Origin of the sequence: Paenibacillus aurantiacus (assembly GCF_042431225.1) — a bacterium.
GTDB lineage: Bacteria > Bacillota > Bacilli > Paenibacillales > Paenibacillaceae > Paenibacillus_Z > Paenibacillus_Z aurantiacus.
Map to the genome: position 1 here is coordinate 114284 of NZ_JBHMDO010000022.1, position 115343 is coordinate 229626.

Here is a 115343-nt window from a genome sequence, read left to right on the forward strand (position 1 = left end):
CCTAGCAGGACGGCGATCGCCACTCCCCTTGCCGTTGGCCGTTCCGGAATAAGGGGCCGATGGATAAAATGGAGCAACCATGGCTACGGGAGAGATGCGGAAATGCTAAGTTCAGTCGAACTGATCCAACGCTGGCACGATATGGCGGCGCGCGGCGAGGCGCACGCTTCCATCCGGTTCGGGGATGCCTCCGCGGCCGTAATGGCGCACGAGGCGATATTGACCATGGACTTCATGCGCAAGCATTACCGCTGGATCGGCGATACCGCCTACTGCGGCGTTGCGCTGCCGAATGACGCGGCGAGGCGCAAGCTCGTCGATTGTCTGCGCGAGGCCGATTACGTCGGTCATCTGAGGCAAACGGAACATTGGTACTTCAAGCCGCTCTTCGATATGTGTCTGACCTACTACGGCGTCAAGCCGAAAGAAACGTTCTATGCGTTCGAGAACGTGTATATCGCCCGGTATCCTTTATTCTACGAACGGTTCCGCAAGGTCCCGATCGTTCTGTGCGGGGCCAAAGCCGTCCTCTATCGCGAGGTGCTCGAGCGGCGTTATGGCTTCACGGGCATCGTGGGTACGGTGGACTGCCCCGACTGGAACGGGCTGCCCCGCGCAGAGCGCGAGATGGAGGCGCTCTACGCGACTTCGCCATGGAAGCTGGCGCTCGTGTGCGCGGGCGCGCCGGGCAAGGCGCTCGTCGTGAAGGCCAAGCAACTCGGTACCGTCGGCGTCGATTTCGGTTCGGGCGGCGAGGCTGCCATTCAAGCAGACCGGGCGGGCATGGATGCGTGGGATTATACGGAGCCGCTAAAGTACTAAGTTCGGCCGCTGCGCAGCCCCGGGTCGCATAGGAGATCGCCATCAACCGCCCGCTGCCATACCGCTGCGTCTCGCAGCTTCTCCTCTGCCAAACTCCGTTCATTTCTATCAAAAATCAAGCCTCAGTGCTATATTTTTCCCCAAGACGTTATGATACGCTTCGAGAGCAGTCATGCACGTACTACGGTGAGTGGCACCAAGCGGGGAGGAAGCAAGCGTGAAGTTGCGTTTTGAGGGGGATTCGATCGGGGAGCTGAGACCGGGAATCCTTGAATTGGCGAAAGAAATATCGTTCGCGGAGGCCGAGGACGGCATTCCGGTGGCCGTGCTGCCCTCCGAAGGCGATCTGGAGGTCGGTCTGTCGGAGGGCAAGGCGTATATCCGTTATGGCGCGAAGCATCAGTTCTTCCGGGGACTTGGCTTGCTCATCCAGAAGGGCACAGGCGGCGGGGAATTCGCGATCACGGAGAAGCAGCAGTTCGACACGATCGGGCCGATGTTCGATCTGTCCCGCAACGGCGTGCTGAATATCGACAGCTTCCAGTTCCTGCTGCGCAAAATGGCGCTCATGGGCTTAAATACCGTCATGCTCTATATGGAAGATACCTACGAACTGGAAGGCGAGCCCTACTTCGGCTACATGCGCGGGCGCTATTCGCAAGCCGAATTGCGCGAGATCGACGACTACGCTGACCAATTCGGCATCGAAGCGTTCCCGAGCATTCAGACGCTCGCCCATCTCGAGGAGTTCCTGAAGTGGGACTACGTGAAGACGTACAAGGATACGAAGGGCGCGCTGCTGGTCGGGGACGACAAGGCGATGCAGCTGATCGAGAACATGATCGTCGCGGCGACGGCGCCGTTCCGCAGCAACCGGATCAACATCGGCATGGACGAGGCGGAGGAGCTGGGGCGGGGCAAATATTTGGATAAGAACGGCTACCGCAGCCGGTTCGACATCATGACCGAGCATCTCGACCGGGTGCTGGAGATTACGCGCCGCCGCGGCTTGAAGCCGATGATGTGGAGCGACATGTTCCTCAAGTTCGCCTCGGCGAACGGAGAAGAGCACTACGACAAGCACACCCAAATTCCGGAGGAGATGGCGCGCAAAATTCCGAAGGACGTCGATATGGTCTATTGGGATTACGCCCATCAGGAACAGGACGACTACGAGAAGCTGATCGCCAAGCACCGTCCGCTCGGCTGCAACCTTGCGTTCGCCGGCGCGGTATGGGTGTTCAACACGTTCGGCGTCAACTACGGCTTGTCGCTAGGAGCGACGGACAGCGCGCTGCAGGTATGCAAACGCGAAGGCATTCGCGAGGTGTATGCGACGATGTGGGGCGACGACGGCATGGAGAGCAACCCGTACATCGCGCTGCTCGGCCTGCAGTTCTACGCCGAGCACGCTTATACGGAAGGCGAGGTCGATTCGGCGAAGCTGGCCGAGCGCGTCAAGTTCTGCACGGGCATCGACGAAGAGACGTTCCTGAACGTGAAGTACCTTGACGAGACGCCAGGCGCGGAGCCGAACAACGTCAAGCAGAGCAACCCGTCCAAGTTCCTGCTGTATCAAGACGTGCTGCTCGGCCTGTTCGACAAGCAGATCGAAGGACTACCGCTGAACGACCATTACAAGCAGCTGGAAAGTAAGCTGCATGCTCGCCGCGACCCGTCCGCCGCGCTCGATTTCATCTTCGAGGTGCCGGAGCGGCTTAGCGCCGTACTGGCGCGCAAGAGCGAGATCGGCATCGAGCTGAAACGGGCATACGATGCAGGAGATAAGGCGGAGCTGGCGAGCATCGCGGCCGAGGTGCTGCCGGAGATCTCGAAGGATGTCCAGGCGCTGCGGCTGGCGCACCGCACGCAATGGATGAAGATTTACAAGCCGTTCGGCTGGGAAGTCATCGACATCCGTTACGGCGGCGTCGTGACGCGTCTGGATACGGCGGCCTACCGGTTGACCGAATACGCCGAAGGCCGATTGGACCGCATCGAGGAGCTGGAGCAGGAGCGCTTATACTACAGCGCCGTGAACAACTCCGTGCCGGGCAAGGGGATCGGCTGGTGCAGCTGGTATTACCGGATGGCGTCGCCGAACGTCTTTTACCACGTGCTTAGTCCATTTTGATATCAACAGGGAGACTTCCGTTTGGGAGGTCTCCCTTTTTTCATCCTCTAGAGAATTCACCCTCCCCCCACCCCCTCCGCCGCCCTCCGCCGAGGGGTCTCCAAAGCCTATGCTTCCGAAGCGCGCTTTCCGTTGGAAACCGCTCAGGCTCCGCCCTCTGGACACCCGCCTTCGTGCTGATGCGAAGGGGTCGTGGAGGGCGGGTATTTTCGAGTGGGGCACGCTCTTGTCCTGACGGACAAAGCTAACGTTGAGTTATCCTCCCCCGACCCCCTCCGCCAATGCTGTCAGGTTAAGCATTTACAGGCTGCGCCGTTTGACGGAGGAGTACTTATTTGCGTCCGGCTGTTTCTTTCTCGGAAAGGATCGATCGGGCACCACAGCGATAATATGTCGCTGCAGTTCAGCCATTAACTGCCGGTACATTTTTGCTCGTTTTCTCGGCTTTTCTTCGAGTAGGACTGCAATCAGCGGATCCCTCATCTTCCCGATGAGAATGGATCTATTGATTCGGTATTCGTCGTATTGCAGTGTTTGCGTTCGCTGGCTCTCCTTTAACTCAGCCTCTGCGTCTTCTTCCATAATGGACGTAATGTTGCTTAAAAAAATCGTAGCCAAAAAATCTTGCTCGATTAACCGGGGCTTCTGGGCAGAGAAATTTTCGATCTCAAATTTGTTTTTGAGCTCGTTAAAGCAAGTTTCGATGCCCCATCGTTTGTTGTATAGCTCCCGACTTGCTTCATAAGGCAACTCGTCGGAGCTTAAATTGGTGATCAGAATTTCTTCTTCACCTGTAGCTAGCCTGACTTTGAGCACACGAATAACAAACGTTTCTCCTGCTCGTACCGCTACGTTTTTCGCTGCTAATTTCTCGGCTCTTTTCTTGGTCACCGTTACGCGAACAACTTCGTCCGGCGTGGTGGTGCCTACGACTTCTTTAAGAAAATGGTGTGAGCTGCGCATTAGGTATGCAATACCGTGCTGGTCCAGATACTGAATTAAGTCGAGTGAAGGGTAGCCACGGTCGAACAGGATGAGATCGCGTACGCCCGTCGAAGGGGAAGTTAACAGATGATCCAGATTTTGTTTAGCCAGGCTCTTCTCGCTGTCCGAAAATTTGCTCAGGCTGGCGTGAAGCGCAATTTTGTTTTCCACATCGAAGAGAAGCGACGTTCGTGCTCGCGCTAACTGAAAGTCCTTAACTTGCGTGATGACGTGACCAAACACCTCCTGATTTTCCTTGGTGTTCGGGACCTCCCGCACGCTGCCGTCGATCGCAAGCAAGCGAAATCCTAAGAAGGTCTTGAAGTCGCCGATTGCATAATATTGCTGCACGACTTCGTCATTCAGCAGGGCAAAAGCTTCGGGCAAAAGCTTGTCTCTGGCTTCCGAAAAAGAGGCTTTCGTATAGGTCGTCGCATCGTAATTTTCCGGCATGAATTGACGTCGGAATTCGTCCAGTTCGAGTTGGGTAGATTTCCGAATCATCCGCAGGATGAGACACAGCAAAGTGAAGAAGCCGACTTTTCGATTTCGCGTGAAATCTGTCTGCTTTCTCCGGACTTTTTGAAGAAAAGAGACGGTTTTCATCATGGAAACCACACGCGCCAAAATGAGACTTGTCTTTTTTTCATACTCATCCCTACTTTACTGTTTTTCCCTTTATTACCCCACTCGCCTCCTTAACCTGACAGCATTGCCCCCTCCGCCGAGGGGGCTCCGAGGGCGCTGCCCTCTGAACACCCGATTCGAGGAGATGCGGAGGCGCGTGGTAGGCGGTTCGTTTTGAACGAGGCACGCTCTTGTCCTGACGGACAAAGCTGACGTTGATCTCTTTCCTCAACCTTCCCCTTCCGCAATGCTGTCAGGTTAAGGAAAAACGTCGGGTGAAGCCACCGATGGCCTATAGTAGACTGGTTTATGTCTTAGAACCTCAAAACCCACTGAAGCTTTGTCCGTTAGGACAAAAGCGTGCCCAGCTCGAAGCAACCCGCCGACCGCGAACAATTGCGGCTGCACGAAGAAGGGTGTCCAGAGGGCGAAGTCCTTTGGTTCCCCTCGGCGGAGGGGGAAGGGGGAGGGAACAACAAGGGGGAGAGAGCAACAAAAGCGGGGTCAAGGGGCGGAGCCCCTTTTTACCCGCTCTTGGCGGGGGCTTCCTCTTGTTTTGCCATCGGAATTTTGCGACAATACAGAGATCGGCCGCCTGGTTCGGCTTCTACGCGAAAAGAGGAATTCCCATGAACAAACCATCCATTTATGGATTAACATTAGAGCAATTGACCAGTTGGCTGGGTGAACACGGACATAAGAAAGGGCGGGCGCAGCAGGTGTGGGAGTACCTGTACCGTAAGCGCGTCGCGTCGTTCGCGGATATGACGGAGCTGCGGGCGGAATGCCGGGTGCTCTTGGAGGAGCATTACTCGCTGGAGACGCTGGAGGAGCACGTGAAGCAGCAGTCGGCGGACGGCACCGTCAAGTTCTTGCTGCGGCTTGCGGACGGCAACCTGATCGAGACGGTGCTCATGCGGCACAAGTTCGGTCTGTCCGTCTGCGTAACGACCCAAGTCGGCTGCAATATCGGCTGCAGCTTCTGCGCGAGCGGGCTGCTGAAGAAGAGCCGCGATCTGACGAGCGGCGAGATCGTCGGACAGATCATGAAGGTCCAGCTGTTCCTCGACGAACGCGGGCAAGGGGAACGCGTCAGCCATATCGTCGTGATGGGCATCGGCGAGCCGTTCGATAACTACGAGCATATGGCGAACTTTATCCGAACCGTGAAGGATCACAAGGGTCTGGCGATCGGACCGCGCCATATTACGGTGTCGACGAGCGGCCTGGCGGACAAAATCGTCGAGTTCGCAGACTCCGATCTGGGCACGAACCTGGCCATCTCGCTCCACGCGCCGAACAACGAGCTGCGCACGCGGATCATGATCATCAACCGCGCCATTCCGCTCGAGAAGCTGATGCCGGCCATCGACTATTACCTGGAGCGGACGAACCGCCGGATCACCTTGGAGTATATTCTGCTCAAGGACGTCAACGACCTTGTCGAGCATGCCCAAGAGCTGGCGGATTTGATCGGGGAAGGCAAGCGGAAGCAGCTCTCCAACGTCAACCTCATTCCGTACAATCCGGTCGATGAGCATGGCCAGTACAAACGGACGGAACAGGAGTCGGTGCGGGCATTCTACGACGTGCTGAAGAAGCGGGGCGTCAGCGTCAGCGTCCGGCTCGAGCACGGCGTCGATATCGACGCGGCTTGCGGCCAGCTGCGCAGCAAGCAGATCAAGAAGCCCGGGGGCAGCCAGCCGGAAGGCGTGGCGCTGTAAAGCGCGGGATGAATGGCGGGAGGCGGTTAATAGCCGATCTCCGAAGCAGCCCGCCTCGCAATCGAGCAATATCACAAAAGAGCCTTTCTTCCGATGTACGGAGGAAAGGCTCTTCTTGGTATGCGCTAGTTGGTCGTCCAGCCGCGGGGTCCTGACCCGCTGCTGCCATGCCGCGTTATGGGTGCCATCCCGTAGGATGGCACAGCTGCCGCGCCCCGCCCCCGCAGGCCGCGCGCCGCTTCTTAGTGGCCGCGCCTGCGCGTAATGAACACGAGGCCGCCTACGATAATGAGCGCGCCGGCGATTAGCGGCTGACCGCCCATGATCTTGCCAAGCAGCGCGCCGACCGAGAAGACGGCGAAGAACAGCACCGACAGCACGGTCAGAATGTTGATCGGGATGAGCAGCCACTTGTTCCGGTTGCCGAACCAGTACAGTTCGAACAGTCCGACCGCAGGTGCGAGGATGAAGCCGGGCCACATAATGTGCCAGCTATCGAACAGCGTGGCGGCTTGGCAGACCGCCCCGACGGTCAGCAGGATCCCGCCCGGCACGAGCACGCCGACGCCGCGGCGCTGCAGCAGACCGAAGTACAGCCAGTGCATGAACAGGCCGGTCGGGATGACGAACAGCGTGGGCCAGAAATACTCGAAGATCGTTCCCGTACCCCAGTCGACCTGCCCCCGGACGAACATGAATATGCCGAGCAGGATGAGAATCGGGCCGAGAATGGCGTTGCGATTCACGGACATGACGAACACTCCTTATGGATAGGCTTTGATAGCCTTAGCTTAGCATGGCCCGGGGGCGGGCGTCTTCCGGCCGAAGTAGAGCTGCAAGATCGGGCTAGAGACCGATTTTTTCTTCGGCATCCTACGCGCATCGACGCCGCGGAGTCGAATGGCGCCCTCTTACTTCTTGAATATGCCCATAGGGGCCCCAATCGGCAGGAACGCGCGGTCGAAGTGTGCATTCAACACGGCTGCGCCGGCGCCATACAGCGACAGAATGCCGATACCCAGCTCGGCGTAGGCCGCGATCGTATGGAAGACGTCCGCCATCACGCCGAAGGCGTCCATCGTCAGGCCGAGGAAGAGGAAATCGATGAGGACGAAAATCGAGAACAGCACTTTGTTCGTCTCCGTCGCGCCGATCGTCATGAACAGCGTAAAGACCAGATAGCCGGCGAAGGCGAAGCCCAGCTGCTTGGGCTCCACGCCCGCAGCCAATGTCTCCCCGAAGACGCCGAGCTTGATGAGCCAGTTCGAGGCCATGGCGAACCAGAAGAACGCGTAGGCGCCGAAGGCGGTCGTGCCGAACGTATTATTGCGCTTGGAGTCCTGCACGCAAGCGAACAGCTGCGCGCACGCGCCGAGAAACACGGCCCAAGGAACGGCGTAGCTCAGACCGTTCGTAATGCCGAGCTTCTGCGACGAAGCGACGAGCGTGACGATAGCCAGGCCGAAGAGACCGAGCGCGCTCGGGTCCGCGTTCGTAATTTTGATCGGTGTTGCGGTTTCTTTCTGCAAATCAAACAGCCTCCAATAATGTGTGGTTCCGCCGGTCCCCAGGGGAGGAAACCGGTCTGGTGATTGTCAGTATACCTGTCGATAGGCACACAGGCTGTTAATTGTATCACGCGCCTATTGCCCGGGATAGGGGAATTTTGTATGACCGAGCGCCATACGATTTATTTTGGCGGATGCCGCTACGCAGGGGTGATATGGGGTACAATAGGAAGATGGAAACAAAATGAAAGGAATGGAATCGCAATGTCGAACGAAGAAGTGGTATTAACGCGCGAAGGCCTCGCGAAGCTGGAGGCGGAGCTCGAGGAGCTGAAGGTGGTCGGACGCCGGGAGCTGGCTGCCCGCATCAAGCTGGCGATCAGCTACGGCGACTTGAAGGAGAACAGCGAGTACCATTCGGCCAAGGACGATCAGGCGCATATGGAGACCCGCATTCAAATTCTGGAGAAAATGATCACGAAGGCGCGCGTCGTCGACGCGGACAGCTTGAGCGCTTCCGCGGTGCAGATCGGATCGACGGCTGTCTTGCACGACAAGGAATTCGACGAGCGGGTGGAATACCAAATCGTCGGCCCCGCCGAAGCCGATGTGTTGGAGAATCGGATCTCGTATGAGAGCCCCCTCGGCAAAGAGCTGATCGGCAAAGCGGTCGGCGACATCGTGAGCGTCACCGCGCCGATGGGCACGATTCAATACGAAGTGCTGGAAATCCGGATTTAGGCGCATCGCCGCCAATAAAGAAGAGGACGCCGCAGGCTGCGGCAGTCCTCTTTTTCGTTTACTACGGAATTACCTTCCACACGGTCGCGCCGGAGCTGCCCGGCACTTCGCCTTGCGTCCACCATTTGGCTTCGTAGTTCACGCCATTGTAGGTCACTTTGCTACCGCCGACATAAGCGGTGGAGGCATTCCACGCCGGATACGTCGTCGGTGGAGCTGGCGTCGTGACGCTTAGGCTGTTGCTGGCCGCGGAGACATTGCCAGCCGCATCGACCGCCTTGACGGTGAACGCGTACGTCGTGCTGCCGGTCAAGCCCGTCACCGTATAGCTGGTCGTCGTGCCGGAGACGGTCGCGATGAGCGTCGTGCCTTGGTAAATCTGATAGCCCGTGACACCGACGTTGTCCGACGATGCGCCCCACATGAGCGGCACGCTCGTCGCGGTCGTCGTCCCCATGACGTGCAGAGCATCAGGCGCGGTAGGCGCGGCTGTGTCCGGTCCGGAGACGACCGGCGTCGTGAACGTCGCCGCGCTGCTGGCCGCGGACAGGCTGCCTGCCGCATCGACGGCTTTGACCGTGATCGTGTAGCTCGTATTCGCCGTTAGACCTGTCAGAGTCGCACTGGTGGCGCCGCTCGTCGTGGCAATTTGCGTCGTACCGTTATAGAGGCGGTAGCCGGTTACGCCGACATTATCCGTCGACGCGGTCCAAGCGATCGTCGCGTTAGTTGCCCCAATGTTCGATGCGCTTACGCCCGTTGGCGCGCTAGGCGCGACGGTGTCGTTGTTGCCGCCGAAGTTCACGTCGATGACTTGGTAGAAGGCGTTCTGCGTGTCCGCGATTTCCCATACGGCGAGGATCACCTGGTAGCCCGTGCGGACCGGGATGTTGCACGTATCGGAATAGGAATTGCCCGGCTCGGTGCCGTTGTAGGCGACGCTGCAGAACGGCGTCAGGTTGAGCTGCGCGCGCGTGAGCGGGGCATTCGGGTCCCAATCCTGCTTCGTGATGTAGTATTTCCAGCTCGACGTGGCATGCGGTACCTTGATGTTCCAGTGGAACGTCGTCGGGCCGGGGCTGACGTTCACCTTCGACCAGCGCGTAGCGGTCTGTTGATCAAGCGGGGCGAACAAGCCGTTGGCGCTGGCGATCTTGCCGTCTGCCGGGCCAGCCGCCGGGAAACCCTTATAAGCTTCGAGGCTGTATGGCTCGTAGATGATAAGGCCGCAATTTTTGTTGACGCCGCTGGCGCACAGCGCCGCACGGCTGGACGGGTTGTCGACATACCCGTGGGCAGAGGCTTTGCCTCCGAATAAGAGCAGCACGGCGGCTGCCATGGCAAGCATCATCCCTGCGGTGAGCAGCAGGCGATTGGATGAAGCGGCGGGTAAACGAAGCGTTGACATGAATCATTCCTCCTTTAATCGATAGAAAGTTTGGCTTGCATCATGCATGTTTAGGGTGAGGACATATCCTCTCCTTTCCGGGTGGGATGTATATATAAACTCGCAAGGAGCTTATACCGGTCGCGAATGGATAGGTAGCATGAATATGATATTGCGAAAGCGATTACATTTTTGTGAAAAAAGCGTTTGAACGCACGGCGGGTTGAGAGCGGCGAATAGGAGTGGGAGTCGGATAGGTTGTATCATGTTCTAAATCCAATCCATACTATACATTTTATGTAAATTACCAGCAATAGTCCGCGGGCTGCTGTTTTGTAGTTCCTTGCGAGGCGCCGAAGCGGGGGGATGCGGTCAATCTCGCTTCTTCCGCCGCGAACGGTGTAAGCTGTCGTCATCTGTCGTCAAACGACGAAAGCGGCTGCGTCTTCGGTCCTGGTGGTTTATTGCTAGTCGATCTCTGGATTAGGAAGCAGGCCGGACAAATTTGACTCATCGCGACGGTCTCGGCGCGCGCGGCGGACGGAGCGGACCGACTTCCGTCGAGGAATGCGCAGGACTTGCGGACGACCCGCCGCCCGCTGCAGCCATGCAAAAAGCCCCGGAAGCCGCTCTTGCGAGCGGTCCGAGGCTTACCCGTGCCGCGCCGGCTCCATCGCTGCAGCCGGCGCGGTCATGCCTATAATGCTAGAAAAACTTCAACAGTTGGCTCTTCACCGCATCGTTCGTGCCATCCACGACAGTCTGCACCTGCGGCTTGTCGAACAGCGCCTGGATTTGCTCGGGATACGTCTGCGTAATGCCGCGCAGCTCGATCGCCTCGTTGAACTTGGCCGGATGGGCGGTGGACAGCGCGACGGTCACTTCGCCATCGCCCGCGACCGCGTCCGACGCCGCGACGCCGCAAGCGGTATGCGGATCGAGCAGGTAGTTGTATTGATCGTAGTAGCCGCCGATCGTGTCGAGGCACTCGTCATTGCGCACGCCGTATGCGGCGAAGTCCGCTTGTACTTGCGCGAGCTTCTGCCCTTCGATGATGATGCGTCCTTCTTGCTTGAACGACGCCATGTAGGATGCTACGGCCGCTGCGTCCCCGCCGCACAGATAATACAGGTAACGCTCGAAGTTGCTCGCGACTTGAATATCCATCGACGGACTGTACGTGCCGCGGAATTCACCCGGCTGGTAGACGCCCTCGCGCACGAAGCGCTCGAGGATGTTGTTCTCGTTCGTCGCCAAGATGAGCTTGCCGACCGGCAGTCCCATCTGCTTGGCGAGGTAGCCGGCGAAGATGTCGCCGAAGTTGCCGGTTGGCACGCTGAAATTGACCGCGCCGGCCTGTCCTTCGTCCGCGAGGCGGAAGTAGGCATAGAAGTAGTACACCGTCTGCGCCAGAATACGTGCGATGTTGATCGAGTTGATCGCGCGCAGGTGGTATTGGTGCTTGAACTCGACGTCGGCGAACAGCTCCTTGATGATGCGCTGGCAGTCGTCGAAGGTGCCTTCCACCGAGAGGTTCAGCACGTTGTCGTCGGCGATCGTCGTCATTTGCAGCTCCTGCACGCGGCTGACTTTGCCGTGCGGATGGAGGATGCAGATACGGATGCCTTCTTTGCCGCGTACCCCTTCGATGGCCGAAGCGCCGGTATCGCCGGAGGTCGCGCCGAGTATATGGATGGTCGCATTGCGCTGCTTCGCGATATAGCCATACAGGTTGCCGAGGAACTGCAGCGCGATGTCCTTGAACGCGAAGGTCGGGCCGTGGAACAGCTCGAGCACGTGCAGTCCGTCATGAATGCGGCGCACAGGCGTGACATGGGCGTCGCGGAATGTCGCGTAGCTGGCGTCGACGAGCTGCTTGAGCTCCTCGCGCGGAATTTCGTCGTTCACGAACAGCGTGAACAGCTCGAACGCAAGCTCCGGATAGGACAGCTTCTGCCAAGCGGCGAGCGTCTCCGCGGACAGCTTCGGCAGTTCGGTCGGCACGAGCAGGCCGCCGTCGTCTGCCAGGCCCATGAGTATGGCGTCGATGAAGCCGATGGGGGCGACTTGTCCCCTTGTGCTGATGTACTTCATAGTGGTCCCCTTATGCGAGTGAATTTTCAATCATTTTAACAAAAAAACGGCCCCGTGCCTAACCCTTCATAAAAATTTCCGCGCTGCCGCTCAGGTATTTATTGGCATTTGACGCGATAAGGTTTACTGTGGAGAAAAGACGCGGCGCGCCTCGGGCGCCTGCCAAGGAGGACCTTCGATATGGGCACGCAATTCGCATCCATGCTGCCGGAGCATGAAGCATTTATCCGGAAGCAGCATCTATTCTTCGTCGCTTCGGCGCCGCTCGCGGCGGACGGGCATATCAATTTATCGCCGAAGGGGCACGACGCGTTCCGCATTCTGGGACCGAACCGGGTCGCGTATCTCGACATGACCGGCAGCGGCAACGAGACGAGCGCCCACTTGCTGGAGAACGGGCGGATCACCGTCATGTTCTGCGCGTTCGAAGGCCCGCCGAACATTATGCGCCTGTACGGTCGAGGGAGCGTCCATCTTCCGGGAACGGCGGAATGGGATTCGCTCTATCCGCTGTTCCCGTCGCTGGAAGGGGCGCGGCAGATCATCTCGGTGGACGTGGAGATGGTGCAGACGTCGTGCGGGTACGCGGTTCCGTTCATGGCATACGAGCGCGATCGGGACACGCTGCGGCGGTGGACGGAGCAGAAGGGCGAGCAGGGTGTGAAGGACTACTGGGCGGAGAAAAACAAGGTCAGCCTCGACGGCTTGCCGACGCCGATGGGAATTCGAATGGAGCCTTAACCGGCGGCCGCTAGCGCAAGCGGCGTGCTTGGCGTCCTGACTGGCGGAGATGATGCGGGGTGGGATGATCCGGCAGTCGTCAGGGCAGCGCGGCTTAACAAAGGAAATGGGAGTGAGTCCGAGTTGGTCATGGCGGCGAAAGGGTTGTTCTTAGGCGTTATCTTTCTATGCGAGCTGGCGGCGTTGGCCGCCTATGGGTACTGGGGCTTCAAACTGCCGGCTCCGTTGCTCGTCAAGGGCGCGGTCATGCTGGGATTGCCGATCGCGGTCGCCGTCGTCTGGGGGCTCTTCCTGGCCCCGAAGGCCGAGTACCCGGTTCCGGCCGGCGTCCGCCTGCTGATGAAGACGCTCGTATTCGGCTTTGCGGCCGCGGCGTTGGTTGCGACGGGGAAGCCAAGGCTGGCCGCCATATTCAGCGCTTGCGTGGTGGTTGCGCACGCGATGGACTACGCGTTGGAATCCGTCGACGGCCGGCGCGATGGTTAAGCGATTGCCTGGCGCGGCCAACGGGGAAGAGGGGCAACGATAGGCGGTCGATCATGACCCTACCAAGAAAAGTGGAAGTAACTGTTATTCGGGTGAGATATACTAGAAAACTATGCCAAACCTTCGTGTTTATTCTCGTAAAATCGACATCCTGACTATTGAAAGAAGCCCACATAGCGTGTAAGATATACAAATAAAAATTTTATACCCGCTCGTATAATCATGGGGATATGGCCCATAAGTTTCTACCGGATACCACTGCAATCATCCGACTATGAGTGAAAGCGCGGCGCGCGCGAACCGTTAAGGCGGCGAACTTTAGTTTGCCGTGCGATGCGGCGCACGCGGATCGCGGTACGCTGTATGCGTGCATGCCACAGGAGAACCTGGAGGACAGCCTTCACTTGAGATACGACTCTCTCAAGCGAAGCTGTCCTTTTTTATTTTCAACCAAGGGAGCGAGACGGCACAGATGAAAGAACTTCAAGAACGGATACGCCAAGAGGGTTTGATCTTATCGGATACGGTGCTCAAGGTGGATTCCTTCCTCAACCACCAGGTGGATACGAAGCTGGCGCTGGCGATCGGACAAGAGTTTAAGCGGATATTCGCAGGGAAGACGATTACGAAGGTGCTGACGATCGAAGCAAGCGGCATTCAGTTCGCGATGGCGGCAGGCATCGCGCTGGACGTGCCGTTCGTGTACGCGAAGAAGAAGAAAGCCGTCACGCTGGCGGAGAGCGTCTACTCGGCGCCGGTCCATTCGTTCACGCGGCAGGAGACGTATCAGGTGAGCATCTCGCAGAAGTACCTCGGACCGAACGACAACGTGCTGATCGTGGACGACTTCCTGGCTACGGGCGCGGCGCTCGTCGGGCTCGTCGACATCGTGCGCGAATCGGGCGCGACGCTTGCGGGCGTCGGCTGCGTCATCGAGAAGAGCTTCCAGGAGGGCCGCGGCTTGCTCGAAGCCAAAGGCGTTCAGGTGCACTCGCTCGCGCGAATCAAGTCGATGTCCCCGGGACATGTCGACTTCATCGAAGACGAGGAGCCGGCACGCATCTAGCAAGTCCGACCGTGGCGCATTGCCCGCGAGTCTCGTTCCATTCTAAATCCAACACCTAAGGGGTTTCCATCCATGAACGCGTTAAGCAAACGTAAAGTAGTCACGCTGGGCCTCCAGCATCTGCTGGCGATGTACGCCGGCGCCATCGCCGTGCCGCTGATCGTCGGCGGGGCGCTCAATCTGAACGAGACGCAGATGGCCTATCTCGTCGCAGCCGACCTGTTCACCTGCGGCCTGGCGACGATTCTGCAGGTGATGGGCACGCGGTTCTTCGGCAGCGGGCTGCCGGTCATTCTCGGCTGTACATTCACGGCCGTCGGGCCGATCATCACGATCGCGTCCGCGTCGAATCTGGCCACCGCATACGGCGCCATCATCATATCCGGATTATTCGTGGTGCTGGCCGCGCCGCTGTACGGCAAGATGCTCAAGTTCTTCCCGACTATCGTCACCGGCTCGGTCGTCACGATTATCGGCCTATCGCTTATCCCGGTCGCGATGAACAACGCGGCCGGCGGCCAAGGCAGCGCCGACTTCGGCGCGCCGCGCAACCTGCTGCTCGCGCTGATCACGCTCGTCGTCATCCTCGCCGTAAGCCGGTTCGCCAAGGGGTTCCTGAAGGCAATCTCGGTCCTCGTCGGTCTCGTCGTCGGCACCGTCGTCGGCTACTTCATGGATATGGTTCATTTCGGCGCGGTATCGGATGCCGCGGTCGTGAGCGTGGCCAAGCCGTTCTACTTCGGCGCGCCGGAGTTCGCGATCACGGCGGTCATTACGATGATCATCGTGAACATCGTCAGCATGGTCGAATCGACGGGCGTCTATTTCGCGGTCGGCCGGGCGACGGAGCAGAAGGTCGAGCAGAAGCAGATCGTGAACGGCCTGCGTTCCGAGGGACTGGCGATCATGCTCGGCGGGATCTTCAACGCGTTCCCGTATACGGCGTTCTCGCAGAATGTCGGCCTGATCACGCTGACGAAGGTGAAGACGCGCGACGTCATCTTCGCCGCCGGCGGCTTCATGGTCATCCTCGGCCTGCTGCCGAAACTGGCCGCGCTGACGACCGTCATCCCGAGCGCGGTGCTCGGCGGCGCGATGATCGTCATGTTCGGTTCGGTCGCGGTATCGGGTATCTCGATTCTGTCCGAAGTCGACCTGCGCAAGGACAACAACCTGCTCATCGTCGCGGCGAGCGTCGCGGTCGGTCTTGGGTCGGCGACGGTACCGGCGATGTTCGACCAGCTGCCGGACTTCGCCAAGATGCTGCTGCAGAACGGCATCGTCTCCGGTTCGATTACGGCGATCGCCCTCAACCTGCTGCTGTCGAACAAAGCGCAGGCGCCCGCGAACGCCGAACGCCATCACGCCGCATAACCTTTGCATGCAAGCGTCTCTTGCCGGATTTCGGCGGGAGGCGCTTTTTGGCACCTCTTTTCTGTACCGTGCGCGCTCCTGGTGCGCGATGCCATGGCGGCACACGGTGCTCGGGCTGCACGTCGTCGGTCAAGCCTCGCGAGGCATAAGCGTACTTTCGCCCCGGGCCAGGATGGTTAACGGTTCTCCCCATTGGGCGGACGGCACTCAGCCGGCGATCCGGCACGAGAAGGATGGGCGGGACAGCGGAAGGGGAATCTATTCCGGGGTATATAGAGATGGACGGGAACGGAAACAGGCGATTGGCGAGAGAGGCGCGAGAAGCGAATCAGAGCCATATTAGGATCGGAAGGGGGAATCGCGCATGACATTCGAACCGCTCAAGGCCGCATTCTTCGAGCAGCCGACCTTGGAGCTGGCGCGGGCGCTGCTCGGCAAGCGGCTGGTGAAGGAGACGCCGGAGGGAACCGCCGCAGGGTGGATCGTCGAGACGGAGGCGTATGTCGGGCCGATGGACCGCGCGGCGCACAGCTATAATAATCGGCGAACGGCTCGTACAGAGGTCATGTTCGGACCATCAGGCCATGCTTATACCTACGTCATGCACACGCATTGCCTGGTGAACGTGGTCAGCGGCGGCGCCGGGAACCCGGAGGCCGTGCTCATTCGGGCGCTCGATCCGTTCGAAGGGATCGGGCTCATGATCAGCCGCCGAGGCCCGGTGAAGAAGATGAGCGAGCTGGCGAGCGGACCGGGCAAGCTGACGAAGGCGCTTGGCATTACGTCGGCCGACTACGGCTTGCCGCTGACCGCGCCGCCGCTCTATATCGCGGAAGGGCGCGAACCGGCCGAGATCGCGGCGGGTCCGCGCATCGGCATTCCGAACAGCGGCGAAGCGAGAGATTATCCATGGCGGTTCTGGGAAGCGGGCAATCCGTGCGTGTCCGGTCCGCGGCGCGGGCGTCAGGCAGCAGATTGAAGTCGGATAGGCAGGCGTTTGGCGTTCGGCTTGTCCGGGTACAAGTTAGGGAAATGTTGAACCTAACCGGGAGGGAATAAACGAATGAGCGAGACGCCTAACGCAAGCCGCAACCGCAAAGATGTGCAGCTGGACCAGTTCCGCGTGGATGACGCGGGGCAGCACCTGACGACGAACCAAGGGTTGAAAGTAGCCGAGGACGAGTTCTCGCTGAAGATCGGCGAGCGCGGCCCGACGCTGCTCGAGGATTTTCATTTCCGGGAGAAAATGACTCACTTCGACCATGAGCGCATACCCGAGCGGATCGTGCACGCTCGCGGGTTCGCTGCCCATGGCGAATTTCAGGTATACGACGATTCCATGAAAGCCTACACGAAGGCGAAGTTTCTGACCGACCCGACGCGCGTGACGCCGACGTTCGTCCGCTTCTCGACCGTGGCGGGTTCGCGCGGCTCCGCGGAGACGGTGCGGGATGCGCGCGGGTTCGCGACGAAATTTTATACGGAAGAGGGCAACTACGATCTGGTCGGAAATAACATCCCGGTGTTCTTCATCCAGGATGCGATCAAATTCCCGGATTTGGTGCACGCGCTGAAGCCGGAGCCGCACCACGAGATGCCGCAGGCCGCGAGCGCCCACGATACGTTCTGGGACTTCGTCGCCAATAATCAGGAATCGGCCCACATGGTCATGTGGGCGATGTCGGACCGGGCGATCCCTCGCAGCTTCCGGATGATGGAGGGCTTCGGCGTCCACACGTTCCGGCTGGTCAATGAGCAGGGGAAAGCGCATTTCGTCAAATTCCATTGGAAGCCGGTGCTCGGCGTTCATTCGCTCGTCTGGGACGAGGCGCAGAAGATCTCGGGCAAGGATCCGGATTTCCACCGCCGCGATCTGTGGGAGTCGATCGAGGCTGGCAACTATCCGGAATACGAGCTGGGCGTACAGCTGCTGCCGGAGGAGGACGAATTCAAATTCGACTTCGACCTTCTCGACCCGACGAAGATATGGCCGGAGGAAGACGTGCCGGTGAAGCGCATCGGCAAAATGACGCTGAACCGCAACGTGGACAATGTATTCGCGGAGACCGAGCAGGTCGCCTTCCATCCGGGCCACGTCGTGCCGGGGATCGACTTCTCCAACGATCCGCTGCTGCAGGGACGGCTGTTCTCGTACACGGACACGCAGCTCATCCGCCTCGGCGGGCCGAACTTCCACGAGCTGCCGATCAACCGTCCGGTGTGCCCGTTCTTCAACAACCAGCGCGATGGCTACGGCCGCCAGACGATCAATCGCGGGCAGGTGGCGTATCACAAGAACTCGCTGGCCGGCAACACGCCGGCTCCGGCGACCGAAGCCGAAGGCGGTTACGTGCATTACCAAGAACGGGTGGAAGGGCACAAGATCCGCGCCCGCAGCGAGAGCTTCAAGGATCATTTCTCGCAGGCGGCGCTGTTCTGGAACAGCATGAGCGTCCCGGAGAAGCAGCATATCATCGACGCGTTCAGCTTCGAGCTGGGCAAAGTGCAGAGCAAATCGGTGCGCCAGCAGGTGGTCGACATGTTCGCGAACGTGAGCGTGGAGCTGGCGTCCGCGTTCGCTGCCAACATCGGCGCCGAGCAGCCGCAGCCGGTCGCGCCGATCGAAGAGCGGACGAAGGTATCCCCGGCGCTTAGTCAGCTGAACACGGCCATGCTGCCGGCCACGCGCAAGGTCGGGGTGATCATCGGCGGCGGCTTCGCGGGTTTGGAGGTGCAGACGGTGCTGCACGAGCTGGCCGCGGCGGGCATCCAGGCGGAACTGATTAGCGACAAGCTCGGCAGAGCGGCTGGCACGGACGGCGTGGAGCTGGAGGTCGTGCATACGTTCCAGACAGCGCACCCGGTGCTGTTCGACGCGCTCTATGCGGCGGGCGGCAGCTGGACGTTGCCGAAGGCGGAGAAGGACGCCGCCGAGTATCTGCGCGAGGCATTCATGCATTACAAGGCGATCGGCGCGACCGAAGCGGGAGCCGCGCTGTTCGCGGCGGCGGGCATCGAAGGCGGACCGGGCGTGCTGACGGCAGGCGCTCATCTGACGGCGTTCGTGCCGGCGTTCATCGAATCCATCGCGAAGCATCGCCATTGGGACCGCGTGCTGGCGTAAAGCCGGCGGCGGGCATGGTGTCCAAGGCTCCCGGCGCGAGGGTGGCGTCATTTGGCGACGGCTGATCCTCGGCGCTCACGCATCGTCGACGCTTTCTATCGCCGTACGGCACCTGCACGTACGAACTTCGCGCATTCGGAGCCCTATACGTCGAATATACGCGCATACGCGACCATCGTGATCGTTCGGCTCGTCGAGCGCGCCTTCCTCATTTGGCCCCCGGTACCGCCTTGGCGGAGCCGGGGGCTTTTGTCTGTCTTGTTATTCGTGGGGCCTGCTTACCGGCAGAGCGTCTTCCGTTCGAATATGATAGGATGAGAGCATCAACTACAGAGAGGATGGCTAGCGGCGATGGCGGTGAAATTAATGGCCGGACTTCTCTACCTCGCAGCGGCGGTGCTGCTGTACCGGGAGGGCGAAGCGATTCTGGCGTGGCTGCACGGCTCGCGCGATCTGCCGCTGGCCTCCGTGCTGGCCGTGCTGTTCGCGTTGTTCCCGGTGGTGCCGTACCCCATCGTCGGGGGCATCCTGGGGGCGGCATACGGCCCTGCGATGGGCGGGCTTATCACGTGGATCGGTTCCTGGCTCGCTTCCATCATCATGTTCGTGCTTGTGCGTCGCGTCTATAGGGAATGGGGCGAGCGGGTGCTTAGACGACATGGACAAGCCGGTAAGATGACCGCTCTGTTCGAGCGCAACGCGTTCTTGGCGATTCTATTCGCCCGCCTGATTCCGTTCATTCCCTCGGTGCTCGCGAATGTCTATGCGGCCTTGAGCCACGTTCGGCTCTCCGTCTATGCGGCGGCTTCCGCGCTAGGCAAGGTGCCTGCGATGCTGCTGTTCGCGCTGCTTGGCGACCGGGCTGCGACCGAGCCGTCCGGGATGGCGCTTGTCGTCCTCGTCTACGGCGCATTCCTGGTCAGCACGCTGGGCGCCTATCGATTATGGCAGCGGTGGTCGGCCTGAGGCCCAAGGAGATGACAAGCCGGGCGGGTAAGGAACGCCGAAATAGAAGCGGAGGGACGAATATGCAGCCATTCACGCGAGAGGTCGTCGAGATTATTAAACGCATACCGGAAGGACGCGTCATGACATACGGTCAGATCGCAGCGGCAGCGGGCAGTCCGAGAGGCGCCCGGCAGGTCGTGCGGATTCTGCATACGCAGACGAAGGCGCACCGGCTGCCGTGGCACCGGGTCGTGAACGGCAAGGGCGAAATCGCCATTCAAGAAGACGAGGGCCGAATGAAGCAGACGCTGTACTTGGAGGGAGAAGGCGTCGAGGTGGATGCGGACGGGCGTATCGATTTGGCCAAATATCGGCATGAGCCGGAGGCTTGACGTACGGCGAGAAGGCTCGAACCGCGCGTATTTACAGCAAAAGCCGACCTATGATATAGTATCCGTAAATACTTCATTGCATAAAAGCTTAAAAGCAAAGAAGCAACGTGACGATGGATGCATAGAAGGGGCGAAGGCGGCTGATGGAACGGCTTGAACTGAACGAACTAAGAGCGGGCATCGATAAACTCGACCGGGAAATTATCGCCCTGCTGGCCGAGCGGTATAAATTGACGGAGACGGTCGGCGAATATAAAGCGAGGCATGGCTTGAACGCGCAGGACCCGGATCGGGAAGCGCAGCAATTCCTCAAAATAACGGCGCTGGCGAGCCAATACGGACTCGACCCGGAGCGGGCGGCGCAAGTGTACAGACTAATCATGGATCTAGCGATTGCCCGCCACAGGGAGCTGCAGACAAGCGTCTGATCCGGCGGGACCTGCGAGTGGCTCATGAACAGGATTCGTTGCAAGAAAAACGCGAAATAACAAAGGGAAACCCCGACGGCGGGGTTTCCCTTTGTTGTTTCGAATAAGACGCATGCCAGCCCAATCCAGCTCATGCAGCTCGAGCGCCATCAGGGTTTCGTCCGTACCTTCGAAAGATGCTTGGATGACCCAGGCAAGAGCCAGAGACGGAGAGAGTCGCGCGAGTCAGCGCCTTCCCGCTTATCGGTAAGACGGCGTCTCGACGGCCGCTGCTTGACGCTGAAGGCCATAGGCGATCAGACTGATGACGACCAGCAGTGCCGCGAGCGCGGCGAACAGCCACGCCGACGCCGACGGGCCCACCTCATCGAGCAGCCAGCCGGTTAGCAGCGGAAGCAGCGCGCCGCCGACGCCGCCCGAGGCGATCATGAGGCTGGGCGTCGACTCCTCCGTCCCGGGCAGCAGCTTGCTCGAGAAGACGAGCGCGATCGAGAAGAGGCCGGACAGGGCAAAGCCGAGCAGCAGGATGAGGGCGAAGGATGACCAGACCGCGTTCGCACCCGGGAACAGAATCAGGAACAGCAGCGCCGCGATCGAGCTGAACAGCACGTAGTTGCGGTAGTGGAACCGCTCGGCGACGTGGCCGGCGAACAGACGGCCGATGGACATCGCGATCCAGAAGCAGGCGACGCTGAGCGCGGCTGACGATTCGTTCATGCCGAGCTTCTCGATCAGAATAACGGGCATGAAGTTGGCGAGACTCATCTCCATCCCGACGTAGAGGAAGAAGAATAGAATGAACAAGACCAAGATACCCAGGCTTCGGCCGGCGTAGAGCGAGCTGGTGCGCTTGCCGCCCCCGGCGTTCGAAGCCGCTTCCGGCCGGCCGAGCGCCTCATCGAGGGCGCCGAATGAGCCGCGCGCCCAGAGCGCGAACGTGACGAGCGCGAACAGCGCGATGAGCAGGAACGAGTAGCGCCACTGTCCTGCCGCGATCAAGCCGCTGGCCGCCAGCGGCATGAGGAGCGCGCCCACGCCGAAGAATACTTCCAGACGGCTCATGGCAACAGCGGTCTGATGCGTAACGGCGGAGATAATAATCGTGCCGATGACCGCTTCGATCATGCCGAAGCCGAACCCGGCGCAAACTGCAATCGCATACATCCACCCCCATGGCGGCAGGAACAAGTACAGGGTCTCGGCGGCGAAGAGGAGGCCGATCGCGAGGAGCAGACTGCCCTTCTTGCCGATTCGGCGGCTCAGCGCCGGGGAGAGCAGCACGCCGACCAGGAACCCGGCGAATTGCGTAAAGATAAGCATGCCGCCCGCGCTGTACGCCTGATCGTAATGATCGAGCGCGACAGGGAGGACAGAGCCGAGGACGACGTGCGCCAGTCCGATAAGAAAATAAGAGAGACAGCCAAGAACGATCAGCTTTTTCATGTTGAACTCCTTTTATAATATTACCTCCCATTGTAACGGATTGGCGCTGAAAGCGCTGTCCCGATCTTGCCCAATCTTTGTTCGATTTTGATCCCCGCTTTCGCGGGTGCGGATTCGGGGTTCTTGTCTGTTGTAAATTGCAGCGGATGCGGGTATACTGAACGTAAGTTTTATGACCGACATGCCAGCAGGTCAAAATAAGAGGTGATTCGATGTGTCCCCGGACGAAGGAGCAAAATGAAGCGATCCGGCAGCAGCGTCTGATCCAAATCCGGCATACGGCGGCCGAGCTGCTGCTGGAGAAGGGCATGCGCATGGAGATGGGCGACATCGCGGAGAAAGCCGGGCTTGGGCGCGGCACCGTGTACCACTACTACAACAGCAAGGTGGAGCTGCTGGAGGAGCTGTTCGCCGAGGCGCTGCAAGCCGGCGCGGACATCGTCGCGGCCACGATGAGACCCGGGCTTCGGCCGGCCGAACGGCTGGCGTCGTACGCGCAGGCCAGTCTCACCGATTGGGCGCGGGAACCGATCCATTTTATCCTGTACCTGTACGCATTCCACTATGCGGAGCCGCTGCCGACCCAAGACCCGCAGCGGCTGCTGCGGGATTTCCGGGAAAACCTGCTGCAGCCTGTGCTGCATATGATAGAGGAAGGCATCCGGCTCGGCGAGTTGACCCATGCAAGCGCGCAGACGCTGTTCCAGACGTTCATCGGCGCGCTCGTCGGCGCGGCCAATGCCTATATCCGAAGCGACATAACCCCGGAGGCGGGGAGCGAAGCATGGGCGGCCGACGTGGTGTCGGTCCTCATGAACGGCATGCGGGCCTGATCGGGCTCAAGATTCGATACAAGAGAGGAATTTAGGTGAACCGACATGATTATTCTTAAAACACGCGAGCAAATCGAACAAATGCATAAAGCCGGCAAACTGCTGGCCGCCATTCACCGCGAGATCGCCGGGATGATCCGCCCGGGCATTACGACAAGCGCGATCGATCGCTTCGCCGAACAATATATGCTCAAGCACGGCGCGACGCCGGAGCAGAAGGGGTACAACGGCTATCAGTTCGCGACCTGCGCTTCGGTCAATGACGTGATCTGCCACGGATTTCCGAGCGATCGTCCGCTCGAAGACGGCGACATCGTCACGATCGACATGGTCGTCAATCTGAACGGCTGGCTGGCCGATTCCGCTTGGTCGTACGCCGTCGGCAACGTGAAGCCGGAAGCGCAGCAGCTGATGGACGTCACGAAAGAGTCGATGTACAAAGGTATCGAGCAGGCAGTAATCGGCAACCGGATCGGCGATGTGGCCCATGCGATCCAAACGTATGCGGAAGGCTTCGGCTACGGCGTCGTCAAGGAGTTCGTCGGCCATGGCATCGGCCAGGAGATGCACGAGGAGCCGCAGGTGCCGCATTACGGCCCAGCCGGCAAAGGCCCGCGCCTGAAAGAGGGCATGGTCTTCACGATCGAACCGATGCTCAACACCGGCACTTGGCAGAGCAAGCTGGATGCCGATGGATGGACCGCTCGTACGAAGGATGGCGGCTTGTCTGCGCAATATGAGCATACAATCGCCATTTTGCCGGAAGGCCCGCTCATTCTGACCCAGCAATAATAAGGCGCGCAAGGCCCGCTTTCTTCCTGGCTGGAGGAGGGCGGGCCTTGTCGAATTTCTCGGGACGCGGGACGGGCGGCGATTAGGCTGTTCAGACGGGAGATGCGCCTTTATCGCGGCATCGGGGAGGAACCTCTTAACAATCGTGCCAATGTTGGTGTATAGTCGAGGACAACAGACAACGCTCGCGTTCAACGCCGCTTCGGCTCCGAGCGCGATGACGGACACGGGAAGAGAGGAAGCAGGCGTTCATGTGGACGGTCGTATGGGTGGCGCTGGTCGTGTTAGCCGGCCTGGCGGGGAGCAGTTTTTATTTCTACGGGAAGGCGATCAAGCGCGCGAAGAAGGATTTTCTGGACGGCGATCCGGGACTGGCCATGGAGCCGGGCGCGCGGGAGGCGAGCGCCGCGAATGCCGCGTGGTGGAAGGAGCAGCCCTTCGAGCAATGGGAGATGACGTCGCATGATGGCATTACGCTGCGCGCATTCTACCTGGAGGCGAAGACGCGGACGAACAAGACGGCTATCATCGCGCACGGTTATTCTGGACAAGCTTCGCTTATGGGCGGCAAAGCGCGGCTTTATTGGGAGAAGCTTGGCTATAATATCTTGGTACCGGATGCTCGGGGACACGGCGCAAGCGGCGGGACGTATATCGGCTTCGGCTGGCCCGAGCGCAAAGATTACGCCCAGTGGATCGCGCGCGTGCTGGAGGCGAACGGGGAAGAGGCGCAGATCGTGCTTCACGGCGTATCCATGGGCGCGGCCACGGTCATGATGGCGAGCGGCGAGCGGCTGCCGGTCAACGTCCGCGCGATCGTCGCGGATTGCGGCTATACCTCGGTGAAGGACGAGCTGTCGTACCAGCTGCGGCGGATGTACAAGCTGCCGGTCTTCCCGCTGCTGCATCTGACGAGCCTGCTGACGAAGCTGCGGGCTGGCTATTTCTTCGGGGAGGCTTCTGCGCTTGCGCAGGTGCGCAAATCTCGCACCCCCATTCTGTTCATCCACGGCGATGCCGACCGGTTCGTGCCGACCGATATGGTGTACCGCCTGTACGAGAATTGCCCCGCGGACAAACGGATCTACGTCGTGCCGAGCGCCGGGCATGGATACGCGGAATTCGCCGATCCGGAACGTTACCGGACGGAAGTGGCTTCATTCATTGAACATTACATTGCGCAAGGGAGTTAGCCTATGACGGTATGGATCATTATCACCATCCTGCTGCTGGTGTCGGTGGGCATTTGGTCGATGCTGACGTTCTATCCGACGTTCGGCGGACGGTCGACGAGCGAAGAGCGCATCCGGCATGCGAGCATTACCCCGTTCTATAAGAAAGGCAAATTCGTAAACGCCATTCCGACCGACATGCGGATGGATCTGCGGACCATGCTGTCCGTCTTCCGCGATTTCAGCTGGCGGCAGCCGGGGCGCAAGCCGGAGAAGCCGCTTGAGGTGGTGAGCTGGGAGAAGGCGGCGTCCGAGGCAGACGGGATCAATCGCGTGACATGGTTCGGCCATTCCGCGCTGCTCCTCGAGCTTGGCGGCAAGACGCTGCTGCTCGATCCAATGCTCGGCCGCGCGCCGTCGCCATTCCCCGCGATCGGGGGCAAACGGTACAGCAAGCGGCTTCCGGTCCGGATCGAGGCGCTGCCGCAGATCGACGCGGTGGTGCTGTCGCACGATCATTATGATCATCTCGATTACGGCTCCATTATGCAGCTGAAGAGCAAAGTGCGCCGCTTCTTTGTGCCGCTCGGCGTCGGGAAGCATCTCGTTCGCTGGGGTGTCGATCCGTCCGCGATCCAGGAGTTCAGCTGGTGGGAAGAAGGCGAGTTCGACGGTCTGAAGCTGGTTAGCGCCCCGGCTCGCCACTTCTCCGGACGAGGACTGGCCGGGCGAAATTCGACGCTGTGGTGCTCCTGGGTAATCGAGGGGGGCGGCACGCGCGTATTCTTCAGCGGCGATAGCGGGTATGGGCCGCACTTCCGGGAGATCGGGGAGAAATACGGACCGTTCGCCTTGACCATGATGGAGTGCGGGCAGTACGACGAGCGCTGGGCGAACATTCACATGATGCCGGAGGAGACCGTGCGCGCCCATCAGGATGCAAGGGGCGAGGTGCTGATTCCGATCCACTGGGGGGCGTTCACGCTGTCCGTGCACGATTGGCGCGATCCGGCGGAGCGGGCGTCTGCGGAAGCGCGCAAGTTGGGCGTCGCCATCGCCACGCCGCGGATCGGGGAAGCCGTCGTGATCGGCAGCGATGCCTATCCGACGGCGCCATGGTGGCGGCAGGTGTGAGTCTGCGGCGGCAAAGAGAAAGACCGGTACGCGATGTGAGGCGTACCGGTCTTTCGTGTCTATCGGGCGACTTCGTCGCGATTGTCTCGTCAGACTTCGAAAAATTAGCAGTAGACTGACTATAAAAATGGTCATCGCCGGGACGGATATGATGACGCAGACTGGGCAATGCGCTCGCCCAGACCATCCGTTCGTCCCTGCAGCGCGCCGGATTCTCTAAACGCGGCGCAGGCAGCACTGCTCCATATAGGCGGCGAACGCGGCGGTGTTCGTCTCCATATGACGATTGCTGCCCTCCAGCCTACTCAGCATGATGCCGCCCTCAAGGAGGGATAGCGTGAAGCTGGCCAGCGCTTCGGCGTTCAGGTCGGGCCGGAATTCGCCGCTCTCGATGCCCGTCCGAATAATGGCGATCATCCCGTTCAATGAGCGCGCAAGACCCACTTGGGCTCTCTGCCGCAGCAGCGGATGGCCGTCGTCGCTCTCAACCGCCGTATTCTGCAGCGGACAGCCGCCGATGAACGGCGGATTATGCGCCGCGTCCGCATAGACGCGGAAATAGGCGAGCAGCTTCCCATAAGCGCTCGTCTCTTTGGCGATTTCTTCGACGAATCGCTGCCCTACGATGCGCGCGGCGTAGTCGTATGCCTCGAGCGCAATGTCGTCCTTATTTTCGAAATGACGGTAAATGCCGCCCTTCTGGATGCCCGTGTGCGCAATAATATCGTTTAAGGAAGAGCCGGCGTAACCCCGCTGATTGAACAGCTCCGCCGCCTTCTGAATGATGAGTTCCCGCGTCTTTTCGCCTTTCTTCATGCCGTCGACCTCCGTCCTTCGGCGCGCTAAGGCGCCGCTTGGCTCCATTATAGCAAGCTTTGGGGCCATGGATAAAATCGTATTGATTAAAAAGAGACCAAATGGTATCTTTTTAATCATAGCTTGAAATTCGAACGAAAGCAAAGGCGGGGACGAGGATGGGGATTGGGAAGTATTCGGATCGGCTGCAGGCGTATAAGCATTACCCGTGGATCGGGCTTGCCGCGTTGTGGGTCATCGGGTTCACCGGCGCGCTGTCGCGGTTCATCATGGCGTATTATCAAAGTCAGATCGCGGCGGATCTACACATCGGACGCGGTTTTATTTCAATGGCGTGGTCGACCAATCTGTTCATCGCGGCGTTGTGCGCGCCGGTGGGCGGCTGGCTGATCGATCGCTTCGGGGTGCGGTCGGTCATGCTGGCGAGCGCGTTGTTCGGACTTGCGGGCACCGCGACCGTCTATGCGGGTGAAGGCGCCGCGCTTTTTTTCATCGGGTATGGGGTACTGTCGGGTCTAGGGGGCTTGGGAGCTTCCGCCGCGTACGTGCTGCTGTTCGGTTGGTTCGATCGTCATAAAGCAAAGGCGGCGGCGATCCTGGGCAGCGCCTCTTCGGTCGGTCTTGCGGTCTGTACGCCGCTGTTCGTCTCGAACGACTGGCTGACGTGGAAGCTGACATTTCTCGTCTCCGCCGTCATGAGCATGGTACTGACGATTCCGCTGATCCTGTTCATCATTCGATCGCCAAGACGGGAGGCGCATGCAGAGGCGGCGGGCAGCGGGGCCAAAGGACGGCGGACAGACCGCGCCAGCGCGGAGGCCAATGGGTCGGCGAATGCAGGCGAGGATCATCCGGCCAATGGGCCGTCGCGCGGGAAGGTTGAACGAGACGGGCTTGCGGCTTATCTGCCGATCGCGATCGTCGCATTCGCGCTGTTCACCTGCGGCATTAACATGGGAACGGTCGAAATGAACCTCGTCGCGATTCATCAAGGGGCCGGGGTAGCGCCGTCGGTCATCGCCTTCTCGATGACCGTGCTCGGCGTGATGGAGATCGCAGGATCGTTTGCTTTCGGCGTCCTGACGGATATGATGAACAAACGGCTGGCGATGGCGCTGTTGTACGGGATTCGGGTCGTCGGCTTCGCGTTCTTGTATGTGCACGCAGGCTGGTCGCCGGTGCTCTTCGCGCTTCTATTCGGGTTGACGTATCTAGGCGCGGTACCGGGCGGGATGTTAATTGCGGGCGAGACGGCGCGGCGGAAAGGGAGCGTCGTCGGCAATCTAATGCTGTTCCATCAGGCAGGCGGCATTCTCGGGGCGCTGCTCGGCGGCTTGTCGTACGATGCGTTCGGGGACTATCAGCTGCTTATCGCGATGGATGCGGTGTTGTGCGTGATTGCGGTGTTAGGTTATGCGTATATTGGCGGGATTGGCCGAGGGAGATCTGCGCGGATGATCCGAGGGCGGGAGGCGATTGAGGGCTCGGCATAATCGTGGCTTTCGCGAAGGGAGTCACGGTTCGGTGTCCGTAAGACCGCGCACACAAGGGCGCGCGGCTGTGCTGGACTCGCGAGCGGCGAGATTGGCAACCGACGGCACGATCGGGAGGAGCGGCTTCGAGCAGCGGGTTCGCGAGCAACGATTGTGGGCACCGGAGCCCATGCCGCCGCGATTCGTAGAGTGGTCTACCGCACTGCAGTTATATTAAGTATATTGCTTTACAAAATAAAGCGGCATATAATAGACGAGACTAAGGAGCATGGACCCTGCGACACAAAGCGGGGCGCTTCTACAGAATGGAGTGACGAAGCATGCTGGTAGAGGTTTGGTCGGACTTTATGTGTCCGTTTTGTTATATCGGCAAACGCCGTTTCGAGAAGGGGCTAGCGGAATTCGCCCATCAAGGCGAAGTGGAGGTTGTGTACCGCAGCTTCGAGCTCGATCCGAATTCGCCGAAATCCGTCGACCACGACGTGCACGAGATGCTTGCCCGCAAGTACGGCATGAGCCGGGAGCAGGCGATCGCCAACAATAAGAACGTCGGCCAGCAGGCGGCGGAAGAAGGCTTGGCGTTCAACTTCGACGACATGGTGCTGACCAATACGTTCGACGCGCACCGGCTGAGCCATTATGCGGGAGCGCAGGGCAAGCGGGGTTCGGTGTCCGAGCTGCTGTTCAAGGCGTACTTCACGGATTCCCGCCATCTGGGCGATCATGGCGTACTGGCGGATATCGCGGCCGAAGCAGGGCTGGACCGCGAAGCGACGCTGGCGATGCTAGCTGGCGGCCAGTACGCGGAAGAGGTCCGTGCGGAGGAAGAGGAAGGCTCGCGGCTGGGTATCCGCGGCGTACCGTTCTACGTGATCGACCGCAAGTTCGGCGTATCCGGCGCGCAGCCGGCCCATGTGTTCTTGGGCGCGCTGCAACAAGCTTGGGAAGAGGGACGGACGGAAGCGAATGCGACCGGTACGCCTTCAGGCGATGCCGATGGCGGAGACGCGTGCGACGACGGCTCGTGCGCTGTGAAATAACGAGCTGGACGCGGAAGCGGCTCAACGATGGATCATGGATCCATCGTTGAGCCGTTTTTTTTGCGTTGTTGTTCGCTTCAGGGTTGTCAGGCATGGAAGGATGGCAGCTCCGTGCGTTTTAGGTGCGGGTTATCTATGGCGAGCAACGCGCGCCGATAAACCAAGGAAAGCGCCATAGGTCCCCCGAGCTTGTGTAATTGTGAATTTGGGTGATTATTCCACCAATTGCAATGAGGGAGAGTCGATCAGCCCTACCAGTGTCCGTTTAAGCTATTCAAGGTATGATTTGGTGCCTCTTCTCCCTCTTTTTCATGAAAAAACCGTCATTTTCTTTCATTTTGTGATTTTCTTCGCGATGAGGCTGTTCGAAGCGACGGGATTCGTTATCTATATACAGCAATCGCGAGGAAATTGTGTCGGGTGCGATATTCGTCCATTCATTCAGATTCGAAAGAGGAAGCGAATGGCCAACCGACGGATACGCCATGCGGCAACGCCGATGGCGGCACTGGGCGAAGTGATGCCCAGACGAGACGTGCGAAGATAGTAAGGCGAAAGCGGCACATCCATTGATTAACCTAGTACCCATGAACGGGACACTGAGAATAAAGTGATTCGCGCATGAGTACTAGGTTAAATAGATGGGCTGCTTTTTTTGGCATCCGTGTAATTGTACCGATGGCCATCTGGTCGGGGTGGACCGAGTTCGCCGTGCTAGCGTAATCCGCTTCTTCGGCCGGGTTCCTGTCTTGAAGCAACAGTTGGCCGCAGCCGTCGACAAACTACTAGTTTCCTCAACTAGCGACACTGTCCTGAGCTAATGCCGGCTAACTGGCCGCGAATTGACCGCTGATTTCTAATTGCCGGCTAGCTTACCGTCAATTGAGCGCTAACCGATCGCTCTAACTAACCGCGGCTGCGTGGTTACAGCTATGTAGAGTCCGGCACCAAATTGGCTTATTATTCCACTAACTGCAATGAGGGAGAGTCGCTCAGCCATGCCGATGTCCGTTTGAGCTATTCAAGGCGTGATTTGGCGCCTCTTCTCCCTCTTTTTCGTGAAAGAAACGTCATTTTCTTTCATTTTGTGATTTTCTTCGTTCGGAAGCCATTCGATATGACGGCATTCGTTCTAATTAAGCGGCATTCGCGTGAGTTTTTTATTAGCTGCTGAAATTCGCTTAAGAATGTGCACATTCCAACTTGAGGCTTTGCCGATCCATGGGTTTCTTCGTGCTCGCTTCATCTTTGTTTTCGTTGCATCTTCGTATTCGCTTCAATCAGAACCCGGATTACAGTTGTGAAATTCAGCTCGCGCATCAAGTATGCTTCAACCCGACCTGCCAAGAAACTCGGCCAATCATCTTGATTCGAAACCGAATTTAGCCAATAACCCAATACGTTCCCCGATACGATCTGGCTCGAACACTCACGCCGACGGGTACTTCGAACTTGGCGGATCTGGCCTCCAATCCGTGCAATTCCATCACTATTTCCGTGATCCGATTAGCTTGGATTATCTATTTTTGCAATCTGTACGCTTTTCAAACAATATATAAGTTTAAATGGGTATATATGGGCATTCATCGTGAGGAAGCAGCCGCCATCCTAGAAACCGCCGAATGGGGTTCAAAACGGTTTGTTTTTCGGATCCTCTCCCTCTTTTTCGTGAAAATAACGTCATTTTCTTTCATTTTACCGTTTTATTTGGCAGCAATCCGTTTCGTCCGACGGCGTTCGTATCCGATCGATTGGCGAATGCTGCTCCTTGCCGTCAGACAATGGAACGCCGAACGTATTCTTGTGAATTTTCGGTTTTACGTTCGGCGTGCTTGCATCCGATTTCATTCGCGCATCAACTTCGCGATTCTTCTATCGGACTACGACGTTATACAGCTCGAACCGATACCGATTTTCCTTTCGTTTCGATTTCGGGTTTTCGGCTTGTCCGCCGTTGCTCTTCCCCAAGGTTTCCCTTATACTTGACCTGCCCGTAAGCGGAATTTCTCCGCTGTCTTCCCAGTTTGGAAGGCTCGACTTCAATCGCGAAATTGCATCAGATTAACTACGTTGTTTCGACAATTTCGCAATAGAAAATTGCATATTACCACACTTTATATCGAAATGGGGCGAACGGGCTGAAATCGTATCGGATTCTTCTCTTCCTTGTGCTTGCGAACTTATTCTGGGCCGGGAATTACGTCTTCGGCAAATCGATCGTCGAGACGATGACGCCGCTGCAGATGACGGTGTCGAGATGGTGCGTGGCGGTATGCTTTTTGTTCCCGATCACACAACTGGTGGAGAAGCCGGATTGGCGCGCGGTGCTGCGGAAATGGAAGCTGCTGCTCGTCATGTCCGTGTTCGGCATCATCGGCTACAACTTCTTGCTCTACGAGGCGCTGCGCTTCACGACTTCGATGAACGCGGCGCTCGTCAACGCGATGAATCCCGCGCTCATTATGCTGCTGTCTGCCCTCGTGCTGCGTGAACGCGTAACGGCAAAGCATAGCTTAGGGTTATTACTGTCGCTATTCGGCGTGCTGCTCGTGTTAACCAAGGGACAACTCGGCCAACTGCTGCACTTGGACTATAATGAAGGCGATTTGCTCATGCTGCTGGCGATACTCGTCTGGTCGATCTACTCCATCGTCGGGCGCCGGGCCGCCTCCATCCCGCCGATCGCGGCCACGGCCATGTCGGCGCTGTTCGGACTCGCGCTCCTCATGCCGTTCGCGTTTGCTTTCGGCGCATTCGATTTCGAAGTGAACCGCGAGACGGCGACGGGCATTTTGTATATGGGCATTTTCCCTTCGGTCGGCTCGTTTATTTTCTGGAATGCGGCGATTCGCGAGATCGGCGCGAGCCGAGCAGGCATTTATTTGAACCTCATTACCGTATTCACGGCGGTCTTCAGCGTGCTGATGGGTCAATCGATCACGGTGGCGCAGGTGCTTGGCGGTCTGCTCGTCTTCGCAGGCGTGTACGTCACGACGCGGCCGAGAACGGGCGGGAAGAAGGGCGAAGGCGCTTCGGCTGCGAATCGGGGATAACAGCGTGACAAGCAGTCGGTCGTGCTGCCGGGATAGGATAACGGAAGGAAGCGGAAGCGATGTTTAAGACAATCGGGATGTTCGCGCACGTGGATGCCGGCAAGACGACGCTGGCCGAACAATTCCTCTATCATACAGGAAGCATCCGCGAGCGCGGCCGCGTCGATCACAAGGATGCGTTTTTGGACAGTCACGAGATCGAGCGGGAACGAGGCATTACCGTATTCGCCGATCAGGCGATCATGACCTACAACGGCACGACGTATACGGTGGTCGATACGCCGGGCCACGCCGATTTCTCGCCGGAGATGGAGCGTGCGATAAGCGTGATGGACGCGGCGATCGTCGTGCTCAGCGCGGTGGAGGGCGTGCAGGGACATACGGAGACGGTGTGGCGGCTGCTGCGCGCAAGCGGCGTGCCGATCTTCCTGTTCATTAATAAGACGGACCGTGTCGGTGCGGATGTCGCCCGCGTGTTGGCGGAAATCCGGCGTGATTTGTCGCCTGATGCGATGATGTTGGATCAGGTTCCGGTCGCGGGCGAATGGCCGGAGGAGTCGGCCGCCTTCATGGCGGAGAGGGACGAGGTGCTGCTGGAGCGCTATATGGCTGGAGATTTCGACGTAGCGGCTTGGCTGGAAGGGGCTCGAAAGTTGGTCGCGGATGGCCGTCTCTTCCCGTGCATGAGCGGATCGGCGCTGCAGGATGCCGGCGTGCGGGAGCTCCTGGCCGCGCTCGATGCATTGACCGAGGCGAGATGGGGCGAAGAGGGCGAATTCGCCGGGCGGGTCTACAAGATTCGCCACGATCCGAACGGGACGCGGGTGACCTTCGCCAAGGCGCTGCGAGGGCGGCTGCGGGTGCGGGACGAACTCGCCGGCGGGCACGAACCGGATGGGAGTCGGACGACGGAGAAAATCACGGCGCTGCGGCTCTACAACGGAACGAAGTTCACGCCGGTAGAGGAGGTGCGCGCCGGACAGCTGTTCGCGGCCGTCGGATTATCGGCCGCCGCTGCGGGCGAAGGGATCGGCGCAAGCGGGGAGCGGACGGATTACGCGGTCAAGCCGACGATGCGCTCCAAGGTGAACCTCCCGCCGCATGTGCCGACGAAGGAAGCGCTGCGCGCATTCCGTCTGCTGGAGGCCGAGGACCCGTCGCTTGCGGTGCAATGGGAAGAGACGCTGCAGGAAATCCAGCTGCACGTGATGGGATCGATCCAGCTGGACGTGCTGAGCCGGGTCGTTCGAGAGCGTTTCGGCTTGGCGGCCGCATTCGGGCAGCCGCAAATTTTGTACCAAGAGTCGATCGCCGCAAGCGTGACGGGGTCGGGACATTTCGAACCGCTCGGTCATTACGCCGAGGTGCACCTCCGGCTGGAACCGGGCGAGCGGGGGAGCGGGCTGCAGGTCGCCAGCGAGTGTCATCCGGACATGCTGCCTGTGCAATTCCAGCACCTTGTCCTGCAGCATCTGCTCGAACGGGATCATCATGGACTGCTTACCGGCTCGCCGGTTACGGATATCAAGGCGACGTTGATCAAGGGCAAAGCGCACAACAAGCATACGAGCGGCGGCGACTTCCGGGAAGCGACGTTCCGGGCGCTGCGGCAAGGGCTGGAGAAGGCGCAGAATGTGCTGCTCGAGCCGGTGTATGAGGCCAAAATCAAAGTGCCGCTCGCGCAGGTCGGCCGCGTATTGTCGGATCTGCAGCAGGCGTACGGTAGCTTCGATCCGCCGGAGACGACGGGCGAGCACGCCATTATCACGGCACGCGTGCCGGTCGCCACCTTCATGCATTACGGCGAGGAGCTGGCATCCTTCACGCAGGGCAAAGGGACGCTCGCGCTTGCGTTCGCCGGTTATGACCGGTGCCATAACGCCGAGGAGGTCATCGCGCGGCGCGGCTACAACAAGCAGGCCGATCCAGCCTACTCGTCGACGTCGATATTTTGCGCGAAGGGACAAGGGTATCCCGTGCCGTGGGATGAGGCGGATGCGCATATGCACGTGTGAGGCTGGAGCATGGCAAAGAAGCCAGGGACGCAAATTGCGCTCCTGGCTTCTTTGCCATCCATATATATGCCTCGAGACTAGAGTCGGTTGCCGGCGATCCGGCCGCGAGCAGCGGTCGACTGGCCGAAGCGATCCGCATGCGGCAGCAGCTTACTCCGCCGCTTGCTCGAACAGCTGAACGATCTCGATGATGACGTTCGTCGCCTTCACCATATTGTCGGCCGAGATGTATTCGAATTTGCCGTGGTAGTTCTCCCCGCCGGTGAAAATATTCGGCGTCGGCAGGCCCATATACGACAGCTGGGAGCCATCGGTGCCGCCGCGGATCGGCTCGACGATTGGGGTAATGCCCAGATTGGTCATCGCTTGGTGGGCGATATCGACGATCTGCTTGACCGGCTCGACCTTCTCGCGCATGTTATAGTATTGATCCTTCAGCTCCAGCAGGATATTCTCCTTGCCATGGCGCTCCTGGAACGCTTGCACGATGCGCTCCATGTTCGCTTTGCGCGCGGCGAACTTCGCCTTGTCGTGGTCGCGAATGATGTAGGTCAGCTTCGCTTCTTCGGCCGCGCCCGTCATCGAGATCAAATGATAGAAGCCCTCGTAGCCTTCGGTATACTCTGGCGACTCGGCATCCGGCAGCTCGGCGTGGAGCGCCATCGCGATTTTGGCCGCGTTGACCATCTTGCCCTTGGCCGTGCCAGGATGAACGTTCGTCCCTTTCACGGTGATTTTGGCCTGAGCCGCGTTGAAGCTCTCGTATTGCAGTTCGCCGAGCGGGCCGCCGTCCATCGTGTACGCGAACTGCGCGCCGAAGGCTGCTACGTCGAACTTGTGCGGGCCGCGCCCGATCTCCTCATCCGGGGTGAACGCCACGCGCAGCTTGCCGTGCTTAATCTCCGGATGCTGGATGAGGTAGTTCATCGCCGTCATGATCTCCGAGATGCCGGCCTTGTTATCCGCGCCGAGCAGCGTCGTGCCGTCCGTCGTGACGAGCGTATGGCCCAGGTAGCGGCTCAGCTCGGGGAATTCCTTCGGCGAGAGGACGACGTTCAATGCCGCGTTCAGCACGATATCGCCGCCTTCATAAGCTTCTACGATCTGCGGCTTGACGCCTGCGCCCGTGAAGTCCGTCGCCGTGTCGACGTGGGCGAGGAAGCCGATTGTCGGCACATTCTTGTCCGTATTGGCCGGCAAGGTCGCCATGACGTAGCCGTTCTCGTCCATGGTGACCTCCTGCATGCCGATCGCGGTCAGCTCCTCCGCCAGCAGGCGGCCAAGCGTCAGCTGCCCCGGCGTAGACGGGCACGTAGGGCTGTCGTCGTCGGATTGCGTGTCGATTTGCACATATGTAATTAGTCGCTGGATCAATTCGTTTTTCATGCGTCATCATCTCCTTTGGGACCATTGTAAAACAACGTCCACGCCAATGGAAATGCGGCGCTGTACCGAGGCAAAGCATGGCAAAAAGCCGGCCCGCGCTGGGCGCAGACCGGCTGTGCGAAACGTTGTTAAGCCTTCGGTTTGATCGGAATCCATACCTCGCAGCGATAGTCCTCGCCCGACGGATCTTCGTCCGGATACAGCTCGAACTCCGGTCCGCCCGCGTGCTCGTAGTTCGAAGACGGGAACCAGTCTTGGAAGATGCGCTGCCAGACATCCTGGATCGCGTGAGGCATCGGGCCGACGGAGGTGAACACCGCCCATGTCGCGGCTGGAATCGTACGGGTCTCGAAGCTGTTGCCGAGCGATCCGTCCGCAGCTGCGACTGGTGCAACCTCAGATGCGATCATGTAGCGAAGCGTGTCATCGGCATGATTGAACTCCATGCAGATGCCGAGCGTCTCGTGATTTGGCGCTTGCGCGGCCAGCCGGGCGGTCGTGCCGTTGGCGTTATTCTCCTGCCAGAATTTCGGGATTGCCCGGTGATTCTCGCCGTCCTTGCACGTGGTGACGAAGCTGATGCCGGCGACCTCGAAGGCGCCGCGTTCGATAATGCGATATTCCATTTCCTTCTCTCCTCTCAACGATAGGTGGAACGAGATGCGGGGGAATGCTTTCAGCTTCGCGCCGGGCTGGCGCGCTTCCGACGGCGTGATGCCGTGCGCTTTGCGGAACGCCTTGGCGAACGACTCGGGGGAGTCGTAGCCGAACTTGAGCGCCACGTCGATGACTTTGGCTTGCGAGGAGGCCAGCTCTTGAGCAGCCAGCGATAGCCTGCGCTTGCGAAGATACTCGCCGACCGTCACGCCCGTTACCATGCTGAACATGCGCTGGAAGTGGAACGGGGACGAGCAGGCGACCCGCGCCACCGCCTCGATATCCAGCTTCTCTTCCATCCTCGCCTCCATGTAGTCCATCGCGTCCTTCATGCGCTGCAGCCATTCCATTGCCGCCTCTCCTCCAGTGCTCTCATCATATCGCGTGCCGCCGGTCGCGGCCTGTTCCTGCGTGCGTTCGTTAGACAGGGTGATGCTTCCAGTGTATACGGACAGGCTCCAGCCGGTCTAGACGAACAAGACTTTAGGATGCAAGGTTCGCAATCGGGAAGAAATCGGCGGCAAGCACCGGGCTAAAGGCGAGGCTCTATCGGTCCTGCGTACTCGGGCCGATGCGGGCGGATCGACATGGGGAGAGGGGCTCATGCGTCCCGGGTTGGCGCAAACGATCTAGGGGGAGAACGGCGCGGAACAATCGGGTGGTGCGGCAAAACAGTCAATTGGTTGCAGGTTACGGGACAAACGGGACGTTTTCGACAGCCTGCGCTTGTAGAATGATTGCGTACAATCAGACGAAAGTCAGAAATTTTTACGAAAATGTTATTATTCGCGTGAGTATATGTGACATAAATGGCGATGTAGTCCGTATTTTTGTCTGAAAATTTATGTTTATTCCATTATTTCTCATATGTTATTGTGAAATAACGTGACGTCATCATCATTTATTTACTTATTCGGCCATTACATCAACGGGCATCACTCGCATCAGGTACCGGCCTCACTCCAACGTGAAAGGGTGCATGAGTTGAGAACCATCCCTGTCTTAAACAAAGTCGTATCGTTACCGCTGGCCGCCCTGCTCGCCTTTGGCGGAGCTATGCCGCTCGCGGCGTCGGCGCAGACCGCTCCGGGGCAGACGGCTCCGACCGTCTTGTCGAGCGACGGTCTCATTGACCGCAGCTTGCTTGCGCCGCTGCCTTCCTCCCATCTGAGACCGGCTTATGTCTCGCCGAATCTGAAGAGCCGCCAGGATGAGCCGGTACGCGTCATCTTGACGCTCTCGCAGCAGCCTGGAGCAGTGGGCAAATACGCGGCCAAAATGGGCGTCAAGTCGATGACGCAGCAGTCGGCCGAGCGTGCGGTGCGGCAGGAGCAGACGGCGCTGATCGGCAAGGCGGAAGCGGAAGGACTCGACGTACAGGTCAATTATCAATACGATACCGTCCTGAACGGTATGGAAGTGACGGTACCAGGCGATCAGATCGACGAGCTGGCCGAGCTGCCGGGTGTAACGGGCGTATTCGAGAACCTCAACTACTACAATCTTCCGGATCAAGCAGGCGGAACGGCGGATGAGCCGTTCATCGATTACGAACCGTTGAAGCAAATCGGCGTATTGGACGCGTGGGAAGCGGGTCTTAGCGGCAAAGGACTCAAAGTCGGCGTAATCGATACGGGGGTGGATTATACGCATCCGGATCTGAAGGACGCGTACGTGGGCGGATATAACGCCCATACGCACACGAACGATCCGTACGAGAACATACCGGGCAAGCCGGAGGATAAGCAATACGGCACCGATCACGGCACGCACGTCGCCGGCACGATCGTCGGACAAGCGAAGAACGCGACGTCCGATATCCAGCAGAAGGGCATTGCGTACGGCGCTAAGCTGTATGCCTACAAAGTGCTGGCTTCCACGGATGAGCCGGATCGCGCAAGCGGTTCGTCGGCGCAGGTCATCGACGGCATCGAGCGCGCGGTGGAGGATGGCATGGACGTCATCAACCTGTCGCTTGGTTCCGACGTGGACAAGGATCCGAATTCGCCGGATGCGATCGCGGTGAACAATGCGGTGCTGGCGGGCGTCGTGACGGTCGTGGCGAGCGGCAACGCGGCAGATTCCGGGCCATATTATTACTCGATGGGCTCTCCAGCCACATCGCAGCTCGCGATTGCCGTCGGCGCGGCCACTACGGTCTCGAAGCGGTTCGAAGCTTCCGTGACGGTCGGGATCGCGAAGGCGGGAGTGAAGCCGGAGGGGGCGCCGTCCGGAGAAGACGCGACCGTGGAGCCGGCAGACGGAGGCGCGGCCGAGCAGCCTGCAACCGCCCGTCCGGACGCGGCGCATTCCGATGTGCAGCAGCCGGCGGCGGAGAAGCCGGAAATCGCGCTTGCCGTGCCGGATGCGGAAGATGCGACAGCGTCGTCTCCAACAGAACAGCCAGCATCGTCGGCAGCCGAGGAGCCGGTTCCGCCTATCGGCGGGGCGCCGATTGGGGAGGGCTCCCCGATTGGACTGATGGCATGGAAGACCAGTCAAGAGGATTTCGCCTCCATCCTGGGGTCGGAGCCGCTTGAAGGCGTCTATGTCGGGCTGGGCGCGGACGCGGATTATGAAGGCAAGGACGTGCTGGGTAAGGTCGTGTTCATCTCGCGCGGCACGTTGACCTTCGTGGACAAGATCGCCAAGGCGAAGGCGCACGGCGCCAAAGCAGCGGTTATCTTCAACGGCAATGCCAAAGGCAGCGTGCCGGACCTCAGCGAGAGCATCCCGGGTCGCGACGAGCCGATCGGCGCGCTGGGCTTCCTCGGCGACAGCCCGGAATACATCCCGACGTTCGATATGGCGGGGACGGCTGGCCGCGCGCTGGCTAAGCTGTTGACTGAACAGCCGGGCACGTACCCGACCTTTACGTTCGGCAGCACGTTCACCTCCACGACGGTTGCGGGGGATACGATGGCCAGCTTCAGCTCGCGCGGGCCGAACGGGGATCCGGACCTCGGGATCAAGCCGGACATCGTCGCCCCTGGCGTGGGCATCCTCTCTACTGTTCCCGCATATGGCAAAGGCAATCCGGAAGCGGTGTACGATGAAGAGTCCTACGGGCGCAAGAACGGGACGAGCATGGCGACGCCGCATGTCGCGGGCCTGGCGCTGCTGCTGCAGGAGGCGCATCCGGACTGGACGCCGTTCGATATCCGCGCGGCGCTGGCGAATACGGCCGACCTGATCAAGGACGAAGAGAGCACCCTCTACGACGTCTACTCGCAAGGCGCGGGACGCGTGAACGTGGCCAAGGCAATCAAGACGCCTGCCCTGCTTCAGACGGTCGAGCATCTTACGCTGCTCGACACCAATCTGGAAGAGAAGGACGTCGTCAACTACGGATCTTCCGCCAGCTTCGGGCTCGTGAAAGCAGGCGCTGACGCCAAGTCGGTGAAGCTCGTGCTGAAGAACTTCTCGAACGCGGATCTGACGTACACGGCATCGATCGTAAAGCATGCCAGCGTCACGGGCGATCCGAACGGGGCGGTCGCGACGCCGGACGGCGCGAATATCGACGTGCAGCTGGAAGGAACGGACGAAGGCGCGTTAACCGTAGCGAAATCCGGCGGGGCCAATGCGCCGGGGCAGAAGGAATTCACGCTGACGCTGTCGCCGCAGGCGGATGCCGCGGATGGCGTCTATGAAGGCGAAGTCGTGCTGCGCAGCGAAGGCCAGCCTGACCTGCACCTTCCATACGTCGTCCATGTTGGCGACGAGAAGCCGGGCAACGGCTTCGGCGTGCAGGATGTTCTCCCGACACCGCGCATCATTACGCCGGACGGCGATGGCAAGGACGACACGACCGATGTCAGCTATACGCTGACGGCGGAAGATGTCAACTATATTGAGCTACAGGCGTATGACTTGAACGACGAACTCATCGGCGTGTTCGCCGCGGTGCAGCAGCGTGACGAGAACGGAGAGCTGGTAGCGCTCAAGCCAGGCGCGCGCGTCTTCGAGGATATCGGCGATACGTACATCGGCGATGCCGACGGGGACGGCGCGTTGGACCTCGACGACAAGGGCCAACCGATCCTTCACCATTTGAAGAAGGGGACGTACCGTCTCGTGGTAGACGCGCTCAGCATCACGCCGGATAACAAGCTGGGGGCCGAATACTTGGGCTTCTCGGAATTCCGCGTTGCCGATACGTCGGAGTTGAACCTTCGGAATGTCGCCGTAACGCCGGATACGATTACGCCGGATGGCGACGGCAAGGATGATACGACCGATGTCAGTTTTGACCTGAAAGCAACGGATGTGAATTACATCGAGCTTCAAGCGCGTGATGACAAAGACAAACTCATCGGCGTATTGGCCGCGAAGCAAGAGCGCGACGAGGAAGGCAAGCTCCTGAATATCAAACCAGGCAGCATCCGGTTCGAGGATATCGACGGAACCTATGAAGGCGATGCGGACGGCGACGGTAAGCTCGATGTCGACAAAGACGGCAAGCCGATTCGCCATAAATTGAAGGTGGGCACTTATAAGCTCGTTATTGAAGCAACCGGCATTCTGCCGGATAACACAATCGGATCAACCTATACGGCGAGCGCGACGCTCAAAATAGCCGAAAAACCAGTGACGCCGCCACCTAGCGGAGGCGGCGGTGGCGGAGGCTATGTACCGCCAGTGACGACCGTAACGCCGCCGGCGCCGGCCGCGCTTGACGCATCCGCGAACGCGGTCGTCGCGCAAGGCCAGCAGCAGGTACGGCTGACCGCGGCGGAAGAGAAGAAGGACGGAGCTTCGCTTGCGACCGTGAAGGACGAGGATCTGGAGGCAGCGATTAAGCAGGCGGGCAGCTCGCCAGCGGCGATCATCGTGCAGCTGCAGGCCGAGAAGGGACAACGCGCTCAGTTGACGTTGACCGCCAAGCAGACGGCGATTCTCGCAAGCGCCCCATCCGGCAGCACGCTGCTGCTGAGCAGCGGCGGATCGTCCTTGGCGCTGCCGCTCTCGCTCGTCAAGGGGCTCTCCGCCGAAAGCGGATTGCAGCTCATCCTTGCGCCTCAGAAGGATAAGGCTGCCCAATTCGGCAGTGCGGAAGCCGGGCTGACCGTCATTGGCGACCCGGTCGCCTTCGAAGTGAACGTCACGGACGCTTCCGGCTCGAAGCCGCTGGCTGTTCCGTTCAGCACCCTAGTGAAGCGCTCCTTCACGATTCCTGGCAGCGTGAAGCCGAATTCGGCCGGCGTGCTGTATGAGGAAGGCGGCAAGCTGCGTCCGGCCGCTTCGACCCTGGCGCCGCAGGACAATGGCACGACGGTCGTCACCGTCAGCCGTCCGGGCTTCTCGACGTACGCAGCGGTCTCGTCGGCCGTTCAATTCGGCGACATCGCGGGCAGCTGGGCAGAGCCGAAGATTCAAGCCCTTGCCGCCAAGCTGCTCGTGAACGGCACGGACAAGACGACGTTCTCGCCGAAGCGGGCCGTGACACGGGCTGAATTCGCTTCCTTGCTCGCGCGCGCGCTCGGTCTGTCGGGCTCGTCCAAGCAAGCGTTCCCGGATGTTCCGAAGGACGCGTGGTATGCCCAGGACGTGGCGGCCGCGTATGAAGCGGGTCTGATCACCGGAACGCCGGAAGGCCGGTTCGCGCCGGATGCGTCGATTACGCGCGATCAGCTTAGCGTCATGCTGGCTCGCGCCATCAAGCTGCTCAGCATCGCGCCGGCCCAAGGCGCGCCGTCGCGCGTGGCTTACGGCGACGAGAGCCAATTCCCGGGCTACGCCAAGGACAGCATCGCGGCGGTGACGGACGCCGGCATTCTGCGCGGCGATACGTCGGGCGACGTGGCGTACTTCCGCGGCCAGACCGTCGTCACCCGCGACGTGGCCAGCGTCGCGATCCTCCAGCTGCTCCAGCAGGGCAAACTGACGGATTAACGACGCGCACGCAAGTGGATGAATAAACCGAAGCAAGCCTCCTTATGCACGGCGATTGCCGTGCGTATGGAGGTTTCTTGGCGTTGCGTTCTCAAGCGGGCGGCCCTGATAGGCCTCACCCGCTAATGGCGAATCTCGAACGAGTCGAGCTTGACCCCGTCCACATCGTACGCCTCATAGACGAGCGAGTCGCCTTTGATCGTGATGCCGGCGAACATTTGCTTGCTGTTCTGGAAGTGGACCTTGTGGTAGAACTGGTCTTCCTTCTTCTCGTTGAATTTGGGGCCGGCCGTGTTGGCCACGACGTATACGGTGCCTTCGCGATTCTGAACGGGGCTGTCGCCGTTGCCCACGGTTTTGCCGCCACGCAGCGGATAAGATCGGCTGTATTCGTGATTATGCCCCTGCAGCACGAGATCGACCTGGAATTGGTCGAACACGTCGACCCATTTGTCCAGCTTCTTGTAGCTGTTGCCCCCATATGGCCCGCGGTGCAGAGCGACGATCTTCCACGGCTTGTCCGTGAACGCCAAATCTTTGCGCAGCCAGTCGACTTGCCCCTTGAGGTTCGACTCCGTGTTCAGCACGACGATGTGCGCCGAACCGAAGTCGAAGGAATACGTCGTGCCAGGGATCGACCCGGCCGCCCCGTTGCTCGGCGTGTTAAAATGCGACACGAACTGCTCGGCGTTGCCTTCGACCTCGTCGTGATTGCCCGCGACCGGCATGAGCGGCACCGAGGGGAGGATGCCGCCGGCGCTTGCGAAGAACGCCCGCCATGCGTTCTCGTCCTTCGGATTCTCCGTGAAATCCCCGTTATGCACGATAAAGCGCGAATCCGGGAAGACGTCGAATGCCCGGCTTAGCGTATTGCCCCACAGCTTGAAGTCCGCCTCCGATACCCCTTGCGAGTCGGTGACGTTCAAGAACGTGAACGCATCCGTCGCGACGGGCGCCGTCGTGAATTGCGCGGGCTCGCTCCACTCCCCATCCTCGCCTGTCCCGACCCGGTACGTATAGAGCGTATCTGGCTTCAAATCCATCACGTTCACCTTGTGGACGCCCTGCTGTTTGCCGCTTTCGGCCAACGGCTGCGTCGTGCCCGTCCGGGCAATGATCGAGCGGCTGCCGCCATCGAAGGCGGCGTTCGTCGCCTTGCCTTCGACGAGCTGAATGACCGTGCCTGCCTTCGGGTTATTCGTGAACCACGTGAATGCGCGGCTCGTCCGGGCATCATCGTGGAAGGTTGTCACCAGCGATTCGGGCATGTTCGATTCTCCGTCCTTTTGATCCCATAGCATGAATAGAATTATGGCCAGCACGATCGCCGCGAGCACGGCGACCAGCGCGATATTTTGATGTCGCATCAGGCAAGTCTCCTTTTATGAAGAAATTGTAAAACATTCAGTTGGCGTTCAGTTTGCGCTAAGCGAGTCTTCATCTTCGCCCGCTACAATCGTATGAAGTCAATCGGAACCGAAAGAAGGGGTGAAGGATGAACCAGAAGCCGAAGTATCGGCATGAGCTGAAGTATATGATTAACCACCATCAATTCTACACGATTCGGCAGCGGTTAAAAAATATGATGCGTCCGGACGAAAATGTCGGCGCGAGCGGCGAGTACCACATTCGCAGTCTGTACTTCGACGATCTGCACAATTCGGCGCTGCACGAGAAGCTCGGCGGGGTGCGCGACCGGAAGAAATACCGCATCCGCATTTATAACGTTCAGGACAAAGTGATCCATTTCGAGAAGAAAATCAAGAGAGGCGATTATATCGCGAAAGTGAAAGAATCGCTGACGCGGGACATGTACGAGGCGATCATGCGCGGGGACTACGGCGTACTGAACCGTCCGGACAAACCGCTGCTGCTCGAAATCTATAACCAGGTGACGCATAACATGCTGCGGCCGAAGGTCATCGTCGACTACATACGCGAGCCCTATGTGTGCCATAACGGCAACGTGCGAATAACGTTCGACAAGGAGCTGCGCACGGGGCTGCACGCGACGGATATTTTCGACCCGGAGCTGAAGCCGGTGCGGGCGCTCGACGATCATCTCATCATTCTGGAGGTCAAATACGACGAGTACTTGCCGGAATACATCCGCATGGCGCTTCAGCTGGAAGGACTGAACCGGCAATCGGCTTCGAAGTACGTCATTTGCCGCAAACATTTGAAGACGAATACGTGGGAGGACTATTGATTCTATGGAAACGAACGCAACGCAAACGCAGAGTTTCGGCGATCTGCTCAAAAGCTCGGTCGTCGACAATTTCACTTCGGACATCGCTCTGAGCAAAATGCTGCTGACGCTCGGCATTGCCTTTCTGATCGGCTACTTCATCTATCTGCTCTACAAACGGGTGTTCAGCGGGGTGCTGTATTCGAAGAGCTTCAATATTTCGCTGATCGGCATGACGATGGTGACGGCGACGGTCATCATCGCGGTCAATTCGAATCTCGTGCTCTCGCTCGGCATGGTCGGCGCGCTGTCGATCGTTCGTTTCCGGACGCCGATCAAGGACCCGACGGACCTGATCTTCTTGTTCTGGGCGGCGGCGGCCGGGATCGTCGCGGGTGCGGGCTTCTACACGCTGGCGCTCGTCAGCTCCGTTATCGTCGGGCTCATCTTGTTCTTCTTTATCAAGAAATCTTCATTCGAAACGCCCTATCTGCTCGTGCTGAACTGCGCCGAAGATCAAGATGAGGAAGAAGCGCTCAAGCTTGTCGCCAAGACGGTCAAACGTTACAACGTCAAACAAAAGACGGTGACGGACGGCAATATCGAGACGACGGTGGAGATCCGGATGAAGGAGAAGGAAGGCCGGTTCGTGAACGGACTGACGGCGATTGGCGGCGTGAAGAGCGCGGTGCTCATCAGCTACAGCGGCGATTATGTATCTTAAGCGGGGGAGGAGCGAATGAGGATGAGAGCGAAAGCAGCGCCCTTGCTGCTGTTGGTCCTGCTACTGCTGGCCATGACCGGTTGCTCCGCTCTGGGCGCGAGTGTTCCGGGCAGCAGCGCCCTCGGCGGCAGGATCTCGGCGGATGCTGCTTCGGCGGATACGGCGACCTCGAGCGCGGAAGAGCAGAAGCTGGATACGCAGGTATTTCCGAAGGATAAGGTCGTCGACGTGAAGATCACGCTGGACGAAGCGGATTTCCAGGATATGCTCGATAACGCGAGCGCGGAAGAATATAAGATGGCGACCGTCGAATACAACGGCGTGAAATACGAGAATGTGGCGGTGCGGACGAAAGGCAACCTGAGCCTGCGCAGCGTCGTCAATTCGGATTCCGACCGCTACAGCTTCAAGCTGTCGTTCGACGAATATATTTCGAGCCAGACGATCGAAGGCATACGCAAAATCAATCTCAACAATAACTTCAGCGACGCGACGTACATGCGGGAGTTCCTCGCTTACGAGCTGGCGGAATCGATGGGATTGCCGACGCCGAAATTCTCGTACGTCAACGTCTACGTGAACGGGGAATTGAAAGGATTCTACCTGGCGGTCGAGCAGATCGGCGAGGCATATCTGGACCGCAACTTCGACAACGCCTACGGCGCGCTCTACAAGGCGAACGGCGGCGCAGGCAGCGAGCTGAACTGGCTGAAGACGCTGAAGGCCTACGTCGGGCTCGATCTGAAGAGCGAGTCCGCCAATGACGGCGTGCTGCTCGAGATGTTGGATGAGCTCAACAACGGGACGAATTACGAGTCGGCGCTCGACGTCGAGAACGCGCTGAAGTTCATCGCCCTCAACGTGCTGAGCGGCAACATGGACAGCTACCTCGGGCAGAACAAGCACAATTATTATTTGTACGAGAACAACGGCATATTCTCGGTGCTGCCTTGGGATTACAACATGGCGTTCGGCGGATTCGGCGGCTCGGGCATTCTCATCGACGAGCCGACGCAGGGGACGCTGGCTGACCGGCCGCTGGTCGATAAGCTGCTGAAGGTGGATGCCTACAAGACGAAATATCACAATATATTGGCCAGAGCGATGGAAGGGTATTTGGCGAAGGATGCTTTCGCGGCCAGGGTAGCCGAGCTGTCGCAGCTCATCTCTGCATACGTCAAGCAGGACCCGACGGCGTTCTACACGTACGAGCAGTATGAAGCGGCCATTCCGGAGCTGATCAGCTTCAACGATACGCAGACGGCGAGCATCCAAGCCCAGCTGGACGGTACGTCGCCGTCGTCGGGCGACGGTTCGGGTAGCGGCGGCGGAATGGGACGCGGCGGCATGGGCGGTATGGGCGGCATGCTGCCCGGTGCTGGCGGCGCGAACGTCGGCCAAGCGCCCGAGCCGCCAGGCGGGCAATCCGCGGAAGCGGGCCCGGGCGGAGACGTCGCGTTCGATGCAGGTGCGCTTGCAGGTCCGGCGGGCGGCGCCGGCGGCGAGACCGTGACGGAGCCGAACCCAAGCGGGCAGCGGACGCCGAACGGGGCGCAGACGAGCCCGAATGTCGCGCAGACCCCAAGCGCAGGGCAGACAGACTCGAATGCGAATGGTCGGCAGCAAGCGGCGCAGGGAGGCGTCAACGGGCAGCAGGCAACGGGCGGTGCGCGAACGGGCCCGAACGGGCAGGCGGCAGGCAACGCGCAGGGAGGCGTCAACGGGCCGCAACCGCCGGGCGACTGGCCGGGCCAGAACGGTCAAGGGTTTGGCGGCGGCATGCGTCCGGACGGTGCTCAGGGCTTCGGCGGTATGGGCGGAGGACCAGGCGGCATGGGCTTCGGCCCGGGAGGCCAGCAGGCGGCGCAGCCGGAGGGGAGCGTCAAGGAGGCGATAACGTCCGGCATCGCTGTCGTCGTGCTTCTGCTGGCATGTCTGGTCGTCGTATTCTATAAGCGCAAGCGGTTATAAGCATGACAACGAGCCGCCACCGGTCCGGGGGCGGCCTGTTGTCGATTCTAGCGCGTCGCGACATAGCCGTTAAATCAAACTCATGATAATGACCAGCAGCGCTTGGGTGATCGCCTGGGTCAAATAATTCCGGTTCAAGGTCTCGCACTTATTGTGGAAATTCGGCCGGATTTTTGTTGCTTTTCAAACAAATTGAGTCCGGAAAGAAAAAAATTATTGTTCACCTTTTGTTCAAAGGTGTAGAATAAGGTGAAGGTTAAAATTCGTTCTTGCCTGCGCAGCGCGCTCGGAGCTTTCCGATCGTGAATAAAACGCGTTAATTAGAGGGTCAGACTCCTCTGGCTTTTTATGTGAAAACTGTCACAAGGCGCTTGGACCTTAACCGGAACAGGCCGAAGCAGGCACGCGAACTGGTAACCAAACCGTGATTTTCCGTAAAGGAGGACGTTTCTAATGTCAACACCTGAGGCTGTACAAACGGCTGAGCTGACGGCCAGCAAGCAGTTGGATATTCTGGATCAGCTGATCAAGCCGGAGGTTCAAGAATCGCTAACCGTTCTGGTGGAGAACCTGCCGAAACTGGCGGAGATGGTCACGATGATGACCAAGGCTTACGATTTCGCGCAAAGCATTGCCACGGACCAAGTGCTCATTAACGACATGATGGGCGGCTTAGGCGAAATGGTAACTCCCGTTGTCGATAAGGCGAAGGGCATTGCGGCTGCAGCAATCGAGGCGAACGACCGTGCACAAGTCGAGACGACGTCGATCGGTCTGTTCGGCATGCTGAAAATGCTCAAAGATCCGCAAGTCCAAAAAACGCTCCGTTTTGCACAGGCGTTCCTGAACGCTATGGCAGAACGCGACCAGAACAAACTGTAGGGAACGGGGGATAAACATGTCCAGAGAAATTCTCATTCTTGGCGGCGGCTACGGCGGTTTGTTGACCGCATTGACAGCGCGTCAATACTTGTCGGCCGAAGAAGCGACAATCACGCTCGTGAACCGCTTCCCGACGCACCAAATCATCACCGAGCTGCACCGTCTGGCTGCAGGCAGCATCGCCGAGCCAGCTGTTTCCCTGTCGCTTGAGAAGCTGCTTCGCGGCAAGAACGTGAACCTGGTAATCGACACCGTCGCGGCTATTAAGCCAGACCAGAAGAGCGTTGAGCTGGCAAGCGGCGTCGTATACTCCTACGATGCGCTCGTTATCGCGCTTGGTTCCGAGACCGCGTTCTTCGGTATCCCGGGCCTCGAAGAGAACAGCTTCGTGCTGAAATCCGTTAATGATGCGAACCGCATCCGCGCGCACGTGGAAGCTCGCCTCGACGCTTACAAAGCATCGGGCAACAAAGCTGACGCGCGTATCGTGGTTGGCGGCGGCGGTCTGACGGGCATCGAGCTCGTAGGCGAATTCGCCGACAAGCTGCCGGTTGTCTGCCGTGAGAAAGGCATCGATTACAACGACATCGAGCTGTACTGTGTCGAAGCAGGTCCGTCGATCCTGGCCGGCTTCCCGCAGAACCTCGTTGACCGTGCATACAAATCGCTCGAGAAGCGTGGCGTGAAATTCCTCGTGGGTCTGGCGATCACGGAGATGACCAAGACGACGGTCTCCCTCAAGGACGGCCAAACGATCGAAACGAACACGCTCGTCTGGACGGGCGGCGTAGGCGGCAACGCCGTTGTCGCGAACTGCGGCATCGAAGTAAACCGCGGCCGCGCGACCGTTACCGACACGCTGCATTCCACTTCGCACCCGGACGTCTTCCTCGCTGGCGACAGCGCGGTCGTCATCCCGAGCGAAGGCGCGCGTCCATACCCGCCAACGGCTCAGCTGGCTTGGCAGATGGGCGAAGTCGTCGGCTACAACCTGGCGGTGAAGTTCAAAGGCGGCGTCGAAGACGTGTTCACGCCGGTGTTCTCCGGTACGCTGGGCAGCCTCGGACGCAAAGACGCGATCGGCATGATCGGCGGCAACCAAACGCACCTGAAAGGTCTGCCGGCTACGCTTATGAAGGAAGCGTCCAACATTCGCTACCTGTCGCACATCCACGGTCTGTTCGCGCTGGCTCACTAAGAGCAGAACGGTACTAGATCGGTTTATACAGAGAAAGGTCGCCTTAGCGGGCGGCCTTTTTTCGCGTCTGGGGCTGCTTGGCGGGCGGGACAGGATGCATGCGTCCGCAATGATTACCGACGTCAACTGCTTTGCGAAAGTGGGCGTATTTCCGCCTTTCGGCCGTGTTTTCTGCTAGGATAGAAGGAGATGAGAAGGAGGAATCCGCATGCGGTGGGAGGACGGTTCTTATACCGTGACATGGCGGGGACAGGCGATGAGCCTGCTTCCGAAAGAGTACGGGCTGCTCCGGTATTTGCACCGGCATGCCGGGCAGACGCTGTCGCGGGAACAGCTGCTGGATGGCGTATGGCCGATGGAGACGCCGACCGACCGGACGGTGGACGACCATGTGTACCGGCTGCGGCGCAAGCTTGCGGAATGGCCGGGCATTCGGATCGAGACGATCCGCGGACGCGGGTATAGGCTGATTGCGGAGGAATCGAATAATGACGGCAATCCGCTGCCTCGCCTGGCGGCATTCTCGGAGGATATGCGGGCCATCGCCGGGACGTATTTGCGCTATGGCCGCGGGGATGCGCTGTTAACGCTGTCGCGGAACAAGGAGGTACTCGGCTTCGAGGCCGAGCCGGCATTCACGATGCTGCTCCGCATGATGGAAGGACGGGACGTGCGATTCATCGTGCGGGAGGAAGCGCCTTTCGCCGAACGGGCTTTCCTGCTGCTGTACCTGTATCAACTCCTGCAGCCGCTGGAGAACAGGGCTTACGTCGAACGGGCGCTGGAACGCCGCATGCTGCCGCCGCTCTGGCATACGGAGCTTGCGACGATGGCGATCATTTCGATGAGCATGGACTGGGGCGCGTGGGATCAGGCGCGTGCGAAGCAGGAGGAGCTTGCGGCAGAGGCCGAACGGAACGGCTGGGAAGGACTTATCCCGTATGCAGCCAATCTAGGACTCGAGTACATGATTCGGGCTGGACGATGGACAGAACTGGCCGAGGCGGCGGCCGACGCCGTGCGGAAGCTGCATCAGTACCCTTACCAGCGGGAGAAGGGACAGTATCAGGTGCTAATGGGCATCGCGGCTTACCGTATGGATGCGGATCATGGGCTGGCGCAGATCGACCGGGGGCTTGAGCTGATTCGACAGTCGCGGTTCCTGGCCAATCTGATGAACGCCTATCATACGGTGGTATCCGTTGGCAGTGAGCCGGAGCTGGCTGGCCTCCGGGAGCGGTACGCGAAGGAGTGGAAGCAGCTTGCGGACGATATCGGGCTGACGGAGATCGAAGCGCAAATCCGGACGCAGCTTCGGCAAGAACTTGGCTTCGTCTGATAATCCTCTGACATTGCGGCGGTAGGGTAGATGTATACCCTATTGCGACCGGAGGAGCTCGGAAATGACGAATACAATGCAGAAGCATGCGCCGCTATGGCGCCCCCTTGAAGAGAAAGGATACCGCCGGCTGTTCGCCGGACAGCTGTTGTCCGACTTCGGCAACTGGCTGGATTTCATCGCGCTGAGTGCCTTGATCGTCTATGCCTGGGGGCATGGCTCGATGGCGCTCGCCGCGCTCTCGATCTGCATCGGACTGCCCTATGTCGTCGTCGGCCCGTTCATGAGCGTGCGCACGCAGCGGATGCCGGGCAAGACGATCATGATCGTCTGCGATCTGCTTCGTGCAGGGACGGCGGTTGGGCTGGCGTTCGCGCCGTCTCTGCCGGTGCTGCTGGCGCTCGTGCTCGTCAAGTACAGCGTCAGCGCGACCTTCGACCCGCTCCGGCAAGGCGCGGTGAAGCGGCTGGTCGCCCCGGCTACGCTGGCGCAAGCGTCGTCGCTCAGCCAAATGGCGGCCAATCTGACGAAGATCGTCGGTCCGGCTGCAGGCGGCGCGCTGCTGAGCGGCTTGGGCACGACCGCGCCGTTCTTCGCCTCGGCCGCGATGTACGCGCTATCCGCGATCATGCTGGCAGCCATCCCCGCCTGGAGCGGCGCGGCGAGCGAGGAGAAGAAGGAGAAGGCGAGCCTTCGCGCGGCGTGGCGTCATATGCTGGGGAGGCCGACGCTGCGCGGCGCGATCCTGTTCGCGTCCTCGATGTTCTTCTTGGTGTTCCTCTATGACGGGTTGTTCCCGCTGTTGACCAAGGAAGCCGGGATGGACGAGAGCCGGCTTGGCCTGCTGGTCGGCGCAGTGGGTGCGGGCAGCGTAGTCGGGGCGCTGGTAGCGGGACAGTGGAGCGGCTGGCAGCGGCGGCCGCTCGCTTATATGGCGGGAGCGAGCTTGGCGTCGGGGACGCTCATCGTGTCCGTCGGCTTGGCGGCGGCGGAGATTATCGACGTTCCGCTCGCGGTCTGGCTGCTCGCGTTCGCGGGCTTGGGCTTCACCGGCGCGCAGAGCGCCGTCCCGTTCGGCTATGTGCTCCAGTCGGAGACGGATGAGGCGACGGTCGGTCCGGTGTCCGCGCTCGCCGGCGCGCTCCAGACAAGCTCGATGCTGGTCGCGCCGGTGATTGGCGCAGCGCTGGCCGGATGGCTGGGCATCGGCGGCGTGCTCATCGCCATTGGCGCGGTGACGGTCGTCGCGGCCGGAGGATACCGCTTCGTCGGTGCCGCTGCTGGACGGACGTCCGGGAAGTCCGCTAAAGCCGCGGCGGAAAGCGCGTCTTCCTAAAAATGTTTCCCCTAGCACAGCATTAATATGGTAGAATCAGGAAAATGCTGGTGTGCGGAGGAGGCTTTTACACATGGCGGATCGGATTCGGCGTAGAATGAGCTATTTCATCTATATGCTGCTTATGCTCGTATTCGGCATTTTGCTCGTCCCGCAGCGGGGCGTCTGGGGCCCGCAGGAAGAGATTCATAACGTTGTGTACGCCCCGATCTGGATGCTGGTTAAGCCCCGGTGGGAAGTGAATGGTTATCCCGTCGTCTACGAGCTGGACGTGGCGAGATTGCTTGTGACGCTGCTGGTGATTACGCTCATTATGTATGCGGAACATAAGATTTTTCACGTGGGCGATTAGCACGCGGCGCGTACTTGCGCCCGTCGCGGGCAAGGGAGTCGGCGAACTAGCCGATACCTGGCCGAAGAGGCAGCCGAAGGGCTGAGAGAACGCGGCTTCTAGACATGCAGGCAGCCACCGCTAGACTCGAACCGCCGCGTTCGGGTCTCTTTTTGTCATCCGCGTGTCCGAACTGTGCGCGTAAAATCCATGCCGCATATTGGAAGATTCCATTGTCACCCGATGGGTAAGCGCCTATACTTGTTCTACTTTAACCGATGCGATTGATGAAGAGCTGTGGTTGGCCGCAACGATTCGCTATCGTAGTACCGGAGGTGTGCCATACTTGCTTAAGCTGATGCGTTATTTGAAGCCTTATTGGTGGACGGCGCTGCTCGCGCCGCTTTTTATGCTGCTTGAAGTCATTATGGATCTGCTCCAGCCGCGGCTGATGGCCAGCATCGTCAACGACGGCGTGACCGCCGGCGATCTGGATCATATTGTGCGGACCGGACTCATCATGCTCGGCGTGGCGCTGGTGGGGCTGATCGGCGGCGTCGGCTGCACGGTGTTCTCCACGCAGGCATCGCAGCGGTTCGGCACCGATCTGCGGCAGTCGTTATTCGCGAAGATCCAATCGCTCTCGGCCCCTTCGCTCGACCGCTTCGGTTCGGGCTCGCTCGTCACCCGGCTCACCGGCGATATCGCGCAGATGCAGCAAATGGTGCTGGTTACGCTGCGCATCGTCGCGCGGTGTTTGTTCCTGGCGGTCGGAAGCATCGTCATGGCCGTGCTGATCAGCCCGAAGCTGTCTCTCATCCTGCTGGCGATGATCCCCGTGCTCGTGGTCTTCCTTGTCATCATGACGAAGCTGACCGTACCGTTGTACGGCGCCGTGCAGGAGAAGCTCGACGGCGTGAATGCGGTGCTGCAGGAGAATCTCTCCGGCATACGCGTCGTGAAGGCGTTCGTGCGGGGCGATTATGAGGAGCGGCGCTTCGGCGAGGCGAACGGCCGTTTCTTGGCGGCGAGCCTCAAGGCTGCCCGCGTCGCGGCGCTGAACGGCCCGCTTATGTCGGTCATCCTCAACTTCAGCATCGTCGTCGCGCTCTGGTACGGCGGCGGCTTGACCGAGAAGGGACTGCTCGAAGTCGGGAGTCTGGCCGCTTTCCTCGCCTATGTCACCGAGCTGTTGTTCGCGATCGTCGGACTGGGCGGACAACTGATGGTGATCGCTCGGGCGAAAGCATCGGCTGCGCGGCTTGTCGAGTTGCTCGATGCCCGGTCGGACAAGGCGATGGATCAGCGGAGCGCAGAGCAGGCGGTGGGACTGGGGGCGTCGTTGACTCGAGAAGCGAACGGCGAAGCTTGGGAGTCGGCCGCGGACAGACGCGCGTTTGATAGCGGGACCAGGAATGCGCGCCGTGGCTCGCTCGAGTTCCGCCGGGTCGGCTTCGCTTACGGCGGGGCGTCCGGCCAGCGCGTGCTGGTGGATATCGATTTCCAGGCCGAGCCGGGCGAGACGATCGGCATCGTCGGCGTGAACGGCGCCGGCAAATCAACGCTGATCAGCTTGATCCCTCGCTTATATGAGGCGACCGAAGGGCAAATTCTGATCGACGGCACGGATATTCGGGATATCGCGCCGGAGGAGCTTCACCGGCAGGTCGGCGTCGTGCTGCAGCAGGCGCTACTGTTCACCGGCACGATCCGCGACAATATCCGGTACGGCAAGCCGGACGCCACGGACGAAGAGATCATTGCCGCCGCGCGGGCGGCGCAGGCGCACGACTTCATCGCGGCGCTCCCGCACGGCTACGACACCGAGCTTGGCCAGCGCGGGGTGAATCTCTCCGGCGGGCAGAAGCAGCGGATCTCGATCGCGCGCTCGTTGCTGACGAAGCCGCGCATCCTCATTCTCGACGACTGCACGAGCGCTGTCGACCTAAACACCGACCGGCGTATCCGGCAGTCGCTGCAGACGCTGATGCAGGAGACGACCTGTCTAATCATCGGGCAGCGAATCGCATCGATCGAACATGCGGACCGGATTCTGGTGCTCGAAGACGGACGCATTACCGCAAGCGGCACTCATGAGGAGTTGCTGCGCCGAAGCCGTCTGTACCGGGACATCGCCGCGTCCCAGCAAGGAGCGTGATCCTATGACTACCGCGAAGACAACGAAACCGAATTCCGCCACGCTGCGAAGGCTTGGCGGCTATCTGCTGCGCCAGCCGCTGCGGCTGTATGGCGTCATGGCGGCGACGCTTGCTTCTGCAAGCCTGACGCTGGCGGCCCCTTATCTGCTAGGACGAGCGCTCGATCGTTACATAATCGCACGACAGTTCGACGGTTTCTTCTCGGTCTGCTTGCTGCTGCTCGCCGTCTATGCTTTGAGCAGCTTCGTGAACTGGCTGCAGGCGCATTGGCTGGCGGATGTCGCCCAGCGCACCGTCTGGCAGCTGCGCGCGGATTTGTTCCGTCATCTGCAGCGGCTGCCGGTGCCGTTCTTCGCCCGGCGGACGCACGGGGAACTCATGAGCCGCACGACGAACGACGTCGAGAGCGTGGCCAATACGCTGAACCAGACGCTCGTGCAGCTGTTGTCCAGCGTCATCATGCTGGTCGGCTCGTTCGCCATGATGGCGGCGCTCAACGGCTGGCTGACGATCACGGCGCTCGTGACCGTGCCGCTGATCCTCTTCGTCTCGAGACGGATCAGCGCGGTGACCAAGCGGCAGTTCCGGGCGCAGCAGGAGCAGCTGGGCGCACTGAACAGCTTTATCGAAGAGAACGTATCCGGCCAGAAGGTCGTCACGCTCTTCCATCAGGAACAGCGCGCGCTGGCGCGATTCGGCGAGATGAACGGCCGCCTCAAGAAGGCGGGTACGATTGCGCAAATCTATTCCGGCTTGATGGGGCCGGTCATGAACATGGTCGGCCACTTCAGCTACCTGCTTATCGCCGCGGTCGGCGGCTGGCTCACGCTGCATGGCGAGGCGACCGTCGGGGTGACGATCAGCTTCATCGGCTACTCGGAGCAGTTCGGCCGGCCGCTGCGGGATTTGGCGAACCAGTTCAACCTGATTCAATCCGGCGTGGCCGGCGCGGAGCGGGCGTTCGACATCATCGATACGCCTTCCGAGTACGAAGACGGAGCGTCTCGCGAGCCGGGGGCGCTAACCGGCCGCGTCGAATTCCGCGATGTCGCCTTTGCCTATTCGCCGGATAAGCCGATTTTGCGGGATATTACATTCACCGCGAAGCCGGGTCAGACGATCGCGCTCGTCGGGCCAACAGGCGCGGGCAAGACGACGATCGTCAACCTGATCGGCCGGTTCTTCGATATTACGGGCGGACGCATTCTCATTGACGGCATCCCGATCGACGAACTCGACCGAGACGCGCTCCGGCGGCAGATCGGCATCGTTCTCCAGGACGCGCACTTGTTCTCCGGCACGATCCGGGAGAACATCCGCTACGGCCGCCTGGATGCGACGGATGCGGAGATCGAGGTAGCTGCCAAGCAAGCGCATGCGCACGCATTCATTACTCAGCTGCCGCGCGGCTACGAGACGATGCTGACATCGGAGGGCGGCAACGTCAGCCACGGCCAGCGGCAGCTGATTACGATCGCGCGGGCGATTCTGGCCGATCCGGCGCTGCTCATCCTCGACGAGGCGACCAGCAGCGTCGACACGCTCGCCGAGCTGCGCATTCAGGACGCGATGAAGACGCTGCTGAAGGGCCGTACCAGCTTCATTATCGCGCATCGGCTCAGCACGATTCGCGGCGCGGATTGTATCCTGGTCATCCAGGACGGGCGTATCGCCGAACGCGGCACGCACGAAGAGCTGCTGGCGCAAGGCGGCTTATACCATGAGCTGCACGGCCGGCAGTTCGAGACGGTTTAGGCCTCCCCCAAACCCCCTCCGCCGAGGGGGCTCCAAGGGCTACCGCCCTCTGGACACCCGTTTTCGTGCCTGCTCGACGCTCCCGGTCCCCCTCCGCAATGCTGTCAGGTTAAGAAGGGGCTCCGCCCCCTTGACCCCGCTTTTGTTGCTCCCACCCCCTTCCCCCTCCGCTGAGGGGAACCAAAGGGCTTCGCCCTCTGGACTCCCTTTTTCGTGCGGACACAATTGTTCGCGGTCGGCGGGTCGGCTTGAGCTGGGCACGCTTTTGTCCTGCGGACAAAGCTTCAGTGGGGTTTGAAGTTCTAAGACATAAGCCTGTCAACTATACCCGAGGGGGCTCCAAGGGCTGAGCGCATGCTTCCGAAGCAGTTGTCCTCCGGAAAACTTTCACCGCTGGACACCCGCTTTCGTGCTTGCAAGTTAGGTGGTGGACGGCGGGGCGTTTCGTGCCAGGAACGCTTTGTCCTCGCGGACAAGGCTTACGTTCGACTCTTCGTGCTGGGCTGTTTGGGTGGTGGTGGACGGCGACCGCTGCTTCCAATTTCTTTGCCCATCCACCTGTGTCTGCTCAATCTCCTCCCGATACTGAACATTATGCAGGCACTGCAGCGGAGACGACGCATGCCGACAGACGGCGCAAAGCCGCTCCCTCCCCATCCGGCGATGGCGAAGGAGCGGCTTTATTCGTTTCTTTGGTACGTCATGCGACCCTGGGTTCAAGAACGGGTCCAGCCATACATTAAGGCTTATTCTGCGGACTCGAGCGGTCGTGCCGCCACGCGTTAGTTCTTACGCCATACGAGCTTGCGCGGATCTACGCCGCCCTCGGCGGTCGGGCTGACGCGAAGACCAGCCGCGATCTGCTCCCAGCCGACGAGCTTGAAGTTCTGATTGAGCTGCTTGCTTCCTTCCATATTACGATCGTCCTGGGAGACGAACATGCCGTATGGATAGTCGCTGCCCAGCCCGAAGCTGATGACGTCGATGCCGTCCGTCTCGCTCGTGCCGTCGGCCGTCTCGCCGTCGCCGATTGCGAAGCGCGCCAGGAATGGGTTGCTGCCTTGTCGATCGTAGACGGCGTAGCTGTTGCTGCCTTGGCTCGAGGCAATCAGGTAACCTGTGCCGTCCTTGCCATAGTAGAGCGTCAGGCCTTCGATGTCGTCCTGAAGGCGCCGTCCGTCGGCGATATCGACTGTCGCGAGCGGCTTCTTCGATCCGGACGGTTCGGCGTCGTATTTCCAGATCGCATAATCCTCCTCCGCGATATAGAGCGTGCCGTATTCGTCGTCGGCTACGATGCCCTCGGATTGAGTCGCCAGTTGGAAGCTGCGGACGAGCTTGCCGGTGACTTGGCCTTTGCCGTTATCGCTGAGCAGGTATTGTTCGAACTCGCCGTCCTTGCCGAGCGCGATCGCGTAGAATTTGTCGGTCTTGATGCTGTGGTACAGGCTGAAGCCGTATACTTCGCCCATCGCCGACTTAATCGGCGCGGCCGTGACCGACTTCAGCGCGCCGCTCTTGCCGTCGATAGTGAAGACGTCGATCGTATTGCTCGTCCGGTTCGTGGCCGCGACGATGTCGACCTTCTTGCCGCCCAGCGGGAAGTTGTAGCGCAGATCGATGTTGTTCATTTTACCCAGCTTGTACGATTGCAGCTGTTTGCCGGAGAGGTCGTACACGAGGACGCCGCCTGCCTTGTTCGTGGCGACCAGCTTGCTCTTGCCCGGGTCGGTCGGATCGACCCAGATGGCCGGATCGTCCGCCGCGTCGTCGACGTCCGCGACCGCGGACGTCTCCCCCTGCGCCTTCACGGTGAAGGCCGGGATTGGCTGGCCGTCGTATTTGGCATTCGCCGCTTCAATGCTCGCCCACAACGATGCCGGCACATGGATGATGCCGCGAGCGGCTTGGACAGGCTGCGCGAGTTTGACGTCTTTGCCAGCCAGGCGGTATTCCTTCTCGCCCAGCGTCACGATGCCCGCGATACCGTTCTTCAATTTGAACAGGATGGCCTTGTCCTCTTCTTCCCATTGCACGGTTGCCCCGATGCTGGTCAGTTTCTCCCGCAGCGGCACAAGCTCGGATGTAGCGGGTGCTGCGGCCAGCGCGCTGCCTGTAGACAGCAGCAGCGAGGCGGCGAGAATGGCGGTCGCGAATTTGTTCATGGTCTAGTTTCCCCCTAATTGGCATATCTGGATTCACCAAGCTTAGGGATGAAATGTATGCGCGATATTAAGCGAATATAGAGATCTTGTGAAGCTAAGGCGAGTTTCGCGTGGTTTCGACCGATGGCATGGGTCGTTAGGCCGACAATGTGGTTCCCACCCTATCTGAAATTAGGTACAATGGGTGAAAAGTCATTGTGGAGAAGGACGAAGTGGCATGAAGGTTTCGGAAATTGCATTGTTTCAAGGGCTATCGAACGTCGAATTGTCCAAGCTGCTCGGCCGGCTGACCAAAAGGCGCCTGCACGCCGGGGAAGCGCTATTCGAGCAGGGCGACTTCGGCGAGAGTATGTTCATCATCGAGCACGGCGAGGCGCAGCTTTACTCTCAGGTCGGAGATACGCGGCAGCCGCTGGCCGTCCTCGGACAGGGCGACAGTCTGGGCGAGATGGCGCTGCTTACCGGCGAGACGCGTTCGGCGACGGTGGTGGCGCTTGGCGAGATGGCGCTGTACGAGATTGACCGGGAGACGTTCGACCGGCTGATCGCCGAGCACCCTTCGATCTCCGCGTATTTCATCCGCATGCTCTCGCGCAGGCTGACGGCGACGAACGGACAGCTGCACGAGACGCTGCAGACGAAGAGCGAATGGGTGCTGCAGGAGCTGACGGAGCTGCCAGAGCCGCTTGACCGGATCGTGCTGTGGCTGGCGGAGCTGCCGGCGGCGTCTTCGGCGCTCATTGATGCGGCGTTCCATTGCCGAATGGACGAGGAATACGCCAAGCATCCGGCCTTCGCGAAGCTGGCCTTCCACGATGCCGACGAATCGGCTGGCGGCGCGGGACGGTACCGTATCCAACCAGCGTTCAAGAAGGAGTTGTCTGACCGGGGTACGCAGCGGTTCGGCGAGGAAGGCAAGCGAGTATGGCGCGAAGAAGCGGCGCGCTTCTATCGCGCGCGGCAACATTGGGCGGAGCTCGCCGAGCTGTACGCGGACGCCGGCGATTGGCCGGAGGCGCTGGAAACGGCCGATCAGGCAGCCGCTTCCCATGCGCCGAATAACGAAGGCACGCTGCTGCTGTTCGAGGCGTTCCGCGCCTGCCCGCCGATGCTGATGAGCGAGTATCCAGCGGTGCTGGAGAAGTGGCTTGCGGCATCCAGGACGCTGGATCCCGAAGCAGGACTGCGGATGCTGGAGGATGTAACCGCTTGCTTGCTGGGTCAGGGCGAGACTGGGCAGCTTCCGCATCTCTATGAGCGCGGGGCCGACCTTTGCCGTCAGCTGGGAGACAACGAACGGGCGATGACGTATCTCCGAATGGCCGAGGACGCTGCCGATCCGCACGACCGGACATCCACGCGGGGTTACGAGCTCACCCGGCAGGAATTGGCCGTAAGGCGCAATCGCGAGAAAGCCGAGCGGGCACGCAAGCTTGCGGGCGGACCGTGGGCAGGCTGGACCAGCGCGATCGCGGCGGCGCTGTGCATGCTGCTGTTTATCTATTTGCCGCCGGTCGGCGAGCTGTCGCGGCATGGGATGATTTTCATCGGGATCGGCATCGCCGCCGTGCTGCTATGGATCGTGAACATCGTCCCCGACTATATCGTAGCGCTCGGCATGGTGCTGCTCTGGGTGCTCGGCGGACTGATCGAACCCGAGCAGGCATTGTCCGGCTTCGCGTCGCCGACGTGGCTGTACATGATTTTCATCATGGCGCTGAGCGCGGCCATCACCCGATCCGGCATTCTGTACCGCTTCTCGCTGCATGCGCTCAAACGATTCCCGCCCCATTACCGGGGGCAGCTCTGGGGCATCGTCGCCGGCGGCATCGTGCTGAATCCTCTCATCCCCTCCTCGTCGGCGAAAGTGTCGCTCGGCGTTCCGATCGCCCGGACGCTGTCGGAATCGATGGGATTTCGCGACCGCAGCGGGGGCGCGGCGGGGCTGGGCCTTGCGGCGATGATCTTCTACGGGTTCACCGCGCCGTTCCTGCTCACCGGCTCGTACACGAACACGATGGCATACGGGCTGGTGCCGAGTGCGCCGGGCGTGTCATGGCTGTCTTGGGCGCTGTACGCGCTGCCGGGGTTCATCGTGTTCGCGGCCGTAATGCTCGGGGTGCTCAGCTTCATGTTCCGCGGTACGACGGCAGCGAAGCCGATCGAAGCGGGCGTGCTGGATGAGCAGCTGCGCTTGCTTGGACCGCTCGCGAAGGCAGAGCGCATCTCGCTGCTGACCGTCATCGGCTGTATTGTGCTGATGATGCTCCAGCCGATGCATGGCATCGACGGTACGTGGATTCTCATGGGCGGGTTCGCGGTGTTGGTGCTGTCCGGTACGCTGGACCGCAATGCCGTGATGACGGGGATCGACTGGACGTTCCTGCTGTTCCTGGGGGTCGCCTTCAGCTTCGCCAATGCGGCCGAAGCGTTAGGGATCTCGGCCGCCCTATCGAATTATCTGGGCGCTCATATGGAGGCGTTCATCGCTTCGCCGACGCTCTTCCTCTGCGCGGTCATCGGGTTGTCGTTCCTCGTCACGCTGATCGTGCGCGACGACCCGGCGGTCATTTTGCTCGTCACGGCGTTGGTTCCGCTGGCGGAGAAGGCCGGCATCGATCCGTGGATCGCCGTCTTCATGATCCTGCTGTCGACCGATCCGTTCTTCTTCACCTATCAGTCGCCGACGTATCTGACCGCCTATTACAGCTCGGAGGAGAAGGCGTTCAGCCACCGGCAGGGCCAGCTCGTGGCATTATTCTACGGGGCGGCCGTCGTGCTGGTGGCTGTACTCAGCGTACCGTATTGGCGGTGGCTCGGACTTATTCATGGGTCATGATATCCCCTCTTCGGCGGGCAATGCTGTCAGGTTAAGGGGAAACGTTCGGGTGAAATATGCGCGCGCCTGCAATGAAGGATGTATTCGTCGCTATTTGCAGGCGCGGATGGCCTGCGGACGAGCAATAACGACAGTGGCGTCGTTATTGCAGGCGCGGATGGCTTAAGCAGTCTCCTCCACCGTCTTGACGGGCTTAACCTGACGGCATTGCTTCGGCGGGATGGGGTTTTGCTTGCGGGGGAAGCGCCGGGCGGCGGGCATGCCAAGGTGAGTAAGCGTCGGTGGAGAAACATCGGCTGGCGGACGGGTTTCCCCCTCTTCCCCACGCCTGGGACTGCAAAGAATATCGCGGGCAAGCTCGATCAAATCCGCCGATGTATGTCATAATACGAGAGAGTAAATTTAAAGGAGACTTGCGCGATGACCCAAACGAAAATCATCATTGACTGCGATACCGGCATCGACGACGCGCTCGCGATTCTGTACGCGCTGCGCGCGCCGAACGTGCATATTGAAGGGATTACGACCGTATTTGGCAACACGCCGGTCGAACAAGCGGCGGACAATACGCTGCGCCTGCTGGCGCTGGCGAATCCGGGCTACGACATTCCGGTAGCGCTCGGCGCGACGCGCGCGCTCGTACGGGAGCCGGGCACGTTCGCGCCTCACGTCCACGGCGAGAACGGCATCGGCAATGCGGAGCTTGCGCCGTCGCCGCAGAAGCCGATCGACGAGTCCGCGGCGGATTTCATCGTCCGCAAGGCGAACGAACTGCCGGGCGAGATCGTGCTCGTCACGCTCGGCCGATTGACGAACTTGGCGCACGCGCTGGATCAAGATCCCGAGCTGACCCGCAAGCTGAAGAAAGTCGTCGTAATGGGCGGCAATGTGCTCGGGCCGGGCAACATCACGCCGGTCGCAGAAGCGAACATTTGGGGCGACCCGGAAGCGGCGGATCAGGTGTTCACCTCCGGCCTGCCGGTGACGATGGTCGGTCTCGACGTCACGCTCAAGACCCGCATCACGGAAGAGCATCTGAACTACTTGAACCGCTTCGGCCGCGAGGAGAACAAGCCGCTCATCGCGTTCATGGAGCAGTCGCTGCGGTACTACTTCAACTTCTACCGCGAGGTGAACTACTACCTGGGCAGCGCGCCGATGCACGATCCGCTCGCCATGATGGTCGCGCTGCAGCCGGACATGGTGACGTACCGCCGGATGAAAGTACGAGTCGAGTGCCAAAGTCCGCTGACGCTCGGCATGGTCGTCGCCGATCTGCGTCCGCAGCCGACGGTCGGCTCGGAGATCGAAGTGGCGATCGACGTCGATCCGGAGCGCGCGGTTGGGGCGTTCTTGAGCGTATTTATGTAAATGGGAGGGCCGGACAGCGCCGTGAGGCGATGTTCGGCCTTTTTGGTATGTGGAAAAGGATGATGGGGGTTGAAACATGTGAGCAGACTTAGTCACTTAACAATTCTATTGCAGAAAAATCTTGCAAGTGGATCTATTTATACAAACTTTAGAATTTGAAACAATAAACTTATTTACATATCATGGAACTAGTTCTAATATAAAGGTGTCAATGGAAATTGGATTAATTGAATTTTTGTCAATCATGCTTTCTCTTGCGTTGCTGACTTCAGTTATGGGGGTAGCAAGTGCATCCGGGCCCTCATCAGAAATTACAAATGAAGCGACAGTTAATAGTCAGGTAGTTGAGACAGAGTCGCTCCCCGAACTTTCGGCAAGTGAATTGGAAGTATTGCCGGAATTATCCGAAACCCCTGCAGTTACAATTGAAGCTGTTGACTCCAAGGAATTGCCTGTTGAGAATGCGGCTGTAGCCATTTTCGCACTTTCTGAAGACGACCATAAGAAACCAGTATTTGAGGGGAAAACAGATAAAAAGGGGCAGATCATATTTGAGTCCCGCCTATCACAGAAAAAAATAGATTCTGCCCCAGGTGAAGTTGCTGACGCAGTTTATGAGGCTTATTTTGTTTCACCTGAACATGAACTGACTCGTGAAGTTTTTATTGTTCCTCACGCAAAGAATTCAATAAAGTTAAAGAGTGACAAGGAGTCAAAGAAGGCACTCAAAGTGCTAGAGAAAGATAGAATAAAGACGGTTAAGACAAAATTCACAGGTAAAGATATTCCCCAAAAAACCGAGGCTGCTTCAAAAGAGAATTCATTGGTATCTCCGATGGCAGTAGGTGATTGCTATGAGTTTGGTGGTGGTGTTGGTTATAGAATTTGTACAAAAGAAGAAATACAATATAATGCTGATGTCAAAGTAGCGACTGTTCATCTTGGTAGTAATGAACAGGTTCAATTCACCCTAAATAGCGGGGCTAAAGTTAGCCTTTCTTCCGGTGTAAAAAAGAATGGAGCTACTGGCTGGACCCTTAACGGGTCTTTAGGATATTCAGTAGATATTAATACTGGCGCAGACCTTACTGTTAATGGGAAATGCATATATGACAATATTACCTATTGTAATGTTGCTAGAGATATCTATGTTTGGTACTACTATTTGTATAAAAAGAGCGATGTAATGTACTATAATACTTATCAGTGGTCGGAATATTCCATAACTCCAATTAGACTAAATGGTCCCTCCTCAACTGCGAAATATTACGTTTCATCAATGGACGGAAAGCCATCAGCTGACGTATTTAATAACAAATATGGGGCACTTTTTGAAGTCTTTAACAACTCTACGGGAACCGGGTCAAGACCTTACAGTTACACTACCGAGTATACATTTGCAGCAGGTGTTGAGATTCCGATTCCAGTTGGAACATGGAGTAACTCAGTAACTACAGCCTTCAGAACTGCGCATAATTTTGTTTGGAAAACTTCGGTTGTCGGGGCGAATTATGTCCATTATGATTACGATGGAACCGGAAAAATGTGGTATGTCACAAGTAAATAATATCGACAGAGGATACCATAATGCAGAAAATAGTGGTAGCGTTATTGATTCTCTTCCTCTCAGGCTGCAGTAATAATAATGCTCCCAATGAAGACACCAATCGGGTATACCATCATTATCAGGCGAAAATTTACTCTTTAGTAACTAATGTTGAGCAGGATAAAGATCTATACCCCGACGATCTTCATGTTCGAAGTAATCTTATGTTATTAGACTTCAGCCCCTCGGAACCAGATTTTAAGACATATATTGAATCTTTTATTACCAGTGACCCTAATCCATCCAGAAATGTAATAATAAGTGACCGAACGCGAGTTTTTCGAATGCAAGGTGACACAACTAAAATATCTGTCGTGTATGAAGAGTTGCTTAAACATACCGATGCGACCGCAGATCTATGGGTCTCCGTACATCCGAAAAACAAGAATCTTGTAGAGGCGTTTGAAGTAACGATTCTTGATTAACGTATGCCTAGTAGGTTGGTGGGATTGCGAATAAACTGGCGGCACGGGTATGTTCCCGGTGCCGCCGTTTTGTTGTCTTAGCGGCGGTACAACAAGAATCTGCGGCGGCCTCAATTAGCGCTTCGGCCAGGCCGGAGGAGAGCCGGACGGTGCCGGAGGTATCCGGGTTCAGGAACTACGCCTGCAGCTCAGCGATGATCGCCTTCATATCACCCGCGGTCATCGCGCTTGCGGCCTCGCCGGATGCGGACGAAGATGTGCTTTCTGCCATGCTGCTCTCCGTCTCGCCGTTCTCCTCCGTGTTCAGCCCCCAGGTGAACATTGGCATAAGGCCGCCCATTGCTTGGAGCATGGGAGGTGGGCCGCTCTCCCCTTCCGGTCTCGCCGGCGGCTCGGGCTGTGATTGGCGGAGCGTCTGCGCGACCGTCTCGAAGAGAGCGGATACGCCCTCGTTCGTCGCGGTCCCGGCATCGAAGCCGGCCAGCTCTTCTTGGGCGGTAGCCATCGCTTCGGCGAGACCCGGCGGCAGCTCGCTTGCATCCGATTCGGACTAGCCTTCCAGCTTCGCTTGCAGCTCGGCGAGCATCGACTTCATGTCGGCCAGCGTCTGCGCATTCCCCTCATCCTCGCTTCTCTGCATCGAAGGCGGGAATCCGCCGCCGTCCATGCGCATCGGCGGCGGGCCGCCCGTCCGCATGGCGTCCATCGTATCGGCGACCGAATCGAACAGCGCCGAGACTTCCTCGTCCGTCGCCGCATCGGCATCGAAGCCGCTCAATTGCTCGGTCAGCGCCGAGATCGCTGCCGCCAGCGGACTGCCTTCGCCGCCGCTCCCCGCCGCCGGTTCGCCGTTCTCCGCCAGTCGGGCCTGCAGGTTGGTCAGCATCGTCTTCTTCCGATCGGTGCCGATCTCGCTCTTGTCGTCCACGGCGTTCTCCGCCGCCAAGGTCGCCGGTGTCTGCTGCTGCGCGAGATACGGAAGCGCATCCAGGCTGAGCGCGATCGAGTCGGCATCGGTACGCTTCATGCGGCTGCTATCGGTCGAAGCGGACGCGGTTCTCTGTTCTTGATTGGCGTACCGGTTGTGCGACGTGCGGTAGTTGTGGATGGAAATGGACATGGTAGGAGCTCCCGTTAATGGCGGAATGGCGTCATACTTTTGCTGCCTATCCTTGATAACGGCTTCGAACCTGAGCGCACGCTGAACACAGGCTGAGCGCGGGCTGAAAGTTTACTCGCGCCTCCGACCGATCCTCCCAATGGAACAAAAAAACGCCCCCGGCCGTTAACCGGGAACGTTCTCTCTACTGCGAGCGCCGGGCTCCACCGCGTTGCGTCCGCCCCGCTTGGCGCGGTACAGCGCATCGTCGGCTTGGCGAAGCAGCGTATCCAGCGTATCGTGGGGCGAATGGCTGACGGCCACGCCGAAGCTCGCCGTCAAGGGGAGCGACAGCTGCTCCAGCGGAAGCGGATGGCTCGCGATCGCGCCGCGCAGCCGTTCAGCCAGCAGCATTGCCTGGTTCGTGTCGGTGGTTGGCAGGCAGAGCACGAACTCTTCCCCGCCGTAGCGGCCGAACAGATCGACTGAACGCAGATGCGGCAGACAGTGGGCCACGACGTGCCGGAGCGCCTGGTCCCCCGCCGCGTGGCCGTGTTCGTCGTTGACGGATTTGAAGTGGTCGATATCCAGCAGCACGATCGCGCAAGGCTGCCCGGCCAGCCGCGACTTGGTCAGCAGCTCCTGCGCGCCTTGCATGAAATACGCGCGGTTGGCGATTTGCGTCAGCCCGTCGGTAGTCGCCAAATGCCGCAGCTCGTCATGCAGCCGGACGGACTCGGTCACATCGACGAATACGATCGCCTTGCCGCCCAGCTGCTTCCTGGAACGCATTACCGGCCAGGCGTGCGCTTTGTACCAGCTGAGCGTGCCGTCCGCGTGCATCCACCGCAAGTCGCGTTCCTCTTCGTCCAGCGCCTCGAGCGACGGAACCAAGTCCGCAACGGCCGGCGTAAGCGGCAGCTCCCGCAGCGTTCGGCCGATCGACGCTTGGCCGAGCATCGGGATCAGCCTTAGCGCGGCGCCGTTGTAGTCCGCTACGCGGCCTGACGGGTCCAGAACGAGCACGGCATCCCGCATGCTTTCGAAGATCGCTGCCCGGGCGACGGGCGCGACCGTCAGCAGGCCCGACGTGACGATCGACCAGATGTACAGGCCGTTCACCACGCACAACGTGACCGGCACCAGATCCATGCCATATGGCGTGAGGCCCATTAAGTAGAGGAACGAGGTCACCATCGGGATATACAAATTCGCGATCAGGATCGCCATCTGCAGCCGGTAAGCCGAGCGCGCCCCCCGCCACTGGCGGATGAGCAGAATGCCGCCGAACAGCAGACAGCCGAACGTATAGCTGCCGTTGACGATATACCACGGACCAATCTCGATGTCCAGGAACAGCGATGATTCGCCCGGACGGATATAAACATCGGCATAGAATAGATGGTGATATTCGTTCGTGAGCACCATCAACAGCGTAATGGCTGGTATGGCGAACATGAGCATCAAATTGCGCCGCGTCACGAACCGGTCCAGCCCGATGTATTGCATCACCATGAGGAGACAGCAAGGCGCAAGGAACGGCATGCCGAAGAACTCCGCATACGTCCACCGCAGCGCTTCCTCGTACGTCGTGCTGGCGAGCTCGAGGGCGAAGCTGAACGTATAAATGGCGGAGAAGACCGAGATCCACAGGAAGGTTCTGAGCCCGGAGAAGGTCGACTTGAGCGTACAGGCATAAATCCCGAGCAGCACGCTAAGTACGCCGGACACGCAAATGATCACGATATAATTGTGGACGGCGTCACTCATCGGGTCTATACCTCTCCATCTCGATCAGAATGTCGGAAAATGTTGAGAACATACCTAAATCGTAACATAGATCGAAAGCGGGCGTGAAGTGTTTTCGACCGCTCAACAGGCTGGTCAAGGAGTTGTGAGCGGCACAAAACGAGCGTTCCGAAAGCGGCGTCGCGCCGAGAAGGACTTCTTATTGTCGCGGCGCTAAACGGTCTCGAGAATTGAGGGGCGTCAGAAGAAGACGAGCGATTGGGCCGGCGGGAACGGCACGCAAGCGAGGTTATGCGGAGAGTTCGGCGGATACAGCAAAACCTCCGGCTCACCCGATAAAGAGGATCGCTCCGGAGGTTTTCTCTTCTTGGTCAAAACGTGTCGAATGGTCTTGCAGCGAGCTGCCTGCGCTCCAACTGCAAGCCATCAGGCGCGCCCTACCCTTCGCCTAGCGGAATGCGGTATTGGGACAGCTCCTCGACGATATGCTCGCCGCCTTGGTACACCCATTTGAAGCGAAACGCGCTGCCCTGATAGCCGGTCCGCTTGCGGATATCCGGCACGATGACCGCATCCATGTTGTCCAGAATCGTCTGCTGCATGGTGAACAGGCGCTGCTCGTTGGCGGCGCTTTGCAGCACGGCATCGTCCTCCGGCAGCGTCTGCATATAGTACGCCTTAGCGATGTCGTCGTCGGTCAGCTCCTCGGACAGCGGATGCCCGGAACCGCGAAATACTTCGAGCACGGTCTGAATCCAATCGCGGTATAAGTCAATGGTGATATCGTACATCGGGATACTCCTCTCCTGCTTGAACGGTACCCTTATTATAGTTGAAAACCCGGCCGGAGAGAACGGTGACCATGACGCGGACTGGCGCGGACGGCGCGTGCGTGCCCCAACGGAGGCGGCATGGAAGCGCGGTTGGTTGCCGAAGCCCCGAACCAACCGTAAAACAGCGACGAACGGACCTCCCGCCCCGCTCCTCGCGAGCCCACCCCTTCAAGCGGCGGACTCGCGAGGGCAAGAGCCGGACATTACGCCGTAGCTCTGCGCAACAGCAGGTAGCTGAGCGCGGCATAGACGACGGCGAGGGCCAGCGCCCATAACGAATATTGGAACGCGGTTTGGCTGGCAAACCACTTGCCGATCTGTACCCATTTGTCGTACTTGGTGATCAGCGCGGATGCCAGACCGCCGAGCGCGGCAAGGACGACAAGCACGGTGAAGGTGATGAAATGGCCGAAGCGGCGGTTGAAGAAGCCGATGAGCAAGCCCATGTAGTACATATTCAGCACGAGCGCGAACGGGATCATCAATTGCTGATACCAAGGACCGTCATTCAAGTAAGGCAGGTCGAAGAAGTGTAGGCTGGCTCCCCAATGGCCGGTTGCCGTCTCGAGCGCCGCCATCGCCTTCATCAGTACGGCGGTCACGACGCCCACGATGACGACCATCGCGGAGGTGCCGAGGAAGTAGTCGTTGCGGCGAATGCCGAAGCCGAGCAGGAAAGGAAACGTCTGCGACACGGCGACAATGCCCGCGACCAATAGATAGATATAGAGCGAAGCGACGCCGCCGGTATACATGCCCTGCTCCTGCTTGATCGAAAGACCGATGATGACGTTGATCGCGAAGCTCATGAGCATGATGCCCCAAGGCAGATAGAACCACATGCTGCGCTCCCGTAGGTACAGCGTCAATACGCGCATCGAACGATTCATCGCGCAGCCCCCGCTTTCTGCTGTAGTTTGCCATTCGTCATATAAACAACGAGCTGTTGGAGCGACACCGGCGCAAGTTCGAGCCCCGCCGCTTCCGCTGATCTACGGTCTTCCGCGCCGCGGTCGCTCCAGACGACCGCGGTGCCGACGCTGCCGAGCGACTGCCGGTCGAGCACCTGGCGGCCGGAGAGGAACGCATCCAGCTTGACGGACGCGCCGGAGACGGTGAACGCTTTGCCGCGCAGCTCCTCCGTGTCCTCGTCCAGCAGCAAGCGGCCTTGGTCGATGACGAGGACGTGCTCGAGCATTTGGCTGACTTCGTCGATCAAGTGCGTGGACAGCACGATGGTACGAGGGTGCTCGGCGTAGTCTTCCAGCAGCCGGTCGTAGAACAAGCTGCGGGCAACCGCATCGAGGCCGAGATACGGCTCGTCGAAAATCGTCAGCGGCGCGCGGCTCGCCAGACCGACGATGATGCCGACCGACGAGAGCATGCCGCGGGAGAGTTTCTTCACCTTCCGCTTCAGCGGGAGCCGGAAATCCGCCAACAACCGTTCGGCGAAGTCCGCGTCCCAATTCGGGAAGAACAGCGCTGCCGCCTCGAGCACGTTGTCCACTCGGTAATGATCGGGATACTTCTGGCTTTCCTTAATGAAGCAGATCCGGCTGAGCACCTTATCGTTCTCGTAGGGCGCTTCGCCGAAGACGGCGATCTCGCCGCTCGTCGGGAACATCTGCGCGGTGAGCATGTGCATGATCGTCGTTTTACCCGCGCCGTTGCGGCCGAGCAGGCCGTAAATTTTGTCCGCCTCCAGCGTGAAGCTGACGCCGGCGACGGCGGCCGCGCTTCCGTACACTTTGCTTAGCCGCGTTACTTTGGCGATCGTGTTCATTGGGCTCCCCCTCCCTTGCGAATCATGTCCGTCAATTGTTCGGTCGTGATCCCGAGTTTCGCCGCTTCTCTCACCATGGCCACGACAAACTGCTCGTAGAATTGCTCCTTGCGCTTCTCCACCAGTACCGCTCTCGCCCCCTGCGCTACAAACATGCCGATCCCTCTCTTCTTGTAGAGTATGCCTTGATCAACAAGCAAATTGACGCCTTTCGCCGCTGTAGCGGGATTGATCTGATAGAATGCCGCGAACTGCGTCGTGGAGGGCGCCTGCGTCTCCTCCTCGAGCGCGCCTGCAATGATGTCGTCTTCGATCCGTTCGGCAATCTGCACGAAGATCGGACGGTCTTCGTCCATGTGTACGCCCACAGCCTCACCACCTAACTGGTTAATTACTCATGTAACTAACTATATAAGCGAAGGGGTGTGATGTCAACAGCAAATCTGCCTAAAATTTGGTAACCAGTCCATACATCATTAGTTCCGGTTCAAAAAGTCGGCATTTCAGCACCGAGAAGGTGGCGAGAAGGCGAAGAAGGAGGAGCGGAGTTTAGGCCAACCTAAATGAGCACCGGACTTCAAGCCTGAACGCCAGATTCGATGCCGAGATACTCCTTGTTCATGCTTCGTGATCAAATGCCGGCTTTTTGAACAACCTTATTAGCAAAAAAATGCGAGCATAAGTTCTACTTTTGGGCATGGATATCGACTATACTAGGGAGAGAGATTGGAACGGCATGTAAGGAGAGCAACGTATGAACGAACATTTGCAAGAAGAACACGAACCGGTGGAAGCGAGCGAACAGGCGGCTCCCACGCTATATAAACTACCGCTCGGCGCGGCCGAGAAACGAATTCCGAAGGCGCGGATGGCACAGGATGCCGGGCCGCTTCGTCATGCAGCCGACGACGCGGCTTTCTTCGAGCGGCTGGAGCTGCACGGCATCCGGCTGAACGAAGCCCAGGTTCGCGCGGTGCGCCATGATACGGGACCGATGCTGACGCTCGCCGGCGCGGGCTCGGGCAAGACGAGCGTGCTCGTCTGCCGGACCGCTTACCTGCTGACGGTGCGGAAGGCGGACCCGCGCAGCCTGCTGCTGATGACGTTCTCGACGAAGGCGGCGGCCGAGATGCGCGAGCGCATCGCCCGCCTGCCCGGCGTGGGCGAGGAGGCGGCCGGTTCGGTAGAGGCGAGGACGTTCCACTCCTTCTTCCTCTACATGCTGCGCCGGCAGGGCATTCGCGAGGACGTGTTCAGCGAGACGCGGCGCCAGCATATTTTGTTGAAGCAGATGATGCGAGAGCTTGGCTTGCAGGATACGTACCAGCCGGAGACGCTGCTCGCCGTACTGTCCTCGTATAAAATGAACCTGATTCCCGTCGCCGACATGCCGGAGAGCACCGACGCCGAGCGCGAGACGAAGGCGGTGCTGCTGCGCTATGAGGCATGGAAGCAGGAGAATGGGAAAATCGACTTCGACGATATTTTGCTGCTCGCGTACAAGCTCCTTCAGGAGCGGCCGCAGCTGCTTCGTTCGCTGCAGAGCCGGTTCCGCTATATCATGGTGGACGAGTTCCAGGATACGAACTTCCTGCAGTATGAGCTGGTGAAGCTGCTTGTCGCTCCGCACCGCAACCTGATGGTGGTCGGCGATGATGATCAGACGATCTATTCCTTCAACGGCGCGCGGAGCGAGTTCATTCTGAAGTTCGAAGAGGCTTATCCGGGCGTTAAGGTCGTCACGCTCGATATCAATTACCGCTCGACCTCGGCGATCGTCGGCCTGGGCAACGCGATTATTCAGCATAACAAGGCACGGCGGGCGAAGACGCTGCAGGCGACGAAGCAGAGCGAGGACGTGCCGCGCTACATGACGCCCAAGTCGACCGACGATGAAGCGTCCAAGGTGCTTGCCTTCATTCAGGAAGAGGTGGCGGAAGGGCGGCGGCAGTACGGGGATTTCGCGGTGCTGTACCGCTCGGCGAGCAACAATCGCGCGATTATGGAGCAGCTGCTCCTGCAGTCGGTGCCGTTCATCGAATACGGCGATGGCCAGCTGCTCTACGAGCACTGGATCATCAAGCCGGTCGTCGATCATTTGCGTCTGGCGCTGTACCGCCGGGATTTCGAGGCGATGGCGGGCGTGCTGCCGACGCTGTATATCTCCCGCGACCGGGGACTGAAGTACATTCAGGAGCAGGATGCGATCCGCGCGAAGAAAGGGCCGCTTATTCATCTGCTGAGCTGGCCGGAGCTGAAGGACTTCCAGAAGGATAAGATCAAGGAACGTCTGCTGCTGATCAAATCATTGGCCGCGATGAAGCCGGCGGACGCCATCGTGCACATCAGGCGCAAGTTTTACGACGGGCATATGGAGACGGTCGAGCGGCAGAACGCGACCCAGCATAAGGAGATGCTCCGCGAGATGCTCGATGAGCTGGAGGCGTCGGCTGGCCGCTTCGACACGCTCGAGGCGTTCCTGGCGTTCATCAGCGACGTCATGGAGAAGAGCGAAGAGCACGATAACAAGAAACGCGAGGAGCAGGGCGACCGGGTGGCGCTCATGACGATTCACCGATCGAAAGGGCTCGAGTTCCCGGTCGTGCTGCTGATCGGCGCGTCCGAGGGCAGCCTGCCGCACAGCTCGTCGCTCGACGCGGAGCGAATGAAGGATACATTCACGAAGCTGAAGAGCGGCAACCAGAAGGCGGACGAAGCGTTGGAGGAGGAGCGTCGGCTTGCCTACGTGGCCGTCACGCGGGCGCGGGAGCAGCTGATCATCAGCTCGCCGGCTTATTATCGGGGCAAGAAAGCCGCGGTATCGCGGTTCCTGCTGTCAGCGTTCGGCGTTACGGCGCCGCCGAAGCGGGAGAGCGACGAGCGGCGAAGCGCTTATGGCGTCGCGGGCCGCGGCGGCTGGGGAGAGGATCGCAAGGCGGGCGGCAGCTGGGGCGAGGATCGCAGGACAGGCGCCGGTTACGCGCGCCGCGAAGAGACGGCAGCCGGCGTCCGCAGGCAGGACGGCGTTGCGCCGTCCATGAGCTGGCAGCGAGCAGGCGCCCGCGAGCCGGAACGCGCCGTGCTGCAGAAGGACGGGGGAGCGGGGCGGAAGATCACGGTCCCGGCGTGGTTGTGCGAGAGCCCTACCTGCAAGGCGTGGACGCGCATTATGACTCAGAAGGACGAGGGAGCGGCGGCCAAAGCCTGCCCGCTCTGCAAGTCGCCGATGAAGAAGGGGACGCGCGAAGTGCCCGCGAACTAAGCTTGAAGCGGTCGCCGGCGGTAACCGCCCGGTGCAACCGGACGGCATAAGGCTAGACCGGCGCAGTGGCGGCGGCATTCTCCTTGGGCTTGAAGCAAGGAGGTGTTGGCGCTGCCGGCGTCTATGCTTCCGCGGATGATGGCCGTCGCGCGGCGAGCGGCACGCGGTGCCGTGTACGGGGACGGTTGCTTACTATGTTCATAGAGGAGAGGGAAATCATGCTGGTGGAAGTGATCGCAACGAATATCGCGGACGTACGCGCCGCCGGAGCTTACGGGGCCGACCGGATCGAGCTGGTGACGGGCATCGCCGAAGGCGGGCTGACGCCAAGTCTTGGCTTGATCGAGGCTGCCGCAGCTGTATCGGCCATTCCGGTGCAGGTCATGGTGCGCCCGCACAGCCAATCGTTCTGCTATGACAACGCCGACTTGGCCGTCATGCGCCGGGATATCGCCGCGATTCGGCAGGCGGGCGCCGCGGGCATCGTGATCGGCGTGCTGGACGAGCGGGGAGCTGTCGACGTGCCCGCGCTGGAGACGCTGCTTGCGGCGGCGGGCGACCTCGACGTGACGTTCCACCGTGCCTTCGATGAGACGGCGGATCAGCTCGTCGCGCTGCGCACGCTTGCCGCGTACCCGCAAATACGGCGCATCCTCACCGCAGGCGGTCAGCGGCCGGCACCCCAAGCGGTGCAACAGCTGGCGGCGTTGGCCGAGGCGGCAGCGGACACCCATCTGCGTATCTTGGCCGGCTACGGCTTGTCGGCGGAGACGGTCGCAGTCGTGGTTCAGGGCAGCGGCGTGCACGAGGTGCATTTCGGCTCGGCGGCCCGCGAGGACGGGAGCTTCGCGCGACCGATCTCGCGCGAGCGAATCGAGGCGATCCGCTCGGCGGTCGGATAAGTGAACAAGCAAAAAAGAGCATGGTCCCATACACGCGGGGCCATGCCTTTTTTTGAGAAGACAAGAAAGCACCTTCATCCCCTTATAGGCAGGGAAGAAGGTGCTCTTCGTCGTGCAGCAGGCGTTCCGGCGCTTCGTCTCCCTATAGGGAAAGCTGGGCGACCCGTTTCGGAACAGGCGGGAAATATCCGATCGATACCGCATAATCGATCATACGCTTCACGAACGCTTGATCCACCGGCGGGCAGGCGACCGTCGTCTCTTTCAAGAAGGCGGCCGCATTCGCGCAATCGTAGACGAGCGGCGAATCCTGTGCGCCGTCCCCGCCCAGCTGGCTCATGGCGATGCGCAGACCCTCGGGGTCTTTCGGGATGCTTGCGTCGAGCAGCCATTCCGTATAGGCTTGCATGCTCATCAGCTCAACCGTGTAGCCGCAATCGCGGATCATTTGGACCAGATCTGTATACAAAATTTGCTGCGGATTCACGATATGGAACACTTGGCCCTCGGTCTCCGGCATAAGCGCGAGCCGCGTAATTGCCGCGCTTGCGTAGTCGATTGGCGTGAAGTCGACGTGCCAGTCGGCCGTGGGCGCCTTGCCCAGCAGCAGCATCGCTTTGATGAGCTGGTAGAACGCGTTGCTCTCGATATTACGTTGGAACCGCCCCGTGCCGGAATGGCAGGTGAGATTGCCGGGCCGGTGAATCGTGATCGGCAGGCCGCGTTCCCCGGCTGCCATGACGAGCTTCTCTGCTTCCAGCTTGCTGCTGGAGTAGACGTTGTCCACGCGCAGCTCCTTCGCCAGCTCGTTCGAAGCGACGACCTGCTCCCACTGGCCGGACTGCGCGAGCGATTCCGGCACGCTGATCGTCGACACGTAATGGAAATGGATCCGGTGCGACGCGTCCAGCAGCTTCAGCAGCTCGACGGTCGAAGCGACGTTCGTCCGTTCGAATTTGCGCGCATCGCCGAAGTGGCGGACGTCGGCGGCGGCGTGAATGATCGCGTCGATCTGGCGCGGCAGCAGCCGCATCTCCACGGGAGACAGGCCGAGCTCCGGCTGCTCGAGATCCGATTCGATCACATGCACGCGGCCGTTCATAAGCCACAAGACGGACGGGCCGAAATACATCGTCATGACGTCGTTCAGCCGTTCCATGGCCGCTTGGTGCGTCGCGCCCCGCACGAGAGCAATAATCGTTGTATCGGTGGTTGTCAGCAGGTCATAGAGCAGATGCGAGCCGAGATAACCCGTCGCCCCGGTAAGCAGGATGTTCTGCGGCACGGGTGCGGCTAACACCGAACGCGGCGCCATGCCCGCATGATTCACAGGCAGCTCGCGAAGCCGCTCGTACGTCTGAACGCCGGTTGTCTGCTGCGGCAGCGGCGCTGCGCTCGAGGCGGTCTCTTCGGCGTAAGCGGCAAGCGAAGAGAGCGTCTGGTATTGGAACAGATCCCCGATCACGAGGTGCGGGAAATGCGGCTTGAGCTGCACCAGCACGTGAATGATATCGAGCGAATTGCCTCCGGCCTCGAAGAAATTCGTATCCGGCTCGACGCGCTTCAAGCCAAGCACGCTGCGCCAGGCGTCGGCAATCTTGCTCTGCGTCGGCGTCAGGATAATTGCCTCGCCGCCTTGCTCTTGCTCCTCTTCGGGCAGTGCATAACCGGCGAGCAGCTTACGCTCGACCTTGCCGCTCGGCGAGAGCGGCATGGTCTCCAGCTGGACGAATTTCTTCGGCACATAGTAAGGCGGCAGCGATTCATGCAGCAGCGCGGCCAGCTTGGCGGCGGCAAGGGGCTGTCCGTCCTTGGATGTATAGAAGCTGACGAGCATCGTCTGGCCGCTCGGCTCTTTGCGGGCGATAACCGCGGCGGTATGGACGTCCGGATGTTTGGCCAACGTGTCTTCGATAGCGCCGATCTCGATGCGGTGCCCGCGGATTTTCACTTGGGCGTCGCGGCGTCCTACATATTCGAGCTGGCCGTCCGCGCGCAGCTTCACGATATCGCCGGAGCGATACGCAACCTCGCCCTCCGCGAACGGATTGGCGACGAAAGCCGCGGCGGTCTTGTCCGGCTGGTTCAGATACCCCCGTGCGATGCCGACCGTCGAGATGTACAACTCGCCGGGCACGCCGACCGGGCATAGCGAGCGATCGGGACCGACTACATACACCTGATAGTTGCTGATCGGCGTGCCGATCGGAATGTGCGTGACGTCCTCGGCGACCGGTCCGTTAATCCGGTACATCGTCGCGCAGACGGTGCACTCGGTTGGACCGTACAGGTTATAGATGCCCACGTTCGGCGAGAGGCGGCGCTGGAGGATGCGTACCTGTTCCCCGTACAGCGCTTCGCCGGCCGTCATGATGCTGCGGATGGACGCCATCCGCGCGAAGCCTTCCTCCGACAGATGGGCAGCGACTTCGTTGAAGAATACGGTCGGCAGGACGATAATGACAGTCGCCTGGATGCGTTCCACCGCCTGTGCGAACGCCTCGACAGAGATTCGTTCTTCCGCGCCGAGCAGATGGAGAGCCGCGCCATTGAGCAGCGCGCCGAACGTCTCCCAGACGGACGCATCGAAGCTGAACGTGGCGAACTGCGTAAGGATGTCCGCCTCGGTAATGGCGTACTCGCGCCCGATCATGGCGCCGAGATTGACGACCCCTTCGTGCGCGATGAGCACGCCTTTCGGCTTACCGGTCGAACCGGACGTGTAGATGACGTAGGCGAGATCATCGGGCTGCACGCCGGCATCGACGTTGTCCGTCGACAGCCGCGTCAGCTCGCCGTTATCGATCGGCAGAATCGCTTTTACGCTCGGCAGCGTCTCGCACAGCGTCTTGGCCTTCGCCTCGTAACGCGCATTCGTCAATACATAAGGGGAAGCCGTATCGCCAATAATATACCGAATGCGGTCTTCCGGATGCTCAGGGTCGACCGGCACGTAGACGCCGCCGGCCTTCAACACGCCGAGCAGGCTGACGATGGTGGAGAGACTGCGCTCCATGAATATCGTCACGAACTCGCCTTTGCGAAGCCCGCTGCCGAGCAGCAATCGGGCGACTTGATTTGCGCGCTCGTTCAGCGACGCGTACGTATAACGCTCTTCATCCGTAAAGATCGCGGTGCGAGCACCGTAAGCTTCGGCCATCCGCTCGAACACTTGATGGATGGTTGCGCCGCGCGTATATTCGGCAACCGTCGCATTGAAGCGTTCGTAGAGCGCGTGCTCTTCCTTGGACAGGAGGTCGACCGAGCCGATAACGGCCTGCGGGTCGTCGAGCGCCGCAAGGAACAGGCGCTCGTACATGCCGATATAACGCTCCACGGTCTGCTTCGTCAGCAGCGATTCGTCGTAACCGAACACGATTCTCCAAGAGGCAGGCTCCAGGTGCAGCTCCGCGAAGAGCATTTCGTTCGCATGCGGCAGGACGGCTGCTTGGTTCGCGTTCATGCGGAAGGTCGTCGCGAATGCGTGGCGGCCGGCAGGCGCTTCTCCCGACAGCAGTCGACCCGGGATGGCCTGGTAGAGCGAGTTGAACGTATGCCCCTCGCCGCTGAGATCAAGCGATAGCCAGACCGGAAGACCGTCATGCAAGGCTGCTCCTAGATGCAGTTCTTCTTCCCCGCCGGAGAGGCGGTACATGAGCGCGGCGTATACGGTCGTGGCCATGTACGCCAGATTATCGTCGCTTCCCAATCGTGCTCCAGCGAGCGCGAGAGTCTGCTCGCTCGGGACATAAGCGGCTTCGGCATAGCGATATTGGCGTGCATGCGGCGGCATATCGAGCGGAATGTTCAATACAGGCGAATCCTCCTGCGAGGAAGGCGCGGCAGCGGATGTTAGCATCATATCGGGTATTACTCCCTTTCTGTCGTGAATCGCGTGATTCGTAAATGAAGCACGGCAATCGCCGCCCTAGCGGACGGCGATGTCGGGCCGGTCGAACGGGATTAACGTTTGACGCGGAAATGTTTGACGAGCGTGTTCAGCGCCTCGGCCGAACCGGAAAGCTGATTCGAGGATTGCAGAATCGCTTCCATGTGCTGTTTCTGTTGGCCGACAGATTGCGCGATCTCGTCGGAGTTAGTCGCCGTGGAACGGATATTGTTGTTCAATTCTTCGGCGGTTGCCGACAGTTCTTCGGTGCCGGCCGACATTTGCTGCGCAGCCGTGGAGACGTCCTGGATTTGCATCGATACTTTGCGGGACAGCTCCAGAATGTCCGTGAACAGGCGGCCTGTCTCGTTCGCCAGCGTTGCGCCTTGTCCGACGACGCTCGTGCCTTTGGCCATTGCGTCCGCCGTCAGGCGGATCTCTTCTTGAATCTCGTGCACGAGGCTCGAGATTTGATCAACCGAACCGCGGGATTGTTCAGCCAGCTTGCGAACTTCGCCGGCTACGACGGCGAAGCCTTTGCCGTGCTCGCCGACGCGCGATGCTTCGATTGCGGCGTTGAGCGCGAGCAGATTCGTCTGATTGGCAATACCGGTGATCAGGCCGAGAATGCTGCCGATTTGCTGGGAGCGCTGATCCAGCAGTTGAACCGTCGCGGACGTCGACGTGACGAAATCCGTAATCAGCTGCATTTGCTGAGCCATGTTGCGCACGAGAACATCGCCTTCGGCGGACTTGCTCTCCACGTCTTGAGCGTCGCTTGCCGCGCTGACGGAGCTGTGGGCGATCGTCTCGATCGCATTGGCCATCTCGTCGATGGAACGCGAAGCATCTTCGCTGGAGACCGCTTGGTGCTCCATGCTCGCCGCGATCAGGTGAATGTTCGTATTGATCGTATCGGCATGCGCGTTGTTCTGCTCGGACGCATGGAGCATATCTTTGGCGGAGTCCGCCAGGTGGTTCGACGTCTCTTGGACTTTCAGCATGGTCGTGTTCATGTTGTGAACCATGTGGTTGAACTTCTCGTTGATGATGCCAAGATCGTCCGTGCCTGTCTTGATGGACACGTCGAGGTTGCCCGCGCTAACTTCCTCGATGCCCTTGATCAGCTCGCGGATCGGGGAAAGCGTGCGGCGGACAATCAAATATTGAATGGCGAGAATGAGCACCAGGAAAGCGCCCAGCAGCGAAAGACCGAAGACGAGCAGCTTATGCAAGCCATCCGGGATGGCGCTAGCGTCCGTATCGACCCCGAAATAGGAGAAGATTTGGCCGTTGTCATCCATAATCGGGTAGAGGATCGTCACCCATGTGCCGTAATCGTCGTTGTAGTATTTGGTCAAAGCCGGTTCCTTCGTCTTCAGCATCTCCGCAACTGCATCTGCGTGAATTTGCGGCTGCTCATACAAGTCGCCGATGCCAAGGCCCGCTTCCTTCAGCGGTTCGACCAGGTGGGTCGGCACGGCAACGAGCGAAGTTTGGTTGCCGTCCTTAAGCTCGCTGCCGAATACGTAGGCTTGCGCGATGCTCGGATTGTAGCGGCTAATTGTGTCCATAATATCGCGCAGCTTCGCTTGTACTTCGCCGTCATAGCTGCCTTCCGCAATCGCCGCTTTGACCGTTTTCGTATCGACTGCCTCCGCCCACTGACCGGTGACCGTCTTGATTTGCGTATGCAGCTGATCCACAAGAATCTTCTTCTCGGTGTAGTAGCTAGAGACGATCAGGATGGATCCGATCAGGACGATATTAATCGACGATAATAACAGGTTCTTCGTAAAAAAAGATAGCTTGCCCTTCTTCTTCTTGCCTTCCTTCATCGTTGCTTTCCCTCCATTAGTCCTAATGATGTGCAAGTAAGTTATTGTAGACCACACCCTCAAGCTGCTCGTTTATCAACCCTACTTTATATATCGGACTGATATAACAAAAGAATTACAGATTATCTACAATTCTAACCTATTTATCGACAAAATGCGCGTTTTGTTAAGAGGTATTCGAAGGAGAATAATGCTAGAGTCCCGGTTTGGCTCCGAATGAGGGACGTGGAAGGGAATGTTACGCTGTCTGAGGCCTGTTCGTCGCAGCCGTACGATCATGCTGGACAAATCGACGGAATTGTCGCCGATTCCATTTCACCTTTTGTCTAATGAGGCGGCCCGGCATGGTGTGTAAGATGGAAGATATCCCGACATGCTGGCCAACGCGGACGGTCGAACGCATCCGTTCGCGTCACCAAATATAACGGCAGGAGGAGTTGCGGATGGCTATACCGGCGTTAACGGGCCGAACGGAGATACCGGAGATCGAGCTGACGGATATTAGCATGCGTTATTCGGCCGCTTCGGAGGTATTGGCGGTGCAGAAGGTCAATCTGCAGATTCGCAAAGGCGAATTCGTCGCACTGTTAGGACCGTCCGGCTGCGGCAAGACGACGCTGCTTCGGCTGATGGCCGATCTGCTTCAGCCGACCGAGGGGACGATCAACGTGTCGGGGAAGACGGCGAAGGAAGCGAGGCTGGACCGGAAATACGGCATCGTGTTTCAACATCCCGTGCTCTACGACTGGCGCAAAGTCCGGCAGAACGTAATGCTTCCCTTGGAAGTGCTGAGCCTGCCGAAGGCGGAGCGGAAGGACCGGGCCGATAGGCTGTTGGAGCTGGTCGGGTTGTCGAAGTTCGCTGACCACTACCCGTGGCAGCTCTCCGGCGGCATGCAGCAGCGGGTGGCCATCGCGCGGGCGCTCGCGATCGAGCCGGAAATTTTGCTCATGGACGAACCATTCTCGGCGCTGGACGAATTTTCGCGGGAGCGGCTGAACGAGGAGCTGCTGGCCATCTGGAGCAAGGTCGGCAGCACGGTCGTGTTCGTCACGCACAGCATACCGGAGGCGGTATTCCTCTCGGACCGGGTGTGCGTGCTGTCGCCGCATCCGGGGCGTCTGACCGCGGTTGTGGATATCCCGCTGCCGCGGCCGCGCACCCGCGAGATGCGCGTAAGCGACGAATTCTTCCGGCTGGCCGCGCGCATCCGGGATAGCTTCGAAGGGGTGTAGGCGCATGAAGGCCGCTATGGCTTGGAAGGGAAGCATCGCGCTGCCGCTGCTCGTCTGGTTGCTGGTCGGATTTGCCTTGTGGGAGATGGCGTCGTGGATGCTGCTGGAGGTGTTCCGCGTACCGCTGGCGCAGTCGAAGCTGCCGTATCTGCATCGTATCGCGGAGGCATTCGGCGATTACGGCAAGACGCTGTGGCGGGAAGGACGGGCGACATTCGCGAACGCGGCTGCCGGCTTCGCCCTGGGCGCGGCCGCCGGTGCGGGGCTTGCGCTGCTGATGAGCCTCTCCAGATGGATCGAGCGGCTGACGTTCCCTTATGCGGTCGCCTCTCAAATGATCCCGATCCTCGGCCTCGCGCCGATTCTGTACGGGATTGTCCGCAACGAGGGGACGGCTCGTATTCTGATCGCCGGCTATATCACCTTCTTCCCCGTGGCGCTCGGCATGCTGCGCGGGCTGCGGAGCGTGCCCCCCTCGATGCTGGAACTGATGCACGGGTACGCCGCCGGACGCCGCGCGATCTATTGGAAGCTGCGGCTGCCGGCGGCGATGCCCGGCTTATTCGCGGGCTTGAAGATCGCGGCGCCGCTCGCGGTAACCGGCGCGATTCTCGTCGAGCTGATGGGCGCCCAGCATGGCGTCGGCGTGATCATGCTGCGCAATCTCTATTACGGCCCCTCGCATGTGTATATGTTCTGGTCTACGGTCGTGCTTGGCGCGCTGCTCGGCATGGCGGCTTACGGTCTGATCAGCTTGGCAGAACGGCTGCTGACCCCGTGGCAGCCGGAATTCAGAGTCAGAGGAGGCGAGCGCTAATGGGAAGCAATGCGGCAGGCCCACAGGAGCGGGCCGATGCGGCATTGGAGCCGCCGGCCATCCTTGGACCGAGCGCCGGCGGGATTCCCCTGGCATCGGGACGGCTCAGGCGCAGCAGGCCGGGCGGCAGTACGCCGGGCAACAGCGCGCCAAGCGGTGTGGCGCGGGATGCTGCGTGGCGCATCGCGCTGCCGCTGCTCGCCGGGCTGCTGGCGGCCTTGGCCTGGCAGCTCGAGCTGTTCCATCGACTGTTCGGGCTGCGCACGTATCAGCTGCCGCTCCCCTCGACTATCGCCGCCGCTATCCGCGACAATGCGGCGCTGCTGCTCGACTATGCGGCTTATACACTCGGCGAGGCGGCGCTCGGCCTGCTCGCCGGGGCGGTCGCCGGCTTCGGGCTGGCGCTTGCGGCGACGGCTTGGCCGAGGTGGGGAGCGCCGGGCATCGTGCTGGCCGCCGCGGTGAACGCGGTGCCGATCGTGGCGCTCGCGCCGATCATGAACCTGTGGTTCGGCGGCGGCATCGGCTCCCGCGTGGCGATCGTGGCCGTCGGCTCGATGGCGGCCGTGGCCATCCAGGCGCATAAGGGCATGCGATCGGTCGATCCGCTGGCGCTCGATCTGCTGCACGGTTACGCTGCGAGCAGGCGGGACGTGTTCCTGCGTCTTCGCATCCCCGCAAGCCTCCCTTACTTGGCGACGGCCATGAAGATCGGCACGACCGCCAGCATGATCGGCGCGATCGTCGGCGAGTTCTTCTTCTCGTCGAAGGGGCTGGGGTATCTGCTCTCCAATTCCATCAAGGTAGCCAAAATGCCGCTCGGCTGGTCGTGCATCGTCATTGCGGCGGTCGCCGGCATTCTCTTCTACCTGATTACGGAAAGGCTGGAGCGCACGTTGATCCGGTGGCATCCTTCCCAGCGAGGGTAACAGGGGGCTGCGGGGTTGTTACGGTTAGCATGTGCCAGAAGTCGGCAATCGTATACAGCCTCCCGGTTATCCGGTGCGGCTGCATCCGCCGTCCGCGAGCGTTTCGTTCGGAATCGTCCGTGCCGTCGCTCGTCCGTGAGCGGCCGGAGATGATATAGAGGCCTGAAATTCGGTTGCCTGCGGGTGCGGGCTGCACGAGAAGCCATATATACAAAGGAGAGGGCTACCGATGGAGAAGGGAATGGGGAGTATTCGGCGCGGCGTCAAGGCGGCGGTCGTGCCGCTGATGGTTGGTCTGCTGCTTGCGGCATGCGGAGGCAACAACGATCCGTCTTCCGGCGGCGCGGGGCATGAAGGCGGCGCGGCGGCGGACCCGGTCAAAGTGAAGCTGCAGCTCAAGTGGGTGCCTCAGGCGCAGTTCGCCGGCTATTACGTCGCGCAGGACAAAGGGTATTACGAAGCCGAGGGACTCAAGGTGGAGATCGTCCCGGGCGGACCGGACATCGTGCCGGAGCAGCAGGTGGCCAACGGGGCGGCGGATATCGGTGTCGATTGGGTCGCGAGCCTGCTCGCCAGCCAGGAGGCTGGCTTGCCGATCGTCGAGATCGCGCAAATCTATCAGGAGAGCGGACTTGTGCTCGTCTCCAAGAAGACGAACGGCATCGACTCGCCGGCAGACCTGGCGGGCAAGAAGATCGGTAACTGGATGGGCGGCAACGAGTTCGAGCTGCTCGCCCTCTTCGACAAATATAAGCTGGACCCGAACAAGGACCTCTCCTTCGTCAAGCAGGGGTTCACAATGGATCAATTCCTCGCCGGCGAGCTCGACGCGGCCTCGGCGATGACCTACAACGAATATCCGGTCGTGCTGGAGCAAGGAGTGCCGGCAAGCGATCTCTCCGTCATCGATATGAACAAGGAAGGCGTGGCGATGCTCGAGGATAATTTGTTCGCGAATAAGGATTGGCTGGCGGACAACAAGGAGACGGCGGCGAAATTCGTGCGCGCCTCCTTGAAAGGGTGGAAGGATGCGATCGACAATCCGGAAGCGGCGGTCGACAGCGTCATGAAGGCGGCGGAAGAAGGGTCGACGACGCGCGATCACCAGGTAACGATGATGAAGGAGGTCGCCAAGCTGGTCGCGCCGGACGGCTTCGATCTAGCGAAGCTGGGCTATATCGACGAAGCGAAATTCAAGCAGACGGCCGACATCGCGCTGCAGTTTGGCGTCATCAAGGAGGCGGCCGAACTAAGCGCCGCATATACGAACGAAATTGTGGAGATGGCGGCGGAATAACGGTGTAGTTCGTTCTGATCGATGTCGACGAAAGCAAGGTGGCGGAAGGGCGGTCGATTCGATTCGCGGCATATGTCGAACTGACCGATCGTCGGGGGAACGTCCGGGTGTCGCCCTCGCAAGAAGGTCGTTATCGACACAGGCGGAGGCTCGCTCGCGGTACACCCGCGAGCGGCCGCCGCCATCCCGAAGGGAGCGTTGGCGCATGGATACGGTGCAAATTGGCTTGGTGCAGACGAAGCACGAGGTACGCGGCGAAGAACCCGTCGCGGCGCACAAGGCGGCCGCGATCGAGAAGACGATAGGGCTTGTGCGCGAAGCGAAAGCGCGCGGCGCGCAGATCGTGGGCTTGCAGGAGATTTTCTACGGCCCGTATTTCTGCGCCGAGCAGACGAACAAGTGGTACGACGCGGCTGAAGAAATCCCGAACGGCCCGACGACGAGGCTTTTTCAAGACCTGGCGGAGGAGCTGGGCGTGGTCATCGTGCTGCCGATCTACGAGCGCGAAGGGATCGCGACGTATTACAATACCGCCGCCGTGATCGACGCAGATGGCGCATATTTGGGCAAATACCGGAAGCACCACATTCCGCACGTCGGAGCGGGCGGGGGCGGCTGCGGGTTTTGGGAGAAGTATTATTTTAAGCCGGGCAACTTGGGCTATCCGGTGTTCGATACCGCATACGCTAAGGTAGGCGTGTATATCTGCTACGACCGGCATTTCCCGGAAGGGGCGCGGATGCTCGGGCTGAACGGGGCGGAGATCGTGTTCAACCCGTCGGCGACAGTCGCGGGCACCTCGGAATATCTGTGGAAGCTGGAGCAGCCCGCGCATGCAGTGGCCAACGGCTACTACGTGGCGGCGATCAACCGGGTCGGGTACGAGGCGCCTTGGAACATGGGGGAATTTTACGGTCAGTCCTACCTGGTCGACCCGCGGGGCGGCTTCGTGGCTATGGGCAGCCGGGATCAAGAGGAGGTCGTCGTCGGGGCGATGAACAAGCGGCTGATTCGCGAAGTGCGAGAGAGCTGGCAGTTCTACCGCGACCGGCGGCCGGAGACGTATCAGGAGCTGGCGAAATTGTAGCTGCGGCGGCGGATGGGAACAGAGGACTCGCGGCTCGTGGGCGAGGCTCGCGAGGCGGCGTGTATCCCGTGTTCTTCGGCCGCCCGGCACGCGGTAATGAAAGGGGAGGCTGCAATGGTACTAACCGCGCAACCGGTAAAGCTGCGCAATTGGATCGGCGGGGATTGGGTCGATTCTGCGGCAGCGGTGTACGAGGTGGTCTATAATCCAGCCTCGGGCGAGGCGATCGCGCAGGTGCCGCTGTCGACGGCGGATGAGCTGGATCTGGCAGTGCGCGCCGCGTCGCAGGCGTTCGCGTCGTGGCGGAAGGTGGCGGCACCCCGCCGGGCGCGCTATCTGTTCCGGTATCAGCAGCTGCTGACGGAGCATGCGGATGAGCTCGCCCGGCTGATCACGACCGAGAATGGCAAGAGTCTGGAGGAAGCGCTCGGGGAAGTGCAGCGCGGCATCGAATGCGTCGAATTCGCCGCCGGCGCGCCGACGCTGATGATGGGCAGCCAGCTGCCGGACATCGCGTCTGGCATTGAATCGGGGATGTACCGCTATCCGCTCGGGGTCGTCGCGGGGATCACGCCGTTTAATTTTCCGATGATGGTGCCGTGCTGGATGTTCCCGCTGGCGGTCGCTTGCGGCAACGCGTTCGTGCTGAAGCCGTCGGAGCGGACGCCGCTGCTCGTCAGCCGATTGGCGGAGCTGTTCGCGGAAGCGGGTTTCCCGCCGGGGGTGCTCAATGTCGTGCACGGCGCGCATGACGTCGTGAACGCGATGCTGCGGCACGAAGACGTGGAAGCGATTTCGTTCGTGGGATCGCAGCCGGTCGCCGAGTACGTGTACAAGACGGGGACGTCGCACGGGAAACGGGTGCAGGCGCTGGCGGGCGCCAAGAACCATTCCATCGTGCTCGCGGACGCCGATCTCGACAACGCGGTGCGCAATATTACGTCTGCTGCATTCGGTTCGGCAGGCGAGCGCTGCATGGCGTGTGCGGTCGTCGCGGTTGTCGAGGATGTCGCCGATGAACTGGTCGCGCGGCTGGTCGAGGCGGCGGACGCGCTCCGCATCGGCAACGGCCTGGACGAAGGGGTGTTCCTCGGGCCGGTCATTCGGGAGGCGAACAAGGCACGGACGATCCGGTATATCGAGCAGGGTGTAACGGAGCAGGCCGTGCTTGCGCGTGACGGCCGGCTGGACGCGGCCGCGTCCGGCGATGGATTTTTCGTCGGGCCGACAATCTTCGACCGGGTGAAGCCGGGGATGACGATCTGGAACGACGAGATTTTCGCGCCGGTGCTGTCGGTCGTGCGGGTGAAGGACTTGGCGGAGGCGATCGCGGTGGCCAACCGGTCCGAATTCGCCAACGGGGCTTGTCTCTACACGGACAGCGCGAAGGCGATCCGCGCATTCCGGGAGGAGATCGACGCGGGCATGCTTGGCGTCAATCTCGGGGTGCCGGCGCCGATGGCGTTCTTCCCGTTCTCGGGCTACAAGAAGTCGTTCTATGGGGATCTGCACGCGAACGGCCGCGACGGCGTCGAATTTTACACGCGCAAAAAGATGTTGACCGCCCGCTATTAACAGCTATAGAGAGGAGCTGATCCGCATGCTCGATCGGAGCGAAATCGATACGCAGGAGATGAAGGAGAAGGATCGGCGGTATTTGTGGCACAGCATGTCGCCGTACAGCGAGCACGACCGCCCGATGATCGTCGCAAGCGCGCAGGGGGCGTGGATTACGGACAGCGAAGGGAACCGGTACTTGGACGCGATGTCGGGTCTGTGGTGCGTCAACGTCGGCTACGGCCGGCAGGAGCTGGCGGAGGCGGCTTACAACCAGCTGTCGACGCTGCCGTATTATCCGCTGACGCAGAGCCATCTGCCGGCAATTGAGCTGGCGGAGAAGCTGAACGAGTGGCTGGGGGACGATTACGTTATTTTCTTCTCCAACAGCGGCTCGGAGGCGAATGAGGTCGCGTTCAAAATCGCCCGCCAATACCAGCAGCAGATCGGCGCGCACAGCCGGTTCAAGTTCATCTCGCGCTACCGCGCGTACCATGGGAGTTCGCTCGGCGCGTTGTCGGCGACGGGCCAGGCGCAGCGCAAGTACAAGTACGAGCCGCTGACGAGCGGCTTCCTGCACGTGTCCCCCCCGGATAGCTACCGCCGCCCGGAAGGGATGAGCGCGGAGGCGTTCAACCGGCAGTGCGCGGACGAGATCGAGCGGACGATCGTGTGGGAAGGCGCGGAGTCGGTCGCCGGCGTCATCATGGAGCCGGTTATAACCGGGGGCGGGGTGATCGTGCCGGAGCCGTCGTATTTGACGCGCGTGGAGGAGATTTGCCGCAAGCACGGGGTGCTGCTTATTCTCGACGAGGTCATTTGCGGCTTCGGCCGATCGGGGCAGCGGTTCGGGCATCACAACTTCGGAGTGAAGCCGGACATCGTGACGATGGCGAAGGGGCTGACGAGCGGCTACCTGCCGTTGTCGGCGACGGCGGTGCGCAAGGAGATTTACGACGCGTTCAAGGATCCGGAGCAGTACGGCCATCTTCGCCACGTGAACACGTTCGGCGGCAATCCGGCCGCGTGCGCGCTGGCGCTGGCGAATCTTGCGGTGATGGAGCGGGAGGGGCTCGTCGAGCGCAGCCGCGTGCTGGGCGAGCGGCTGCGCGCCGAGTTCGACGAGCTGCTGGCGCACTCGCTCGTCGGCGACATCCGCAGCTTCGGCTTTCTGCTCGGCGTCGAGCTGGTCGCGGATAAGGCGACCAAGGAGCCGGCGAGCGCGGACGTCGTCAAGCGGATCATCGGCGCCTGCAAGCGCGCGGGACTGATCATCGGCAAGAACGGCGACACCGTCGCGGGCTTCAACAACGTGCTCACGTTCAGTCCGCCGCTATCGTGCACGGACGAGGACGTGGATTTTATCGTGCGGACGTTCAAGCAGGTGATGGCGGAGGTCGCGGGGTGAGGCGGTGTGGCGAGGGAGTAAAGGAGCGAGCTGTGCATGCATAGTGGCGTGGAGCCGATAATTGGCGTGTTGGTGGGCGTGAGGCGAGCGAGTAGTGGCGTGGGAGCGACTATTAGCGTGTAGGCTGACGTATGCTTGCGCGCCCCCAATCTACCGTCCGCCGGTGCACCATAACCTGGCCAATAGCGACGTGAGAGTCGCTAAAGACCAGCCAGAGCCCGGCAACCCGGCCAATAGCGACATGAGAGTCGCTAACGCCCAGCCAGAGCGCGGCAACCCGGCCATAGCGACGCGAGAGTTGCTAACGCCCAGCCAGAGCGCGGCAACCCGGCCATAGCGACGTGAGAGTCGCTAACGCCCAGCCAGAGTGCCGTAACCCTACCAATAGCGACATGAGAGTCGCTAACGCCCAGCCAGAGCGTGGCAACCGGCCAAATAGCGACATGAGAGTCGCTAACGCCCAGCCAGAGCGCGGCAACCCGGCCAATAGCGACGCGAGAGTTGCTAACGCCCAGCCAGAGCGTGGCAACCGGCCAAATAGCGAAGTGAGAGTCGCTAAAGACCAGCCAGAGCCCGGCAACCCGGCCAATAGCGACGCGAGAGTCGCTAACGCCCAGCCAGAGCGCGGCAACCCGGCCAATAGCGACATGAGAATCACTAACGCCCAGCCGGGGCGCCGCCACGTCACAGCCCGTCTCCCGCACCGCCGCGCGCTTACCCGCGCGCCACTTTGCGTTCGGTGCCTGCGGGCGCGACGTGCCGGAATTTATCCGGGTAGAGCATTTGGTAGGCGCGCAGGGCGACCTGAATGGCGATCCGGTTCTCGGGCGCCATGTAGTGCTCGCCGAGCAGCTCGGCGATTTTATCCAGTCGGTAGTAGAGCGACTGCCGGACGATGAACAGCCGCTGCGCTGCCAGCTGCTTCGATCCGTCGTGGTCGAGATACACCTTGAGCGTGTGCAGCAGCTCGCTCCCTTTATTGTGGTCGTGGTTGATCAGTGGCCCGAGATTGTCACGCACGAACTGCTGCAGCGTCGAACCATCGTTCAGCCGCACCAGCAGCTGGAACACCCCGAGCTCGTCATAGAAGACAACCGGCAGCTTGCAGCAGGTATGCAGCGCCAGCGCCTGCGCCGCTTCCTGGTAGCCGCGGCTTGCTTGCGTCAGCTGCTCGCAGGCGTCGCCAATCCCCGCCGCAAGCTTCAGATCCTTCAGCTTTTCGTCGGCTTGCAGGTCATCAAGCGAGGCAAGGGCGTGCCGCAGCCGAATTTTGGCCGGGATCTTCGACTTCAGATCGAACGCGAGGATGACGAGCCGATTGTTCTTCATCGTCATGAGCGGCCGGAAGGCGTGGCGCTCGAAGGCGGAGCGAAGCAGAAGCGACAGGTGAAGCCGGATCGACTCCCATTCCTGCTCGTTCATGCCCAGCGCCTCGTCGTACAGGTTGTCGATCTCGATCAGGCATACTTGGAACCGGGACTCGCTCAGCTTCTTGTAGGCGAGTCCGACCAGCACCCGAAGCTGCTTCTCGTCGCTCAGTTCGCCGCCGAGCAGCTCCGCGATCCACCGGTTCTCCGAGAACAGCTTGCGTTCCTCCATATACCGGGTGCGCAGCAGTTCCTGCGCGATGGAGAGCGCGGCCGAGTCGAGCAGCAAATATTCGAACTCGCCCGGCCGCTGCGGACAGACCATGAGCAGCGTCGCCCATGTCTGGTCGAGCGCGCCGACCGGCTTCAGCACACAGTGGTGGCCGTCGCGTTCTTCGACGAGAGGCGCGCTGTCCGGCTTGATGCCTTCCGTCTTCAATGCATGGGCCGCAGTCTGCTCCAGCAGCGCGTTCTGTTCATCCGGCCGCAAGGGAGGGAAGCAGGTCGGCTTGCCGGCGAGGGGCCGGTAAACAAGCTGGGCGCCGGTGCTTTTGTGCAGCAGTTTCAGCACGTTGAGGGTGCCTTGCGATGTCAGCGTCATCCGGTGAAAGGCCCGGGAGAGACGCTCCAGCTCCTGGAGCATCCGGTGATGGCGGTTAATGATAGCGGAATGGAGGTCCTGCGTAATATCGACATAGCGCACAGTGCGGAGGAAGACGATGAGCGGGAACGCATGCCGATCAGCGAGCTCCTTCAGCTCGCTGGGCACCTCGGGGAACTTGGGCCCAAGCTCGATGCAAAGACAGGCGGCCTGTCGCCCGATCAGGCCGCGCATGAAGGCTAGCGGGGAATCGGGTCCCCCGGCGAATCCCATGCCTGTCGTCAATATCATTTCTTCTCCGTGGATGAGCGTATCGAAGTTCGTAATTTCGAGAATATGCACCCAGCGTATGCGGCGATGCAGACCCGCGGCGCCCGCCGCCAGCTCGGCGCCTTCAAACAGCGGGCGTCGTAGCGCCTCTCCAACCGTTAAGCTGCGTTCCGTCTCCATAAAGCAATCCCTCGCTTTCCGCAATTTGAATGGCAGAAAAGTTGCACTTCCCTTTTGACAAACTGTCTGGTGAATCTGAATCGGATCTGCGATATTGTATGTTGTGTTAACTAAAGTAACATAAAACAACTGAGAATCGTGTCGAAATGACACGTTCAAGAAAATAAATCTGGATTTCTGCTTGATTTATCTGAAAATTTAAAATTTAATGTTATATTATCTAACATGTAGAAGCGGGGGAAGTGGAATGAACCGATGGAGCGTTAATTCGGATCGCATTGAAGCCCGTATCAATCGGCTGGCTCAGATCGGCAAGATTAGCGAAACCGGCGTCTGCCGGCTGGCGCTTTCGGCAGAGGATCTGGAAGCGGTGCTCGTCGTGAAAGGATGGATGGAGGAGGCGGGGCTGACCGCGCGGATCGACGCGTTCGGCAACCTAATCGGACGGCTGGAAGGGGCGAATCCGGATGCTCCCGCCGTCATGATGGGCTCCCATATTGACACGCAGCCCTATGCGGGGCGCTTCGACGGTATTATCGGCGTCATTGGCGCGATTGAGGCGGTGCAGACGATGCGAGAGCAGGGCATCGCGCCGGCCGTGCCGATCGAAGTGGCGGCGTTCTGCGACGAAGAGGGCTGCCGGTTCAACAAAGGCTTGTTCGGCGTCCGGGGGCTGCTCGGCCAGCTGGAAGAAGGCGAGCTCGCGCGTGCGGACAAAGACGGGGTTACCCGGCTGGAGGCGCTCGTGGCGTTCGGCGGCGATCCCTCAAAGTTCGCGGAGTCCGTCTATCCGCCGGGTCGGGTCGGCTCCTTCCTGGAGCTGCACATCGAGCAGGGCCCCGTGCTGGAGTCGCTGAACAGTCCGGTTGGTCTTGTGACCGGGATATCCGGGCCACTGTGGTGGACCGTCGATCTCCATGGCTTCGCGGGCCATGCCGGCTCGGTGCCGATGCCGCTGCGCCGGGATGCGCTGGCGAGCGCGGCAAGCATCATTGCCGGGCTGCAGACGCTCGCCTCGCGCGACCCCGATGCGCCAACGGTCGGGACGGTCGGTTCGCTGCAGGTGTTCCCGGATTCGCGGAACATCATCCCCGAGCACGTCCGGTTCACGGTCGACCTGCGGGATATCGACCTGGGCCGGCGCGACCGGCTGGAGGCGGAGCTGCGCGTGCTAATCGACGAAGCGGCGGCCGCGAACGGCTTGACCTATACGATTCGCGAGGACACGAACAGCGAGCCTCGGTATTGCGCGGAACGGATCAAAGATGCGATTCGCGCGTCGGCGGCCGATCTTGACGTGACGCTGCCCGAGCTGATGAGCGGCCCGTTCCACGATTCGCTGGCGATGTCGCGGTATTGCGACTACGGGATGATTTTCGTCCGGTGCAAGGACGGGATCAGCCACAACCCGAAGGAATTCTCCGCGCAGGCGGATATCGCGCTAGGCTGCGAGCTGTTGTACCAAGCGGCGCTGCGGCTGTGCCGGGCGGCAGCTCATGCGCCGGCGGAGCCGGCATAGGGCATCGCGCGAAGAACGGAGGCCCCGCATCTTCGCGCGATGACGCGGGTGCCGGGCGGCGCTTCTCGCCGACGGGAAGCGGAAGCCTATTGGTTCTCCACCCCAGCGCCGCTGATTCGAAAGCCTGCGTAAATTCCCGCATAGCGGCATAAAGCCAGTCCAATCTTGCATACATGAAAACATAGCCTTGGGAGGGATGAGAGATGGAGCAGCGTTCACCGCTTCGCATGCTGGCACCCGAGTTAATCGCGCGCAATTTCGCGGAAGCCGAGCCGGGCCTTACGCGCAAGGCCGCGGTCGAAGAATCGAACCGTTGTTTGTATTGCTACGACGCGCCTTGTATTCAAGCCTGTCCGACCGGCATCAATATTCCGTCTTTCATCAAACGGATCGCGACCGACAATCTGAGGGGCGCGGCGACGACGATCATGGACGCGAATCCGGTCGGCGCCAGCTGCGCGCGCGTCTGTCCGACGGAGATTTTGTGCGAAGGGGCTTGCGTGCTGAACGATGCTTCCGAGCCCATCATGATCGGCAAGCTCCAGCGCTACGCGACGGACTGGGCGATCGCTGACGGGCGCCCGCTCTTCAATGCCGGCGCGCCGAACGGCCGCAGCGTCGCCGTTATCGGCGGCGGGCCGGCCGGCCTGTCCGCCGCCCGGGAGCTGGCGCGGGACGGCTTCGCGGTGACGATCTACGAGGCGAAGCCGCTCGCGGGCGGTCTCGACACGCACGGCATCGTCTCGTTCCGGCTGCCGCAGCCGATCTCGCTGTGGGAGGTCGAGCAGGTAGAGAAGCTCGGCGTCGAGATCCGCACCGGGGTCAAGGTCGGCGAAGACGTCCCGGCGGAGCTGCTGCTGGACAGCTATGACGCGGTCGTGCTCGCGGCCGGGATGGGCGATGTGCCGCCGCTCGGCATCGAGGGCGAGGACCTGGACGGCGTGCACGACGCGATCCGTCTCGTGGAGGCGACCAAATCCGCCGATCAGCCGCAGCCGGCATTCGAAGGGGCGCGCGTGGCGGTGATTGGAGCAGGCAATACGGCAATTGATGCAGCGACCTGTTCCGTGCGGCTTGGAGCTGCGAATGTGCGCATCGTCTACCGGCGGACGCAGGCGGAGATGACGGCGTACGACTTCGAGTTCGAATTCGCCAAGCAGGACGGCGTCGAGTTCAGCTGGTTGACGGCGCCGGTGCGGATCATCGGGGACGAGGAGGGGAAGGTGTCTGCGCTGGAATGCGTGCGGATGCGGTTGTCCGAGCCGGGCGCGGACGGCCGGCGCATGCCGGTTCCGATCGAGGGCTCCGCATTCCGGATGCCGGTGGACGCGGTCGTGACGGCAATCGGGCAGAAGCGCAGGGTCGCGCTCATTGACCAGTTCGGCCTCGCGCACGATCGCGGGGTCGTCCGAATCGACCCCGATACGCACATCACGTCCAATCCGAAAGTATATGCGGCCGGAGATATCGTGTTCGGCGCGGGCCAAGGCGAAGCGATGGTCGTCTCGGCGGCCGAACAGGGCAAGCGGACGGCGCGCGCGATTAGCCGGCATTTTGCGGAGCGGGAACCGGAGACGGATACGGCGGAAGTCGAGTCAACGGAACAAGGCGAAGACGAGCAGGGCAAAGTGGCGATGTAATGGGCTCGCTAAGTCGGGCTATTCGACGGCAATGGATCAAACGGTTCTTATACTTCTCCACAACTTTCGCGCGAAAGGATTGGTCGCATGGCAGACTTACGCATAAACCTGGCGGGCATCGAGGCGCCGAATCCGTTCTGGCTCGCATCGGCCCCGCCGACGAATACCGGCTACCAGGTGCAGCGCGCCTTCGAGGCCGGGTGGGGCGGGGCCGTCTGGAAGACGCTCGGCGAGCCGATCATCAATACGTCCTCGCGCTTCGCGGCGGTCCATTTTAACGGGCAGCGCGTCGCGGGGTTCAACAATATCGAGCTGATCACCGACCGGCCGCTCGAGGTGAACCTGAAGGAGATCTACGAGACGAAGAAACGCTTCCCGAAGCACGCGCTCGTCGCGTCCCTCATGGTCGAGCCGAAGCGGGAGAAGTGGCACGAGATCGTCAAGCGGGTCGAGGACGTCGGCGTCGACGGGCTGGAGCTGAACTTCGGCTGTCCGCACGGAATGGCGGAGCGAGGCATGGGCGCGGCATCGGGACAGCAGCCGGATCTCGTCGAGATGCAGACGATGTGGGCGAAGGAGGCGGCCAAGACGCCGGTTATCGTCAAGCTGACGCCCAACATCACGGACATTACGGTGACGGCGCGGCATGCGGTCTTGGGCGGGGCGGACGCGATCAGCATGATCAACACGATCAACTCGCTGGCCGGCGTCGACATCCACTCTTGGCAGACGATCCCTCACGTGGCGGGCAAAGGCGCGCACGGCGGCTACTGCGGTCCGGCCGTCAAGCCGATCGCGCTCAACATGGTGGCCGAATGCGCCCGCAACCCGCAGGTCGGCGTGCCGATCTCCGGCATCGGCGGCATTTCGACGTGGCAGGATGCGGTGGAATTCATGTTGATGGGCGCGACGGGCGTGCAGATCTGCACGGCGGCCATGCATCATGGCTTCCGGATCGTGGAAGAGATGATCGACGGGCTGAACAACTATTTGGATGACAAAGGGATCGCCTCCGTCATGGAGCTGGTCGGCAAGTCGGTCCCGCGCTATTCCAACTGGGGCGATCTCGACCTCAATTACCGCGTCGTAGCGCGCATCAACACCGAGACGTGCATCAACTGCAACAAATGCCATATCGCCTGCGAGGATACGTCGCATCAGTGCATCGACATGCTGACCGGCGATGGCGGCAAGTACCTGCAAGTCCGCGAGGAGGACTGCGTCGGCTGCAACCTGTGTTCGATCGTCTGTCCGGTCGACGGGGCGATCGAGATGGTGGAGGCGGCGCCGGCAGGCGCGCCGATGAGCTGGAACGACAGGCAGCGCACGCTGGCGAAGCTGAACGCCGGGGCGACCGAAATGGAGGCGGTGTAGACGATGAGGAAACTGATCAAGAACGGCACGATCGTAACGGCGGCCGACACGTACGTCGCCGATATTCTCGTGGACAACGGCGTCATCGCGCAAATCGGCGCGGATCTCGCCGCGGCGGCGGACGCGGAAGTCGTGGATGCATCCGGCCTATACGTGTTCCCCGGCGGCGTCGACCCGCATACGCATCTGGATATGCCGTTCGGCGGCACGGTAACGGCGGACGATTTCGAGAGCGGCACGATCGCGGCGGCGTTCGGCGGCACGACGAGCATCGTCGATTTCTGCCTGACGAGCAAAGGGGCGCCGCTGCGCGATGCCGTCGCGACCTGGCATGCCAAGGCGAAGGGCAAGGCGGTCATCGACTACGGTTTTCACCTCATGGTCGGCGAAGTGAACGACGACGTGCTGCGGGAGCTGCCGCAAATTATCGCCGAGGAAGGCATTACGTCGCTGAAGGTGTTCATGGCGTACAAGAACGTCTTCCAAGCCGACGACGGCACGCTCCTTCGCACGCTCCAGCTGGCCCGCCAAGAAGGCGCGCTCGTCATGGTGCACGCGGAGAACGGCGACGTCATTGCCTACTTGATCGATAAAGCCCTCGAGGAAGGCAACACCGATCCGATCTACCACGCGCTGACGCGGCCGTCCGTGTTGGAGGGAGAAGCGACGGGGCGGGCGGTTAACTTGACCGAGTTGGCGGACTCGCAGCTCTATGTCGTGCATGTCACGTGCGCGGAGGCGGTGGAGAAGATCGCGGAAGCCCGGCGCAAAGGCTTGCGCGTCTACGGCGAGACGTGTCCGCAGTATTTGACGCTCGACGTGTCGTATTTGGAGAAGCCGGACTTCGAGGGCGCCAAGTACGTCTGGTCGCCGCCGCTGCGGGAGAAATCTCACCAGGGCGTGTTGTGGGATGCGCTGTGGAACGGGTCGCTGCAGACGGTCGGGTCGGATCAATGCTCGTTCGATTTCAAAGGCCAGAAGGAGCTCGGGCGCGGCGATTTCTCCAAAATCCCGAACGGCGGGCCGACGATCGAGGACCGGTTCAGCCTCCTCTACTCGGAGGGGGTCGCGAAGGGACGGCTGTCGCTGAACAAATTCGTGGACGTCGTCTCGACGTCGAGCGCGAAGCTGTTCGGCCTGTTCCCGAAGAAAGGGACGATCGCCGTGGGCAGCGACGCGGATCTCGTGCTCTTCGACCCGCACGCGCAGCGGACGCTATCGGCGGCGACGCATCACATGCGCGTCGACTATAACGCGTTCGAGGGGATGGACGTGACCGGAGAGCCGGTGTCGGTGCTCGTGCGCGGCGAGTTCGTCATCCGCGACAAGCAGTTTGTCGGCACGCCCGGCAGCGGCGAATATTTGCGGCGGAAGCGGTTCGGGCAGCATGCGGCGAAGCCGAAGCGGCCGTCGGCCGAAACGGCGGGGGGCGTGCATCCATGAGCCATTATGCGGAGGTATTGAAGGAGCAGCGGGCAATCGACGCGCTGCTGGCGGACGGATTCCGGATTACGCGGATCAGCGAGGATATGGACGGCTCGGCGGTCGTATTCGCCAAAACCGCGCCGTCCGCCGAGCGGGCCGAGCTGCAGCTGCTGACGGCGGACGCGCGAAAGTACGTGGTAACGCTGCTTTTTACGCGGATGCGGGCTGGGGAATCGGCCAAATCGGAGACGGCTTCGGGGCAGGTCGAGAACTCGGCGTGAATGCAGATTGGGCGGGCAGACTCACCTTATATGCAGAGATCAAAATAAGCATGTTCTCGTATGAGCATTCATCGGGAACATGCTTTTCGTCTAATTGAGCAGTTGAATTTCTTTTGCAGGGTGGGAGGCTTTTGTTAGTTCATCTACATCAACAGGTGTCTCCAAAATAATTTTTATTTTAGCGTCTTTTGGAATGTTATTCGGGTCGACTGTTTGACTAACATCCTTTCCTAAGATACGAGTCGAGTCCGTAATGTCTATATCACACGACCTGCCAATATCAATTACGTTCTCGTTTTTGTAGTTGTTACTGTTAATAACCTCCGAGCAGTTTACCGATAGAACATTTCCGGTTATTTGTTCGAATAAGGCTTCGAACGACGAAACTCGATTATCACCTCCACAGCCTGCAAGAATGCTGCAAGTTAGTACTACCCCTAATAATGTGTGCTTCATTTTACGTACCTCCCGAATTATATAAACAGAGTGTCGGGCAATTATTAACTTTCCCGACACTCATTAAATTTAGTATATTACGCTCACTGTTGATCCAAACTTTGTTTTTAAGGCCGCCAGTACATGCTCCACGTGAGAATATATCGCGAGTCCACTTCCTGTATGTCCTGTGTCAATGCCCTTTAGCTTGCTGCCATTATACACAGTTCCCCCACTATCTCCTCCTGCACTTGTAAAACTAGCTGTTCGGAGTTTTTCGTAGGAATAGCCATCTAAATTAATTGAAAAATTGGTATTCTGTATGGTACCCCATTGAATTGGATTTGTATCAGTCGACGATCCGGACATGTAAACTACTTCCCCCGGGTTATCTTCACTTGCATTCTGTATGAATGTATATCTTCCAGTAGAGGAACTCCCGTTTAAATAAATTTTCCCTCCGGTATAGGTTAGAGAAGCTGGTCCGCCACCTATCATCCCGGCATCAGCATACCCACCCTGATTATAAAAAGTCATTGTTCCTAGCTTGCTAGTCCCTTGATAATATAATTTAGTTCGATCTGAAGTATGGCAGTGACCAGCAGTTACAACATATTTAAGGTTACCGGCAGTGGCCATGAATCCAACCGAGCACCTGGCGGTCTTGCCCTCATCATTGGTAAAAGTAATCTTAGTGCCGCCTTGCAGTGGATTCCATGTTGAAGCTCTATCAGCATCTGTTGTAGCAATATCGGCTTCCTGCACAAATACACTTTCTCCATAAAGTTTCATTAAGTAATTCGTCTTATCACTTGTTGCTCCCAGTACTCCAACGACTACTCGTGCATTGGGAATGTCTGTTGCTACGTCATTAATAATGATTCCAACTTCCATAAGCTTATCTTTTTCTCTCCATATTTTCTCGTGAATTTTGTCTAAGTCTTTCTCGGACTTACTAATGTTAATAATTTTAAGCTTGCTTTTATCGGTGAATAATGAAATTACTTCTTCAAGTTGGATGTTATTATTCTTTAAGCCAATATTCACAATTCCGCCAGCAGCTTGGTCTATAAAAAGCGTGAATTCTCCATTAGTTTTGGAAGTAACAATTTTTTTAATTTCAGTCATATACTTTTCTTGGAAATCAATGCGAGTTGTAAGCTCTGCTTCTTCCTCTGGGGATAGGTGAACGCCGTACTTTGTACTTTTTTCGTATTTTTTCATTTTTTCATCTACAATTGTTTCATTACTTACAAGCCCAAACTTTTTGCGGAAACCTATTTCAACCTCTTTTGTTACTATTTCAGATGTTTGATTACTGCCAGTAGTAGTAGAATTACGACTGTTACCATTTAAATCTTCGGCCATTACCCCAGGCAAACCTATGCAAAGCAATAAAAAAACAACCGTTAACACCTTTAAGCCCTTATTCACGAAAATATCAACTCCGTATATATTATGTTTATTAGAAAGTTAAAGAAAGTTAAAGAGGATCTGTGTAAGGATTTTTATATGTGAGAATTCAATGCAATGAGTACTCTAAAATTCAGTTTATTACGTGTTTATCTACCGTAATATGAGGAGAGTGTAGTCGAGAGTTTGCTGCATTGCCATAACTTGATACGATGGCTTGAAGGTGTTGTTAGAAATACAGGTAATTGATTAGAAACTCACCTCTCTTTTAACGAGCATTGAACTTTTCACACAACTACCCTTTAACCAAATTTGTAAAAAAATGAAACAACCTAAATATTATATTTGGAATAATAGTAAGAAATTGAGGGGTAGCCCCAAAGATACAAAAAAATAGCGCAAATCAAGCTGACGACGGCACGTTGCGATGCTGCCGCCTAAAGGGGCGCTCGCCATGGTCAACGCGGGGAATAACGACAATGTGGCCTTACTTGATCGACAAAGCGTTGGAATTTGGAAGGGCAATGATATGGATTCAATCTACAACACTACAACACACTGATGCGGCTATCGTGCTGGAGGCGAAGCGACGGGCAGGATGACTAACTTGAAGGAACTGGTCGGCCTCAGTCCTATGACGTGCATATCGCGTGCAAAGAGGCCGTGGATAAGATAGCGGAGGCATGGCGCAAACGCTCGCGCGTCTACGATGAGACACATGTGGGCAGGACCTGACGTTCGACGTGTCGTTCTAGAAAGCTACGATTCCTTGGAAACCCCAAGCAGTGGAAGTGGGTAGAAGTAACAGCTTACACCCTCCTTGCAACCGGCAACTCGCTGACGACGCTATTCACTTTCTCAACCACAGTAAGCCATAAGTCGCTGTCGCAATCGTCTGCCTAAATCGGCCATTAGACATCAGACATCTGATATCCGACATCTAGCATGAGACTTCCGGTCTTCGATTCCCCATCCTAGGTCCTCCGCCTAAAGTCTTGCCCGGTAATTGCTCCAATCCCTCGTCACTGCGCCACTCCGCCGTGCCCGGCTCCCTCTGAGGTAGGAAAACTTCAGGTCACCTTGATTTTCTCCACCTTAAGAAATTAAACATCTTCCCTTGAACTTGTCGCATTGTAAGGGTTATCAATTCCGCGTCATAATAAAGACATAAATCAACCAAGGGGGATTACAAAGGTGATTAAACAATCCAACCTCATCAAACTGGTTTTGGCTGGCGTGCTGGCAGCAAGCTTGACGGCTTGTGGAAGCAACAACGGCGGCAATAATGCAAGCGGCGGCGAGACAGAGACGGGCACGAATAACGCGGCCAAAACGAACAACGGCGGCACGAACGCGCCGGCGGAAGAGACGAAAGCGGAGAACGTGACCATTACGTTCCAGAATATTTATCCGGACCCGACGGATCCGAAGAACGGCATGCTGAAGAAAATCGTAGCTGACTACGAGAAAGAACACCCGAACGTGAAAATCGAGCTCGACTCGCTGAACACGGACCAACAGAAGCTGAAGCTGAAGACGCAAGCGGCTTCCAAAGAAGTGCCGGACATCACGATCGTGAACCCGGCCGCGCAAATGCAGCCGTTCGTGGAAGCGAACCTGTTCGCGCCGCTGAACGACATGGTGGAACAGAACGGCCTGAAAGACACGTTCCAAGAGGGCATCCTCGACTGGTACACGTTCGACAACAACCTGTACGCGCTGCCGGATGGCAATAACATCGGCCTCGTATACTACAACAAAGAGCTGTTCGAGCAAGGCGGCGTGAAAGTGCCAACGACGTTCGAAGAGATGGTCGACGTCGTTAAGGCGCTCAAGGCAAAAGGCATCCAGCCAATGGCGATCGGCGAGAAAGACTCCTGGACGGGCTCCTTCCTGTTCATGAACATCCTGCTCCGCACGAACGGTCCTGGCTTCCTGAAGGACGTTGCGGCTGGTACGAAGACGTTCGAAGATCCGGCATTCGTCGACGCGGTCGAAGCGTTCCAGAACCTCGTTCAAGCAGGCGCGTTCCAAGAAGGCGCAACGAGCTTCGACTACAACGCAGGCGAGAACCTGTTCAAGACAGGCAAAGCGGCGATGTACTACATGGGCAGCTGGGCAACAGGCGGCATCGAGACGTCGTCGGTTAACGGCAAAGTCGGCGTATTCAAGTTCCCGACGGTTGGCGGCAAAGGCAACCCGAACGAGTTCATGCTCGCGCCGGGCTCCGCATTCGCGATCTCCGCGAACAGCAAGCACCTGCAAGAGACGAAAGACTTCCTGAACTACTTCATGCTGAACTTCCCGAAAGAGGCGTTCGCGGTGAAAGGCGCAGTTGGTCTGGCTCAGAAAGTCGAAGGCGACTTCAAAGCAGCCGGCTACTCCGACATGGCGATGGAAGTGCTCGGCCTGTTCAAAGAAGTTCAAGGCGGCGACCTGTCCTTCGATAACACGATGAACCCAGGCACGTCCCAAGGTCACCTGACGAGCATCCAAAACCTGTTCGTACAGAAGAAAGACTCCGCGGAAGTGGCGAAAGAGCACCAAGCGGCGTTCGAATCCAACAAATAAGTTCTACCTAAATAGAGACAAAGTCTGAGGGTGCAAGGGGTCTGCCGTTAGTAGCAGGGACGGACCCCGGCGCCCTCGATTCATTTTGGTTAGGAGATGATTCCATGAACGTCTTGCGGGTGTCCAAATGGACGATTGCCGCTTTTGTGCTGCCGTGTCTGATCGTGTACGTTGGCTTGGTTTTCATACCGGTCCTCGTCTCGGTGTACAGCGGTCTGCTGGATTGGAACGGCATCGGCACGTCGAAGTTTGTCGGCTTGGACAACTTCAAGACGCTGCTGTTCGATGATCCGGTATTCTGGCCATCGGTGCGCCGTACGCTAATGTTCGCCGTATTCTCCATGGCGGAAATTCCAATTGCGTTGTTTGTCGCGATTTTGCTCAACCGTTTCGTGAAGAAACCGAATTTCTTCGTGTCGGCGTACTTCATGCCGGTCATTCTCTCGGTCGTTATTATCGGCCAACTGTGGAAAACGATCTACAATCCTGCTGCCATGGGCGGCATGCTCAACCAGGTACTGGAGCAAATCGGTCTCTCGAGCTGGACGCATTCGTGGCTCACGGAGCCGAATATCGCGATGTACTCGCTCTACTTCGTCGCATTATGGCAATACCTTGGCTACCACACGCTCATTCAGTTTACGGGCATCCAGAACATTTCCGCCGATATCTATGAAGCGGCGAAGATTGACGGGGCCGAAGGGCTGAAGGCGGACTGGTATATTACCTTCCCGATGAATATTCCGATTTTCAAAATATCGATCGTCCTCGCGTTTATCGGCTCGCTCCAAGCGTTCGACATGGTCATGGTCATGACCGCAGGCGGCCCGGCTCACGCGACAGACGTCATCTCGACCCATATGTACAACATGTCCTTCCTGTCCATGAAGTACGGCTACGGCAGCTCGATCGCCACGTTCCTGGTCGCGCTTTGCTTGCTGGCTACGGTCGTCATCAATTTCATCTTCAATCGTCTGGAACGCAAATACACGTAAGGAAGGAGGAGTCCGGTCATGAGTCAAACCATACCCGTCGCCGGCGTAAAGCCCGTTGCACAGAGAGGGAAGCAAATGTTCCCGCTGGCGAAAATCATCGTGTTCATTCTACTTGGCATTCTGCTCGTCACCCAGCTGTATCCACTCCTCTGGCTGCTTATATACTCGCTGAAGAATAACGAGGAGATTCTATCCGGCAGCTTCTTCTCGCTGCCAAGCAAGCTGATGTGGAGCAACTACACGGACGCGATCGCATCCGGCAATTACTTCAAATATTTGCTAAACAGCTTGATCACGACAACCAGCACGATGGTGCTCGTCCTGCTGCTGTCCTCGCTGGTATCGTTCGCGATCAGCCGCTTCCGTTGGAAATACGGCCAGCTCGTCATGGTGCTGTTCCTGATCGGGATGATGATCCCGATGCAGGCGACGCTGCTGCCGCTGATGCTCATTTTCAAAGAAATGCACATCCTTAACACGCTCTGGTCGCTTATCCTGCCTTACGTCGCGTTCCAGACGCCGATCGCGGTGTTCATCATGAGCGGGTTTATGAAGTCGATTCCGCACGAGATCGAGGAGTCGGCGGTCGTCGACGGCGCGAATGTGCTGCGTATCTTCTGGAGCGTCATCATTCCGGTATCGATTCCGCCGATGATGACCGTGTGCATCCTGACGTTCATCAACATTTGGAACGAGTACATTTTGGCGGCGACGTTCATCTCGAAGGAAGCGCTCAAGACGCTGCCGTTCGGCGTGAACAGCTTCGTCAGCCAGTATTCGGTCAACTACGGGGCGATCGGCGCTTATCTGGTGCTTGGCGCGCTGCCGGTTATCATCATTTACTTCCTGCTTGCGGACAAAATTACAAAGGGCATGGTGGCCGGCGCGGTCAAAGGGTAAGACTAGCGCGCGCCGCGCTATGTTACAATAGAGTCATCGATGAAGATGGCGAGAGCCTAAGGTCGGGCGTTCGTCCGGAAATGCGCAGCTATGCGCATTTCCGCCGGCGCCTGATCTTTGCGCTTAATCGCCAGGGAAGGGAGATTGTACGCAATTGGCACGGTCGCGCGGCAGACATTCCATTTATAACCGGCTGTTTCTGCTCTTTCTCTCCTGCATGATGACGCTCATTGTCATTGTCAGCGTGCTTTACTACCGCAAAACAACCGACATCATTCATACCAAGATCAGCGACATGGCCGAGAAAAACATCTCCCAGACCGTTGGTCTTTTTGATCTTCTGCTGGAAGGGTACGACAGCGTCACGAAATCGCTCAACAGCAACTACGAGCTGCTGCGGCTGCTGGAGGAACGCGAGAAGGAGAAAGACCCTGCGCTTAGCGTCATCGACGAGCGGTCGATCACGAATATTATGGGCGCCGTGTACTATTCCCGAGACGATATCGTCGGCATTCATATCATCACGAACTCCGGCAAGCTATACAATTACGAGAAACGATATGCCGGCGTGTTCGACTTGAATTACCAGAAGACGGACTGGTATGGCAAGCTGCAGGCCTCGACCGGCGAGATGGTGTGGCTGGGCTTGTACAATGGGTCGGTCATCAACAGTCTGCAGGAGGAGCGGGTGTTCGTCTTCGGCCGCGCGCTGTATGACCTGACGACGTATAAGAAAATCGGCATCATGTTCATCGAGACCAATCCGAAGCCGATCCTCGCCGCGCTGTCCAACGTCACGATCAGCCCGAACAGCCAGGTGTATATCGTCGACCGGGAGGATCGCATCATCGCCTCGACGGGCAGCGAGGATGCGGTGATGCCATCGTTCAGCGGGCTGCCGCGGCCCGTGCGGAAGGAAGTCGTGGTCGATAACGGCACGGATCAGCTCATCGTCTCGGCTAAGGCGGCGCTGGCGGACTGGACGGTGTTCGGTTTGACGCCGAAGGCGGATATTGGCTCCGAGCTCAAGGATACGCGCCAATATTTGCTTGTCGTCATCGCGGTGCTGGTCGTGCTCTCGATCGCGATCGCCTCGCTGGTCTCGCGAACGATCGCCTCCCCGCTCAAACTGCTTATTCGCGAGATGAAGCAGGTGGAGCTTGGCAATTTTAAAGGGGGCGTGAACGTCAAATCGTTCGATGAGATCAACAGCCTCGTCGGCTCCTTCAACCGGATGGTGCATCGCATGGACGAGTTGATTGAAGGCATTACGCTCGCTTCGATCAGCGAGAAGAATGCCGAGCTGCAGGCGCTGCAGTCGCAGGTCAATCCGCATTTTCTGTACAACACGCTCGACATGATCTATTGGATGCTGGATGAACGGGAGAACGACCGGCTCGGGCGCGTCATTCTGGCGCTCTCCCACATGTTCCGCTACAGCAGCGATTGGCAGGAGGCGTCCCGCACGACGCTGCGCCAGGAACTCGATCAGATGCGTCATTACATGACGATCATCGAGAGCCGGCTTGAAGGGCGCGTCACGACCGAGATTCAGATCGAGGACCGCTGGCTGGATGCCGTCATGCCGAAGATGACGCTGCAGCCGATCATCGAGAATGCCGTCAAGAGCGGGCTCGAGCCGCTGGGGCGCCCTGGCAAGCTGCGCGTCTATACGGAAGTAGACGCAGGCGAGCTGCGGATCGTCATCGAGGATGACGGTGTCGGCATGGATGAGCAGACGCTCGAGTACTTGCAGCAGTCGCTGCTCGGTGGCAGATTCGGGCGCGCGGTCGGCGAGGGCGAGGAGGATGCGCCTACGTCGACGGCGGACATGATGGGGGACGGGCGAGAAGGTGCGGCCGGTGCCGCGGGGATGGGCACACCTGGGCTGGCCGCTGCTGGCGGCCCCGTGCATGCGGATGCGGCACAGCGGCGCAAGGGCATCGGGCTGCCGAACGTGCACCGGCGTATCGCGATTATGTACGGGGACCAATACGGCCTCCGAATCGATAGCAAACGAGGTGCGGGAACGACGGTTATCGTCGTCATGCCGCTGCCTTAGCGGATTGGTTTGCGTTGCCAATCGGAAGATTGGGAATGCAGCATTCCGCGATAAGGAAGCGGATTGGTTTGCGTTGCCAATCGGAAGATTGGGAATGCAGCATTCCGCGATAAGGAAGCGGATTGGTTTGCGTTGCCAATCGGAAGATTGGGAATGCAGCATTCCGCGATAAGAAAGCGGATTGGTTTGCGTTGCCAATCGGAAGATTGGGCATGCAGCATTCCGCGATAAGAAATACAAGATGACTTATATGCGTGAAACATATACCGCTTGTATTTTAAGAAAGGTGGTTCGATTGATGGATATTCTTATTGTGGACGACGAGACGGTGATCCGCGAAGGTATTATGCGCACGCTGCATAACCGCTTTCCCGAACACACGCTTCATTTGGCCGCGAATCCGGAAGAGGCGGCGGCGCTGTTGCGCCGGCACCGCATTCATATCGTGCTGACCGATATTCTCATGCCCGGGATGACGGGGCTTGAGCTGATGAATCTCTCCGCCAAGCTGTACCCGCATATCAAGTGGGTCGTCATCTCCGCTTATTCGGAATTCGCCTACGCGCAGGAAGCGGTACGCCTGGGGGCCAAAGATTATTTGCTGAAGCCAATCGGCAAAGAAGTGCTTGTCGCCATGATCGAGAAGCTGACCGCCGAGGTGGCGGCCGAGACGGAGCAGACCGAGGAGGCGGAGCAGCTGCGGCGGAGCCGGAAGTTTCTGCGGGAGGCCGTCTTCCAGCGCTTGGCGTCCGGACTCGACATCGGCGGCATTGACATGGGCTCGTTCATGGAGAACCACCCGCATTTTCAGCTGGTGATGGTCAAGATGGAGAGCGACAAAATCGTTCACCTCGAGCATTTCATTATCGAGAACGTGCTGGGCGAGCTGATCGGCAAATTCGGCACCGGCTTCGTCACGACCTTCGACGGTAAAAGCCTGCTAGGTCTCGTCACGCCGCGGGAAGGCGAGCAGCTGAACGCGCTCGTGGATGAGCTGCGCAGCCATCTCGGCCGCTATTTGAAGGTGCCGTTCCAGATTATGCACTCGGGCATCATCGCGGACGTGCAGGACGTGCCGGCTGAGGTGCGCCGCATGCGGCAGGCGTCGTCCACCCAGGTCTACGAGCAGGTGGCCGGCGGCGGCGATCGCGCGATCGAGGTGGCGCTTCAATATATGAAGACCAACTATCATGCCGATCTGTCGCTCGAGAAGGTGGCGTCCGTCGTCTACTTGAATCCGGTCTACTTCAGCCAGCTGTTCAAGCAGAAGACGGGCAGCGGCTTCAAGGAATACGTGATCCAGCTGCGGCTGGAGCAGGCGAAGCAGCTGCTGCAGAACCCGAAGCTGAAGCTGGCGGAGGTGTGCGAGCGCATCGGCTACCATGACATGCGCCACTTCTCGCAAGTGTTCCGCAAGAAGTACGCGGTCACGCCAACGGAGTATCGGCAGTCGCTCGGGACGCAGACGGCGGAGAAATAGCGGGATCGTGCGCAGGTAGAAGGCGGGTGCTCTTCGTCCTCGACCGGCGAATGAATCCAGTCCGTGCGCGATCGGGCAGCTAGAGCAATGAAACCGGCCGATGCATGTCAGGCCCGCTTTCGACGACGTTGTCAGCTTCCTTGTTGGCGTCTAGGGCAGTCCTGAGCGGTTGGATTGCGCGTCTCGGGGCGAGTAGCGGACACGATATGGACAACGAGAAAGACCGCCGGAGAGGATCTCCGGCGGTCTTTTGATGCGGCGGAAGTGTTGAGGGCACTGACGGTGGCGGAGAGTGCTCGGAGCAATGCGATAGTTTACCTCTGGTCGCTATCGGAGGCAGAAGGTGCACGGAGTGGAGCGATAGCGACTCCCAGGTCGCTAACGGCGGCAGAAGGTCACGGAGTGGAGCGATAGCGACTCCCAGGTCGCTAACGGCGGCAGAAGGTCACGTAGTGGAGCGATAGCGACTTCCAGGTCATTAACGGTGGCGAAGAGTGCATGGGGTGGAGCGATAATGACTTCCAGGTCATTAACGGCGGCGAAGAGTGCATGGGGTGACTTCCAGGTCATTAACGGCGGCGAAGAGTGCATGGGGTGGAACGATAGTGACTTCCAGGTCCTTAACGGCGGCGGAGAGCGCATGGGGTGGAGCGATAGTGACTTCCAGGTCCTTAACGGCGGCGGAGAGCGCATGGGGTGGAGCGATAGTGACCTCCAGGTCATTAACGGCGGCGAAGAGTGCATGGGGTGGAACGATAGTGACTTCCAGGTCATTAACGGCGGCGGAGAGCGCATGTAGTGGAGCGATAGTGACCTCCAGGTCCTTAACAACGGCGAAGAGTGCATGGGGTGGAACGATAGTGACTTCCAGGTCCTTAACGGCGGCGGAGAGCGCATGGGGTGGAGCGATAGTGACTTCCAGGTCATTAACGGCGGCGGAGAGCGCATGGGGTGGAGCGATAGTGACCTCCACATCATTAACGGTGGCAGAAGACGAATGGAGCATTGCGATAGTGACCTTCTCCAGGTCGCTATCGCCAACGGCGCCGGGCTGGCGGCCAAGTTGATGGTCAGGTCGTCTTATCCGTCCGGTCATGCCATAATCTTGCAGTCCTTGCGCGAAGGCTCTCTGCGTGCGCTATTAGGTGCGCGGATGTCGACCCCTTGACGCGGAAAGCGGGCAAATTGTCGATTTTCAACAGGTTGTCCTTTCGGCTCTGCTGTCGAATAAAACCTCAAAAAATGGACATGTTGACTCTCATCGTTAATAAATGGGTTAAGAAATGATAATAGGTCTCTAAAGCCGCTCTTTTCCGCTTTTAGAACCCTTAAATAAATCTACAAAAAAACATAAAAACTCTAAGACCGTTTTCGGCAGACATTCCATTTGGTGTCATGTAAACTGTGAAGCATGCTGTTGTGGCTTTACCGATTCGCACGCCGCAAATCCATTACCCGGGGGGACTTAGCTTGGACATGACAACGATCCTGGCACTGCTTGAAGCAGGCAAAACGCAAAAGGAAATCGCGGAGCAGTTAGGCATACCGGTCGGGAGGCTCCGGTATCAGCTGACCAACTACCGCAAGTCGCAGGCAAGCCGTGCGTTAACGCCCGCTCCGCCGGAGGTGGACGATTACGCGCTGCTGGATGAGCGCTACGAATTGGACCGGCTGGTCGCGATGCCGCGGGATGCGGAATCGCTATATGTTTACTGGGAGCTGACGCCGGAGCTCATCGGCATGGTCGAGTCGCATTTCGGCTGCAGCTGGAGCGTGCTGCCGAAGCGGCTGCGCGTGTACGATGTGTCGTTCGTTCACTTCAAAGGGGACAACTTCAACCGGTATTGGGATTTCGACGTGACCCAGGAGGCCAACAATTGGTTCGTCAACGGTGTGGCGCCGGCCTGCTCGTACGTGATCGATTACGGCACCGTCGCGCTGGACGGGCGCTTTATTACGCTGCTGCGCTCCAATTCGGTCCAGACGCCGCCGCGCGAGGAGCAGCGGGAGGGCGAATCGCGCTGGGTACGGATGGAAGTGTCGCAGGCAATAGAGCCGCAAACATCGTGGCAGCCATTCTTCAACGGCTATTCGTTGTCGGCGCAGGCGGATCTGGATTAGGATAGGCACATCATCCGGGCAAGATCACGCATAACCGCTTGCTTACGAAGTTCGTTTCGCTTCTCGTGAACGTTTAATTAGGAGGGGTTCTGTTGGCCAAAGGTTATTTGTCTCTCGTCCTGCACGCACATCTGCCTTTCGTTTATCATCCGGAGAGCGACAATTATATAGAAGAGCGCTGGTTGTTCGAAGCGATGACGGAAACGTATATCCCCCTGCTCGAGGCGTTCGATCGTCTGGATCGGGACGGGGTCGATTTTCGCGTGACGATGTCGCTGACGCCAACCTTGCTCACCATGCTGGCCAAACCGCTTCTCCAAGAGCGGTACGTGCAACATCTCGATAATTTGATCGCGCTGGCGGCCGCGGAATGCGAGAGGCTGAAGGACGATGAGGCGCTCCTTCCGCTTGCCCGCGGGTATGCCGCGCAATTCGTACATATCAAGCAGCTGTTCACGCAGACGTACGGCTGCAATCTGATTCGGGCTTTCGAACGGTTCCAAGCGGCCGGGTACGTGGAACTCATCACCTGCTCGGCGACGCACGCGTTCCTGCCTTACGTCCGGACGGAGCAGGCGCTCCGCGCGCAGATCGATAACGCGGTGCGCATCCATACGTCGAGCCTGGGGAGAGCGCCGCGGGGCATTTGGCTGCCGGAATGCGGATACGTCGAAGGGTTGGACCGGATTCTCAAGGATTACGGGCTGGATTTCTTCATGACCGATACGCACCATGTGCTCCATGCCCGCCCGAAGCCGGAATTCGGCGCGTACGGACCGGTCGTTACGCCGAGCGGCGTTGCCGCGTTCGCGCGGGATCAGGAGACGAGTCGGCAAGTCTGGAGCTCGCTCGATGGATATCCGGGCGATCACGACTACCGCGAATATTACCGGGATATCGGGTACGATCTGGACGAAGCGTATTTGAAGCCGTTTATGCATCCCTCCGGCGTGCGGCTGAATACGGGGATCAAATATTACCGAATCACCGGCGATGGTCAGCCGAAGGAGCCGTACAATCCCGAGTGGGCGGCGGAGAAGGCCGCCCGTCATGCCAGTCACTTCATGTTCAACCGCGAGAAGCAGATCGAGCATCTGAGCGCGCATATGCCGCGCAAGCCGCTCGTGACCGCGTCGTACGATGCCGAGCTGTTCGGTCACTGGTGGCATGAGGGACCGATGTTCATCGAATATTTGTGCCGGAAAATCCACTTTGACCAATCGACGTTCAAAATGATCACGCCGGTCGAATATTTGGCCGAGTATCCGGAAAATCAGCAGGCGGAGCTGTCGTTCGCGAGCTGGGGCCGCGCGGGCTTCGGCGAGGTATGGCTCGGCCAAAGCAATGCGTGGATCTACCGTCATCTGCACCGGATGGAGGAGCAGATGATCGAGCTGGCCGACCGTCTTCCGGATGCCACGGGCAGCAAGCGGAAGGCGCTCAACCAGGCGGCGCGCGAGCTGATGCTGGCGCAGAGCAGCGACTGGGCGTTCATCATGGATGCCGGGACGATGGTGGATTACGCGCTGAAGCGGACCAAGAACCATATCGTCCGGTTCCGTCGGCTATACCGGGATCTGCTGCGGGGCACGGTGGACGAAACATGGCTCCGGGAGGTCGAAGCGCGCGATGCCATAAGTCCCGATCTCGATTATCGGATCTACCGCTCCAAGCTGCCGGCGGCGAAGGAAGGAACGGGGCTGCCGCGCCAGCTTGCCGGCAGGCGCCGCGTGCTGATGCTCTCGTGGGAGTATCCGCCGATGATCGTGGGCGGCTTGTCGCGCCACGTGTTCGATCTGTCGCGCATGCTGGCGGAGCAGCAGGTGGAGGTGCACGTCATCACTTCGCACGTGGAGGGATATCCGGCCTACGAGGTCAACCAGGGCGTACATGTTCATCGGATAGCGGCCTATCAGCGGCAAAATATCTCGTTTATGGAATGGGTGTTCCAGCTGAATTTGGCCATGGCTTCGTATGCGGGCGGTTTGATCGCGCACTATGGCCCGTTCGATCTTGTCCATGCGCATGATTGGATCGTCGGCGAGGCGGCCAAGACGCTGAAGCATCGCCACGGGCTGCCGCTCGTCGCCACGATTCATGCCACCGAGCACGGGCGCAACCATGGTCTGCACAATGAGCTGCAGCATCGCATTCACGCGCTGGAATGGCAGCTGACATACGAAGCGTGGCGCGTCATCGTTTGCAGCGACTATATGCGCGAGGAAGTGACTCGGTTGTTCGAGCTGCCGCCGGACAAAATCGACATGATTCCGAACGGCGTCGAGACCGCCGCGGTCGTCCGCGTCGAGCACAACGCGGCGGACATTCATTCGCGTTACGCGCTGCCGCATGAGCGCATCGTGCTGTTCATCGGCCGGCTCGTCCGGGAGAAGGGCGTTCACGTGCTGATCGAGAGCGCGGAGCAGGTGCTCGCCGGATGCCCGGACGCGAAGTTCGTCATTGCCGGTCAAGGGCCGATGCAGGAGCAGCTGCGTCAGTTGGCGGGTCCGCTCATCGCGCGGGGCAAGGTGGAATTCGTCGGCTACGCCGACGATCGCATGCGCAACGAGCTGCTGCGCGTCGCGTCCGCGGCGGTCTTCCCGAGCCTGTATGAACCGTTCGGCATCGTGGCGCTCGAGGCGATGGCTTCGGGCACGCCGATCATCGTCTCCGGGACGGGCGGCTTCCAGGAGATCATCCAGCATGGCGTGGACGGCTTCACCGTTCTGCCGGGCGATGTGCGGTCGCTCGCCTCTCATATCGTCAAAATGCTAGAGTTCGAAGATATGGCCCGAGCGATGGCGAGGAAGGCCTCGCATAAAGTGGCGACCCGATACAACTGGGAGCGCATCGGCCAGCTGACGACGGATGTCTATGACAAGGTCGCGGGTCCGCCGCCAGAGGAGCGGCCGTTCGATGACTTCGTCGCGGCCGCGACGGGAACCGGACAGTAGCCGGGAAGCTCGCCCGTGCGCCCCATCGCCGGATGTAGACGACGATCCTGCGGCGCGTATCGCTTCCGTCCTGACGCTGCGCAGATAAGGCCGCGGGAAGACTCGGTTAGGTTCACGGCAGGTCACGGCAGGTCGCAATGCGCAAAATGGGCGCAGATGTATTTCCTGCCGGTGGAAATATCCGAACAGCTCCCTTTCGGACGCCAATAGAACAGCCCTCATTCCCGCGTGCCGCGCGGAATTGAGGGCTTTTTGGGCATGCGCGCGCGGACGAGCCTTGGAGTGTGTGCTGCTAGGCGGATGTCCGGCCGGGCAGCGTATGCCCGCCATGCGTCTCCCGCTGTAAGCGCACCCTTTCCGAACATAGCGCATAGTCTATAAAAACGGATCAGCAACCGTTTGTTTCTGCTAGATTCGGGTCACACTGGATAACAGAGAGATGAACTCTAATTGGGTCGTTTCGTACTACTTGGAGGAGGGATCGGTTATGTTGTCCGAAAGTTACCGAGTGCTGGAACAGCTGCGATTGCCGCATGGCTTGTATGTGGCGAGTCCGTCGAACGACTACAAATATGTGTGGATCCGCGACTGCGTTTATATGGCGCTGCCTTATCTCGATAAGCCGACCAAGGAATACGAGCAGACGTATTATCGGCTGCTTGATCTGTTCCGGGAATACGAATGGAAGCTGGATATTCTGTGCAAGCAGAAGCCGCAGTGGGAATGGGAGTATTTGCATGCCCGCTATTCTTATGAAGACGTTCGGGAAATCCATGAGGAATGGGGCCATATCCAACACGACATGATCGGCGCGTTCCTGTTCGGCCTTGGGCAAGGGGCGGAGCGCGGGAAGAAGATGCTTCGGGACAAGAAGGATCGGGAGATCGTGCAAAAGCTCGTGTATTACTTGTGCAATGTAGAATACTGGCATGATCCGGATAACGGCATGTGGGAGGAATGGCGCGAGGTGCACGCTTCCTCGGTTGGTGCCTGCGTGGCCGGTCTCAAGGCGGTGGAACGGATGGTGCACGTGCCGGAGGAAGCCATCCAGGCGGGGCTTCGCTCGCTGATGGGGCTGTTCCCGCGCGAGAGCCATGACAAACCGGCCGATTTGGCGCAGCTCAGCCTCGTCTATCCGTACCGGCTGTTCACGGGCGTGCTCGGCGAGACGATCGTGCGCAACGTCGAGAAGCGCTTGCTGCGGGAGCGGGGCGTAATCCGGTACGAGGGAGACAGCTATTACAGCACGCTCGAGCGGGAGCATGGACGGGGCATGCCGATGTCGTTCTACTATGGCACGGAGGCGGAGTGGACCTTCGGACTGCCGTGGCTGGCGCTCTGCCATCGGGAGCTGGGCAATCCGGCCGAGGCGGCAGAATATGTCCGGCGCACGGAAGCGGTCATGCTAGAACCGGGCAAGCTGCCGGAGCTGTACTACAGCGGCACGTCGGAGCCGAATCCGAACAACCCGCTGGGCTGGAGCTGCGCAATGTACATTCTCGCGAAGGAAGCCGTCAAGGAGTCGACGAGGGCGCTTCGCGGTTTGGCTTAACACATTGGTTTGTTGACATCGCGGCATCGTATGCTGCAGGCAAAGAGCGGGGTGCTCCTTCGGGGGAGCATCCCGTTTCGGCGTTCGCGCGAAGCGCTAGCCCGAGACGAACCCTCCGCCGTTGACGTGCATCGTCTCTCCGCTCACATACCGCGAATCCTCGCTGGCCAAATAGACATATGCGGGTGCGAGCTCGAAAGGCTGACCAGCCCGTTTCATCGGGGTATCGGTGCCGAAGGTCGCGACGCGTTCGGCGGAGAAGCTCGACGGAATAAGCGGCGTCCAGATCGGTCCCGGCGCCACCGCGTTAACGCGAATGCCTTTGTCGGCGAGGTTCAAGGCCATCGAGCGCGTGAACGAGACGATCGCGCCTTTGGTGGCGGAGTAGTCGATCAGCGTCTTCTCGCCCGCGTAGGCGGTAATGGATGCCGTATTAATGATGGACGCGCCGTCCTTTAGGTGCGGCAGCGCGGCTTGCGTCATGAAGAACAAGGAGAAGAAGTTCGTCTGGAAGGTATGGCTGAGCTGCTCCTCGGAGATATCCAGAATACTTTCCTGGGGATATTGCACGCCGAGGTTGTTCACGACGATATCGAGGCAGCCGAACGTGCGAAGAGCCGTGTATACCGCGGCGTAATTGTTGGCCTTCAGCCGCAGATCGGTCGCCAGCAGGACGCAGCGTCCGCCGAGCTGCTCGATGCGGGTGCGCGTCTCTTCCGCGTCGCGATGCTCGTCGAGATAGACGATGACGACGCGCGCGCCTTCCTTGGCGAACGCGATGGCTGTCGCCCGGCCGATGCCGCTGTCGCCGCCGGAGATGATCGCCGTTTTGCCGAGCAGCTTGCCGCTGCCTTTGTACGAAGGATTCTCGACGATCGGGCGAGGGTTCATTAGATATTCTAACCCCGGCTGTTTGTTTTGATGCTGCGGGGGGAAGGCGAGGGGCTGCTCGGTCGTTTGAGATTCGGTGGCGTAGTAGGGATAGACGGGGTACTGGTGAAAATGTTTGTTGTACATGGGTACCTCCTGCATGTTTCTGGGCTGGTATCCATGGTATTCGTTAGAGAAACGGGAGGTTCGTGGGTAAAAAAAGAAACCCGATTGCTCGGGTTTCTAGATTTGTTTCTTATGGAGCAGGAGCAGGAGCCGGAGCCGGTACCGGTGCAGGAGTCGAGTCGGTTGCAACCGTCACACGATACGTTTTGGTCACGCCGCCTACATAACTAATCGTGACATCGAACGCATCGCCAACTTTCAGCTGGCTCTTGTCGATCTTCATGTTAGCGGCAGAGCCGTTGCTCTTCACCGTAAAGTCGCCGCTGACTTTGGAGACGAGAACGCTCGGAACGCTGAAGGTTGATCCATCAGCAAACGTGATCGCCCCATGCTCGCCAACGGTTGCCGGCGTTTTGACGCCGTATTGGTCCGTGACGACGATGCTCATTTCGTCCGTATTCGTACCTTGAATCAAGGAGTCAATCGTAAAGTCGCTGGCTTTATCGAAGTTAATCGAAGTTTGAGCCACGTCGTTAACCAAGAGGTCGAACGATACGACTTTCGGCGCTGCCTTGGAGAACGTGACGGTTTGTTTGATTGGCGCATCCGGTTTGGCGCTAACCGTGATTTCCACCGGCACTTTGAGATCCGTTGCATCGCCGTAGGCTAGCGCGGAAGAGACATCGAATATACCGTCTTTGGAAACGTCGTTATTAACGGTATTGTTGGTCGGTGCAGTTACGGTATACTCGGTGTTATCCAGCAAGACCTTGCTGCCGTCCGCCAGAACTCCATATACTTTAACGACTTTATCGTAGGCGTCGTTGTCGGCTTGGCCTGCGCCCTTCTCGTCATAAACCGTTCCGATCGTATCGGCTGTGAAAGAGGTGTACTCCGAGCCGTTCGTTGTACGGAACGTAACGT

The 115343-nt window shown here is 59.4% G+C and carries 86 protein-coding genes and 1 riboswitch (1 of these 87 cut by a window edge); of the genes, 61 read left to right on the forward strand and 25 right to left on the reverse strand.

Going from position 1 to position 115343, the window contains the following annotated elements:
* Positions 1-102: 102 nt before the first annotated feature.
* Both ACFFSY_RS12240 and ACFFSY_RS12245 read left to right on the forward strand, forming a co-directional pair.
* On the forward strand, positions 103-822 hold the full coding sequence (locus ACFFSY_RS12240; protein WP_377494220.1) for a GT-D fold domain-containing protein: 720 nt from the start codon (positions 103-105) through the stop codon (positions 820-822).
* A 217-nt stretch (positions 823-1039) separates the two neighbouring features.
* The gene (locus ACFFSY_RS12245) at positions 1040-2956 is read left to right on the forward strand and encodes a beta-N-acetylhexosaminidase (protein WP_377494222.1); all 1917 of its coding nucleotides are present in this window, start codon (positions 1040-1042) and stop codon (positions 2954-2956) included.
* Positions 2957-3256: 300 nt separating this feature from the next.
* On the opposite strand, the gene ACFFSY_RS12250 is transcribed toward ACFFSY_RS12245, so the two are convergent.
* Positions 3257-4549 (reverse strand): IS4 family transposase, encoded by a 1293-nt coding sequence (locus tag ACFFSY_RS12250; RefSeq protein ID WP_377494224.1) that lies wholly within the window; start codon positions 4547-4549, stop codon positions 3257-3259.
* Between the two features lie 647 nt (positions 4550-5196).
* Between ACFFSY_RS12250 and rlmN the strand changes: the two genes are divergently transcribed.
* Positions 5197-6291: a dual-specificity RNA methyltransferase RlmN gene (gene rlmN, locus ACFFSY_RS12255; protein ID WP_377494226.1), complete on the forward strand. Its 1095-nt coding sequence runs from the start codon at positions 5197-5199 to the stop codon at positions 6289-6291.
* Between the two features lie 242 nt (positions 6292-6533).
* Here the strand turns inward: rlmN and ACFFSY_RS12260 are convergent, their stop codons facing one another.
* Positions 6534-7043, reverse strand: a complete 510-nt coding sequence (locus ACFFSY_RS12260) for a hypothetical protein (protein ID WP_377494228.1) — start codon at positions 7041-7043, stop codon at positions 6534-6536.
* A 159-nt stretch (positions 7044-7202) separates the two neighbouring features.
* Positions 7203-7820 carry an acetate uptake transporter gene (locus tag ACFFSY_RS12265; protein ID WP_377494230.1) on the reverse strand — a complete coding sequence of 206 codons (618 nt, stop codon included), beginning with the start codon at positions 7818-7820 and terminating at the stop codon, positions 7203-7205.
* 243 nt (positions 7821-8063) lie between these two features.
* Here ACFFSY_RS12265 and greA point away from each other — a divergent pair, with 243 nt between their 5' ends.
* On the forward strand, positions 8064-8540 hold the full coding sequence (greA, locus tag ACFFSY_RS12270; RefSeq protein WP_377494232.1) for a transcription elongation factor GreA: 477 nt from the start codon (positions 8064-8066) through the stop codon (positions 8538-8540).
* 61 nt (positions 8541-8601) lie between these two features.
* Here greA and ACFFSY_RS12275 read toward each other — a convergent pair whose 3' ends face one another.
* Positions 8602-9948: a lytic polysaccharide monooxygenase gene (locus ACFFSY_RS12275; protein WP_377494234.1), complete on the reverse strand. Its 1347-nt coding sequence runs from the start codon at positions 9946-9948 to the stop codon at positions 8602-8604.
* A gap of 484 nt (positions 9949-10432) precedes the next feature.
* Here ACFFSY_RS12275 and ACFFSY_RS12280 point away from each other — a divergent pair, with 484 nt between their 5' ends.
* Positions 10433-10630, forward strand: coding sequence for a hypothetical protein (locus tag ACFFSY_RS12280; protein WP_377494236.1), 198 nt, complete (start codon positions 10433-10435; stop codon positions 10628-10630).
* Between the two features lie 2 nt (positions 10631-10632).
* Here ACFFSY_RS12280 and thrC read toward each other — a convergent pair whose 3' ends face one another.
* Positions 10633-12021 carry a threonine synthase gene (thrC, locus tag ACFFSY_RS12285; protein ID WP_377494238.1) on the reverse strand — a complete coding sequence of 463 codons (1389 nt, stop codon included), beginning with the start codon at positions 12019-12021 and terminating at the stop codon, positions 10633-10635.
* A gap of 180 nt (positions 12022-12201) precedes the next feature.
* Between thrC and ACFFSY_RS12290 the strand changes: the two genes are divergently transcribed.
* The 9 genes from ACFFSY_RS12290 (at position 12202) to ACFFSY_RS12330 (ending at position 20580) form a co-directional block, all read left to right on the forward strand.
* Positions 12202-12762, forward strand: a complete 561-nt coding sequence (locus ACFFSY_RS12290; RefSeq protein ID WP_377494240.1) for a pyridoxamine 5'-phosphate oxidase family protein — start codon at positions 12202-12204, stop codon at positions 12760-12762.
* A 129-nt stretch (positions 12763-12891) separates the two neighbouring features.
* Entirely contained in the window at positions 12892-13248 is a 357-nt protein-coding gene (locus ACFFSY_RS12295; RefSeq protein ID WP_377494937.1) for a YrdB family protein, read from the forward strand.
* Positions 13249-13440: 192 nt separating this feature from the next.
* Positions 13441-13543: riboswitch (purine riboswitch) on the forward strand.
* A 177-nt stretch (positions 13544-13720) separates the two neighbouring features.
* Positions 13721-14314, forward strand: coding sequence for a xanthine phosphoribosyltransferase (locus tag ACFFSY_RS12300; RefSeq protein ID WP_377494242.1), 594 nt, complete (start codon positions 13721-13723; stop codon positions 14312-14314).
* A gap of 72 nt (positions 14315-14386) precedes the next feature.
* Positions 14387-15688, forward strand: a complete 1302-nt coding sequence (locus ACFFSY_RS12305) for a nucleobase:cation symporter-2 family protein (RefSeq protein WP_377494244.1) — start codon at positions 14387-14389, stop codon at positions 15686-15688.
* Positions 15689-16052: 364 nt separating this feature from the next.
* Entirely contained in the window at positions 16053-16667 is a 615-nt protein-coding gene (locus ACFFSY_RS12310) for a DNA-3-methyladenine glycosylase (protein ID WP_377494246.1), read from the forward strand.
* An 84-nt stretch (positions 16668-16751) separates the two neighbouring features.
* Complete coding sequence (locus tag ACFFSY_RS12315; protein ID WP_377494248.1) at positions 16752-18812, forward strand: catalase; 2061 nt, start codon at positions 16752-16754, stop codon at positions 18810-18812.
* A 351-nt stretch (positions 18813-19163) separates the two neighbouring features.
* Entirely contained in the window at positions 19164-19778 is a 615-nt protein-coding gene (locus ACFFSY_RS12320; RefSeq protein WP_377494250.1) for a TVP38/TMEM64 family protein, read from the forward strand.
* Positions 19779-19840: 62 nt separating this feature from the next.
* Entirely contained in the window at positions 19841-20152 is a 312-nt protein-coding gene (locus ACFFSY_RS12325; protein WP_377494252.1) for an MGMT family protein, read from the forward strand.
* 143 nt (positions 20153-20295) lie between these two features.
* The gene (locus ACFFSY_RS12330; protein ID WP_377494253.1) at positions 20296-20580 is read left to right on the forward strand and encodes a chorismate mutase; all 285 of its coding nucleotides are present in this window, start codon (positions 20296-20298) and stop codon (positions 20578-20580) included.
* A gap of 240 nt (positions 20581-20820) precedes the next feature.
* Here ACFFSY_RS12330 and ACFFSY_RS12335 read toward each other — a convergent pair whose 3' ends face one another.
* Positions 20821-22023 (reverse strand): MFS transporter, encoded by a 1203-nt coding sequence (locus ACFFSY_RS12335; RefSeq protein WP_377494255.1) that lies wholly within the window; start codon positions 22021-22023, stop codon positions 20821-20823.
* 212 nt (positions 22024-22235) lie between these two features.
* Between ACFFSY_RS12335 and ACFFSY_RS12340 the strand changes: the two genes are divergently transcribed.
* From ACFFSY_RS12340 to ACFFSY_RS12355, 4 genes are all read left to right on the forward strand, one after another.
* A complete protein-coding gene (locus tag ACFFSY_RS12340; protein ID WP_377494257.1) occupies positions 22236-22856 on the forward strand; it encodes a TetR/AcrR family transcriptional regulator in 621 nt (206 codons plus the stop codon).
* Positions 22857-22901: 45 nt separating this feature from the next.
* Positions 22902-23648: a type I methionyl aminopeptidase gene (gene map, locus ACFFSY_RS12345; RefSeq protein ID WP_377494259.1), complete on the forward strand. Its 747-nt coding sequence runs from the start codon at positions 22902-22904 to the stop codon at positions 23646-23648.
* 251 nt (positions 23649-23899) lie between these two features.
* Entirely contained in the window at positions 23900-24841 is a 942-nt protein-coding gene (locus ACFFSY_RS12350) for an alpha/beta hydrolase (protein WP_377494260.1), read from the forward strand.
* Positions 24842-25018: 177 nt separating this feature from the next.
* Positions 25019-25954 carry an MBL fold metallo-hydrolase gene (locus ACFFSY_RS12355; protein ID WP_377494939.1) on the forward strand — a complete coding sequence of 312 codons (936 nt, stop codon included), beginning with the start codon at positions 25019-25021 and terminating at the stop codon, positions 25952-25954.
* Positions 25955-26170: 216 nt separating this feature from the next.
* Here ACFFSY_RS12355 and ACFFSY_RS12360 read toward each other — a convergent pair whose 3' ends face one another.
* Positions 26171-26770 carry a TetR/AcrR family transcriptional regulator gene (locus tag ACFFSY_RS12360; RefSeq protein ID WP_377494261.1) on the reverse strand — a complete coding sequence of 200 codons (600 nt, stop codon included), beginning with the start codon at positions 26768-26770 and terminating at the stop codon, positions 26171-26173.
* Positions 26771-26928: 158 nt separating this feature from the next.
* On the opposite strand from ACFFSY_RS12360, the gene ACFFSY_RS12365 reads away from it, so the two are divergent.
* From ACFFSY_RS12365 to ACFFSY_RS12385, 5 genes are all read left to right on the forward strand, one after another.
* On the forward strand, positions 26929-28263 hold the full coding sequence (locus ACFFSY_RS12365) for an MFS transporter (RefSeq protein ID WP_377494263.1): 1335 nt from the start codon (positions 26929-26931) through the stop codon (positions 28261-28263).
* A 31-nt stretch (positions 28264-28294) separates the two neighbouring features.
* On the forward strand, positions 28295-28480 hold the full coding sequence (locus tag ACFFSY_RS12370; RefSeq protein ID WP_377494265.1) for a hypothetical protein: 186 nt from the start codon (positions 28295-28297) through the stop codon (positions 28478-28480).
* Positions 28481-28583: 103 nt separating this feature from the next.
* Entirely contained in the window at positions 28584-29303 is a 720-nt protein-coding gene (locus tag ACFFSY_RS12375; RefSeq protein ID WP_377494267.1) for a DsbA family oxidoreductase, read from the forward strand.
* A 2168-nt stretch (positions 29304-31471) separates the two neighbouring features.
* Complete coding sequence (locus ACFFSY_RS12380) at positions 31472-32356, forward strand: DMT family transporter (protein WP_446686133.1); 885 nt, start codon at positions 31472-31474, stop codon at positions 32354-32356.
* A 59-nt stretch (positions 32357-32415) separates the two neighbouring features.
* Positions 32416-34371 carry a GTP-binding protein gene (locus ACFFSY_RS12385; protein ID WP_377494269.1) on the forward strand — a complete coding sequence of 652 codons (1956 nt, stop codon included), beginning with the start codon at positions 32416-32418 and terminating at the stop codon, positions 34369-34371.
* Between the two features lie 150 nt (positions 34372-34521).
* On the opposite strand, the gene pepT is transcribed toward ACFFSY_RS12385, so the two are convergent.
* Positions 34522-35757 carry a peptidase T gene (gene pepT / locus ACFFSY_RS12390; protein WP_377494271.1) on the reverse strand — a complete coding sequence of 412 codons (1236 nt, stop codon included), beginning with the start codon at positions 35755-35757 and terminating at the stop codon, positions 34522-34524.
* Positions 35758-35885: 128 nt separating this feature from the next.
* The gene (locus tag ACFFSY_RS12395; RefSeq protein ID WP_377494273.1) at positions 35886-36764 is read right to left on the reverse strand and encodes an AraC family transcriptional regulator; all 879 of its coding nucleotides are present in this window, start codon (positions 36762-36764) and stop codon (positions 35886-35888) included.
* A gap of 634 nt (positions 36765-37398) precedes the next feature.
* Here ACFFSY_RS12395 and ACFFSY_RS12400 point away from each other — a divergent pair.
* Positions 37399-42309, forward strand: coding sequence for a S8 family serine peptidase (locus tag ACFFSY_RS12400; RefSeq protein WP_377494275.1), 4911 nt, complete (start codon positions 37399-37401; stop codon positions 42307-42309).
* Between the two features lie 122 nt (positions 42310-42431).
* Here the strand turns inward: ACFFSY_RS12400 and ACFFSY_RS12405 are convergent, their stop codons facing one another.
* On the reverse strand, positions 42432-43676 hold the full coding sequence (locus ACFFSY_RS12405) for a purple acid phosphatase family protein (protein ID WP_377494277.1): 1245 nt from the start codon (positions 43674-43676) through the stop codon (positions 42432-42434).
* A 128-nt stretch (positions 43677-43804) separates the two neighbouring features.
* Here ACFFSY_RS12405 and ACFFSY_RS12410 point away from each other — a divergent pair, with 128 nt between their 5' ends.
* The 10 genes from ACFFSY_RS12410 to ACFFSY_RS12455 all read left to right on the forward strand — a co-directional run bounded on the left by ACFFSY_RS12410 (position 43805) and on the right by ACFFSY_RS12455 (position 56192).
* Positions 43805-44518: a polyphosphate polymerase domain-containing protein gene (locus tag ACFFSY_RS12410; protein WP_377494279.1), complete on the forward strand. Its 714-nt coding sequence runs from the start codon at positions 43805-43807 to the stop codon at positions 44516-44518.
* Between the two features lie 4 nt (positions 44519-44522).
* Positions 44523-45221: a DUF4956 domain-containing protein gene (locus tag ACFFSY_RS12415; RefSeq protein WP_377494281.1), complete on the forward strand. Its 699-nt coding sequence runs from the start codon at positions 44523-44525 to the stop codon at positions 45219-45221.
* A 21-nt stretch (positions 45222-45242) separates the two neighbouring features.
* Complete coding sequence (locus tag ACFFSY_RS12420) at positions 45243-47192, forward strand: CotH kinase family protein (protein ID WP_377494283.1); 1950 nt, start codon at positions 45243-45245, stop codon at positions 47190-47192.
* 453 nt (positions 47193-47645) lie between these two features.
* Positions 47646-48074, forward strand: coding sequence for a helical membrane plugin domain-containing protein (locus ACFFSY_RS12425; protein WP_377494285.1), 429 nt, complete (start codon positions 47646-47648; stop codon positions 48072-48074).
* A 16-nt stretch (positions 48075-48090) separates the two neighbouring features.
* On the forward strand, positions 48091-49272 hold the full coding sequence (locus ACFFSY_RS12430) for an NAD(P)/FAD-dependent oxidoreductase (protein WP_377494287.1): 1182 nt from the start codon (positions 48091-48093) through the stop codon (positions 49270-49272).
* 208 nt (positions 49273-49480) lie between these two features.
* Entirely contained in the window at positions 49481-50611 is a 1131-nt protein-coding gene (locus ACFFSY_RS12435; RefSeq protein WP_377494289.1) for a winged helix-turn-helix domain-containing protein, read from the forward strand.
* 64 nt (positions 50612-50675) lie between these two features.
* Positions 50676-51947, forward strand: coding sequence for an MFS transporter (locus tag ACFFSY_RS12440; protein ID WP_377494291.1), 1272 nt, complete (start codon positions 50676-50678; stop codon positions 51945-51947).
* 73 nt (positions 51948-52020) lie between these two features.
* Positions 52021-52299 (forward strand): hypothetical protein, encoded by a 279-nt coding sequence (locus ACFFSY_RS12445; RefSeq protein WP_377494293.1) that lies wholly within the window; start codon positions 52021-52023, stop codon positions 52297-52299.
* Between the two features lie 325 nt (positions 52300-52624).
* On the forward strand, positions 52625-54436 hold the full coding sequence (locus ACFFSY_RS12450) for an ABC transporter ATP-binding protein (RefSeq protein ID WP_377494295.1): 1812 nt from the start codon (positions 52625-52627) through the stop codon (positions 54434-54436).
* Between the two features lie 4 nt (positions 54437-54440).
* Positions 54441-56192 (forward strand): ABC transporter ATP-binding protein, encoded by a 1752-nt coding sequence (locus tag ACFFSY_RS12455; RefSeq protein WP_377494297.1) that lies wholly within the window; start codon positions 54441-54443, stop codon positions 56190-56192.
* Between the two features lie 782 nt (positions 56193-56974).
* Here the strand turns inward: ACFFSY_RS12455 and ACFFSY_RS12460 are convergent.
* Complete coding sequence (locus ACFFSY_RS12460) at positions 56975-58357, reverse strand: phytase (protein WP_377494299.1); 1383 nt, start codon at positions 58355-58357, stop codon at positions 56975-56977.
* 217 nt (positions 58358-58574) lie between these two features.
* Between ACFFSY_RS12460 and ACFFSY_RS12465 the strand changes: the two genes are divergently transcribed.
* The 4 genes from ACFFSY_RS12465 (at position 58575) to ACFFSY_RS12480 (ending at position 64598) form a co-directional block, all read left to right on the forward strand.
* Positions 58575-61196: an SLC13 family permease gene (locus tag ACFFSY_RS12465; RefSeq protein WP_377494301.1), complete on the forward strand. Its 2622-nt coding sequence runs from the start codon at positions 58575-58577 to the stop codon at positions 61194-61196.
* A 420-nt stretch (positions 61197-61616) separates the two neighbouring features.
* A complete protein-coding gene (locus tag ACFFSY_RS12470; protein ID WP_377494303.1) occupies positions 61617-62567 on the forward strand; it encodes a nucleoside hydrolase in 951 nt (316 codons plus the stop codon).
* 127 nt (positions 62568-62694) lie between these two features.
* Positions 62695-64134: a hypothetical protein gene (locus tag ACFFSY_RS12475; RefSeq protein WP_377494305.1), complete on the forward strand. Its 1440-nt coding sequence runs from the start codon at positions 62695-62697 to the stop codon at positions 64132-64134.
* 20 nt (positions 64135-64154) lie between these two features.
* A complete protein-coding gene (locus ACFFSY_RS12480) occupies positions 64155-64598 on the forward strand; it encodes a hypothetical protein (protein ID WP_377494307.1) in 444 nt (147 codons plus the stop codon).
* 175 nt (positions 64599-64773) lie between these two features.
* On the opposite strand, the gene ACFFSY_RS12485 is transcribed toward ACFFSY_RS12480, so the two are convergent.
* From ACFFSY_RS12485 to ACFFSY_RS12515, 7 genes are all read right to left on the reverse strand, one after another.
* Complete coding sequence (locus ACFFSY_RS12485; RefSeq protein ID WP_377494309.1) at positions 64774-65103, reverse strand: hypothetical protein; 330 nt, start codon at positions 65101-65103, stop codon at positions 64774-64776.
* A gap of 45 nt (positions 65104-65148) precedes the next feature.
* Positions 65149-65718 carry a hypothetical protein gene (locus tag ACFFSY_RS12490; RefSeq protein ID WP_377494311.1) on the reverse strand — a complete coding sequence of 190 codons (570 nt, stop codon included), beginning with the start codon at positions 65716-65718 and terminating at the stop codon, positions 65149-65151.
* A 165-nt stretch (positions 65719-65883) separates the two neighbouring features.
* Entirely contained in the window at positions 65884-67467 is a 1584-nt protein-coding gene (locus ACFFSY_RS12495) for a histidine kinase N-terminal 7TM domain-containing diguanylate cyclase (protein WP_377494313.1), read from the reverse strand.
* A 416-nt stretch (positions 67468-67883) separates the two neighbouring features.
* Entirely contained in the window at positions 67884-68237 is a 354-nt protein-coding gene (locus tag ACFFSY_RS12500; RefSeq protein WP_377494315.1) for a hypothetical protein, read from the reverse strand.
* A gap of 245 nt (positions 68238-68482) precedes the next feature.
* Positions 68483-69169, reverse strand: a complete 687-nt coding sequence (locus ACFFSY_RS12505; RefSeq protein ID WP_377494317.1) for a hypothetical protein — start codon at positions 69167-69169, stop codon at positions 68483-68485.
* Entirely contained in the window at positions 69166-70062 is an 897-nt protein-coding gene (locus tag ACFFSY_RS12510) for an ABC transporter ATP-binding protein (RefSeq protein ID WP_377494319.1), read from the reverse strand. Before ACFFSY_RS12510 ends, ACFFSY_RS12505 begins: the two co-directional genes overlap by 4 nt.
* Entirely contained in the window at positions 70059-70418 is a 360-nt protein-coding gene (locus ACFFSY_RS12515; RefSeq protein ID WP_377494943.1) for a GntR family transcriptional regulator, read from the reverse strand. The genes ACFFSY_RS12510 and ACFFSY_RS12515 overlap by 4 nt, the downstream gene beginning before the upstream one ends.
* A 398-nt stretch (positions 70419-70816) precedes the next feature.
* Between ACFFSY_RS12515 and ACFFSY_RS12520 the strand changes: the two genes are divergently transcribed.
* Together ACFFSY_RS12520 and ACFFSY_RS12525 are read left to right on the forward strand one after the other, a co-directional pair.
* Positions 70817-73324, forward strand: coding sequence for a UvrD-helicase domain-containing protein (locus tag ACFFSY_RS12520; RefSeq protein WP_377494321.1), 2508 nt, complete (start codon positions 70817-70819; stop codon positions 73322-73324).
* Between the two features lie 218 nt (positions 73325-73542).
* A complete protein-coding gene (locus tag ACFFSY_RS12525; RefSeq protein WP_377494323.1) occupies positions 73543-74226 on the forward strand; it encodes a copper homeostasis protein CutC in 684 nt (227 codons plus the stop codon).
* Positions 74227-74368: 142 nt separating this feature from the next.
* On the opposite strand, the gene ACFFSY_RS12530 is transcribed toward ACFFSY_RS12525, so the two are convergent.
* Positions 74369-78088 carry a non-ribosomal peptide synthetase family protein gene (locus ACFFSY_RS12530; RefSeq protein WP_377494325.1) on the reverse strand — a complete coding sequence of 1240 codons (3720 nt, stop codon included), beginning with the start codon at positions 78086-78088 and terminating at the stop codon, positions 74369-74371.
* A gap of 101 nt (positions 78089-78189) precedes the next feature.
* Positions 78190-79953 carry a methyl-accepting chemotaxis protein gene (locus ACFFSY_RS12535; protein ID WP_377494327.1) on the reverse strand — a complete coding sequence of 588 codons (1764 nt, stop codon included), beginning with the start codon at positions 79951-79953 and terminating at the stop codon, positions 78190-78192.
* 443 nt (positions 79954-80396) lie between these two features.
* Here ACFFSY_RS12535 and ACFFSY_RS12540 point away from each other — a divergent pair, with 443 nt between their 5' ends.
* The 7 genes from ACFFSY_RS12540 to ACFFSY_RS12570 all read left to right on the forward strand — a co-directional run bounded on the left by ACFFSY_RS12540 (position 80397) and on the right by ACFFSY_RS12570 (position 88283).
* Complete coding sequence (locus tag ACFFSY_RS12540; RefSeq protein WP_377494329.1) at positions 80397-81188, forward strand: ABC transporter ATP-binding protein; 792 nt, start codon at positions 80397-80399, stop codon at positions 81186-81188.
* Positions 81189-81192: 4 nt separating this feature from the next.
* On the forward strand, positions 81193-82005 hold the full coding sequence (locus tag ACFFSY_RS12545) for an ABC transporter permease (RefSeq protein ID WP_377494331.1): 813 nt from the start codon (positions 81193-81195) through the stop codon (positions 82003-82005).
* Positions 82005-82934: an ABC transporter permease gene (locus ACFFSY_RS12550; protein WP_377494333.1), complete on the forward strand. Its 930-nt coding sequence runs from the start codon at positions 82005-82007 to the stop codon at positions 82932-82934. The genes ACFFSY_RS12545 and ACFFSY_RS12550 overlap by 1 nt, the downstream gene beginning before the upstream one ends.
* 229 nt (positions 82935-83163) lie before the next feature.
* Complete coding sequence (locus ACFFSY_RS12555; RefSeq protein ID WP_377494335.1) at positions 83164-84231, forward strand: ABC transporter substrate-binding protein; 1068 nt, start codon at positions 83164-83166, stop codon at positions 84229-84231.
* Between the two features lie 205 nt (positions 84232-84436).
* Positions 84437-85318 carry a nitrilase-related carbon-nitrogen hydrolase gene (locus ACFFSY_RS12560; RefSeq protein WP_377494337.1) on the forward strand — a complete coding sequence of 294 codons (882 nt, stop codon included), beginning with the start codon at positions 84437-84439 and terminating at the stop codon, positions 85316-85318.
* Between the two features lie 114 nt (positions 85319-85432).
* Positions 85433-86893: a CoA-acylating methylmalonate-semialdehyde dehydrogenase gene (locus tag ACFFSY_RS12565; RefSeq protein WP_377494339.1), complete on the forward strand. Its 1461-nt coding sequence runs from the start codon at positions 85433-85435 to the stop codon at positions 86891-86893.
* Positions 86894-86918: 25 nt separating this feature from the next.
* The gene (locus ACFFSY_RS12570) at positions 86919-88283 is read left to right on the forward strand and encodes an aspartate aminotransferase family protein (protein WP_377494341.1); all 1365 of its coding nucleotides are present in this window, start codon (positions 86919-86921) and stop codon (positions 88281-88283) included.
* A 714-nt stretch (positions 88284-88997) separates the two neighbouring features.
* On the opposite strand, the gene ACFFSY_RS12575 is transcribed toward ACFFSY_RS12570, so the two are convergent.
* The gene (locus ACFFSY_RS12575; RefSeq protein ID WP_377494343.1) at positions 88998-90701 is read right to left on the reverse strand and encodes a PucR family transcriptional regulator; all 1704 of its coding nucleotides are present in this window, start codon (positions 90699-90701) and stop codon (positions 88998-89000) included.
* A 247-nt stretch (positions 90702-90948) separates the two neighbouring features.
* On the opposite strand from ACFFSY_RS12575, the gene ACFFSY_RS12580 reads away from it, so the two are divergent.
* From ACFFSY_RS12580 to ACFFSY_RS12600, 5 genes are all read left to right on the forward strand, one after another.
* Positions 90949-92220, forward strand: coding sequence for a M20 family metallo-hydrolase (locus ACFFSY_RS12580; protein ID WP_377494345.1), 1272 nt, complete (start codon positions 90949-90951; stop codon positions 92218-92220).
* 203 nt (positions 92221-92423) lie between these two features.
* Positions 92424-93860, forward strand: a complete 1437-nt coding sequence (locus ACFFSY_RS12585) for an NAD(P)-dependent oxidoreductase (RefSeq protein WP_377494347.1) — start codon at positions 92424-92426, stop codon at positions 93858-93860.
* Between the two features lie 87 nt (positions 93861-93947).
* Positions 93948-95234 carry an NAD-dependent dihydropyrimidine dehydrogenase subunit PreA gene (gene preA / locus ACFFSY_RS12590; RefSeq protein WP_377494349.1) on the forward strand — a complete coding sequence of 429 codons (1287 nt, stop codon included), beginning with the start codon at positions 93948-93950 and terminating at the stop codon, positions 95232-95234.
* A 3-nt stretch (positions 95235-95237) separates the two neighbouring features.
* A complete protein-coding gene (hydA, locus tag ACFFSY_RS12595; protein ID WP_377494351.1) occupies positions 95238-96677 on the forward strand; it encodes a dihydropyrimidinase in 1440 nt (479 codons plus the stop codon).
* Complete coding sequence (locus ACFFSY_RS12600) at positions 96674-96940, forward strand: hypothetical protein (RefSeq protein WP_377494353.1); 267 nt, start codon at positions 96674-96676, stop codon at positions 96938-96940. The genes hydA and ACFFSY_RS12600 overlap by 4 nt, the downstream gene beginning before the upstream one ends.
* Before the next feature lie 90 nt (positions 96941-97030).
* Here the strand turns inward: ACFFSY_RS12600 and ACFFSY_RS12605 are convergent, their stop codons facing one another.
* Together ACFFSY_RS12605 and ACFFSY_RS12610 are read right to left on the reverse strand one after the other, a co-directional pair.
* Positions 97031-97396 carry a hypothetical protein gene (locus ACFFSY_RS12605; protein WP_377494355.1) on the reverse strand — a complete coding sequence of 122 codons (366 nt, stop codon included), beginning with the start codon at positions 97394-97396 and terminating at the stop codon, positions 97031-97033.
* A gap of 69 nt (positions 97397-97465) precedes the next feature.
* A complete protein-coding gene (locus tag ACFFSY_RS12610) occupies positions 97466-98809 on the reverse strand; it encodes a S1 family peptidase (RefSeq protein ID WP_377494357.1) in 1344 nt (447 codons plus the stop codon).
* A 1173-nt stretch (positions 98810-99982) separates the two neighbouring features.
* Between ACFFSY_RS12610 and ACFFSY_RS12615 the strand changes: the two genes are divergently transcribed.
* From ACFFSY_RS12615 to ACFFSY_RS12655, 9 genes are all read left to right on the forward strand, one after another.
* Positions 99983-101359 (forward strand): extracellular solute-binding protein, encoded by a 1377-nt coding sequence (locus ACFFSY_RS12615; protein WP_377494359.1) that lies wholly within the window; start codon positions 99983-99985, stop codon positions 101357-101359.
* Between the two features lie 104 nt (positions 101360-101463).
* A complete protein-coding gene (locus ACFFSY_RS12620) occupies positions 101464-102354 on the forward strand; it encodes a carbohydrate ABC transporter permease (protein ID WP_377494361.1) in 891 nt (296 codons plus the stop codon).
* A 75-nt stretch (positions 102355-102429) separates the two neighbouring features.
* A complete protein-coding gene (locus ACFFSY_RS12625; protein WP_377494945.1) occupies positions 102430-103254 on the forward strand; it encodes a carbohydrate ABC transporter permease in 825 nt (274 codons plus the stop codon).
* Between the two features lie 154 nt (positions 103255-103408).
* Positions 103409-105316 carry a cache domain-containing sensor histidine kinase gene (locus ACFFSY_RS12630; protein ID WP_446686134.1) on the forward strand — a complete coding sequence of 636 codons (1908 nt, stop codon included), beginning with the start codon at positions 103409-103411 and terminating at the stop codon, positions 105314-105316.
* Positions 105317-105614: 298 nt separating this feature from the next.
* The gene (locus tag ACFFSY_RS12635) at positions 105615-106796 is read left to right on the forward strand and encodes a response regulator (RefSeq protein ID WP_377494363.1); all 1182 of its coding nucleotides are present in this window, start codon (positions 105615-105617) and stop codon (positions 106794-106796) included.
* Positions 106797-107310: 514 nt separating this feature from the next.
* Complete coding sequence (locus tag ACFFSY_RS12640) at positions 107311-107595, forward strand: hypothetical protein (protein WP_377494365.1); 285 nt, start codon at positions 107311-107313, stop codon at positions 107593-107595.
* A 677-nt stretch (positions 107596-108272) separates the two neighbouring features.
* The gene (locus ACFFSY_RS12645; protein ID WP_377494949.1) at positions 108273-108917 is read left to right on the forward strand and encodes a DUF4912 domain-containing protein; all 645 of its coding nucleotides are present in this window, start codon (positions 108273-108275) and stop codon (positions 108915-108917) included.
* A 92-nt stretch (positions 108918-109009) separates the two neighbouring features.
* A complete protein-coding gene (locus ACFFSY_RS12650; protein ID WP_377494367.1) occupies positions 109010-111871 on the forward strand; it encodes a 1,4-alpha-glucan branching protein domain-containing protein in 2862 nt (953 codons plus the stop codon).
* Positions 111872-112358: 487 nt separating this feature from the next.
* A complete protein-coding gene (locus ACFFSY_RS12655; protein ID WP_377494369.1) occupies positions 112359-113423 on the forward strand; it encodes a glycoside hydrolase family 15 protein in 1065 nt (354 codons plus the stop codon).
* A 96-nt stretch (positions 113424-113519) separates the two neighbouring features.
* On the opposite strand, the gene ACFFSY_RS12660 is transcribed toward ACFFSY_RS12655, so the two are convergent.
* A complete protein-coding gene (locus ACFFSY_RS12660) occupies positions 113520-114440 on the reverse strand; it encodes an SDR family oxidoreductase (protein ID WP_377494371.1) in 921 nt (306 codons plus the stop codon).
* Positions 114441-114549: 109 nt separating this feature from the next.
* A protein-coding gene (locus ACFFSY_RS12665; RefSeq protein ID WP_377494373.1) for an S-layer homology domain-containing protein crosses the window boundary here: on the reverse strand, positions 114550-115343 show its 3' portion. 2707 nt of this gene lie beyond the right edge of the window; 794 of the gene's 3501 nt are visible here — the last part of the coding sequence; its start codon lies off the right edge, out of view — the gene reads right to left on this strand; it ends in the stop codon at positions 114550-114552.

What these genes read in the sequence shown, in the direction of transcription:
- ACFFSY_RS12275 (WP_377494234.1), bottom strand. Translation starts at nt 9,948, where the DNA reads ATGTCAACGCTTCGTTTACCCGCCGCTTCATCCAATCGCCTGCTGCTC.
- ACFFSY_RS12560 (WP_377494337.1), top strand. Translation starts at nt 84,437, where the DNA reads ATGGATACGGTGCAAATTGGCTTGGTGCAGACGAAGCACGAGGTACGC.
- ACFFSY_RS12585 (WP_377494347.1), top strand. Translation starts at nt 92,424, where the DNA reads ATGGAGCAGCGTTCACCGCTTCGCATGCTGGCACCCGAGTTAATCGCG.
- ACFFSY_RS12480 (WP_377494307.1), top strand. Translation starts at nt 64,155, where the DNA reads ATGCAGAAAATAGTGGTAGCGTTATTGATTCTCTTCCTCTCAGGCTGC.
- ACFFSY_RS12600 (WP_377494353.1), top strand. Translation starts at nt 96,674, where the DNA reads ATGAGCCATTATGCGGAGGTATTGAAGGAGCAGCGGGCAATCGACGCG.
- ACFFSY_RS12655 (WP_377494369.1), top strand. Translation starts at nt 112,359, where the DNA reads ATGTTGTCCGAAAGTTACCGAGTGCTGGAACAGCTGCGATTGCCGCAT.
- ACFFSY_RS12460 (WP_377494299.1), bottom strand. Translation starts at nt 58,357, where the DNA reads ATGAACAAATTCGCGACCGCCATTCTCGCCGCCTCGCTGCTGCTGTCT.
- thrC (WP_377494238.1), bottom strand. Translation starts at nt 12,021, where the DNA reads ATGAAGTACATCAGCACAAGGGGACAAGTCGCCCCCATCGGCTTCATC.
- ACFFSY_RS12530 (WP_377494325.1), bottom strand. Translation starts at nt 78,088, where the DNA reads ATGATGCTAACATCCGCTGCCGCGCCTTCCTCGCAGGAGGATTCGCCT.
- ACFFSY_RS12580 (WP_377494345.1), top strand. Translation starts at nt 90,949, where the DNA reads ATGAACCGATGGAGCGTTAATTCGGATCGCATTGAAGCCCGTATCAAT.
- ACFFSY_RS12575 (WP_377494343.1), bottom strand. Translation starts at nt 90,701, where the DNA reads ATGGAGACGGAACGCAGCTTAACGGTTGGAGAGGCGCTACGACGCCCG.
- ACFFSY_RS12300 (WP_377494242.1), top strand. Translation starts at nt 13,721, where the DNA reads ATGAAAGAACTTCAAGAACGGATACGCCAAGAGGGTTTGATCTTATCG.
- ACFFSY_RS12505 (WP_377494317.1), bottom strand. Translation starts at nt 69,169, where the DNA reads ATGAATCGTTCGATGCGCGTATTGACGCTGTACCTACGGGAGCGCAGC.
- ACFFSY_RS12310 (WP_377494246.1), top strand. Translation starts at nt 16,053, where the DNA reads ATGACATTCGAACCGCTCAAGGCCGCATTCTTCGAGCAGCCGACCTTG.
- ACFFSY_RS12315 (WP_377494248.1), top strand. Translation starts at nt 16,752, where the DNA reads ATGAGCGAGACGCCTAACGCAAGCCGCAACCGCAAAGATGTGCAGCTG.
- ACFFSY_RS12510 (WP_377494319.1), bottom strand. Translation starts at nt 70,062, where the DNA reads ATGAACACGATCGCCAAAGTAACGCGGCTAAGCAAAGTGTACGGAAGC.
- ACFFSY_RS12415 (WP_377494281.1), top strand. Translation starts at nt 44,523, where the DNA reads ATGGAAACGAACGCAACGCAAACGCAGAGTTTCGGCGATCTGCTCAAA.
- ACFFSY_RS12295 (WP_377494937.1), top strand. Translation starts at nt 12,892, where the DNA reads ATGGCGGCGAAAGGGTTGTTCTTAGGCGTTATCTTTCTATGCGAGCTG.
- ACFFSY_RS12645 (WP_377494949.1), top strand. Translation starts at nt 108,273, where the DNA reads ATGACAACGATCCTGGCACTGCTTGAAGCAGGCAAAACGCAAAAGGAA.
- ACFFSY_RS12320 (WP_377494250.1), top strand. Translation starts at nt 19,164, where the DNA reads ATGGCGGTGAAATTAATGGCCGGACTTCTCTACCTCGCAGCGGCGGTG.
- ACFFSY_RS12350 (WP_377494260.1), top strand. Translation starts at nt 23,900, where the DNA reads ATGTGGACGGTCGTATGGGTGGCGCTGGTCGTGTTAGCCGGCCTGGCG.
- ACFFSY_RS12625 (WP_377494945.1), top strand. Translation starts at nt 102,430, where the DNA reads ATGTTCCCGCTGGCGAAAATCATCGTGTTCATTCTACTTGGCATTCTG.
- hydA (WP_377494351.1), top strand. Translation starts at nt 95,238, where the DNA reads ATGAGGAAACTGATCAAGAACGGCACGATCGTAACGGCGGCCGACACG.
- ACFFSY_RS12385 (WP_377494269.1), top strand. Translation starts at nt 32,416, where the DNA reads ATGTTTAAGACAATCGGGATGTTCGCGCACGTGGATGCCGGCAAGACG.
- ACFFSY_RS12405 (WP_377494277.1), bottom strand. Translation starts at nt 43,676, where the DNA reads ATGCGACATCAAAATATCGCGCTGGTCGCCGTGCTCGCGGCGATCGTG.
- ACFFSY_RS12495 (WP_377494313.1), bottom strand. Translation starts at nt 67,467, where the DNA reads ATGAGTGACGCCGTCCACAATTATATCGTGATCATTTGCGTGTCCGGC.
- ACFFSY_RS12565 (WP_377494339.1), top strand. Translation starts at nt 85,433, where the DNA reads ATGGTACTAACCGCGCAACCGGTAAAGCTGCGCAATTGGATCGGCGGG.
- ACFFSY_RS12485 (WP_377494309.1), bottom strand. Translation starts at nt 65,103, where the DNA reads ATGGCTACCGCCCAAGAAGAGCTGGCCGGCTTCGATGCCGGGACCGCG.
- ACFFSY_RS12570 (WP_377494341.1), top strand. Translation starts at nt 86,919, where the DNA reads ATGCTCGATCGGAGCGAAATCGATACGCAGGAGATGAAGGAGAAGGAT.
- ACFFSY_RS12340 (WP_377494257.1), top strand. Translation starts at nt 22,236, where the DNA reads ATGTGTCCCCGGACGAAGGAGCAAAATGAAGCGATCCGGCAGCAGCGT.
- ACFFSY_RS12365 (WP_377494263.1), top strand. Translation starts at nt 26,929, where the DNA reads ATGGGGATTGGGAAGTATTCGGATCGGCTGCAGGCGTATAAGCATTAC.
- ACFFSY_RS12640 (WP_377494365.1), top strand. Translation starts at nt 107,311, where the DNA reads ATGACTTCCAGGTCATTAACGGCGGCGAAGAGTGCATGGGGTGACTTC.
- ACFFSY_RS12435 (WP_377494289.1), top strand. Translation starts at nt 49,481, where the DNA reads ATGCGGTGGGAGGACGGTTCTTATACCGTGACATGGCGGGGACAGGCG.
- ACFFSY_RS12545 (WP_377494331.1), top strand. Translation starts at nt 81,193, where the DNA reads ATGAAGGCCGCTATGGCTTGGAAGGGAAGCATCGCGCTGCCGCTGCTC.
- ACFFSY_RS12420 (WP_377494283.1), top strand. Translation starts at nt 45,243, where the DNA reads ATGAGAGCGAAAGCAGCGCCCTTGCTGCTGTTGGTCCTGCTACTGCTG.
- ACFFSY_RS12240 (WP_377494220.1), top strand. Translation starts at nt 103, where the DNA reads ATGCTAAGTTCAGTCGAACTGATCCAACGCTGGCACGATATGGCGGCG.
- ACFFSY_RS12520 (WP_377494321.1), top strand. Translation starts at nt 70,817, where the DNA reads ATGAACGAACATTTGCAAGAAGAACACGAACCGGTGGAAGCGAGCGAA.
- ACFFSY_RS12445 (WP_377494293.1), top strand. Translation starts at nt 52,021, where the DNA reads ATGGCGGATCGGATTCGGCGTAGAATGAGCTATTTCATCTATATGCTG.
- ACFFSY_RS12515 (WP_377494943.1), bottom strand. Translation starts at nt 70,418, where the DNA reads ATGGACGAAGACCGTCCGATCTTCGTGCAGATTGCCGAACGGATCGAA.
- ACFFSY_RS12360 (WP_377494261.1), bottom strand. Translation starts at nt 26,770, where the DNA reads ATGAAGAAAGGCGAAAAGACGCGGGAACTCATCATTCAGAAGGCGGCG.
- ACFFSY_RS12330 (WP_377494253.1), top strand. Translation starts at nt 20,296, where the DNA reads ATGGAACGGCTTGAACTGAACGAACTAAGAGCGGGCATCGATAAACTC.
- ACFFSY_RS12635 (WP_377494363.1), top strand. Translation starts at nt 105,615, where the DNA reads ATGGATATTCTTATTGTGGACGACGAGACGGTGATCCGCGAAGGTATT.
- pepT (WP_377494271.1), bottom strand. Translation starts at nt 35,757, where the DNA reads ATGAAAAACGAATTGATCCAGCGACTAATTACATATGTGCAAATCGAC.
- ACFFSY_RS12305 (WP_377494244.1), top strand. Translation starts at nt 14,387, where the DNA reads ATGAACGCGTTAAGCAAACGTAAAGTAGTCACGCTGGGCCTCCAGCAT.
- ACFFSY_RS12260 (WP_377494228.1), bottom strand. Translation starts at nt 7,043, where the DNA reads ATGTCCGTGAATCGCAACGCCATTCTCGGCCCGATTCTCATCCTGCTC.
- ACFFSY_RS12440 (WP_377494291.1), top strand. Translation starts at nt 50,676, where the DNA reads ATGACGAATACAATGCAGAAGCATGCGCCGCTATGGCGCCCCCTTGAA.
- ACFFSY_RS12470 (WP_377494303.1), top strand. Translation starts at nt 61,617, where the DNA reads ATGACCCAAACGAAAATCATCATTGACTGCGATACCGGCATCGACGAC.
- ACFFSY_RS12525 (WP_377494323.1), top strand. Translation starts at nt 73,543, where the DNA reads ATGCTGGTGGAAGTGATCGCAACGAATATCGCGGACGTACGCGCCGCC.
- ACFFSY_RS12605 (WP_377494355.1), bottom strand. Translation starts at nt 97,396, where the DNA reads ATGAAGCACACATTATTAGGGGTAGTACTAACTTGCAGCATTCTTGCA.
- ACFFSY_RS12550 (WP_377494333.1), top strand. Translation starts at nt 82,005, where the DNA reads ATGGGAAGCAATGCGGCAGGCCCACAGGAGCGGGCCGATGCGGCATTG.
- ACFFSY_RS12535 (WP_377494327.1), bottom strand. Translation starts at nt 79,953, where the DNA reads ATGAAGGAAGGCAAGAAGAAGAAGGGCAAGCTATCTTTTTTTACGAAG.
- ACFFSY_RS12375 (WP_377494267.1), top strand. Translation starts at nt 28,584, where the DNA reads ATGCTGGTAGAGGTTTGGTCGGACTTTATGTGTCCGTTTTGTTATATC.
- ACFFSY_RS12555 (WP_377494335.1), top strand. Translation starts at nt 83,164, where the DNA reads ATGGAGAAGGGAATGGGGAGTATTCGGCGCGGCGTCAAGGCGGCGGTC.
- greA (WP_377494232.1), top strand. Translation starts at nt 8,064, where the DNA reads ATGTCGAACGAAGAAGTGGTATTAACGCGCGAAGGCCTCGCGAAGCTG.
- rlmN (WP_377494226.1), top strand. Translation starts at nt 5,197, where the DNA reads ATGAACAAACCATCCATTTATGGATTAACATTAGAGCAATTGACCAGT.
- ACFFSY_RS12490 (WP_377494311.1), bottom strand. Translation starts at nt 65,718, where the DNA reads ATGTCCATTTCCATCCACAACTACCGCACGTCGCACAACCGGTACGCC.
- ACFFSY_RS12620 (WP_377494361.1), top strand. Translation starts at nt 101,464, where the DNA reads ATGAACGTCTTGCGGGTGTCCAAATGGACGATTGCCGCTTTTGTGCTG.
- preA (WP_377494349.1), top strand. Translation starts at nt 93,948, where the DNA reads ATGGCAGACTTACGCATAAACCTGGCGGGCATCGAGGCGCCGAATCCG.
- ACFFSY_RS12410 (WP_377494279.1), top strand. Translation starts at nt 43,805, where the DNA reads ATGAACCAGAAGCCGAAGTATCGGCATGAGCTGAAGTATATGATTAAC.
- ACFFSY_RS12395 (WP_377494273.1), bottom strand. Translation starts at nt 36,764, where the DNA reads ATGGAATGGCTGCAGCGCATGAAGGACGCGATGGACTACATGGAGGCG.
- ACFFSY_RS12465 (WP_377494301.1), top strand. Translation starts at nt 58,575, where the DNA reads ATGAAGGTTTCGGAAATTGCATTGTTTCAAGGGCTATCGAACGTCGAA.
- ACFFSY_RS12430 (WP_377494287.1), top strand. Translation starts at nt 48,091, where the DNA reads ATGTCCAGAGAAATTCTCATTCTTGGCGGCGGCTACGGCGGTTTGTTG.
- ACFFSY_RS12325 (WP_377494252.1), top strand. Translation starts at nt 19,841, where the DNA reads ATGCAGCCATTCACGCGAGAGGTCGTCGAGATTATTAAACGCATACCG.
- ACFFSY_RS12660 (WP_377494371.1), bottom strand. Translation starts at nt 114,440, where the DNA reads ATGTACAACAAACATTTTCACCAGTACCCCGTCTATCCCTACTACGCC.
- map (WP_377494259.1), top strand. Translation starts at nt 22,902, where the DNA reads ATGATTATTCTTAAAACACGCGAGCAAATCGAACAAATGCATAAAGCC.
- ACFFSY_RS12290 (WP_377494240.1), top strand. Translation starts at nt 12,202, where the DNA reads ATGGGCACGCAATTCGCATCCATGCTGCCGGAGCATGAAGCATTTATC.
- ACFFSY_RS12425 (WP_377494285.1), top strand. Translation starts at nt 47,646, where the DNA reads ATGTCAACACCTGAGGCTGTACAAACGGCTGAGCTGACGGCCAGCAAG.
- ACFFSY_RS12455 (WP_377494297.1), top strand. Translation starts at nt 54,441, where the DNA reads ATGACTACCGCGAAGACAACGAAACCGAATTCCGCCACGCTGCGAAGG.
- ACFFSY_RS12500 (WP_377494315.1), bottom strand. Translation starts at nt 68,237, where the DNA reads ATGTACGATATCACCATTGACTTATACCGCGATTGGATTCAGACCGTG.
- ACFFSY_RS12250 (WP_377494224.1), bottom strand. Translation starts at nt 4,549, where the DNA reads ATGATGAAAACCGTCTCTTTTCTTCAAAAAGTCCGGAGAAAGCAGACA.
- ACFFSY_RS12335 (WP_377494255.1), bottom strand. Translation starts at nt 22,023, where the DNA reads ATGAAAAAGCTGATCGTTCTTGGCTGTCTCTCTTATTTTCTTATCGGA.
- ACFFSY_RS12355 (WP_377494939.1), top strand. Translation starts at nt 25,019, where the DNA reads ATGCGGATGGATCTGCGGACCATGCTGTCCGTCTTCCGCGATTTCAGC.
- ACFFSY_RS12540 (WP_377494329.1), top strand. Translation starts at nt 80,397, where the DNA reads ATGGCTATACCGGCGTTAACGGGCCGAACGGAGATACCGGAGATCGAG.